We start from the raw sequence: 113,651 nt of genomic DNA on the forward strand, positions 1-113,651 counted from the left end.
GGGGGCGGGCGGGGCGGGGGGTGGGGTGGCGGGTCTCGCTGGCGGGCGCGATCAGCGGGCCGGGGGTCGGCTGCCCGGGCCGCGCGGAGATCCGCTCGCTGCAGAGGGGGCAGGGCGGGGCGGGGGGGGGACGTGGCGGCGGGAGTGCGGCACCGGGGCGGGCGCGGGCCGACGGGGTGCGCTCCCGGGAGCGGAGGGGCGGCGGGGCGGACGGGCCATGGGCGGGTGCCTCCTCGATCGCGGCGGGGGAAGTGGAGCGGCCCCGGCGCCCGCACCGAGGTGCTGGGCTCCGGGGCCGCTCCGGCGTGCCGAGACTACGCGGAGAAGCGCGGGAAGGCGGAGCGACCCGCGTAGGTCGCCGCACCTCCCAGGATCTCCTCGATGCGCAGCAGCTGGTTGTACTTCGCGACGCGGTCCGAGCGGGCCGGGGCGCCGGTCTTGATCTGGCCGCCGTCCACCGCGACCGCGAGGTCGGCGATGGTGGTGTCCTCGGTCTCGCCGGAGCGGTGCGAGAGGATCGCGGTCATGCCGTTGCGCTGGGCCAGGGCCACGGCGTCGAGCGTCTCGGTGAGCGTGCCGATCTGGTTCACCTTGACCAGGATCGAGTTGCCGGCCTTCTCGGCGATGCCGCGGGCGAGGCGCACCGGGTTGGTGACGTACAGGTCGTCTCCGACGAGCTGCACCTTGTCGCCGATGGCCGCGGTGAGGTGGGTCCAGCCGGCCCAGTCGTCTTCGTCCAGCGGGTCCTCGATCGAGACCAGCGGGTAGTTGGCGACGAGGTCGGCGTAGTAGGAGGAGAGCTCCTCGGCCGAGAGCTTCTTGCCCTCGAACGTGTAGGCGCCGTCCTCGTAGAACTCCGAGGAGGCGACGTCGAGCGCGAGCCCGATGTCCTTGCCGGGGGTGAAGCCGGCGGCCTCGACGGCCTTGAGGATGAAGTCGAGCGCCTCGCGGTTGGTGGGCAGGTCGGGGGCGAAGCCGCCCTCGTCGCCGAGGCCGGTGGCGAAGCCGGCCTTCTTCAGCTGCGCCTTGAGCGCGTGGTAGATCTCGACGCCCCAGCGCAGGCCCTCGGAGAAGGACTCGGCGCCCAGCGGGACGGCCATGAACTCCTGGATGTCGACGCCGGTGTCGGCGTGCGCGCCTCCGTTGATGATGTTCATCAGCGGCACGGGCAGGGTGTGCGCGTTCGGGCCGCCGACGTAGCGGAACAGGTCGAGGTCCGACGACTGCGCGGCGGCCTTGGCCACGGCGAGGCTGACGCCGAGGATCGCGTTCGCGCCCAGGCGGGACTTGTTCTCGGTGCCGTCGAGCTCGATCAGCTCGGCGTCGACGAGGCGCTGGTCGGTGGCGTCGAAGCCCTCGATGGCCGGGCCGATCTCGTCGATGACGGCGTCGACGGCCTTCTGCACGCCCTTGCCGAGGTAGCGGTCGGAGTCGCCGTCGCGGAGCTCGTACGCCTCGAACGCGCCGGTGGAGGCGCCGGACGGGACGGCCGCTCGCGAGGACGCGCCGTCCTCGAGCAGGACCTCGACCTCGACCGTGGGGTTGCCACGGGAGTCCAGAATTTCTCGGGCGACGACTGCCTCGATAAGGGCCACAACTATCTCCTCTTGACGGGTGGGCTCCCGGAGACGGGAGCGGTCGGGAAGGAGTCTACTGACCGCCTCCGAAGCGCAGGAGACCGCGGCCGGTCGTAGACTCCCAGGGCCCGATCGCCGGACGGCCCGGGCGCACCCGCCGACCCGGAGGTTTCCCGTGACCACGACCGCCGCCGACCACGTCGACCGTCTCACCGCCGTCGTCCCGGACTTCCCGAGCCCGGGCATCCTGTTCCGCGACCTCACGCCGGTCTTCGGCGACGGCGAGGCCCTGCGGGCGGTGGCCGACGCGCTGATCGAGCCCTACCGCGGCCGGATCGACGCGATCGCGGGCGTGGAGGCGCGCGGCTTCCTGCTCGCCGCAGCGGCCGCCTACTCGGCCGGTCTCGGCGTCGTCACCATCCGCAAGCCCGGCAAGCTCCCGCGGGCCGTGCTGCGCGAGCAGGCGACCCTCGAGTACGGCGAGACGATGCTGGAGGTGCACGAGGACGCGGCGCCCCGCGGCTCGCGGCTGCTGCTGGTCGACGACGTGCTGGCGACCGGGGGCACGCTCGACGCGAGCCGCCGCCTGATCGAGCGCGCAGGGTGGAGCCTCGAGGGGATCGCGGTGGTCATGGAGCTCGACGGGCTCGGGGGCCGCGAGGTGCTGGCCGGCCACCGCGTCGACGCGATCGTCACCGTCTGACCCGGCCCCGTCGCTCCGCTCCCCCTGCCCTCCCCCTTCCCGCGAGACACCACCGGGGTATGCGACCCACCGGGCGAGCCGCACTCGAGTGGCGTCCCGCGGAAGGGGGAAGGGACGAGGTCAGGTGAGGGAGAGGGACATCCGGGAGAGGACGAAGGTCTCGAGCACCTGCACGAGCATGTAGAGCACGAGCGAGACGCCGGTCACGAGCACGACCGCCGACCAGACGTCCGCGAAGCGGGCCTGGGCGGACCAGGCGTTGATCGCCCCGCCGATGCCCGCACCGGTGGAGAGCCACTCGGCGAGCAGCGCGCCCGTGATCGCTCCGGGCACCGAGATGCGGATCGCGGCGAAGAGCGAGGGCAGCGAGCCGGGGATGGCCACCTTGCGGATCGCGGTGAGGGTGCTGCCGCCGTAGACCGCGACCACGTCGAGCATCTGCGGGGAGGCGTTGTTGAGGCCGAAGGCGATCGTCACCAGCGCGGGGAACAGGACGACGATCCCGCCGATGACCGCGACCGAGGCGATCGAGCCGGTCCCGAAGACCAGGATGATCAGCGGCGCCATCGCGATCAGCGGCACCGAGCGCAGCAGCATCGCGAACGGCATCAGCGCGTGCTCGATGCCCTTCGACAGGCGGAACAGGATCGCGCCGAGGATCGCCACGACCAGGCCGGCCGCGAAGCCGATCAGTGCGTCGCCCATGGTCACGGCGAAGAGGCCGCCCAGCTCGGCGCGGTGCTCCGCGGCCTTCGCATCGGTCACCAGGTGCTGCCAGACGTCCCACGGGCCCTTGACCACGTAGGGCGAGACCCCGCTGAAGAGGACCACACCGATCCAGATCGCCAGCACGATCACGATCGTCGACAGGGCGACGAGCAGGCTCTTGCGCAGGCTCTTGAGAGTCGCGCCGAGGGCGGCCGTGCGCAGCTGGCGCCGCAGCTCGTCGACCGCGAGGATCGATGTGGCCGTGGACTGCTCCGTGCGGTCGGGGACGGTGGTCGTCATGGTCATGCCCGCTTTCCGGAGGACCAGGGCGCGATGAGGCGCCCGATCAGTCCGACGATGCCGTAGCCGAGGAGCGCGACGCCCGCGCAGAGGAGGAAGAGCGCCCAGACGCGGGGCGAGTTCAGCGAGACCTGCGCCGCGACCAGGATCGGGCCCACGCCCGTCTCGATCTTGCCGAAGTACTCGCCGAGGATCGCGCCGAGGAAGGCCGCGGGCACCGCGATCTGCAGCGCCGACAGGATGTTGGGCAGGGCCGCGATCAGACGCACCTTGCGCAGCTGAGTGAAGCGCGAGCCCCCGTAGACCGTGACGACGTCGAGCGCCGCCTTGTCGGCCGCCTTCAACCCGAGCAGGCTGCCGACGACCGTGGTGAAGAACACCGAGAGGCCGGCCAGGAAGATCGCCGTCGCGCTCGCCTTCCCGGGAGCGTCCGCACCGCCGAGGATCAGCAGCACGATCGCTCCGATGGCGACGATCGGCACGCAGTAGGTGATGACCGCGAGCTGCGAGACGACCCCCTCCAGCCAGGGCAGGACCAGCACGAGCGCCGAGAGCACCAGCGCGAGGAGGTTGCCCCAGAAGTAGCCGACGGCCGCCTCGCCGATCGTGACGGAGAAGTTGCGCCAGTAGAAGCCGGCGCCGTCCTCCATCGCGGTCTGCACGACCTGCACGGGAGTGGGGACGGGCGCGTAGGTCGCGGCGCCGGTGGGCGCGGTGACGAGCGCCACGATCCACCAGACGGCGACGATCGCGGCGACGCCGATCAGCCCGGTGAGCCACGGAGGCAGGGACAGGGCGCGGCGCGGGGCCGCGGGGAGCGTGGTGGCCACGGTGCCTCCTAGACGCGGTCGTCCGCGGCCGCGCCGCCGTCGCCGAACAGCAGCTCGGAGGCCTGGTCGACGTAGGCGTGGAACTCGGGGGTGCGCTGCATCTCGGGGGTGCGCGGGCGGGGGAGGTCGATGTCGATGATCTCCTTCACCCGTCCCGGGCGCGGGCTCATCACCGCGACGCGGTCCGAGAGGAAGATCGCCTCCGAGATGCCGTGCGTGACGAGGAGCGTCGTGGCGGGCTTCTCGGTCCAGATCCGCAGCAGCTCGAGGTTGAGCTTCTGCCGCGTCATGTCGTCGAGGGCGCCGAACGGCTCGTCGAGCAGCAGGACCTCGGGCTTGAGGATCAGGCACCGGGCGATCGACACGCGCTGGCGCATGCCGCCCGAGAGCTGGGCCGGCTTGGCCTTCTCGAAGCCGCGGAGGCCGACGAGGTCGATCAGCTCGTCGATGTAGGACTGGTCGACGCTCTTGCCCGCGATCTCGAACGGCAGGCGGATGTTCGCCATGACGCTGCGCCACGGCAGGAGCGCGTGGTCCTGGAAGGCGATGCCGAGCTTGTTGTCGCGGCGCAGCTCCTGGGGAGTGCGGCCGTCGACCCGGATGGAGCCGGACGTCGGCTCCTCCAGTCCCGCGAGGATGCGCAGGATGGTCGACTTGCCGCACCCCGACGGGCCGAGCAGGGCGAGGAAGCTGCCCTGGTCGGTGTGGAGATCGGTGTCCTGCAGCGCCGCGACGCTGCGCGAGCCCATCCGGAACGTCTTCGACAGGCCGTGGATCTGGATGCCGGTGCCGCCGGCACCCTGGTCGCGCAGGGTGCCGGCGTCGGTCGTGTCGGTCACGAGTGGTGCCCTTCGTGGATCAGGATCAGGCCGCGTACTTCATCAGCTCGGGGTTCTCCTCGTAGACCTCGTCCAGGAGGGTCAGATCGAAGAGGTCCTCGGCCGTGACGTCGATCCCGGCGCCCGCGAGGGACGCGATGGTCTCGGACTGCAGCGTCTCGGAGATGGTGAAGAGGCCGTTCGAGACCGTCTCGTCCGAGACGACCAGCTCCTCGGCCTGGATGGTGGCGCCCTTCTTGGAGGACTCCTCGTTGAGGCCGAGGTCCTTGCCGTAGTTCTCGACGGCGAGCATCGCGCCCGCCTCCGGGTCGTTGACGGCGTCGGTCCAGCCCTTGATCTCGGCGACGAGGAACGCCTTCAGAGCGTCGCGCTTCTCGGCGATCGCCTGCTCCGACACCGAGAAGGTCTCGGCGACGAAGGGGAGGCCGTTGTCGGCGAAGGGCAGGTTGACGACCTCGTAGCCCTCGGCCGCGACCGTGATGGCCTCGTTCGTCAGGTAGGCGATGAAGCCGTCGACGGTGCCGTTGACGAGCACGGAGGGGTCGTACTCGACGGGGACGACCGTGAGGTCGGACTCGGAGAGGCCGTTCGCGGCGAGCAGCGCCTGGAACAGGGAGGTGTTCGAGGCCTGGACGCCGATCTTCTTCCCGGCGAGGTCGGCCGGAGTGGCGATGTTGCCGGCGGTCTTGATCGAGAGGACCGTGAAGGGGTTCTTCTGGTAGGTCGCGCCGATGATCTTGAGCGGGGCCTCCTGCTGGGCGATCGCGGTGCCGATCGAGACGGCGTCGCTGAGCGCGACGTCCGCGCTGCCCGAGAGGAGCTCGGCCACGCCCGTCGAGGGGCCGGGGGTGAGCGTCACTCCCGCGAGGCCGGCCTCGGTGAAGTAGCCCTTCGAGTCGGCGAAGAACTCGCCCGCGAACTCCTCGTTCTTGATCCAGGAGAGCTGGACCTTGAGGGTGCCGAGGTCGCCGCCGTCCGCGGCGGACGCGCCGGAGGAGTCGGAGGCGCAGGAGGCGAGGACGGAGGCGCCGCCGATCGCGAGGCCGGCGACACCCGCCAGGCGGAGGAGGCTGCGGCGGTCGAAGGCCGGGAGGGAGCGAAGGGGCGACAGGGTCAAGGGGACTCCTCGGGTGGGGATCGTCAGGGCTGCTGCGGTGCGGTGCGCGGGGTCGCGACGGGGTGCCCGTGCAGGCGCGCCAAGCCGCGCCGATCGGGTGCCTCGACGCTATCCGGGGGAGATTTCTCGGGTGTGTCCGCAGATTTCGCGGGTATTAAGGCTCTCACGGATCCGACAAGGATCCGACCAGATCGGCATGATCCCCTGACGGATCGGCTGAGACCCTGTTCAGGCCCGACAGGACGGCCCCGGCCCCTCCCGCGGGCGCGGCTCAGCGCGGGCAGCCGGCGACGCTCACCCGGCGCCGCTCAGCCGAGGTCCTTGAAGGAGAGGTCGGCGGCGGAGGCGGCGTCCCGCGGGACGAGCGCGAAGCGGGTGAAGCCCGCGGCGGCCGCGCGGTCCAGGAGCGGGGTGAGGTTCTTCGCCCGGCGCTCGAGGCGCACGCGCGAGCCCCGGGCGATCAGCTCCTGCTTGAGCGCGAGCAGCAGCTCGGGCGCCGCGTCCCGCTCGTGGACGAGGACGACGGCGTCGGGACGCTCGACGACGGCACCGCCGATCAGCTCGACGATCCGCTCGAAGCCGATCGAGAAGCCGCAGGCCGGCACGTCCTGACCGAGGAAGCGGCCGATCATCCCGTCGTACCGCCCGCCTCCGCCGACCGAGGAGCCCGAGGACGGGTGCGCGATCTCGAAGATCGTGCCGGTGTAGTAGCCCATGCCCCGCACGAGCGTCGGGTCGAAGCGGAGCGAGACGCCGGCGGGCAGCGAGCGCAGCGACCGGGCCAGGGTCTCGAGCGCGAGCACCGCCTCCGGGTCGATGCCCTCGGGCAGCACGTCGAGGATCGCGGACTGCTCGAGCGCCACTCCCCCGGCGGCGACCGCCTGCTCGATCCGCGCGAGGTAGCCCCCGAGGACCGCGGCCGCGTCCGGCCCGTCGGCCTCGAGCTCGGCGACGACACCGGTGGCGCCGATCTTGTCGAGCTTGTCGATCGAGATCAGCGCCGGGCCGAAGCGCTCGGGGGCGAAGCCGCAGTGCTCGAGGATTCCGGTGAGGATGCGGCGGTCGTTGATCCGGATGGTGCAGTCCTCGAGGCCCAGGGCGTCGAGCGCCGCCGCGGTCGCCGTGATGAGCTCGACCTCGGCCAGCTGCCCGGGCTCGCCGATGATGTCGATGTCGCACTGCACGAACTGGCGGTACCGCCCCTTCTGCGGGCGCTCGGCGCGCCACACCGGCGCGATCTGCACCGAGCGGAAGACAGCCGGCAGCTCGGCGCGGTGCGAGGCGTAGAAGCGGGCGAGCGGCACCGTGAGGTCGAAGCGCAGGCCGAGGTCGGCGAGGGCGGACGCGTCGTCGACCGCCGCCAGGTCGTCGCGGGTGAGCCCGCGGCGCAGGACGCTGAAGGCGAGCTTCTCGTTGTCGCCGCCGAGCCCGGAGTGGAGGCGGTCGAAGTCCTCGACCACGGGCGTCTCGATCTCGTCGAACCCGTGGGAGGCGTACACGCGGCGGATGACGCCGAGCGCGTGCTCGCGCTTCGCCTTGTCGGCGGGGAGGAAGTCGCGCATGCCGCGGGGCGGGGTGATCGGGGAGGCCATGACGGCGATTCTCCCAGATCGGCTGAGGCGGGCCCGCGGGCGCCTCAGTCCGCGCGCCGCTCCTGCTCCACCGCGCGGATCTCGTCCTGCAGGTCGCGCGTCGTGGTGCGGAGCGCACGCTCGGCGTCGAGCCCCTGGGCGCGGGCGGAGGCGACGATGGCCAGCAGCAGCGGGCCGAGGTCCTCCTCCGACTCGATGGGAAGCGGGCCCTGGCCGGCGTCCACGACGCCCAGCGAGGTCGCCTTGCCGATCACCTTGTCGGCGAGCGCGAGGGCCGGCATGCCCTGCGGGATCCCGTCGAGCACGCTCGTGCGGTGCGGCTTCTCGGTGCGCTTGAGCTCGTCCCACACCGCGATGACGTCGTCGGCCGTCTCGGCCGTGGCGTCGCCGAACACGTGCGGGTGGCGGCCGATCATCTTGGCGTTCATGTGCGCCGCGACGTCCTCGATGGTGAAGGGCTCGGCGCTCTCGGCGGCCAGGTCGGCGTGGAAGAGCACCTGGTAGAGGACGTCGCCGAGCTCCTCGATCAGGTCGGCCCGGTCCCCCGCCTCGATGGCGTCGACGAGCTCGTGCGACTCCTCGATCAGGTAGCGCACGAGCGACTCGTGGGTCTGCTCGGCGTCCCACGGGCAGCCACCCGGGGCGCGGAGGACGTGGACGGTGCGGATGAGCTCGTCGAGCCGGGGATGCGCGGTCACCCCGCCATCCTCGCATCCGGTCCGGCCGCCGCCGCGGACATCCGGGCGGCGCGGGCGCCCGGGAGCCTCAGGCCCGCGCGAGACGCCGCCGCGCGACGAGGAGGCAGCCGCCGGCGACGAGCGGCACCGCGGCGAGGAGCCCGGGCGACGCCGCGACGGACACCGCGGTCGAGGCGCTGACCAGTGCACCCGCCAGGTTCCAGAGGACCACCGCGACTCCCGCGCCGTCCCCGATCGGGAGCGGCACCGGGCTGAGCAGCTGCGGCGGCAGCGGACCCCGGGTCGCGTCCATCGCCCGCGCGGCGACGGCGGCGACGGCGGTCGCGGCGGCCACCGGCACCGCCGCGCCCGGGAGCAGCAGCGAGGCGGCGAGGGCGCCGAGCATCGCGACTCCGATGGCGAGCACCAGCGGGAGGACGGCGTGCAGGAGGAGCAGCTCGAACGGGCCGGGGGCGAGGAGCGCCGGCTGTCCCGCGGTCGCGGCGGCGTGACGGAAGCCGTCGCTCCAGACGCCGGCGCCGAGGTAGGCGAGCACGCCCGCCGCGGCGGCCGGGAGCGCGAGGAGGGAGAACGGCACGACCGCGGCGAGCACGGCGGCGGCGCCGGCGGCGGCCAGCGCGACGACCGCGACCGCCGAGCGTCCGGGAGTGCGCAGCGCGCCGATCGCGTCGCGCACCGGCACCGCGAGGGCGAGCGGGGAGAGGCGGACCGCTCGGAGCCCCCGCCCGATCGCCGGAAGGGCGCGGTACCCGTCGAGCGACTCGGCGAGATCGCCCGTCGCTCCGAGCCGGGCGGTCGCCGACCACTGCCGGGCCTGGGCGAGGAGCCGAGGTCCGCGCGCGGCGTCGAGCAGCCGGGGCGCCGCGGCCAGGAGGACCGCGGCCGACGCAAGCAGCACGGTCGCGGCGCGCACCTCCTCCGCTCCGCTCACGGCTGAGGCGAGGAGGCCGCCCGGCGTGGGCGCACCGGGCAGGAGGGCCCCGAGGACCGCGAGGGAGGCGAGGAGGCCCGCCGCGAGCGCGGGGAGGCGCGAGGGCAGGCACTGACCGGCGAGCCAGGCGACGGCGAGGAGGCCGGCGAACGCGGCGCCGCCGACGACGGCCGCGAGGAGCGGCGCGGAGGCGGCGACGGCGAGGAGCGACGCGACGGCGGAGCAGCACGCCACGAGACCGGCCGACGCCCGGACCACGGGCCGGCGGAGCACCGCCCAGCGGCGCAGATCGGTCGCGAGCAGCACGGCCGTGGTGTGCGGCTCGCCCACCGCGGGTCCGCGCACCCGGCCCAGGAGCACGGCGGCGGGCAGGGCGAGACCCGCGGCGAGGGCGACCAGCGGCTCCGGCACGGCTCCCGCCTCGGCAGCGAGGAGCGCGAGGGCCCGGGCGACGGGGAGGACGACGACGAGGACGGTCATCGCGGCGAGGTAGCCCGCGTAGGCGCGCGGACTCGGCGGAGCCGCGGCGCGGTGCCGGTGCAGAGCCCGCACCTCGGCGACGCGAGCCCTCTCCGCGCGCGTCACGCCCGCTCCAGCTCGACGACCCGCGCGCCCAGACCCTGGATCAGCACAGGGCTGTGGGTCGCGACGACGAGTGCCCGGGACGCGGCTGCGCGCCGCAGGACTTCCGCCACCAGCGGCACCCGCTCGACGTCGAGCCGCTGCTCCGGCTCGTCGAGCAGCAGCACCGCCGAGGGCCGGGCCAGCACGAGCGCGAGGGAGAACAGCTGCGTCTGCCCGGAGGAGAGCTCGTGCGGGAAGCGGCGGGCGAGCGGAGCGAGCGCGAGCGCGTGGAGACCTGCCGCGGCCTCGCGGCGGGCGTCGGCGACCGGCGCGCCCCACGAGACGGCCACCATCGCGAGGTGCTCCTCGAGGGTCAGGTCCCGCTCGAAGGGCGGGGTGCCGATCAGGGCGGCGACGGCGCGGCGGTGGGCGGCGGAGCGCTCCTCCGGGGCGCGCCCGGCCACCGCCACGACTCCCTCGCTCGGAGCGGTGAGGCCGGCGATCACCCGCAGGAGCGTGGTCTTGCCGGTGCCGTTGCGGCCCGTCACCGCGACGCGCTCCCCCGCCTCCGCCTCGAGCGAGCACGGGGCGAGCAGCTCGACCCCCGAGGCGCGGACCGCGACCCCGCGGACGGCGACCAGCGGGCCGGCGAGCGGCTCCGGCTCTCGAGGACGTCGGGCGGCGAGGAGCGGCATGCCCTCCATCCTGCCAGCGGGCCCTACCTCAGCGGCGACGGCCGCCGGAGCGGGGCGGCGCGCCACCGGGGAGCGCCTCCCCGAGGACCTCAGACGGTGACCGGCTCCGGGAACAGCGCGTCCAGGAGCGACGCCACCCACTGGATGAGCGCCCGGTCGCCGAGCGGGACGCCGTCGAGCACGGGCATCGGCACGACGACCGCGTCTGCCTGCTGCAGGTACTTCGCGGTCGGGTACATCCGGCGCAGGCGCACCTGGATCGAGTCGGGCAGGTGAGCGGGAGCCACGCGGACGTTCGAGCCCATCGCGACCACGTCGCTGAGGCCCGCCTTCTGCGCGCGCATGCGCAGCCTCGACACCAGGATGAGGTTCTCGACCGCCTCGGGCAGCTCGCCGTAGCGGTCGGTCAGCTCCTCGACCACGAGGTCGATGCTCCCCTCCTTCGCCGTCGGCGACGACGCGGCCGACAGCTTCTGGTACGCCTCCAGGCGCAGCCGCTCGCTGTCGACGTACTCCTCCGGGATGCGCGCGTCGACGGGCAGCTCGAGCCGCAGCTCGGTCTGCCCCTCGGCGACCTCGCCGCGGAAGGTGTCGACGGCCTCGCCGATCATCCGCAGGTAGAGGTCGAAGCCCACGCCCTGGATGTGCCCGGACTGCTCGCCGCCGAGGAGGTTGCCCGCACCGCGGATCTCGAGGTCCTTCAGCGCGATCTGCATGCCGCCGCCGAGGTCCGAGTTGGCGGCCAGGGTCTGCAGCCGGTCGTGCGCGGTCTCGCTCAGCGGCTTCGTCTCGTCGTAGAGGAGGTAGGCGTAGGCGCGCTCGCGGCCGCGGCCGACCCGCCCGCGCAGCTGGTGCAGCTGCGAGAGACCGTACTTGTCGGCGCGGTCGACGATCAGCGTGTTCGCGTTCGGGATGTCGAGGCCGGTCTCGACGATCGTCGTCGACACCAGGACGTCGAACTTGCGCTCCCAGAAGTCGACGATGATCCGCTCGAGCTGCGACTCGCTGAGCTTGCCGTGCGCGACCGCGATCCGCGCCTCGGGCACCAGCTCGGCGAGCTGCGAGGCGACGCGGTTGATCGTCGAGACGCGGTTGTGCACGAAGAACACCTGGCCCTCGCGCAGGAGCTCCCGGCGGATCGCGGCCGACACCTGCTTCTCGGAGTAGGGGCCGACGAAGGTGAGGATCGGGTGGCGCTCCTCCGGCGGGGTCGCGAGGGTCGACATCTCGCGGATGCCGGTCACCGCCATCTCGAGCGTGCGCGGGATGGGCGTGGCGCTCATCGAGAGGATGTCGACGTTCTTCTTCAGCGCCTTGAGCTTGTCCTTGTGCTCGACGCCGAAGCGCTGCTCCTCGTCGATCACGAGCAGGCCGAGGTCCTTGAAGACGATGTTGTCGCTGAGGAGCCGGTGGGTCGCGATGACCATGTCGACGGTGCCGTCGGCCAGGCCCTCGATCGTCTCCTTCGACTCCTTCGCACTCTGGAACCGGCTGAGCGCCCGCAGGTGGACGGGGAAGCCGGCGAAGCGCTCCTGGAACGTCTCGAGGTGCTGGCGGACGAGCAGCGTGGTCGGCACGAGCATCGCGACCTGCTTGCCGTCCTGGATCGCCTTGAACGCGGCGCGCACGGCGACCTCGGTCTTGCCGAAGCCGACGTCGCCCGAGAGCAGGCGGTCCATCGGGATCGGCCGCTCCATGTCGGCCTTGACCTCGTCGATGACGGTGAGCTGGTCGGGGGTCTCGGCGAACGGGAACGCCTCCTCCAGCTCGCGCTGCCAGGGGGTGTCCGGCGGGAACGCGTGCCCGCGGGAGGCCATCCGGGCGGAGTAGAGCTTCACGAGCTCGACCGCGATGTCGCGGACCGCGCGGCGGGCCTTGCTCTTGGCCTGCGCCCAGTCGCTCCCGCCCATCTTGCTCAGCGCCGGAGCCTCGCCGCCGACGTAGCGGGAGAGCAGGTCGAGCTGGTCCGTGGGGACGAGCAGCTTGTCGCCCGGGAAGCCGCGCTTGCTGGGGGCGTACTCGAGCACCAGGTACTCGCGGCGGGTCTTGATCGCGTTGCGGCCCCCGCTGGAGACCTCGCGCTGAGAGAGCTCCACGAACCGGCCGATGCCGTGGGTGGCGTGCACCACGAAGTCGCCGGGCGTGAGCTGCAGCGGGTCGACGACGTTCTTGCGGCGCGAGGCGAGCTTCTTCACCGCTCGGGAGTCGTAGCCGACGGTGCGGCCGTAGAACTCCGTGTCGGTGAGCAGGGCGAGCTTCGCCTCCTCCACCTCGAAGCCGTGATCGACGGAGGCCTGGACCACGTAGGCCAGACTCGTCTCGAGCCCGGCGGGGAGGTCGGCGACGATGCGGGCGGCGACCTCGTGCTCGGCGAGGACCTGGTCGGTGCGCTCGACCGTGCCGGTGCCGGGCGCGGTCAGGACCACGGTCCAGCCGTCGGCCAGGCGCGCGCGGACGTGGGCGAGGGCGCCCTCGACGCTCGCTCCGAAGCCGGGGACCGGCTCGCCCTCGACGCGGACGGCGAGGATCTCGTCGATCCCGAGCTCCTCCGGCAGCACCTCGGCCTCGCCCGCGGCGGGGCCCTGGCGGAACGTGCTCATCGTCCACCAGGGGTGGTCGGGAGCGTCGGCGCCCGGGGCGCTGAGCTTCACGGAGTCGCGGAGCGCGCCGAGCGAGATGAACTCGCCCGAGGCGAGGTCGATGGGGGCCTCGGCGCCGGCGGTCGCCGCGCTCCAGGCCGCCTGCAGGAACTCGCGGTTCGTCTCGGCGAGGCTGATCGCCCGCGTCGCCACGCGCTCGGGGGCGAGGACAGCGACGGCCGCCCCCTCGGGGAGGTAGTGCGAGATCGGGACCAGCCGCTCCAGCAGCGCGGGGGCGAGCGACTCCATGCCCTCGACCGGGATGCCCTCGGCGATCTTCGCGAGCATCGCCGACAGGCTCGGGAACTCGTGCAGCATCTCGCGGGCCCGCTGCCTCACCGCGGGCACCAGCAGCAGCTCGCGGCTCGGCGGGAGGACCACCGAGTCGGCCTCGCCCGGGAGCGAGCGCTGATCGGCCACGGAGAAGCCGCGGATGGAGTCGACCTCGTCGCCGAAGAAGTCCACTCGGCTCGGATGCTCGGCCACCGCCGGGAAGACGTCGAGGATGCCGCCGCGCACGGCGAACTCGCCGCGGCGCGTGACCATGTCGACCCGGGCGTAGGCCAGGTCGACCAGCTCGGCCGAGATGCGGCCGAGGTCGTAGCCGCGGGCGCCCTTCACGAGTCGGATCGGCTCGATGTCGGCGAGGTTGTCGGCGACCGGCTGCAGCGCCGCGCGCACGGAGGCGACCACCACGAGGGGCCGCTCGCCGGACCACTGCTTCATCCGCCGCAGCGCGTCCAGGCGCCGTCCCACGATCTCGGCGCTCGGGCTGAGGCGCTCGTGCGGCAGCGTCTCCCAAGCCGGGAACTCGACGACGTCCGCGTCCGGCAGCATGCAGCCGAGGGAGGCGCGCACGTTCTCGGAGTCGCGGCCCGTGGCCGTGACCACCAGCGCCGCCTGCGGGCGTCCCGCCTCCGCGCGCCTCTCGATCAGGCCCGCGAGCAGGGGGACCCGGAGGCCGTCGGCCACCGAGAAGTCGGCGTCCCGCACCGCGTACGCGAGAGCATCGTCGAACGTGGAGGCGCGCGACAGCGCCGAGATGATCTCGTTGAGGGGCACGGATCCAGTTTACGGCCGCCCCGCGGGCCGACCGCCGAGGGAAACCCGAACCGTCGAGGAAGCCCGGAGCTGCAGTCTCCCTCGCCGTCCGGGGTCCCCTCGGTGGAGGGCGGGTCAGGCGCTGGTGTGGAACTTCAGCTGGGCGGCGGAGAGGCCGGAGTCGGCGATGAGCTCGACGGCGTCGGCGGCGTCCGAGACCAGGATCGGGAGCGCCTCGCGCTCCGGGCCGGCGAAGTCCTTCAGCACGAAGTCGGCTGCCTGCTGGCGGCCCGGCGGGCGGCCGATGCCGACCCGCACGCGCAGGAACTCGGCTCCTCCGGTCGCCGCGAGGATGTCGCGGATGCCGTTGTGCCCTCCGTGACCACCGCCCTGCTTGAGGCGCAGGGTGTCGAAGGGGATGTCGAGCTCGTCGTGCACGACGATCAGGTGCGCCGGGTCGATCGAGTAGAAGTCGAGCAGCTGCGCCGTCGGCCCGCCGGAGAGGTTCATGAAGCTGTTGGGCTTGCCCAGCACGAGCTTCGGCCCGCCCGGGCGGAGGAAGCCCTCGGCGACCACGGCGTTGGCGCGGTTGTGTCGGCGGAACGAGCCGCCGATCCGCGTCGCGAGCTCGTCGAGCACCATCTGACCGACGTTGTGCCGGTTGCGCGCGTACTGCGCGCCCGGGTTGCCCAGTCCGACGACCAGCCAGGTGCCACCCATGTCGTTCCTCTTCCTCGGGGGCGGCGGAGGGACTCCCCCGCCGGACGCGGAACGGGCCCGCCGCGGCTGCGAGCGGGCCCGTTCCCGGGGTGGTGCGGACTACTCCGCGGTCTCGGCGACGACGTCGCCCGAGGCCGGGGTCTCGTCGTCCTCGCCCAGGTCCTGCTCGACCTCGGCGGTGACGTTGACGATGAGGATCTCGGCGTCGGTGACCAGCGTGGCGCCCTCGGGGAGCGTGACGTCGGCGGCGGTGATCTGCGTGCCGGCCTCGAGGCCCTCGACGGAGACGACGATGTTCTGCGGGATGCGCGTGGCGTCGACCTCGAGCGAGAGGGTGTTCGACTCGATCGAGACGAGGGTGCCGGGAGCGGCGTCGCCCTCGACGTGCACGGGGATGTCCACCTCGACCTTCTCGCCCTTGTTGATGACGACGAGGTCGATGTGCTCGATGATCTGGCGCACCGGGTCGCGCTGGATGTCCTTCACCAGCGTGGTCTGCGCGGCGCCCTCGATGTCGAGCTCGAGGATCGCGTTCGCCTTGCGGGTGAGCAGGAGCACCTGGTGGCCCGGGAGGGTGAGGTGCTGGGGCTCGGTGCCGTGGCCGTAGAGGACCGCGGGGATCTTGTCCTGCGCGCGGATCTTGCGGGCGGCGCCCTTGCCGAACGAGGTGCGGACCTCGACGACGACCTTGTTGGTCAGTTCAGCCATGATGTTCTCCTTGGGCGGCGCGCACGCCACCGGATCGGGTCGTGGCCTGCGGCCACGGACGGTTTGTCGACTCGAACGCATGTCAGCGTGAGGAGAAGTCCGTGGCGCCCCGTGGGGGCCTCGCCTGCTTCCACCGCGTCGATCACGGATGCACGTGCATCCCTCGCCGAAGTTCAGCTGCCGATCCTACCCGGCATCGCGGCCGCCCGCCAGCAGGCGGTCGCGCCGCCGGACTCGGAGCCGGACGTCCAGGCGGACCGCCTACCGTGCGGGTATGACGAGCGACGACTTCGGCTCCTACGTCGAGAAGAACGGCTTCCACCGCGACACGAACTACATCCCGACGCGGATCACCGCCGACGGCCGCGACGGGTACCCGGTGGAGGCCGGGCGCTACCGCCTCGTCGTCTCCCGCGCCTGCCCGTGGGCGAACCGCGCCGTGATCGTGCGGCGCCTGCTCGGGCTCGAGGACGCCCTCTCGATGGGCATCTGCGGGCCCACCCACGACAAGCGCAGCTGGACCTTCGACCTCGATCCGGGCGGGGTCGACCCTGTGCTGGGCATCCCCCGCCTCCAGGAGGCGTTCTTCGCCCGCTTCCCCGACTACCCGCGCGGGATCACCGTCCCGGCCCTCGTGGACATCCCGAGCGGCCAGGTCGTCACCAACGACTACCCGGTGATGACGCTCGACTTCTCCACCGAGTGGACCGCGTTCCACCGCGACGGCGCCCCCGACCTCTACCCCGAGGAGCACCGCGAGGAGATCGACGAGATCGCCGAGCTGGTCTTCCACGACGTGAACAACGGCGTCTACAAGTGCGGCTTCGCCGGCTCGCAGCGCTCCTACGACCGGGCCTACGACCGCCTCTGGGCGCGGCTGGACTGGCTGGAGGAGCGGCTGAGCACCCGCCGCTACCTGGTCGGCGACACCATCACCGAGGCGGACGTGCGGCTCTTCACGACGCTCGCCCGCTTCGACGCCGTCTACTACAGCCACTTCAAGGCCAACCGGAACCTGCTGTCGGCGATGCCCGCGCTCTGGGGCTACGCGCGCGACCTGTTCGCCACTCCCGGGTTCGGCGACACGATCGACTTCACCCACATCAAGTCGCACTACTACGAGGTGCAGCGGGACATCAATCCGACCGGCGTCGTCCCCAAGGGCCCGGACCTCTCCGGCTGGCTCGTCCCCTCGCGCCGCGAGGAGCTCGGCGGCCGCCCGTTCGGCGACGGCACTCCCCCGCCGCCGCCGATCCCGTCGGAGCGCGTCCCCCTCGGCCACGGCGCCTGACCGGTTCCGGTCGCGGTCGTCGCGGCGCGCGCAAGACCGTGCGCGCGCCGCACGACCGATGTGCAGCCGGGAGACGGCTCGGACCCGGGCTCCCCGGAGCGACCCGGGGCTAGCCTGGGCTCGCCCCTGAACGCGAACGTCGAGGAGAACCGTGTCTGACAAGCCCACCGCCACAGCCAACATCGGAGTCGTCGGTCTGGCGGTGATGGGCTCGAACCTCGCCCGCAACCTCGCCAGCCGCGAGGGCAACACGGTCGCGGTGTTCAACCGCTCCTACGGCCGCACCGAGACCCTCATCACGGAGCACCCGGAGGCGGACTTCGTCGCCTCCGAGACCATCGAGGACTTCGCCGCCTCGCTCGCCACCCCGCGCACCGCGATCATCATGGTCCAGGCCGGCCGCGGCACCGATGCCGTGATCGAGCAGCTGACGAAGGTCTTCGAGCCCGGCGACATCATCGTCGACGGCGGCAACGCGCTCTTCACCGACACCATCCGCCGCGAGAAGGCCGTCCGCGAGACCGGCATCCACTTCGTCGGCACCGGCATCTCCGGCGGCGAGGAGGGCGCGCTCAAGGGCCCGTCGATCATGCCCGGCGGCTCGGTCGAGTCCTACAGGACGCTCGGCCCGATCCTCTCGTCGATCGCCGCGGTCGCCGAGGGTGAGCCCTGCGTCACCCACATCGGCACCGACGGCGCCGGCCACTTCGTCAAGATGATCCACAACGGCATCGAGTACGCCGACATGCAGCTCATCGCCGAGGCGTACGACCTGCTCCGCACCGTCGGCGGACACGAGCCCGCCGCCATCGCCGAGGTCTTCGACGCCTGGAACAAGGGCGACCTCGAGTCGTACCTCATCGAGATCACCGCCGAGGTGCTCCGCCAGGTCGACGCCGACACCGGCAACCCCTTCATCGACGTCGTCCTCGACCAGGCCGGCTCGAAGGGCACCGGCGTCTGGACCGTGCAGAACGCGCTCGACCTCGGCGTCCCCGTCGGCGGCATCGCCGAGGCCGTCTTCGCCCGTGCCGTGTCTTCCCACCCCGAGCAGCGCGAGGCCGTGCAGGCCCGCGTCACCTCGCGCCCGACCCCGGTCGAGAAGTACGAGGGCTTCGAGGACGACGTGCGCGCCGCGCTCTACGCCTCCAAGGTCGTCGCCTACTCGCAGGGCTTCGACGCGATCATCGCCGGGGCCGAGAAGTACGGCTGGGAGATCGACAAGGGAGCGGTCGCCAAGATCTGGCGCGCGGGCTGCATCATCCGCGCCCAGTTCCTCAACCGCATCGTCGACGCCTACGACGAGAACGCCGGCATCACGACCCTCCTCGAGGACCCGTACTTCGCCGAGGCCGTCGCGAACGGCGAGGCCGCCTGGCGCCGCATCGTCTCGACCGCCGCGCTCTCTGGCGTGCCGATCCCCGGTTTCGGCGCCGCGCTGTCGTACTACGACTCGCTCGCCTCCAAGCGCCTCCCGGCCGCTCTCGTGCAGGGCCAGCGCGACTTCTTCGGAGCGCACACCTACAAGCGCGTCGACAAGGAGGGCACCTTCCACACGCTGTGGTCGGGAGACCGCACCGAGGTCGAGCAGGACCCCTCCACGCACTGACCCGCGTCGCACGGGAAGGCGCCCCCGCCCGCAGGATCCACGGATCCTCGGGCGGGGGCGCCTTCCTCGTCGCGGAGGGAGCTCCCCCGTCGTCAGCGGAGCCGCGCGGTGGCGTCCGGCTCCCCGAGCGGGCGCTCGACGCCCGGGCCGGCTGACCCCTCAGGTCCGGAACGCCCGCGCGATCAGGAGCGCCGCCAGGAGCACCGCTGCGGCGGCCGCCGTGGCCGCCGGGAGGGCGAGCAGGAGCAGCAGCGAGACCGCGGCCGACGCGAGGGCGGGCCCGCTCGCCCCGGCCGCTCCGTGGTCGAGGCGCCGCACGATGGTCGCCACCAGCAGAGCGGCCACGGCGAAGGCGAGCAGCGCGTCGGCGTCGAGGATCACGACCGCGAGCACGGCGACCAGGCAGAGGACGAGCTGGGCCGCCGCCGGCACGCCGGTCCTGCGGTTCCTGGTGGCGAGCACTGCCGGGATCTCCCCCGCGCCGGCGAGACGGACGAGGGCGCGCGCATCCCTCCTCCCGAGGTCGAGGAGCGCGAGCAGGACCGCGATCACCGCGGCGGCCCCGACGAGCCCGGACGCGGGCGTGCCCCGGGTGACAGCGCTCAGGGGGGTCTCCGAGGACGCGAGGACCTCGGGACCGGCCGCCAGGAGCAGACCGGTGCCGAGCGCGGCGGCGGCCGCCGTGGCGATCCCGATGCGCAGCAGGGCGGGGCGGAGAGCCGTCACCGCGCCGGAGCGGGACGTCGGCAGGAGGATCAGGAGCAGCGCCGCGGCGGTGCCGGCTCCCAGCGGCCCTCCGTCGCGCAGCGGGTCGAGCGGCGCGGGGTCCGGAGGGGACGCCAGCACGATCACGGCGGCGGCGGCCAGCAGGACGACGACCGCGCCGACGAGGAGCAGGACCGGGCGAGCGGGGAGGCGCCCGCCGCGCAGGCCGAAGAGCGCGACGGCCACGAGCAGCAGGACGGCCAGGGGCCGGGCCGCTCCCCCGAGGACAGACTGGGCCGCGGTCAGGGCCAGCGCGGCCGAGGCGAACGCGCGCCCGACGATCCCGAGCCACTCGGAGGAGGGGCCGTCGTGGACGGTGCGCCCGGCGTCGGCGACGGCGCTCAGGGCCGCGGCGGCCGCCGCGACGGCGAGCCCGAGGAGCAGCCACCAGCCCGCCGCGGCGGCGGCCGGCGACCAGACCAGGAAGACCGCCGCCAGGGCGAGGGTCGCATCCGAACGCTGGGGCACGGCCTCACCCTAGGCGGTGGAGCCGGGGCGGGACCCGGGTGCGCTGTGCAGGACGCACCCGGGGCGCGGGGTCCTACGCGTCGCCGTCGAACATCGACGTCACGGAGCCGTCGTCGAAGACCTCGTGGATGGCGCGGGCCAGCAGCGGAGCGATGGGCAGGATCGTCAGGCGGTCCCAGGTCTTCTCCGGCGGCAGCGGCAAGGTGTCGGTGACGACGACCGAGTCGATGAACTCGGAGCTCAGGAGCTCGACCGCCGGGTCCGAGAAGACGGCGTGGGTCGCCGCGACGACCACGCCGATCGCGCCCGCCTTCTTCAGCGCCTCGGCCGCCTTCGCGATGGTGCGCCCGGTGTCGATGAGGTCGTCGACGAGGAGGCAGACGCGGCCCTTCACCTCGCCGACGATCTCGTGGACGGAGACCTGGTTGGCGACCTTCGGGTCGCGGCGCTTGTGGATGATCGCCAGCGGGACGCCGAGCTTGTCGCTCCAGATGTCGGCGACGCGGACGCGGCCCATGTCGGGCGAGACGATGGTCAGGGTCGAGGGGTCGAGCTTCTCGCGGAAGTGCTCGAGCAGCACCGGCATCGCGAAGAGGTGGTCGACGGGGCCGTCGAAGAAGCCCTGGATCTGCGCCGCGTGCAGGTCGACCGACATGATCCGGTCGGCTCCCGCCGCCTTGAAGAGGTCCGCGACGAGGCGGGCCGAGATCGGCTCGCGGCCGCGGCCCTTCTTGTCCTGGCGCGCGTAGGGGTAGAAGGGGGCGACCACGGTGATCCGCTTGGCGGAGGCGCGCTTGAGCGCGTCGACCATGATCAGCTGCTCCATCAGCCACTCGTTGATCGGGGACGTGTGCGACTGGAGGACGAACACGTCGCCTCCGCGGACCGACTCGCCGTAGCGGACGTAGAGCTCGCCGTTGGCGAAGGTGCGCCCCTCGGTCGTGACGAGCTCGGTCCCGAGCTCGGCGGCGACCGCCTCCGCCAGTGCCGGATGCGCCCTCCCCGAGACGAGGACCAGGCTCTTCTTGTTGCTGGCGGTGATGCCGGTCACTGTGCTCCGCTTCCTCCGGTGGGCGCCTGGTCGGATCCGGTGGGATCCGACGCCAGGGCCGCCTCGGCGGCGTCGGCCGCTGCGGTGCCCGGACGGTGGGTCTGCACCCACCCGGCCATGTTGCGCTGCGGAGCGACGGTGATCCCGAGGGCTCCGGCGGGGATGTCCTTGCGGATGACCGTGCCGGCGCCCGTGTACGCTCCGTCACCGATTCTAACGGGGGCGACGAAGACGTTGTGCGACCCCGCACGCACGTGCGATCCCACCACGGAGGACGCCTTGCTCACCCCGTCGTAGTTGGCGAAGATCGAGCCGGCGCCGATGTTCGACTCCTCGCCGATGACCGCGTCGCCGACGTAGGAGAGGTGCGGGACCTTCGATCCCTCGCCGATGACGGCGTTCTTAGTCTCGACGTAGGTGCCGATCTTGCCGCGGGCGCCGAGCACGGTGCCGGGGCGGAGGAACGAGAACGGGCCGACCTGCGCCTTCGCGCCGATCACTGCGAGCGTGGCGTCGGAGCGCTTCACGACCGCGTCCTCGCCGACCTCGCAGGAGTCGAGCGTGGTGTCCGGGCCGATGACCGCACCGGTGGCGATGACGGTCGGCCCCTTGATCTGCGTGCCCGGGAGGATCTCGACGTCCGGGGCGAGGACCGCGTCCACGTCGATCCAGGTCGTCGCCGGGTCCTGGATCGTGACGCCCTCGAGCTGCCAGCGGCGCACGATGCGCGCGTTGAGCTCGAGCGCCGCGTCGGCGAGCTGGGCGCGGTCGTTGATCCCGGCCACGAGCCAGCGGTCCTGCACGGGGACGGCCTCGATCGCGCGGCCGGCGGCCTTGAGCGCGGCGGCGGCGTCGGTGAGGTACTTCTCCCGCTGGGCGTTCTCGGTGCCGATCGCGCCGATGACCGAGCGGAGCGCGGCGGCGTCGAAGGCGTAGACGCCGGCGTTGATCTCGGTGAGGTCGAGCTCGTCGGGGCTGGCGTCCTTCTGCTCGACGATGGAGGCGAAGGCTCCGTCGCCGCCGCGGACGATCCGGCCGAAGCCGGTCGGGTCCTCGAGCACGCAGGAGAGCATGGTGAGCGCGTTCGCCGCGGCGAGGTGCTCGTCGACCAGGCGGCGGAGGGTCGGCGCGTCCAGCAGCGGGACGTCGGCGCTCAGCACGACGACCGTGCCGGCGAAGGATGCCGGGAGCGCCGCGAGGCCCTGCTCGACCGCGCGGCCGGTGCCGGGCGTCTCGTCCTGGTCCACCACCAGCGCGGAGGGGGTGTGCTCGAGGACGGCCTCGGCGACCCGGTCGCGCTCGTGGCGCACCACGGTGACGACGTGCGCCGCGTCGAGCGAGGCGGCCGTGTCGAGCACGTGCCCGAGCAGCGGCCTCCCGGCGAGGCGGTGCAGGACCTTCGGGGTGCGGGACTTCATGCGGGTGCCCTGGCCTGCCGCCAGGATCACGACGGCGAGCGTGCTGTCTGCCATGTTCTTCGCGTTCTCCTCCGTGAGCGCACCGTCCTGGTGCCGCTCCGCCACCAGGATTCGAACCTGGACCGGACAGCTCCAAAGGCTGCCGTGCTGCCGTTACACCATGGCGGACCGCGCGATCGCGCGCCGTCCATCCTGCCATCCCCGCGCCCCCGGCCCCGCCTCGGGCGCGGGCGGCCGCCGCTCGGGCGGACGATGGCGGCCCGGGAGGCCCCCGCCTCCCGGCCCGTCCGCCTCCCAACCCGTCCGCCTCCCGGCGTCCCCCGAGCCGCCCAGCCGCCACAATGGACGGGTGAGTGCGAATGACGAGGTCGACGGGATCGTCGACGCCTGGGTCCGGGAGCGGCCCGATCTCGACTTCACGCCGCTCCAGGTCTTCTCGCGGATGCGCCGGCTGGCCAAGCAGCTCGAGCGCGCACGCGGCAGCGCCTTCGGCCGGTCGGAGCTCGAGACGTGGGAGTTCGACGTGCTCTCGGCCCTGCGGCGCGCGGGCGCGCCCTACCGGATGAGCCCCAAGCAGCTCCTCCAGGCGACCATGGTCACCAGCGGCACCATGACCAACCGCATCGACCGGCTGGTCGAGCGCGACCTGGTCGAGCGCCTCGACGACCCGAACGACGGGCGCGGCGTGCTGGTGCAGATGACGCCGTCGGGGCTCGCCCGGGTCGACGCGGCGATCACCCGCCTGGTCGACGCGGAGCAGGAGCTGCTCGGCGCGCTCACCCACGCGCAGCAGGAGCGGCTGGCGCAGCTCCTCAGAAAGCTCTCCCTCGACTTCGGCTGAGCCGGTCGCCCCGGGCCCGCGACGGCGGCCCGCCCACGCGGTACGGGACAGCTGCCGGTGCCGCGGAGGAGAGCGGCGTCAGCCCTCGAGCTGCTCCGAGAGCTCCAGCCAGCGCAGCTCGAGCTCGGCCGTCTCGTCCTCGTAGGCGCGGAGCGAGGCGTTCAGCGCCAGGATGCCGTCGTAGTCGTCCTGGTCGTGCGTCGCCATCTTCTCGTGCACGGTCTTCGTCAGCTGCGTGAGCTTGTGCAGGCGCCGGTCGATCGCCGACACCTCCTTCTCGGCGGTGCGCCGCTCGGCCCCCGCGAGTCCGCTCGACGCCGGCGCGGCGGAGGAGGAGCCCGACGACGCCGCCGCGGGCGCACCCTTCTCGAGCGCGCGGCGCAGGTCGAGGTACTGCTCGACGCCGCCGGGCAGGTGGCGGAACGCGCCGTCCATCACGGCGTACTGCTGGTCGGTGACGCGCTCGAGCAGGTACCGGTCGTGCGAGACGACGAGGAGGGTGCCCGGCCAGGAGTCGAGCAGGTCCTCGATCGCGGCGAGCATGTCGGTGTCGAGGTCGTTGGTCGGCTCGTCGAGGATCAGCACGTTGGGCTCGCTGAGCAGGATGAGCAGGAGCTGGAGCCTCCGGCGCTGACCGCCCGAGAGGTCCTTCACCGGCGTCGAGAGCTGCGCGCTCGAGAATCCGAGCCGCTCGAGCAGCTGGCCCGGGGTCATCTCCTTGCCGCCGATGGAGTAGCTGGTGCGCTGCTCCGCGATGATCTCGCGGACGGGCCGGTGCTGGACCCCGGTCAGCTCGCGCAGCTGCTGGTCGAGGATCGCGACGCGCACGGTGGTGCCGCGCTTCACCCGGCCGCTCGTCGGCTCCACGCTGCCCGCGACCAGGCCGAGGAGGGTCGACTTCCCGGCGCCGTTCACGCCGAGGATGCCGGTGCGCTCGCCGGGCGCGATCCGCCACTCGATGCGGTTGAGGACGGTCCGCTCGCCGTAGCGGACGGTGACGTCCAGCAGGTCGACGACGTCCTTGCCCAGGCGGGAGACGGCGAGCTGCGAGAGCGAGACCGAGTCGCGCACCGGGGGCTCGTCCTCGATCAGCTGGTTCGCGGCGTCGATCCGGAACTTGGGCTTGGCCGTGCGGGCGGGGGCGCCGCGCCGGAGCCAGGCGAGCTCCTTCTTCATCAGGTTCTGTCGCTTGGCCTCCATGGTCGACGCCATCCGGTCGCGCTCCACGCGCTGCAGGATGTACGCCGCGTACCCGCCCTCGAACGGCTCGACGAGGCGGTCGTGCACCTCCCAGGTGGCGGTGCAGATCTCGTCGAGGAACCACCGGTCGTGGGTGACGACCGCGAGCCCGCCCGACGACGACGCCCAGCGGCGCTTGAGGTGCTCGGCGAGCCAGGCGATGCCCTCGACGTCGAGGTGGTTGGTGGGCTCGTCGAGGAAGACGACGTCCCAGTCGCCGACGAGCAGCTTCGCGAGGGCGACCCGGCGCCGCTGGCCGCCCGAGAGGGAGCCGACCACTCCGTCCCAGGGGACGTCGCGCAGCAGGCCCGCGATCACGTCTCGGGTGCGCGCATCGCCCGCCCACTCGTGCTCCTGGAGCCCGCCGACGACGGCCTGGGCGACGGTGAGGTCCTCATCGACCGTGTCGGCCTGGTCGAGCATCCCGAGCGTGACGCCGCGGCGGTGCGTGACGCGGCCGCTGTCCGGCTCGATGCGCTGCGCGAGCAGTCGCAGGAGGGTCGACTTGCCGTCGCCGTTGCGTCCGACGATCCCGATGCGGTCGCCCTCCTCGATCCCCAGGGAGACGTCGTCGAAGATCACGCGTGTGGGGTACTCGAGTCGCAGCGCCTCGGCGCCCAGCAGATGTGCCATAGGGATCCAGCCTAGGCGGTGCCGCCTGAGCGGTCCGCCGCGGGTCGATCACAGTGCGGCCGGGTCGCGGCCCCCGGACCTCAGCCCGCGGGTGCCGGCTCCGAGACGGACACCGAGCGGCGGTGCAGTCCCGTGGCACCGTCAGGAGCGGGCGGGCGCTCGACCGTGGTCTGCACCGTGCCGTCCGCGTCGGTGGCGCGCACGGTCACGACGTGGTCGCCGACCGTCGCGTCCCACTCGAGGACCCACTGGATCCACGTGTCCGCGGTGACCTGCTCGGCGAGGCGCGCCTCCTGCCAGGCGCCGCCGTCGATCTGCACCTCCACCTTCGCGATGCCGGTGTGCGGCGCCCAGGCGACTCCCGCCACGGCGACCGTCCCCGCCTCGACGGGCTGGCCCTGGCGCGGCACATCGATCCGCGACTCGATCTTGATCGGACCGCGCTCGGTCCAGCCGCGCGTCGACCAGTAGGCCAGGTCCTCCGCGAAGGTCGTGACCTTCAGCTCGACGACCCACTTCGTCGCCGAGACGTAGCCGTAGAGGCCGGGGACGACCATCCGGACGGGGAAGCCGTGCTCGACCGGGAGCGGCTCGCCGTTCATCCCGACGGCGAGCAGGCTCGCGCGGTCCTCGTCCTGCAGCACGTCGAGCGGGCTGGAGGCGGTGAAGCCGTCGATGCTCCGCGAGAGCACCATGTCGGCGCCGGCGGTCGGCCGGGCCCGGGCCAGCAGCTCGCGGATCGGGTAGCCCAGCCAGAGGGCGGTGCCGATCAGGTCGCCGCCGACCTCGTTGGACACGCAGGACAGGGTGACCAGGTGCTCCTCGAGCGGCAGCGCGAGCAGCTCGTCCCAGGTGATCTCGATCTCCTCCTCCACCATGCCGGTGATCTTCAGCGACCAGTCGGCCGGCTCGACCGACGGCACCGAGAGCGCGGTGTCGATCCGGTAGAACGAGGCGTTGGGAGTGACGTAGGAGCTGATGCCGTCGATGTCGTCGAGCACGGCGCCCGCCGGGACGGGCGCGGCGGCCGAGGCGGGAGCCGGCAGGGACACGGCCTCGCGCACTGCGGTGACGGCGGCGGAGGCGGACGTGAGGAAGCGGGCGCCGATGCCGGCGGCGACCGCGGCGACTCCGGCGATCCCGACCAGGCGGAGGAACGACCGGCGGTCCGGGGAGTCGCTCTCGCGCTCCTCCTGCCAGCCGCGGAGGCGGACGGAGGCCGAGCGGAGCACCGCGGCACCGGCCACCATGCCCACGACGCTCGGCGCCGCGTCGATCCCGGAGGCGCCCTCGCGGCTGACGGCGGCGAGCGCACCGGCGCCCGCGACGACGGCCAGCAGCAGCACGCCGAACGGCGGGCGGCGGTACTCGAGGACTCCCGCGCCGACGGCCAGCAGCGCGATCGCGAGGCCGATCGAGACCAGCAGCACGAGCTTGTCGCCGGTGCCGAAGAGCGCGATGACCGTGTCCTTCACGCCCGGGGGCACGATGTCGATGACGAAGCCGCCGACCGCGACCAGCGGACTGCCGCCCGCTCCGGTGAAGACCGCGACGACCTCGGCGGCCGCGAGGGCGACGACGGCGGCCACGATCCCGGAGAGGATCGCGAAGAGGGTGGCTCGGCGGGACATGAGCGGCACTCTAAGCCACGAGGTCGGAACTTCTCTGCGGACCGTCTGTGGAGGGCGCCGGGCGCGAGGCTCGCGAGCCCCGCTCCGGAGGCACCGCCTCCGCGACTAGGTCGAGAGCAGGCGAGCCCCGTGGACCGGGCCGGACACCCGCACGGCGCTCAGCCGCGCGGAGCTCAGCTCGCGCTGCAGGTCGGCCGCCGCATCGGCGTCCGGAGCGAGGAACGCGACGGTCGGGCCGGACCCCGAGACGAGGCCGCCGAGCGCTCCGCGGCCCTCGCCGAGCTCGAGGATGCGGGCGAGCCCGGGCTGCAGGTGCAGCGCCGGCGCCTGGAGGTCGTTGTGCATCGCGTCGGCGAGCATGGCGGCGTCGCCGGCGCGGAGGGCCTGCAGAACGTTGGGATCGATGGCGGGGGTCGCCGAGATCGGGCGGAAGTCGTGCAGGTGGCGCTCGCGGTGCCGGTCGAGCTCGCTGTAGACCTCGGGGGTCGACAGGCCCTCCTCCGAGAGGACCAGCACCCACTCGAAGCGGCCCTTGGCGAGCGCCGGGCTCAGCTCATCGCCGCGGCCGACCCCGATCGCGGTGCCGCCGGTGAAGGAGAAGGGGACGTCGGCGCCGAGGCTCGCGGCGATGCCGAGCAGCTGCTCCCTCGTGCAGGCCGTGCCCCAGAGCGCGTCGCAGGCGAGCAGGGTCGCCGCCGCGTCGGCCGAGCCGCCGCCCATGCCGCCGGCGATGGGGACGTTCTTCTCGATCTCGAGGTGCACGCCGCCGCGGTAGCCGGTCGCCCGGGCGAGCGCCCGAGCCGCCTTGATCGCGAGGTTGGAGCCGTCGACGGCCAGGCGGGAGGTGTCGATCGAGCCCGAGAAGGAGACCGAGAAGTCGGCCGCCTCTTCCGCGAACACGTCCTCGTAGAGGGAGAGCGACTGGAACGCGGTGGCCAGCTCGTGGTACCCGTCGTCGCGCACGGCGCCGACCTTGAGGAACACGTTGATCTTGCCGGGCGCCCGCGCGTGGACCCGGTTCGACGTCGCGCGGTGGGCCATGCATCCACGCTACAGGGTGGCGGAGGCGCCCTCGTCCGCACCCGGGGCGGGCTCCCCGTCGCCGTCCGCGTCGTCCCCGTCGGTCTCCGCCAGCGACCCGTCGGGCACCGCCGCGCCGCGCACGGGGACCCTCGCCGGATCGAGCTCGCGGCCCAGGCGGACGAAGGCGGCGACGTCCAGCTCCTCGCCGCGCGCGGTCTGCGGGACGCCGGCCCGCTCGAGCGCGACGATCGCCGCGGCGCTGTCGCCGAAGAGGGTCGCGAGCGACTGGCGGAGCATCTTCCTCCGCTGCGCGAACGCCGCGTCGACGACCGCGAAGACGGCGCGGCGCAGGGTCTCGTCGCCCGGCTCCTCGCCGCGGTCGAACGCGACGAGCACGCTGTCGACGTTCGGCACCGGCCAGAAGATCTGACGCGAGACCGCGCCGCCCGTCGTCCAGGAGCCGAACCACGCCGCCTTGACGCTCGGGCCGCCGTAGACCTTGGAGCCGGGACCGGCGGCGAGCCGGTGCCCGACCTCGGACTGCACCATCACCACTCCGGACCGGATGCTGGCGAAGTGCTCGAGGAAGTGCAGGAGCACCGGCACCGAGATGTTGTACGGGAGGTTGGCGACGAGCCGGACCGGCTCCCCCGGCAGGTCGAGCACCTTCATCGCGTCGGCGTGCACGACCGCGAGATCGGCGCCCGGCGCCATCAGCTCGACGGTGCGCGGCAGCTGCTCGGCGAGGCGCCCGTCGATCTCGACGGCCACGACCTGCGCGCCCGCCTCGAGCAGGCCGAGGGTCAGCGATCCGAGGCCGGGGCCGATCTCGACGACGGTCTCCCCCGGGCGCACCCGAGCGAGCTTGACGATGCGGCGGACCGTGTTGGCGTCGTGCACGAAGTTCTGGCCGAGCTTCTTGGTCGGCGTGACGTCGAGGAGGCCGGCGAGGTCGCGGATCTCGGCCGGGCCCAGCAGGCGCGGAATCGCGGCGGCCGTCGGCTCGGCGGCGTGGCGGCCGCTCATGCGAGGGGTCCGACCGGCTCCGTCGGCTCGGAGCCGACCTCGCCGCCCCACTCGCCGTACACGGCCTCCGTGTTCGACGCGATCGTCGCGGCGAGGTGGCCGACGTCGGTCTCGAGGGTCGCGGCCATCGAGCGCAGGGTGTGCGGGAGGAGGTAGGGCGCGTTCGGGCGGCCGCGGAAGGGCGACGGAGTGAGGTACGGCGCGTCGGTCTCGACCAGGATGAGGTGCCGCGGAGTCGCGACGAGCGCCTCCCGCAGCGGCTCGGCGTTCTTGAACGTCACGGTGCCGGCGAAGGAGAGGTACCAGCCCTCGTCCGTGCACATCCGCGCCATCTCCGCGTCCCCGGAGAAGCAGTGGAAGACGGTGCGCTCGGGGGCGCCGACGCGGCGCAGGGTCTCGATGACCTCGCGGTGCGCGTCGCGGTCGTGGATCTGCAGCGCGAGGTCGTGCTCCTTCGCGATGCGGATGTGCTCCTCGAAGGAGCGGAACTGCGCGGCGCGGCCGCTCTCGCCGGTGCGGAAGAAGTCGAGCCCGGTCTCGCCGATGGCGCGCACCCGCGGCTGCTCCGCCAGCTCGGCGATCACGGCGAGGGCGGCGTCGAGCTCGCCGCGCTGCTCCAGCTCGGGCGCCTCGTTGGGGTGGATCGCGACGGCGGCCAGCATCCGCGGCTCGCTCGCCGCCTGCTCGGCCGACCAGCGGCTCGTCTCGACGTCGGTGCCGACCTGGACGACGCCGCGGACCCCGACGGTGGAGGCCCGGTCGAGCTGCTCGCGGTGGTCGAGCGGCTCGAGGCCGTCGGCGATCTCGAGGTGCGTGTGGTTGTCGTAGACGGGGACGACGAGCGCCTCGGGCAGCGGCGGGTACGTCAGGTCGCGGCCGGACGAGGCCTCGCGGGAGCGGACGTGCTGGCTGTCGGTCATGCGCTCCAGGCTACCGGGAGGGCTCGCGAGGGTCGGAGTCCCGGGCGGACGAGGGCCGAGAGCGGCCGCCGAGGCGCCCTGAGCGGATCGGGTCAGCACCCGATCGGATCGGGACAGCCCGCCTCCCGCGCCGCCGGGAGGCTGGAGCCATGACAGACACCGAGCTCCTCGCCCACTCCGCACCCGGCTCCCTCGCCGGGCGCCATGCCCTCGTCACCGGATCCTCGAGCGGGATCGGCGCGGCCATCGCCCGCCGCCTCGCCGGGGCCGGCGCTCACGTCCTCGTGCACGGACGCGACCCCGAGCGGGTCGGGTCCGTCGTCCGCGGCATCCGCGCCGACGGGGGCACCGCCTCCGCGCTCGTCGCCGACCTCGCGGGCACGCCGGAGGAGACCCGTGCCGTCGCCGCCCGGGCGCTGACCCTCCTCGACGGGCGGATCGACGTCCTCGTCAACAACGCCGGAGTGTTCCCGGTGGGGCCGACCGCCGACCTCAGCGACGCCGACGTCGAGTCCCTCCTCACCACGAACATCCGCGTGCCGCACCAGCTCGTCGCGGCGATCGCCCCGGCCATGGCCGAGCGCGGGAGCGGAGTGGTCGTCAACATCACCTCGTGGATGGGACGGGTGGGAACGCCCGGGACCGCGCTCTACCCCGCGACCAAGGCGGCGCTGGAGCACCTCACGCGGGCGTGGGCGGCCGAGTACGGCCCGAGCGGCGTGCGCGTGGTCGCCGTCGCGCCCGGCGCGACCCTCACGCCCGGCAACGAGCACGCCGCGGCGATCCTGGAGCAGATGACCGCGTCCGCCCCCGCCGGCCGGCCCGGGCGTCCGGACGAGATCGCCCTGGCCGTGCGCTGGCTCGTCTCGGACGAGGCCTCGTACGTCCACGGCACGACGCTCGACGTCGACGGAGGCATCGTCGGCGCCCGCGTCTGACGCCGCGGCACGCGCCGCTCGGAGTCCCCGCGACAGCGCCCGCCGCTCAGTGGATCTGGACGAGCGGCCCGGGGTGGAGCGCTGCGTCGGCCGCGGGGGTCGTCTCGTAGGCGCGGCGGTAGTCGCGCCCGAAGTGCGACGCGCTCGCGTAGCCGACCGCGGCCGCGGCCTGCGCGGCGGTGTCGCCCCGGACCAGGAGCAGCCTCCTGGCCTCCCCGAGGCGGAGCCGCCGCAGGTAGCCCAGCGGCGACATCCCGGTCAGCTCGCGGAAGCGGCGGGTGAGTGTGGGCACGCTGGTGCCCGCCTCCGCGGCGAGCGCGCCGAGGGTCCATCCGCGCGACAGCGACGCGCTCATCGCCTCGACCGCACGGGAGACGGCCTCCGAGCGGACGGTGCTGGACGCGGCCAGCAGCCGGGGCGCCTGGTCCGTCTGCAGCAGCCGCAGCACGAGCTCGCGCGTGATCGCGGGGGCCAGCACCGGGATGTCGGCGGGGGCGTCGAGCAGACGGAAGAGTCGGCGCAGCGAGTCGGCCATCTCCTCCGTGACCGTGCCGATCCGCGGGGCGGGAGCCCGCGGGGCCGTCCGGGGGGCGAGCGCCGCGATCTCGGCCACCACGAGCGGGTCGAGACGCCAGTTGGCCGACAGGAAGTCGCCGCGGTCGCCGGTCTCCACGACGGCCGCGACCACCGGCAGATCGACGGGGGTGATCAGGAAGCGGCCGGCGCCCCACCGCTCGTCGGAGTCGCCGACCACCGAGCGCTTCCGGCCGGCCAGCACCAGGCTGAGGGTCGGCGGGAACCGGGTGTAGACGAGCTCGGTCGGAGCGGTCACCCGGTGCAGGCGCAGGGCGAGCGCGGCGGCGCGCTCGGGGTGCCCGACGTGGCGCCGGGTGAGCTCGGCCGCCTGCTCGAGAGCGTCGAGGACCTCGCGCGTCATCTGCGCCCCCACGGAGCGGCGGGCCGTTCGCACCCGGCCCCTCGCGTTCGGATCGCGGTCATCGTGCGCTCCCCTGCGGATCCTCCGCCGGCGAATCCGGGCCGCTCGGCTGCTCGGTCCACGGGTCGAGGCGCGGCCGTCAGGACGCGGGAGCCTCGATGCGCGGGAAGAGCGCGGCGAGCGTCCCGACGGTCGTGCCGACGGGGAGGACCCCCCACCGGCCCGCCTCGCGGATCGGCTGCGCGGTGAGGGCGCCGAGCGACTCCGTCACGCCGAGCGCCTCCCAGAGGGACGCCGTCGCGCGCGGCACGACCGGCGAGAGCAGCACGGCCAGGGCGCGGAGCCCCTCCGTCGCGGTGTAGAGCACCGTGCCGAGGCGCTCGCGCTCCTCGCGCTTGGCGAGTGCCCACGGCTCCTGCTCGGTGATGTAGCCGTTGAGCTCCTCGACGATGCTCCACACGGCGGTGATCGCATCGTGGATCGCGAGCGCGTCGATCGACCGGTCGGCCGACGCGGCGGCCTCGGCGACGATGCGCTGCACGCGCTCCTCCGCCTCGGTCGGCTCGCCCGGCGCAGGCACGACGCCGTCGTAGTAGCGGTGCAGCATCGCGACGACCCGCGAGGCGAGGTTGCCGAAGCCGTTCGCGAGCTCGGACTGGTAGCGCGCCGACAGGTCCTCCCATGAGAACGAGCCGTCCTGGCCGAAGGTGATGGCCCGGAGGAAGTAGTAGCGGAAGGCGTCGGAGCCGAAGGTGTCGGTGATCTGCTCGGGCGCGATGCCGGTGAGCTTCGACTTCGACATCTTCTCGCCGCCGACCAGCAGCCAGCCGTGGCCGAACACCTGCCGGGGGACCTCGAGGCCCGCGGCCATGAGCATGGCGGGCCAGATCACCGCGTGGAACCGCAGGATGTCCTTGCCGACGATGTGGGTCGCCGGCCAGCGGCGCTCGAACTCCGCCTCGTCCTGGCCGTAGCCGACCGCGGTGATGTAGTTGAGCAGCGCGTCGAACCAGACGTAGACCACGTGCGAGTCGTCCCACGGGACCTTCACGCCCCAGTCGAAGCTGGAGCGCGAGATCGACAGGTCGGCCAGGCCCTGGCGGACGAAGCTCACGACCTCGTTGCGCGCCGACTCGGGCTGGACGAAGTCGGGCCGCTCCTCGTAGAGCGCGAGCAGCCGCTCGGTGTACTCGCTCATCTTGAAGAAGTAGTTCTTCTCCTTCAGCAGCTCGACCGGCTTCGAGTGGATCTTGCAGACGTACTGGCCGTCGTAGTCGCCGGTGCCCTCCTCGAGGTCGGACAGCTGCTTGTACTCCTCGCAGCCCACGCAGTAGTAGCCCTCGTACTCGCCGGTGTAGATGGCGTCCTCGTCGTACAGCTTCTGCAGGAACTTCTGGACGTTGACCTCGTGCCGCGCGTCCGTGGTGCGGATGAAGTCGTCGTTGGCGATGTCGATGGTCTCGAGCAGCGGCTGCCACGCGGTCCTCACGAGGCGGTCGGCCCACTCCTGGGGGGTCGTGCCGTTGGCGGTGGCGGTGCGGAGGATCTTCTGGCCGTGCTCGTCGGTGCCGGTCAGCAGCCAGGTGTCGTCGCCCGCCTGGCGGTGCCAGCGGGTGAGCACGTCGGCGGCGACCTCGGTGTACGCGTGCCCGATGTGCGGGACGTCGTTCACGTAGAAGATCGGGGTCGTGAGGTAGAAGGAGGCGCCGTCGGACATGGCGACCATCCTATTCACCGCGGGGCACCGCTCCCGGCGTGTGACGGAGGCCGTGGACGACCGGCCGCGGGCGCCGTCTGGGAGGGAGCTCTCAGCCGCGGCGGGAGGCGAGCGCCGCCTCGTAGAGAGCGCGGCGCGAGAGCCCCGTGATCTCGGCGACCTCGGCCGACGCCTCCTTGAGCCGCGATCCGGCCTGGACGCGGGCCAGCACGTCGGCCAGCGCGTCCTCCAGCGACGCCTCCCGCGCGGGGGCTCCCTCGACGACCAGGCAGATCTCGCCGCGCAGGCCGTCGGCCGCCCACTCGGCCAGCTCGGCCGCCGTGCCGCGCCGGACCTCCTCGAACATCTTGGTGAGCTCGCGGCAGACGACGACGCGCCGCTCCGGGCCCATCGCCTCGACCAGGTCGGCGAGCGCGTCGCCGATCCGGTGCGGGGACTCGAAGAAGACCATGGTGCGGCGCTCGTCGACGAGCGCCCGGAAGGTCGAGACCCGCTCGCCGTGCCGGCGGGGCAGGAACCCCTCGAAGCTGAAGCGATCCGTCGGGAGCCCGGACACGGCGAGCGCCATGAGCACCGCCGAGGGACCGGGCAGCGCGGTGACCGCGACTCCCGCCGCCACCGCCGCCTCGACCAGGTGGTAGCCCGGGTCCGAGACCGTGGGCATGCCAGCATCGCTCAGCACGAGCAGGTCCTCCTCGCGGGCCAGCTCCACCAGCTCGGCGGCGCGCTCGCGCTCGTTGTGGTCGTGCAGGGCGTAGAGGGCGGGCCGGTTCTCGACGCCCAGGGCGCGCATCAGCTGGATGGTCACGCGCGTGTCCTCGGCGGCGACGTGGCGGGCGGAGCCCAGCGCCTCCACGAGCCGGCGGGAGGCGTCGCCGAGGTTTCCGATGGGAGTGCCGGCGAGGATGATCATGCCGCCAGTCTCCCAGGCCGGGTCCGGGGCCTCCCGCCGCGGATCGCCGCCGTCCCGGGAGGAGGCGCTCCGTTAGCATGGCCGGGTGACGGACCGACCGCAGCGCGACTTCGACGACCTGCTCCTGGACGCGGCGGGATCGGCGCGCTCGGTCCCGGTGGAGCCCGCCGAGGCGTCCGCACCGCGCGAGCGCACCCCGCTCCCGGACGTGCCGCGCGGCTCCTGGTTCGACGACCTGCACACCCGGCTCGTCGCCTCCCCCGCGCGCCGCCGGCTGTACGAGCTCGGACTGCCGCTGCTGGTGGTCGCACTGGCCGCGGTGCTGCGGCTGTGGAACCTCGGCCACCCGCGCTCGCTCGTGTTCGACGAGACCTTCTACGTGAAGGACGCCTGGACCCTCTGGAACCTCGGGTTCGAGGGCGCCTGGCCCGAGAACCCGGACCCCGGCTTCGCGGCCGGCGACGTGGACACCTTCACGGGGGCGCCGTCCTTCGTGGTGCATCCGCCGCTGGGCAAGTGGATCATCGGGCTCGGGATGGGCGTGTTCGGCGCGGACGACAGCGTCGGCTGGCGCGTCGCGACCGCCGTCGTGGGGATCCTCGCCGTCGCGCTGGTGATCGTGATCGGCCGCCTCCTGTTCCGCTCCACCCTCCTCTCCTCCTTCGCGGGGCTGATGCTCGCGCTCGACGGCCACGCGATCGTGATGTCGCGGGTGTCGCTCCTGGACGGGATCCTGATGTTCGTCGCGCTCTGCGGGGTCGCGGCGGTGCTGCTGGACCGGCGCTGGGCCGAGCTGCAGCTGGCGCGGAAGGTGGCGGCGGGAGCGCTGCCGAGCTGGGGGCCGGTCCTGTGGTGGCGGCCCTGGCTGCTCGCGGCCGGCGTGCTCTTCGGCCTGGCCGCGGGCGTGAAGTGGACGGGCGTCTACTTCCTCGCGGCGTACGGCGTGTACGCGGTGGTCGTCGACGCGCTGATGCGGCGCCGCGCGGGCGTGCCGTTCTGGGGCAGCGGCGCGATCCTCAAGCAGGGTCCGGTCACCTTCCTCCTGGTCGTGCCGATCGCCCTGATCGCCTACCTCATCACCTGGACGGGCTGGCTGCGCACCTCCGGCGGATGGGCCCGGCAGTGGGCGTCAGAGGCCCCCGGCAACGCCTGGACCGGGGCTCTGGCGTGGGTGCCGGACTGGGCGCAGAGCCTCTGGCACTACCACGTGCAGATGTACGACTACTCGATCAACCTGCGGGCCTCGCACCCCTACGAGGCGAACCCGCTCACCTGGCTGCTCATGCTCCGGCCGACCAGCATGTACTTCGTCGACCAGGCGACGGGCGTCGACGGCTGCTCCGCCGCACGCTGCGACGAGGCGATCACCTCGGTCGCCAATCCGCTCATCTGGTACGCCGGGGTCCTGGCGCTGGTGTACCTCCTCTACCGGCTCGCGCGGTACCGGGAGTGGCGCGCCGGCTTCGTGCTGATGGGGATCGTCGCGGGCTACCTGCCGTGGCTGCTCTACCTCGACCGCACGGTGTTCCAGTTCTACTGCGTCGTCTTCGAGCCCTACATGATGCTGGCGCTGGCGCTGACGGCCGGGATCGTGATCGGGAGTCCGGGCGACGAGCGGAGGCGGCGCACCCGGGGCGTCCTCGTGGTGCTCGTCTTCGCGGTGGCGGCGGCGGCGCTGACGGCCTACTTCCTGCCGCTCTGGATCGGCGCGCAGACGTCCTTCCCCTTCTGGCAGGCCCACATGTGGCTGCCCTCGTGGGTCTGATCCGGCGGCTGGGCCCGGGAGTCGCGGCCTGCGCCGTCTCGGCGGTGATCGCGGCCCTGCTGCACGCGACGGTGCCGGCAGTGCCGATGCTGACCGCGGCGGTCGCGCTCGGGATCCTCGTGGCGCAGCTGCCCGCGGCGCGCCCCCTGCTGAGCGGGGCGCTGGCGCCGGGCCTGAGGTTCTCGTCCCGCTCGCTGATGCGCACCGGCATCGTCCTGCTCGGGCTGAAGCTCTCTCTGATCGACATCGCTGCGCTGGGCTGGGGCGCGATCCTGGTCGTCGTCGGGATCGTCCTGGCCACCTTCGGCCTGACCTGGGCGCTGGGCCGGGCGCTCCGGCTGCCCGGGCAGGAGCCGCTGCTGCTCGCGGCGGGCTTCTCGATCTGCGGGGCCTCGGCGATCGGCGCGATGGCCGGAGCGACCCGGGCGAAGGAGCAGGAGCAGGCGACGCCGGTCGCGCTGGTGACGCTCTGCGGCACGCTCGCGATCGCGGTGCTCCCCGCCCTGCAGCAGCCGCTCGGGCTCTCCGACGTGCAGTTCGGGCACTGGGTCGGCGCCTCGGTGCACGACGTGGGCCAGGTCGTGGCGACGGCCCAGGTGGCGGGAGCGTCGGCGCTGGCCGTGGCGGTCGTGGTGAAGCTCACCCGAGTGGTCATGCTGGCGCCGATGGTCGCGGTGGCGGCGGCGGTCACGAGGCGCCGAGGCGGGACCGGCGGGACGCGGCCGGCGATCGTGCCGCTGTTCGTGGTCGGGTTCCTCGCCGCGGTGCTGCTGCGCACGCTCCTCCCCCTGCCGGAGGGACTGCTCGCCGCCGCCGACACCGCGCAGACCTGGCTCCTCGCCGCGGCGCTCTTCGCGCTCGGCAGCGCCGTCCGGGTGCGCGCGCTCGTGACGACGGGGTGGCGTGCTCTCCTCGTCGCCCTGGTCTCGTGGGCGGCGATCGCGGCGATGGGACTCGCCGCGGTGCAGCTGGCGCTCTGATCGGCGCTCCGATCCGCTCGACCGCTCTGTCGCGCACGGTCGCTCTGCACTGCCGGGCCGCTCTGTTACGCGATGCGTCGCTCCGGCGCGGCGGTGTCGGCGGCTCCCGCTAGCGTCGATCGCATGGCAGATCGTGAGTACGGCTTCAAGACGCGTGCGATCCACGCGGGCAACATCCCCGACGCGGTGACGGGCGCCCGCGCTCTGCCGATCTACCAGACCAGCGCCTTCGTCTTCGACGACACCTCCGACGCCGCGGCCCGCTTCGCGCTGCAGAAGTACGGCAACGTCTACTCGCGCCTGTCGAACCCCACGGTCGCCTCCTTCGAGGAGCGCGTCGCGAGCCTCGAGGGCGGCCTCGGCGCCGTCGCCACGGCCTCCGGGCTCTCGGCGCAGTTCATCACCTTCGCGGCGCTCGTCGGCGCGGGCGACCACGTGGTGTCCTCCGCCAACCTCTACGGCGGATCGATCACCCAGCTCGACGTCACGCTCCGCCGTTTCGGAGTGGACACCACCTTCGTCCGCTCGAGCGACCCGGCCGACTACGCGGCGGCGATCACCGAGAAGACCAAGGTGCTCTACGCCGAGACGATCGCGAACCCCTCCGGCGAGATCGCCGACATCGAGGGCCTCGCCGCGGTCGCGCACGCCGCCGGCATCCCGCTGATCATCGACTCCACGGTCGCCACGCCCTACCTCGTCCGCCCGATCGAGTGGGGCGCCGACATCGTCATCCACTCGGCCACCAAGTTCCTCGGCGGACACGGCACCACGCTCGGCGGCGTCGTCGTCGAGTCGGGGCGCTTCCACTACTCCCCCGAGAAGTTCCCGCTGCTGCACGACCCGGTGGCCTCCTACGGGGACCTGTCGTGGGACGGCAACTTCGGGGAGTACGGCTTCCTCACGCGCCTGCGCGCGGAGCAGCTGCGCGACATCGGGCCGGTCCTCGCTCCGCACTCCGCGTTCCTGCTCGCCCAGGGCGTCGAGACGCTGCCGTACCGGATCCAGGCGCACGTCGACAACGCGCGCCGCGTCGCCGAGTGGCTCGACGCCGACCCCCGCATCGAGGCCGTCTACTGGGCCGGGCTGCCCGCGCACCCGCACCACGACCGCGCGCAGAAGTACCTGCCGAAGGGACCGGGCTCGGTCTTCAGCTTCGTGGTCAAGGGCGGCCGCGCCGTCGGCCAGACCTTCATCGAATCGGTCGACCTCGCCAGCCACCTCGCCAACATCGGCGACGCCAAGACGCTGGTGATCCACCCCGCCTCGACCACCCACGCCCAGCTCACCGAGGACCAGCTCCTCCACGCGGGCGTCCTCCCCGGACTCGTCCGCCTCTCCGTCGGCATCGAGGACGCGGACGACATCATCTACGATCTCGACCAGGCGCTCGCCCGCGCGGTCGAGGAGCACGGCACCCCCGACGCTCCGACCGAGCTCCCCGAGGACACGACCACCACCCTGCACACCCCGGCCGTGGAGGTCTGAGCATGAGCACCACCGACACCGCCGACACGGTCGTCCAGCTGTCCAACGGGCTGAGCTGCTCGGTCCCGGCGAACTCGCCGCTGGCGAAGATGCTGCGCTCGCAGCGCACCTGGGTGGGCCCCGACGCCCGCAGGCGACTCGACATCCTCCGCCGCGCGAGGACCGTGGCGATCGTCGGCGCCTCGCCGAACCCGGCCCGCTCCTCCTACTTCGTCGCCACCTACCTGCATCAGTCGAGCGATTACGAGCTCTACTTCGTGAACCCGAACGCCACCGAGATCCTGGGGCAGCCGGTCTACCGCAGCCTCGCCGAGCTCCCGGTCGTGCCCGACATCGTGGACGTGTTCCGCAAGGCGAGCGACATCCCCGCCGTGATCGACGACGTCCTCGCCGTCGGCGCGCCCACGGTCTGGGTGCAGCTGGGGATCTGGAACCAGGAGGCGGCCGAGTACGGCGAGTCGAAGGGCCTGACCGTCGTGATGGACCGCTGCATCAAGGTCGAGCACGCCCGCTTCCACGGCGGCCTGCACCTGCTCGGCTTCGACACCGGCCAGATCTCGGCGCGCAAGACGCTGCGCTGATCCGCCGCCGACCCTCGTCGACGCCGGATCTCCGTGGCTCTTCGTCGCGGGCGCGGCTCGGGCGGCGCACTCCGCCGGCCCCGGCGTAGTCTCAGTGGATGAGCGCCTACGTCTCCGTCCTCGACCTGTTCAGCGTGGGGATCGGCCCGTCCAGCTCGCACACCGTCGGACCGATGCGCGCCGCCCTCGCCCTCGCCGAGCGGATCCGCGACGCCGGGCTCCTCGGCCGCGTGAGCCGGGTGGGATGCACCCTCTACGGCTCGCTCGGCTCCACCGGGATCGGCCACGGCACCCCCGACGCGGTGGTCGCCGGTCTCGCCGGCCTGGACCCCGAGACGTGCGACCCGGCGCTGGTGCGCGGGGCATGGCAGCGCCTCGACGCGGAGGGGACGATCCTGCTGGCCGGCGAGCAGCGCCTCGCGATGACGCGCGGCGACGTCGTCTTCGAGCCGCGCACGAGGCTGCCGGAGCACCCGAACGCCCTCACCTTCAGCGTCTGGGTCGGCGACGACGCGCTGCCGGTGTGGGAGGAGACCTACTACTCGATCGGCGGCGGCTTCATCCGGCGCGCGGGCGAGCGTGCCGAGCTGGCTGCCCTGGCCCCGCACCCCTACCCCTTCGTCTCCGGGCTCGACCTGCTGGCGACCTGCGACCGGACCCGCTCCGGCATCGCCGAGATCGCCGCCGCGAACGAGCGCGCTCTGCACCCCGGGGTCGACATCGACGCCCGCCTCGACGCGATCTGGGACGCCATGGCCGCCTGCGTCGAGCACGGCCTGGCGACCGACGGCGTGCTGCCGGGCGGCCTGGGCGTCCGCCGCCGGGCCTCGGTGCTCCGCGAGCGGCTCGAGGCCTTCGAGGAGGATCCGCTCGACCGCGCCCGCGCGACCTCGGTGGAGTGGCTCCACGCCTTCGCCCTCGCGGTGAACGAGGAGAACGCCGCAGGCGGGCGCGTCGTGACGGCTCCGACGAACGGAGCGGCGGGCATCATCCCCGCCGTCGGGCACTACTACCTCCGCTTCGTCCCGGGCGCCGACCGCGCGGGGCTGCGCCGCTTCCTCCTCACCGCCACCGCGATCGGCTCGCTCTGCAAGACGAACGCCTCGATCTCCGGTGCGGAGGCGGGCTGCCAGGGCGAGGTCGGCTCGGCCTGCGCGATGGCTGCCGGAGCGCTCTGCGCGGTGCTCGGCGGCAGTCCGCGCCAGGTCGAGAACGCGGCCGAGATCGCGATGGAGCACCACCTCGGACTGACCTGCGACCCGGTCGGCGGCCTCGTGCAGATCCCGTGCATCGAGCGGAACGCGATCGCCTCCTCCACCGCGGTGAGCGCAGCCCGCCTCGCGCTGCACGGCGACGGCGACCACCGCGTCTCGCTCGACGCGGTCATCGAGACGATGCGCCAGACCGGCATCGACATGTCGTCGAAGTACAAGGAGACGAGCGAGGGCGGCCTCGCGGTCAACGTCATCGAGTGCTGAGCGCCCGTGGCGTCCGTGACCGTGCGTGACGCACGGGGGCGCACATGTCGGCGGTCGCGCCTACCGTGGGGCGGGTGAGCACCTCCTCCGCCCCGTACCTCGCCCGGCCGATCGTCTCGACCCAGTGGCTCGCCGACCAGCTCGGCCGCGAGCACCTCGTCGTCGTCGACGCCAGCGTGCTGCTCGTGCCCGGCTTCGACGGGCGGCCCGGCTACCTGAGCGGCGACGAGCAGTACCTTCTCGAGGGGCATGTCCCCGGCGCCGTGTTCGGCGACCTGCTCGAGCAGCTGTCCGATCCGGCGGCTCCCCTGCCCTTCACCCGGCTCGACCCGGAGCGCTTCGCCGCCGCGACGGCCGCGCTCGGCATCGACGACGACTCGGTGGTCGTCGTGTACGACTCCGCGGTCGGCCAGTGGGCCTCGCGCCTGTGGTGGCTGCTGCGCTCGGCCGGGCACGACGCCGTCGCGGTGCTCGACGGCGGGCTCCCGGCCTGGCGGCGGGAGGAGCGCCCGATCGAGACGGGGCATGTCGAGCCCGCCGTGAGCGGCGGCATCAGCGTGCGCGAGGAGCGGCCGCTCTGGATCGACAAGGCCGGCGTCGAGAGCGTCGTGCGCGGCGAGGCTCCCGGGGCGCTGGTCTGCGCGGTCCCGCCGAAGGAGTTCACCGGGGAGGAGGGGCGCCGACCCCGCCTCGGACACCTGCCGGGCTCGCGGAGCGTCCCCGCCGGGCGGCTCGTCGACCGGGCCGACAACACGCTCCTGCCGCCGGAGCGGCTGCGGTCGCTGTTCGGAGACGCTCTCCAGGCCGAGCGGATCGTCCTCTACTGCGGCGGCGGGATCGCCGCGACGGCCGATGCGCTCGCCCTGGCGGTGCTCGGAGTCCGCACGGCGGTCGTCTACGACGGCTCGCTCAACGAGTGGGCCGCCGACCCCGAGGCGCCGCTGGTGGTCACGGCCGCGTGAGCAGCTCCTCCGGGAGGCGGGTCGTCGGCAGGGCGCAGACGAAGGCCTCGCAGGAGTAGGCGGTCGGCAGCCCCTCCCGCGAGATCCGCCCCTCGAACAGCTCGAAGCCCGCGTCCGCCCAGTCCCGGGCGCCCTCGTCGGACACGCCGACCAGCACGTTGATCCCGGCGGACCGCGCGCCCTGCACCGCCTCCGCCGCGCCGGGGCCCACGACGACCAGCTGCCGCACCGGGCGAGCCAGCCGCGAAGCGAGCCCGAGCACGGCGCCGAAGCCCATCGGCCGGCGGACCGCGCCCGGAGCGATCGAGGCGACGACCGCCTCGGCCGCCTCCCGGTAGCGCTGCGATCCGGTGAGCAGGTACAGCTCGTGCGCCGCGTCCGCCGTCGCCGACAGGCCGGAGGGGTAGGCGCCCTCGGAGGGATCGGCCGCGAGCAGGAGTCCCCGCGCGGTCAGCGCCGGGTCCCCTCCCCCGGGCAGCGCGAACGGCAGCGGGCCGTCGGCCGCGTCGAGCGCGCCGTCGATCAGGGTGCGCGCGACGACCGCGTAGCGCGGACGGCCCTCCGCCAGGGCGAGCTCGAGGAGCCCGCCGGCCAGCATCCCGAGGTCCTCCAGCGCCGGGCGGGCCGCCGAGACGGCACCGTCGAGGGAGGCGCGCACCGCGACGCGGCCGTCGACGAGGTGCCGCTGCAGCACCGCGTCCGCCGCGCGCCGGGCGGCGTCGATCCACTCCTCCCGTCCGAGCACGCGTCCGGCGCGGGCGAGCGCGCGGATCGCCAGGCCGTTCCAGCCGGTGACGACCTTCTCGTCGAGAGCGGGAGGCGCGAGGCGGGACCGGTCCTCGGCGAGGTAGTAGCCGCCCTCCGAGCGCTGGCCGTCGACGATGCTCTCCGAGTCCTGCGCCGATGCGAAGCCGCCGCCCGGCCGCTCGAGAGTGTTCAGGAGGAACGCGGCGACGCCCTCCGCGATCCCGGTCAGCTCCTCCACCCGGGCGCCGTCGTGCCCGAGCAGGACGGCCGCGACGTCCAGCAGCTGCGCGTTGTCGTACAGCATCCGCTCGTAGTGCGGATCGCTCCAGTCGGCCTGCGTCGCGTAGCGGAAGAAACCCCCGTCGCGGTCGCGGAGCGGGGACGCGGCCAGCGCGAGCAGCGTGCGCTCGGCGAGCGCCGCTCCCGAGGGCCGCGAGGCCAGGAACCCGAGCACGGGGGCCACCGGGAACTTCGGGGCGCCGCCGAGACCGCCGTGCACCCGGTCCTCCTCGTCCTCGAGTGCGCGGACGGCGCCGTCGAGCTCGGCGTCGCCGGGCAGCGCGGAGTCGGCGGGCAGCGCCGCGGTCGCCTCGCGCAGGGCCGCGGCCAAGCCGCCCGCCGTCGCCTGCACCTCGTCGCGCCGCAGCCGCCACGCCTCCGAGACCGCGTCGAGGACGTCCGAGAAGGCGGGCACGCCGCCGACGGCGCGCGGCGGGAAGTAGGTGCCGGCGAAGAAGGTCTCGCCGGCGGGGGTGGCGAAGGCCGTCAGCGGCCAGCCGAGCTGTCGGGTGAACGCGCTCGCGGCCGTCAGGTAGGCCGTGTCGACGTCCGGGTGCTCCTCGCGGTCGACCTTCACCGCGACGAAGTCCGCGTTCAGCCGCGCGGCGAGCACCGGATCCGAGAACGATTCCCGCGCCATCACGTGGCACCAGTGGCAGGTGGAGTAGCCGATCGACACCATCACCGGGACGTCGCGGCGCACCGCCTCGGCGAACGCCTCCTCGCTCCAGGGGAACCAGTCGACCGGATTGTCCGCGTGCGAGCGGAGGTAGGGGCTGACACTGGAGCGCAGACGATCGGCCATGCGCTCCACGCTAGACGCGGGCGGAGCCTGCGGTGAGGGGGTTGCCGCGGGTCGGAGGGTCAGGAGGTCCGCGGAGCGCCGACGTCCGCGGGTCTCCCCCGCCGTAGGGCCACCCGACCGCTCAGCGCTCGAAGAACCAGCCCGACGGCCGCTCCGTGCCGCGCACGACCGTGCCGCCTCCGCCGCTCCCGCCGCGACGGCCCACCGCCAGGTAGGCGAGGCTGCCGATGAACGGCGCGATCACGATGAACGCCACCCAGGAGACCTTCGCGACCTTCGAGAGCCTCGGGTTCGACAGCACGCCCCGGATCGCGAAGAGCAGCAGCACGATGTTCAGCACGACCAGCAGGGACTGCGGATTCATCGGGGTGCTCCACGGGATCGTGCGCCGCGGTCGACCGGCGCCGGAGCGCCCGACCGGGCAGGGTGGCCCGCGATGTTTCACGAGACAGGGCATTGTCGCACGCGGCGTAGGATGGAGGGCTCATGTCAGACGTGCTCAGCATCCGCTACCCGCCCGAACTCCCCGTGTCGGCGCGGCGCGAGGACATCGCCGCCGCGATCCGCGGCCACCAGGTGGTCATCGTCGCCGGCGCGACCGGATCGGGCAAGACGACCCAGCTGCCGAAGATCTGCCTGGAGCTCGGCCGCGAGAGCATCGCGCACACGCAGCCCCGGCGCATCGCCGCGCGCACCATCGCCGAGCGCATCGCGGAGGAGCTCGACGACGAGGTCGGCGGGCTGGTCGGCTACCAGGTCCGGTTCACCGACAAGGCGTCCGCCTCGACGCGGATCAAGCTGATGACCGACGGCATCCTGCTCAACGAGATGAACCACGACCGGATGCTCAGCCGGTACGACACGATCATCATCGACGAGGCGCACGAGCGCAGCCTCAACATCGACTTCCTCCTGGGCTACCTGCACCGCCTGCTGCCGCAGCGCCCCGACCTGAAGGTGATCATCACCTCGGCGACGATCGACCCGCAGAGCTTCGCGGCCCACTTCGCCGACGCCGCCGGCGAGCCCGCGCCGATCATCGAGGTCTCCGGCCGCACCTACCCGGTCGAGATCCGCTACCGCCCGCTGGTCGCCGAGGAACCGGAGGAGGACGACGACACCGACGTCCCCGACGCGACGAGCGGCAGCCGCGACCTGATGACCGGCATCGCCGACGCCCTGGCCGAGTTGGCGCGCGAGGATCCGGGCGACGTCCTGGTGTTCCTCTCGGGCGAGAACGAGATCCGCGACGCCGAGGACGCCATCCGGGGCCGGAACCTGCCGGGCACCGAGGTGCTCCCCCTCTACGGGCGCCTGTCGGCGGCCGATCAGCACCGCGTCTTCGAGAAGGGGCGCACCCCCGGCGTCCGCCGCCGCGTCGTGCTCGCGACCAACGTGGCGGAGACGAGCCTCACCGTCCCCGGGATCCGCTACGTGATCGACGGCGGCACGGCCCGCATCTCGCGCTACAGCGCGCGCTCGAAGGTGCAGCGGCTGCCGATCGAGGCGGTGTCGCAGGCCTCCGCGAACCAGCGCTCCGGCCGCTCGGGACGCACCAGCGCGGGCATCGCGATCCGCCTCTACTCCGAGGAGGACTACCTCCGCCGCCCCGAGTACACCGATCCCGAGATCCTGCGCACGGGCCTGGCCGCGGTCATCCTGCAGATGATCTCGCTCGGACTGGGCGACATCGCCTCGTTCCCGTTCCTCACTCCGCCCGACTCCCGCGGCATCAAGGACGGCCTCGACCTGCTCACGGAGCTCGGCGCCCTCCGCGTCCCCGGCTCCCCCTCCGCCGCCTCCGCTGCTCCACGAGACGCCGCCCCGGTACGCGGCACGCCGCCGAGCGCGCACTCGAGCGGCGTCCCGCGCAAGGGGCTGGAGGCCGCGCCGCAGCTCACGCGCATCGGGCGCGACCTCGCTCGGCTCCCCATCGATCCGCGCTTCGGCCGGATGGTGATCGAGTCGCGCCTCCACGGCGTCAGCCGCGAGGTGATGGCGATCGTCGCGGGCCTCACGATCCAGGACGTCCGCGAGCGCCCTCTCGAGCGCCGCGCGCAGGCCGACCAGCAGCACGCGCGCTTCGTCGATCCCACCAGCGACTTCCTCACCCTGCTGAACCTCTGGAACTACGTGGAGGAGAAGCAGGAGGAGCTCTCCTCGAGCGCCTTCCGGCGCCTGTGCAAGGCCGAGTACCTCAACTACCTGCGCGTGCGCGAGTGGCAGGACGTGTTCCGCCAGCTGCGCCAGCTCGCGCGCCCCCTCAAGCTCGAGCTGGGCGAGCCGAAGGTCGACCCCGACGGGATCCACCGGAGCCTCCTGGCCGGCCTGCTCTCGCACCTGGGCATCAAGGACACCACCTCGCAGCAGGCGCAGCGCGCGGCGAAGAGCCGCGAGCGCCAGAACGTGCAGTACATCGGCGCCCGCAACGCGAAGTTCTCGATCTTCCCCGGCAGTGCCCTGGCCAAGAAGCTCCCCGACGCGGTGATGAGCGCCGAGCTGGTCGAGACCAGCCGCCTCTTCGCCCGCTCGAACGCCGCGATCGATCCGGCCTGGGCCGAGGCGATCGCGGGCGACCTCGTGAAGCGGCAGTTCAGCGAGCCGCACTGGGAGAAGTCGCAGGGCGCGGCCGTCGCCTACGAGAAGGTCACGCTCTACGGCGTGCCGATCATCGCCCGCCGCCGCGTCCAGTTCTCGCGGATCGACGCCTCGTACGCCCGCGAGCTGTTCATCCGGCACGCCCTCGTCGAGGGCGAGTGGGAGTCGCGCCACGCCTTCGACCGCAAGAACCGGGCCCTGCGGGCCGAGCTCGAGCGGCTGGAGGAGCGCACGCGCCGTCGCGACCTGCTCGTCGACGACGAGGCCGTGTTCGACTTCTACGACCGCCGACTCCCCCGCGACATCACCTCGGTGCGCTCGTTCGACTCCTGGTGGCGGACGACCCAGCACGACGAGCCCGACCTGCTGACGATGACGCAGGAGACGCTCCTCCCCGAGGACGCGGAGCAGATCGACGAGACCGCGTTCCCCACGCAGTGGCGCCAGGCCGACCAGCGCTTCCGCCTCTCGTACCGGTTCGAGCCGGGGACGGAGGAGGACGGAGTGACGGTGCACGTGCCGCTCGCGCTCCTGCCCCGCGTGACGCCCCTCGGCTTCGACTGGCTGGTGCCGGGACTCCGGGCCGAGCTGGTCACCGCGATGATCAAGGCGCTGCCCAAGCACCTGCGCCGGAACGTGGTGCCCGCGAACGACTGGGCGCGCAAGCTCACCGCGTCCCTGCCGCACGACGTGCCGAACCCGCCGACGGAGTCGTTCGCGGCGACCCTGGCCGGAGCGATCCGCCGCGAGGCCGGCGTGGTGGTGCAGCCCGAGGACTTCGACCTCGAGCGCATCCCCTCGCACCTGCGGGTCACCTTCGCCGTCGCCGACGAGCGGGGGCGCACGGTCGCCGCCGGCAAGGAGCTCGCCCCGCTGGCCGAGCGCCTGCGCGGTCGGGTCCGCGACGAGGTCGCCCGCGTGGTCGAGGCCCGGGTCCCCGACGCGCTCGAGCGCCGGGGCCTGAAGACCTGGGACATGCCGGAGCTGCCCCGCGTCACCGACACCCGGCAGGGCGGGAACACCATCCGCGCCTACCCCGCCCTGATCGACGACGGCGACTCGGTCTCGATCCGCCTGCTGGCCACGGCCGAGGACCAGGCGCGCGAGCACCCGAGAGGCGTCCGCCGCCTCCTCCTGCTCGCGACGCCGAGCCCCGTCGCCTACGTGCAGCAGCACCTCACCTCGAACGAGAAGCTCGTGCTCGCGCAGAGCCCGTACCAGAACACGACCGCGCTCTTCACCGACTGCCTGCTCGCCTGCGTCGACGCGGTCCTCTGGCGGATGAAGCCCGACGGGATGCTCTTCCTCCGCGCCGAGTTCGACGCCGTGCGCGACCGGGTCTCGGCGAGCGTCATGGACGCGATGTTCGAGACCGTGAAGACGGTCACGACGATCCTCACCACCGCCCGGGGCGTCGAGAAGGCGCTCAAGGCCTCGACGAGCATGGCGCTCCTGCCCGCCCTCACGGATGCGCGGGAGCAGCTCTCCGGCCTGGTCTACCCGGGCTTCGTCTCGGCGACCGGAGTGGAGCGGCTGCGGCACCTCCCGCGCTACCTCGGCGGGATCACCGAGCGCTTCGGAAAGATCGCCGAGAACGTCGGGCGCGACCGCGTCTGGCTGAACGAGGTGCAGGCGGCCCAGGAGCTCTACCGCTCGGCAGGCGGCGTCGTGCCGCTGCCCGCGCACGCCCCGGAGCGGATCGCGCGCGCCCGCTGGATGATCGAGGAGCTGCGGGTGAGCTTCTTCGCGCAGTCGCTCGGCACCGCCGAGAGCGTGTCGCTGCAGCGGATCCGCAAGGTGCTGGCCGGCTGACGCGCCCCTCCGCCGAGGGAACCGCGACCCGTCGAGGGACCCTCGGGCAGCGGTCTCCCTCGACGAACCGCAGTCCCCTCCGGAGCGCTAGTGTCGTCCGGTGGGCAGCTACACCGATCTCCTGAAGACCCCCGGGGTGGGGCGCATCATCCTCGCGCAGCTGACCGCGCGCTTCCCGTTCGGGATGCTCTCGCTGGCGTTCCTCCTGCACGTGGAGCGGGTGCACCACTCCTACGCCGCCGCCGGCCTGGTGCTCGGCTCGATGTCGATCGGGCAGGCCATCGCCGGGCCGCTGACCAGCCGCCTGATGGGGCGGCTCGGGATGCGCCGCGTGCTGACGATCACCCTCGTGGTCTGCGCGGGCGCGATCATCGCGATGGCCGTGCTCCCGCTCGAGGTGTGGCAGTTCGTCGTGATCGGATTCATCGCCGGCCTGAGCATGCCGCCGGTGCAGCCGGCCGTGCGGACCATCTACCCCAAGATGGTCACCAGCTCGCAGCTGACCCCGCTCTTCTCGCTCGACGCCTCCGCGCAGGAGATCATCTGGGTGCTCGGCCCGGTGCTGGCGACGCTCGTGTCGATCCAGGTGTCGACGGTCGCGGGCATCCTGACGGCCGCCGCGTTCCTGATCGGCGGCGGGATCTGGTTCATCGCCTCGCCCGAGGTGGGCCGCGTCCGCATCCCGCGCTCGAAGCGCCGCCTCGGCGTGGTGCTCACGAAGCCCCCGGTGCTGCTGGCCACGGTCGTCGGCTTCCTCCTGATCGGCGCCTGCTCGGCGGTCGAGGCGGGCGTGGTCGCGGTGTTCGGCGAGGGCGGAGTCGAGTCGGGCGTCGTGCTCGCCGTGTTCGCGGCGGGGTCCCTGGTCGGCGGCCTCGCCCTCGGCCACATCCCGATCAGCCGGTGGGCGACCGCGCGGCGGATGCTGATCGTCACGGTCGGCATGGGCCTGGCGGCGGTCTCGACCGACTTCTGGTGGCTGTGCGTCACGCTGTTCCTCGCCGGCATCGGCATCGCCCCCGCTCTCGCGGCGCTGTTCGCGATCACCGCCTCGAGCGTGCGCTTCTCGGACACGGCGGAGGCCTACGGCTGGGTCGGCACCGGTCAGCTGATCGGCGCGGCGCTGGGCTCCGCGATCGCCGGCGTGCAGATCGACCAGGCCGGGCCGACCGCCGCCATCGTCGTCGCCGCGGCCTTCGCCCTGGTCGGCTTCCTGGTGCCCCTGCTCGGCCGCCGGTACCACCCGGATCTCCGCGGGCGCGACGCCAGCCCGCTCCCCGACACCGAGCCGGTCACCCTGCCCTCCTAGGACGCCAACCCGGTTGTCCGGCGCCTGTCGGGCACCCTAGGGTGAAGGCCCACGACGGCGAGGGGGCGGCATGGGACTGCGGGAGGACGCGGAGGAGCTGGTGCGCGAGCACCGGCGCGCCGCCGCCCGGACCGACCTCCTCGACCCCTGGTCCGATCCGGAGACCCCGGAGTGGTGCACCGAGCTCGCCGCCGCGCTCTGGCAGGGGTCCTTCCGCCCGAGTCCCGTCTACTTCCGCCGCGAGGAGTCCTCGCACGCCTGGCGCGGCCCGCACTCGACCCGCCTGCACCACCTCGGCTACGGGTGGCAGCTCACCGCGCACCGCGAGCAGCACGGGGTCGTCGCCTCCGAGACGGCGGTGGTCCTCGAGACGGGCTCCCTCTGGCGCGGACTCGGCATCGGCCGGCGCCCCGTGCGCGCGCTCCGAGGCCGACTCGGCGTCGAGGGCCTGCAGGCGGGCCACGACGTGCACTTCGCCGTGCGCGGCATCGACGAGCGCAGCGACGCGGAGCGCGCCGAGCGGCGCCTCCTCTTCGGGGTGGCCGGTCTCGCGGCGCTGATCGAGGACGACGTGCACGTGGGACCGCACGGCGAGCTCGACTGGAGCGTCTGAGGCGCATGCCAGCATGGGAGGCATGAGCGTCCCCCTGATCCCCCTCAACGACGGCCGCGCGATCCCCCAGCTCGGGCTCGGCGTCTACAAGATCGGCGACGAGGAGGCGGCCCGCACGGTCGCCGTCGCCCTGGAGGCCGGCTACCGGCACGTCGACACCGCCACCCTCTACGGCAACGAGCGCGGAGTCGGCGAGGGGATCCGCGCGAGCGGCCTCCCCCGCGAGCAGGTCTTCGTGACGACCAAGGTGTGGAACGACGACCACGGCTTCGACGAGACGCTCGCCGCCTTCGACCGGAGCCTCGAGCTGCTCGGCACCGACTACGTCGACCTCTACCTCGTGCACTGGCCGATCCCCTCGCGCGACCGCTACGTCGACACCTACCGTGCCCTCGAGCGCCTGCAGAGCGAGGGGCGGGCCCGCTCGATCGGCGTCTCGAACTTCGCCGAGGAGCACGTGCAGCGCCTGCTCGACGAGACGGGAGTGGTGCCCGCGATCAACCAGGTCGAGCTGCACCCGCGGCTGCCCCAGGAGGAGCTGCGCACCTTCGACGCCGCCCACGGGATCGTCACCGAGGCGTGGTCGCCGCTGGCCCGCGGGCGCCTCCTCGACGAGCCGGCCCTGGCCCGCGTCGCCGCGAAGCACGGCGTCTCGCCGGCGCAGGCGGTGCTGCGCTGGCACGTGCAGCTCGGCGTCGTCGTGATCCCGAAGTCGGTGACGCCGGAGCGGATCCGCGAGAACCTGGACGTCTTCGGCTTCGCCCTCGACGACGAGGACCTCGCCGCGATCGCCGGGCTCGCGACCGGTGAGCGCACCGGCCGCGACCCGCGCTTCGACTGAGGCTCCGGCGATGACGGCGGGCAGGGTCCTGCTCCTGCACGGCCTGGGCGGCTCGGGCCGCACCTGGTGGCGGCTGAGCCGCGAGCTGACCGCGGCGGGCTGGAGCGTCTCCGCTCCCGACCTGCGCGGACACGGCGACGGGCCGCGCGGCGGCTCCGCCCGCCACGACGCCTACGCCGACGACGCCCTCGCGCGCGGACCGTTCGACCTCGTCGTCGGGCACTCGCTCGGCGGAGCGGTCGCGGTGCGCGCCGCCGCCCGCGAGTCCGGCTGGGCGGGGCGCCTGGCGCTGCTGGACCCGGTGCTCCGGCTCGCCCCGGAGCAGCGGGCCGCCGTCCGCGCGGGCGAGCTCGCCGGTCTCTCGGTCTCGGCCGAGGAGCTCGCGGTCGCGCAGCCGCTCTGGGACGAGCGGGACCGGGCCGAGAAGCTCGCCGCGGTGCGGGCCGCCGATCCGGCCGCGGTCGCCGCGACGATCGACGACAACGACCCGTGGGACCTGCTGGCGGACCTGCCGGGCCTCCGCCCGCCGGTCCTCGTGCTGGCCGGCGATCCGCAGGTCGAGACGCTGCTCCCTCCCTCCCTCGCCGCCCTGGTGCTGCGCGCGAATCCGCGCATCCGGTACGCGGTCGTGGCCGGCGCAGGTCACAGCCCCCACCGCGACCGTCCGGAGGAGACGCTCGCGATGCTCCGCGAGTGGGCCGAGAGCCCGGCGACGGCCTGATCCGCTCGCCGACCCGGTCCGTGTTTCGTGCGGATGAAATCTGGCAGGGGGGACTGGGCCGCACCGTTTCCTGTGAATACCCTCGCAGAGGACGCGATCCCCTCCCAGTCTTCGGGAGGTGCGCGTCGGGGCCGCCGACGCGGCGGCCCGTTCTCGAGGAGAGGGAGCCCCAGTGGCGCGAACCACCACGAACACCCCGAGCGGCCGCCGACGCCGCTCGCTGATCGGCTCGAGCGCGATGATCGGAGCGGGCGCCCTCGTCGCCGGCTTCGCCTTCGCGCCGACGGCGAGCGCCGTCGAGCCGGTCGACTTCGCCGACACCGTCACGGTCGACGGCATCATGACCCACCTGGAGGCGCTCCAGTCGATCGCGGACGCCAACGGCGGCACCCGCGCGATCGGCACCCCGGGCTACGAGCTGAGCGGCGAGTACGTGGAGAAGGTCCTCGCGGGCGCCGGCTACACGACGCAGCGCCAGGACTTCACCACCGCGACGCAGACGATCGACGCGTTCACGCTGACCACCGGGACCGGCGCCGTCGGCACCCCGATGGAGTTCACTCCGTCGACGCCCGAGGGCGGCGTGACCGGTGAGCTCATCGCCCCCGTCGATCCGCTCGGCTGCACCACGGACGCCTGGACCGGCCTCGACGCCACCGGGAAGGTCGCGCTCGTCAGCCGCGGCTCCTGCAGCTTCCTCGAGAAGTCGGTCGCCGCCGGTGCCGCCGGCGCCGCCGCGATCATCATCTACGACAACGCGCCGAGCGACGCACTCAACGGGACGTTCGGCGGACAGGACGAGGCCGCCGTCCCCGGCGTCGGCGTCACGCAGGCCGAGGGTCAGGCGCTGCTGGCGTCACTCCCCGCGAGCGTCTCGGTCCTCATCGACCAGACGACGACCGAGGTGGAGACCTTCAACATCGTCACGGAGACCCCGGGCGGCGACCACGACAACGTGGTCATGCTCGGCGCGCACCTCGACAGCGTGCCCGCCGGCCCCGGCATCAACGACAACGGCTCCGGATCCGCGACGCTGCTCGAGACGGCCGTGCAGCTGGCCGCCGCGGGCGACACGACCAACGCGGTCCGCTTCGCCTGGTGGGGTGCCGAGGAGGTGGGCCTGGTCGGCTCCTACACCTACGTCGACTCCCTGACGGAGGACGACGCCTCGAAGATCGCGACCTACATGAACTTCGACATGGTCGCCTCGCCGAACTACGTGATCTCCGTCTACGACGCGGACCAGTCCACCTACGAGGCCCCCGTGGACGTGCCCGCCGGCTCGATCGCGACCGAGAAGGCGTTCACCGACTACTTCGACTCGATCGACCAGCCCTGGATCGACACCGCGTTCGACGGCCGCAGCGACTACGACGGCTTCATCTCGGTCGGCATCCCGTCCTCGGGCGTCTTCACCGGCGCCGACGACGTCAAGACGGAGGAGGAGGTCGCGCTGTTCGGCGGCACCGCCGGCATCACGCACGACCCGAACTACCACTCCGCCGCCGACGACATCGACAACATCAACCAGGAGGCGCTCGGCATCACGTCGAAGGCCATCGCCTTCGTGACCGCCTCGTTCGCCGCGGACACCTCCGCGATCGACGCCGAGAAGGACCCGACCACGCCGACCCCGACGCCGGAGCCCACCGTGGCCCCGACCGCCGAGCCGACCGTCGCTCCGACCGCGCAGCCGACCGTCGCCCCGACGACCGCGCCCACCACCGCGCCGACGGCCGCTCCCACCCCGAGCAGCACGCCGACCGCCGTGGCGCCGCACCCCGGCGGCCGCCCGCCCCTGGCCTCGACGGGAGCCGACGTCGGCCTGCCGCTGGGCCTCGGCGGACTGCTGATCGCCGGCGGCGTCGGCGGGCTCCTGCTCGCCGCGCTGCGCCGCCGGAGCGCCGAGCGCGGCTAGCCGCCACCGCCCCGGAGCCGTCCGGCCGTCGCTCCGCGACGACCGGGCGGCTCCGTCGTTCCGCCCTGAGGGGACCCCGGACCGTCGAGCTGCGGCGGGTCCCTTCGACGGTCGGGGGCTCCCTCACGTCCGACAGGGCTTCCGGCGGCCGGGGGACACGGTGTTCACTGGGCGCATGCGAGCCATCTGGAAGGGCGCGATCACCTTCGGCCTGGTCAACGTGCCGGTGAAGATCTACAGCGCGACCGAGGACCACGACATCCCGCTGCACCAGGTCCACGACAAGGACGGCGGACGGATCCGGTATCAGCGCAAGTGCGAGATCTGCGGCGAGGTCGTCACCTTCGACCACATCGACAAGGCCTACGACGACGGCGAGCGCACCGTGGTCCTGTCCAAGGACGAGCTCAAGGCGCTGCCGGAGGAGCGCGACCGTGAGATCGACGTCGTGCAGTTCGTGCCCAGCGAGCAGGTCGACCCGATCATGTTCGACCGCGCCTACATCCTGGAGCCCGACTCCTCCTCCCCCAAGGCCTACGTCCTGCTGCGCCGCACCCTCGAGCAGACGGACCGCACCGCGATCGTCGAGTTCGCGCTGCGGCAGAAGACCCGCCTCGCCGCGCTGCGCGTGCGCGGCAAGCTCCTGATGCTGCAGACCCTGCTCTGGGCGGACGAGGTGCGGGAGGTCGAGTTCCCGTCGCTGGAGGGCAGCACCCGGATCGCGGCGCGCGAGCTCGAGATGTCGGCGCACCTGGTCGACTCCTACTCCGAGGACTTCGATGCCGCGAAGTTCCACGACGCGTACCAGGAGGAGCTGCGCACGCTGATCGACGCCAAGATCGAGCAGGGCGACGCCCTCGACACCGCCGCGACCTTCGGCGAGGCGCCGGAGGAGGAGGGCGGCGGCGAGGTGCTCGACTTGATGGAGGCGCTCAAGCGCTCGGTCGAGCGCAGCCGCGGGGCGAAGGGGACGCCGGCGGAGGAGGCCCCCGCCGAGAAGAAGGCCGCGACGAAGCCCGCCCCGAAGAAGGCGGCGAAGGCTCCGGCGACGACCGCCGCGAAGAAGAAGCCCGCGGCGAGGAAGGCCGACACGGAGAAGGGCGCCGACGCGCCTGCGAAGAAGCGGACCCCGAAGAAGACCGCGGCGGCGGAGAAGGCGGCGTCCTAGCCCCGCCGGATGCGGCGGGTCGGGGTCGGACGGAGCCTCAGGCCCGCTCGGCCGCCCGGTCGGGCTCGTCGGCCCCGTCCAGCTCGTCCACGTCGTCGAGGTCGACCGCGACCGAGCTGACCAGCGCGAGCAGAGCCTCCGCATAGGCGTTCTCGGCCGCCGCGTCCTCGAAGGTCCGCGCCCGCCCGCCGAGCTCGACCTCGACGGCGAACCGCGCCTCCGGCTCCGCGAGGCGACGGAGGGAGCGGAAGGTCCCGCGGAGGAGCTCGCGCAGCTGGTCCTCCCGCGGCAGCCAGAGCGAGTCCTCCAGAGAGACGGAGTCGAGCGCCCATTCCGTGGTGCCGTTGAAGCCGAGGACGGTCCCGCTCGGGTACTCGTGCGCCTCGATGGTCATGTCGCTGACGGTGAAGACGTCGCCGTCGAAGCCCTCCCGCTCGATGCGGAAGCGGTCACCGGTGCGGGGCGTCCAGCGCACGCCCGCCGTGCGCAGGGCACGGGCCAGCTCGAAGGAGATCATCCGACGAGTGTGGCCCGCGAAGCCGCGAACGCGCCGCGAGCGGCACCCGCGCGCCCCGATGTCGGTGGATGAGTTTACGTTCATGAAACGTCCGGTTCACAGGCCGGGCACTCGCACTGCATAGCGTGACCATGCGTGCCCCTTCCGGGGGTGCGCCGGCCGCGCCGCGCGGCGACGACGCTGCGACCGCTCTTCCGAGCGGCGATCGAGAGGACCATCATGCCCGACTCTCCCACCCCGCCCGACCGCCGCCGGAGGCGCGGGCTCGGCCTGGCGGCCCTGACCGGACTGGCCCTGGCGGCCGCTCCGCTGGTCGCGACCTCCGCCGCGGCCGCGCCCTCGGGCGACGAGCTCGTCATCAGCGAGGTCTTCGCCCGCGGAGGCTCCGCCGGTGCCGCGTTCAGCAACCGCTACGTGGAGCTCTACAACCCCACCGCCGCCGAGATCGCCCTCGGCGGCCTCTCGATCCAGTACCGCTCGGCGACCGGCACCGCGAACCCCACCACGACCGTGCCGCTCACCGGCTCGGTGCCCGCGGGCGGCCACTTCCTGCTCGCCGGCGCCAGCAACGGCACCAACGGCGCGGCCCTGCCGACGCCCGACCAGAGCGCGAACGGCCTCAACATGGCCGCCGCGGGCGGCACCCTCTTCCTCGTCGACGGGACCTCGGCGCTCGTGGCGCCGCCCACCGGCGCCGCCGCCCAGCCGGACGCGGTGATCGACCTCGTCGGCTACGGCACCTCGAACACCTTCGAGTCGTCCGTCGCCACGGTGCCCTCCCTCACCCAGACGATCGCCCGCGCGGACACCGCCACCGGCGACACCGACGTCAACTCGGCCGACTTCGCGCTCGGCGCACCGACCCCGCAGGCCGCGGGCGGAGGATCCGAGCCCGAGCCCACCTCGCCGCCGACGACGACCCCGCCGACCACTCCCCCGACGACCCCGCCGGCCGAGATCCCGGCCGTCTCCATCGCGGAGATCCAGGGCACCGGCGACGCGTCGCCGCTCGTCGGCAGCACCGTCACCACCTCCGGCGTCGTCACCGCCCGCTACCCGTCCGGCGGCTACAACGGCTACGTCATCCAGACCCCCGGCACCGGCGGCGAGAGCTCGCGCACGGCCTCCGACGCCGTCTTCGTCTTCTCCTCCGCCTCCGTCGGGTCGGTCGCGATCGGCGACCACCTGCGCATCACCGGCGAGGTGAGCGAGTACAACGGCCTGACCGAGCTCACCCCGACCTCGGCCGCGACCGTCGTGAAGCTCGACGGCGCCGCCGCAGCGCCGGTCCCGGCCGCTGTCGCGCTCCCCCGCACCGCCGCCGAGCGCGAGGTGCTCGAGAGCATGCTGATCGCTCCGCAGGGCGCCTACACGGCCACCGACACCTTCGACCTGAACAGCTTCGGCTCGGTCGGCCTCGCCGCCGGCACGTCCCCGCTGCTCACGCCGACCGAGGTCGCCCGCCCCGGCTCGCCGGAGCTCGCCGCCGTCGTCGCCGACAACGCCGCCCGCGCGATCACCCTCGACGACGGCGCCTCGATCAACTTCCTCGGCGCCGCCGCGAACAAGGCGATCCCGCTGCCCTACCTCACCACCACCGCGCCGATCCGCGTGGGTGCTCCGGCGACCTTCACCCGCCCCGTCGTCCTCGACTACCGCAACGGCGGCTGGGCCTTCCAGCCCACCACGCAGCTGACCGTCGAGAACGCCGGCGACGTGCAGCCCGCGACCTTCGCGAACACCCGGACCGCGAAGCCCGAGGCCGTCGGCGGCGACCTCTCGATCGCGTCCTTCAACGTGCTCAACTACTTCTCCACCACCGGCGACTCGATCACCGGCTGCACCTTCTACACCGACCGCGACGGCGACCCCGTCACGGTCAACAGCGGCTGCGACGCCCGCGGAGCGGCGAACGCCGATGACCTCGAGCGCCAGCAGGCCAAGATCGTGACCGCGATCAACACCCTCGGCGCGGGCGTCGTCTCGCTCGAGGAGATCGAGAACTCGGCCAAGTTCGGCAAGCCGCGCGACGAGGCCCTCGCCACCCTGACCGCCGCGCTGAACACGGCGGCCGGCTCCGAGGTCTGGGCCTACGTACCCTCCCCCGCAGCGCTCCCCGCGCTCGCGGACGAGGACGTCATCCGCACCGCCTTCATCTACAAGAAGGCCGTCATCGAGCCGGTCGGCGAGTCGGTCGTGCTCAACGACACGGTGAACTTCTCGAACGCCCGCAAGCCCCTCGCCCAGGAGTTCCGCCTCCTCGGCGACAGCGCCAGCGAGTTCGTCGCGATCGTGAACCACTTCAAGTCGAAGGGCTCCGGATCCGGCGCCGACGCCGACCAGGGCGACGGCCAGGGCGCCTCGAACGCCTCGCGCGTGAAGCAGGCGACCGCCCTCGTCGCCTTCGCCGACCGCCTCCGCACCGAGAAGGCCACCGAGCTCGTCTACCTGCTGGGCGACTTCAACGCCTACTCGAAGGAGGACCCGGTGAAGGTGATCACCGACGCCGGCTACATCGACCAGGGTGCGAAGGACGGCAAGTACTCGTACTCGTTCGACGGCGCGGTCGGCTCGCTGGACCACGTCTTCGCCTCGCCCGCGGCCGACAGGACGGTCACCGGGGTCGACACCTGGAACATCAACAGCGGCGAGTCCGTGGCACTGGAGTACAGCCGCTACGACTACAACGCGACGATCTTCTACGACACCTCGGCGTACCGCTCCAGCGACCACGACCCGGTCGTCGTCGGCCTCGACCTGCCCGAGACCCAGACGGACCCGGAGCCCGAGCCCGTCACGGTCATCGACGTCGCGACCACCGCCTCCACCAAGCGCCTCGCCGTCGTGCGGACGCTGACGGTGTCGGCGGTGAACAACGGCGACGAGACGGTCTCGATCGAGATCACGACGGCGTACGGCAGCAAGACGAAGAAGACGGTCAAGCCCGGCCAGTCGTTCACGGTCAAGACCGTGACCGTCTTCAAGCCCATCAAGGCCGGCACGGCGACCATCGAGGTCACCGCGCCCGACGGCACCGAGCGCGTCTACAAGCAGGCGTACCGCGGCGCCTGATCCCGCGCGACCCCTGACCTCGACGAGCTCCGGCTCCTAGAGTTCGGGGATGCCCGAGGGAGACAGTGTGCACCGTCTCGCCGCCCGCCTCAGGCGGGCGGCGGACGGCCGCACCGTCCTCGAGGGCGAGCTGCGCTCCGGGGACGCGGCCGGCACTTCCCTCGCCGGGCTGAGGATCCTCGAGCACGACACCCACGGCAAGCACCTCCTCACCCGCTTCTCCGGCGGAACGACCCTGCACACCCACCTGCGGATGCAGGGCTCCTGGACCGTGACCGCTCCCGGCCGAGCGGTCCCCCGCTCGGTGCAGAAGGACGTCCGCGTCCGCCTCCGCCTCGACGACGACTCGACCGTGTGGGGCATCGACCTCCCGGTCGTCGAGCTCCTCGCCACCCGCGACGAGCCGCGCGCCGTCGGGCACCTCGGGCCCGACCCGCTCCGCGCGGACTGGGACGCCGACGAGGCCGTCCGGCGCCTCTCCCGCCTCCCGGACCGGCCCGTCGTCGCCGCACTCCTCGACCAGCGCTGCCTCGCGGGTCTCGGCAACCTCTGGGCCAACGAGGTCTGCTTCCTCCGCGGGGTCTGGCCCTGGCGGCCGATCGGCTCCCTCGACGTCCGCGCCCTCGTGGCGACCGCGGCGAGAGGCCTCCGCGCCTCCGTCACCATCCCCGGGATGTTCCAGACCACCACCGGTGACACCCGCCGCGGCGAGCGGCACTGGGTCGCGGGGCGCGCCGGGCGCCCGTGCCTGCGCTGCGGCACGACGGTGCTCGTCCGCGACGAGGTCCTCGACGACCCCGAGCAGCGCCGCACCTGGTGGTGCCCGCACTGCCAGCCGGAGCAGGCGACCGCCGCCTGAGCCCGCGTACCGCCGCCTGAAGCCCGCGTACCGCTGCCGACGGCCCGTGCGTAGGCTTGCCGCATGACGAACGAGTGGGGAACTCCGGATCCGTCCGCCCGGCGAGACCGGTCCGCGGAGGTCGTCCCGGCGGCCGCCTCCGGCGAGGAGGTGGAGACCGCCCGCGTCGAGGACGCCGAGCGCGCGCTCGCCGTGCGCGAGGTCAAGCGGCGCCGCGACTTCCTGGGATCGCTCGGCGGATGGGCGAGCGTCTCGGCGATCACGACCGCCGTCTGGGTCGGCACAGGGGCCGACGGCTACTTCTGGCCGATCTGGCCGATGATCGGGATCGGGATCGGCGTCGTCGGCCAGGCCGCGTCGATCTGGGGTCCCGCCCGCAAGGAGATCACCGAGGCGGACATCGCCGCCGAGATGCAGCGCCGGGAGAAGCGCGGCCGCTGATCAGTCCAGGCGGCCGACCGAGGTGACGCGGACGACGGCCGCACCCTGCTCGTCCGACTCGGCGAGGTCGACGGTCGCCGAGATCCCCCAGTCGTGGTCGCCGGCCGGATCGTCGAGGATCTGCCGCACGAGCCACTGCGTCGGCTCCTCCGTGACGAGCAGCATCTTCGGCCCCCGGGCGTCGGGCCCGATGCCGATGCTGTCGTGCTCGTCGTAGTAGTCGTCCAGCGCGGCACCCCACGCGTCGGCGTCGAAGCCGGCGGCGGCGTCGAGCTCGCCGAGCGCCTCGTGGTCGTCGAGGGCGGCGAGGGTCACCCGGCGGAACATCTCGTTGCGCACCAGCACGCGGAAGGCGCGGTGGTTCGCGGTGAGGCGGCGCGGAGCGGGCGGCACGATCGCCTGGTCCGCCGCGTGGAGCGCCGGATTGACCAGCTCCTCCCACTCGTCGACCAGCGAGGAGTCGACCTGGCGCACGAGCTCGCCCAGCCACTCGATCAGGTCGTGCAGCTCCTCGTTCTTCAGCTCGTCGGGGATGGTCTGCCGGGCCGCGCGGAACGCGTCGGACAGGTAGCGCAGCACCAGTCCCTCCGAGCGGGAGAGCTTGTAGAACGCGGTGTACTCGCCGAAGGACATCGCCCGCTCGTACATGTCGCGCACGACCGACTTCGGCGAGAGCTCGAAGTCCTTCACCCACGGCTGCGCCGCGGTGTAGGTCTCGAAGGTCGCCTCGAGGAGCTCCTCGAGCGGCTTGGGGTGCGTGACGGACTCGAGCAGCTCCATCCGCTCCTCGTACTCGATCCCGTCGGCCTTCATCGCGGCGACGGCCTCGCCGCGGGCCTGGAACTGCTGGGCCCCCAGGATCGGGCGCGGGTCGTCGAGGGTCGCCTCGAGCACCGAGATCACGTCGAGCGCGAAGCTCGGCGACTCCGGGTCGAGAACGTCGAACACGGCCAGCGCGAACGGCGAGAGCGGCTGGTTGAGCGCGAAGTTCGGCTGCAGGTCGACGGTCAGGCGGATGCGGGTCACGCCGTCGGCGCCGACGCTCTGCTCGACCACGCCCGCCTCCCGCAGCGTCCGGTAGATGCCGAGCGCCCGGCGGGCGAGCTGCAGCTGCCGCTTCCACGGCTCGTGGTTGTCGAAGATCAGGGCGTGCACGTTCGCGTAGGCGTCGCCGCCGCGGGCGATCACGTTCAGCAGCATCGCCGACGTGATCGTCATGTGCGAGGTCAGCGTCTCGGGCTCGGCGTCGACGAGCTTGCGGAAGCTCGGCTCGCCCCAGCTGACGAAGCCCTGCGGCGCGCGCTTGGCGACCCACTTCCTCCGCTTCTTCGGGTCGTCGCCCATCTTGTCGAGAGCCTTCCGGTTCTCGGACTCGTGCTCGGGGGCCTGCACGACCACGGTCCCGGCGGTGTCGTACCCCGCGCGACCGGCGCGGCCGGCGATCTGGTGGAACTCGCGGGCCGAGAGCTGGCGGGTCCGGGTGCCGTCGTACTTGGTCAGCGCGGTGAGCAGCACGGTGCGGATCGGGACGTTGATGCCGACGCCGAGGGTGTCCGTGCCGCAGATCACGCGCAGCATGCCCTGCTGGGCGAGCTGCTCGACCAGGCGGCGGTACTTCGGCAGCATGCCCGCGTGGTGCACGCCGATCCCCAGCCGGAGCAGCCGGGAGAGGGTCTTGCCGAACGCGGTGGTGAAGCGGAAGCCGCCGATCACCTCGGCGATGCGGTCGCGGTGCTCGCGGGTGGCGATGTTCGCGCTGGTGAGCGCCTGCGCGCGCTCGAGAGCGGCCGCCTGCGAGAAGTGCACGACGTAGACCGGCGACTGGTTCGTCGAGAGCAGCTCCTCGATGGAGTCGTGGATCGGAGCGATCTCGTAGAAGTAGTGCAGCGGCACCGGGCGCTCCACGCCGGTGACCCGGGCGGTCTCCCGGCCCGTGCGGCGGCTGAGGTCGGCGGCGAGCGCCGTCACGTCGCCGAGGGTGGCCGACATCAGCACGAACTGCACGTGAGGGAGGGTGAGCAGCGGCACCTGCCAGGCCCAGCCGCGCGCCGGGTCCGCGTAGAAGTGGAACTCGTCCATCACGACCTGGTCGACCGGGGTGTCCTCGCCGTGCCGGAGCGCGAGGTTCGCGAGGATCTCGGCCGTGCAGCAGATGATCGGCGCGTCGGCGTTCACCGAGGAGTCGCCGGTGACCATCCCGACGTTGGAGGCGCCGAAGACGTCGACCAGCGCGAAGAACTTCTCGGAGACGAGCGCCTTGATCGGCGCCGTGTAGAAGCTGCGGCGCCCGGAGGCGAGCGCCGCGGCGTGCGCGCCGATCGCGACGAGCGACTTGCCGGTGCCGGTGGGCGTCGAGAGGATCAGGTTGGAGCCGGAGGCGATCTCGAGCATGGACTCGTCCTGCGCCGGGTAGAGCGGGAGGCCGCGCGACTCCGCCCACTCGGTGAAGGCCAGGTAGACCGCGTCGTCGTCGACGCGCCCGTCCGCGTCGGGCGTCGGCATGCGGTCGAGCAGCGTCGAGGTCATCCCCCCATCCTCCCAGCCCGCGGCCCGTCGCTCGGGTGCGATCCGTCACGGACGGCCCGTGCGCCCTCGCCTCACGGGCCGCGGGTGACGGATCGGTCCGCCGGAGCGAGGGCCCCGTCGACGAGTCCGACGACGCGGTCGGCATCGGCCAGCACAGAGGGGTCGTGCGAGACGCAGACCACGGTCGCGCCGCGGTCCGCCTCCGCACGCAGGACCGACCGGATCCGCTCCGCACTCGCCGAGTCGAGGCCGGTGGTGGGCTCGTCCAGGAGCAGCAGGCCGGCCCCGCGGGCGAGCCCCTGGGCGAGGAGCGCCCGCTGCCGCTGACCGCCGGAGAGCACCGCGAAGGGCTCCCGGGCGAGCGCGGCGATCTCCATCCGCTCGAGCGCGGTGGCGATCGCGTCCGCCGCGCGCGCGTCGCTGCGGCGGAGGCGGCCGAGCCGACCCCAGGTGCCCACCGCGACCACGTCGCGCACCGTCACCGGGAGGCGGTCCGGGATCGACGCCCGCTGCGGCACGAAGGCGATCGCTCCGGTGACGTCCCGCGTGCCGGACGTCAGTGGACGCACTCCCGCGATCACCTCCAGAAGCGTCGACTTGCCGGCGCCGTTCGGCCCGGCGATCACGGTCAGCGAGCGCGCGGCGACGTCGAGATCGACCCCCGCGAGAGCGCGGCGGGAGCCGAAGTCGACGTGAGCGCCTCGGAGGCGGACCGGGGGCTCGGGCAGGGGTGAGACGTCCATCCCGACGAGCGTACAGGAGTGATAACTGTTCTCATTATCGTGTACGGTCGGGCACCATGCCCAGCCTCCTCGCCGGAATCCTCGAGCCGTTCGCTCTCGACTTCCTCCAGCGCGCCCTCCTCGGCGGCGTCCTCGTCGCGGTCCTCTGCGGCGTCGTCGGCACCTGGGTGGTCCTCCGCGGGATGGCCTTCCTCGGCGAGGCGCTCGCCCACGGGATGCTCCCCGGCGTCGCCCTCGCGACGGTGCTCGGCGCGCCCGTCCTCGTGGGCGGCGCAGCCAGCGCGGTGCTGATGAGCCTCGGCATCGCGGCCCTGCAGCGGCGCGGACGACTGTCCTACGACACCAGCATCGGCCTGCTCTTCGTCGCCATGCTGGCGCTGGGGGTCATCGTGATCTCGCACTCGGGCAGCTTCGCCACGGACGCGACCTCGATCCTCTTCGGCGACATCCTCGCGATCACTCCCGTCGACATCGGGCTGCTCGCCGCCGCCGCCGGAGTAGGCCTCCTCGTCGCAGCGGCCTTCCACCGCCCGCTCGTCGCCCTGGCGCTGGATCCGCGCATCGCCGCGGTGCTCGGCCTCGGTCCGCGCTCGGCTCAGGCCGCGCTGGTCGGCCTGGTGACCCTCGCCGTCGTCGCCTCCTACCAGGCGGTCGGCTCGCTCCTCGTCGTCGGGCTCCTGCTGGCTCCCGCGGTGGCCGCCGGTCACTGGACCACGCGCATCCCGACCCGGATGCTGCTCGCGTCGATCCTCGGCGCGGCCTCCGTGCTCGTCGGCCTGCTCGTCTCCTGGCACGCGGCCACGGCCGCGGGCGCCTCGGTCGCCGGCACGGCCATCGCGGTCGCCGCGGTGTCCTGGGCGGTCCGCTCGGCCGCGTCGGCCCTCGCGTCCCGGTCGGGCCCTCAGCCGGTCGCCGCATGAGGCCCTGCCGGCACCGCTCCTCCCCCGCTCACCCTCGAAAGGACTCCGTGCACTCCCGAACCACCGCCTCCACCGTCCTCCTGGGCGCTCTCGCGCTGGGCCTGGCCGCCTGCTCGACCGATGCCTCCGCGCCGGCCGCGGACGACACGGGCTCCGGCCACGGCGCCGTCGCGAACGCCGCCGAGCTCGCCGAGCCGCGCCTGGGGCTGACGTCGATCGACCCGTCGGGCGCCGTGTCGCACCTCGACCTCCTCGACGAGACGGTCACCGGCCTCGGCACCATCGGCGCACCGAGCGCGATGACGACCGACGGCCGCTACCTCTTCGCCCAGACCGATGCGGGCGTCGAGATCGTCGACAGCGGCGTGTGGACCTGGGACCACGTCGACCACTTCCACTACTACCGCGCGGACCCCCGCCTGATCGGCACGGTCGAGGGCTCCGGGACGGCCGTCGTCGCCACGACGAACCTCTCGACCACCGGCGGAACCGGACTCTTCTTCCCCGACTCCGGCGAGGCGGTCCTCCTCGACACCGAGGCGCTGTCGAAGGGCGCGATCGTCGAGCGGTTCCGGAAGGACGTCGAGCCCGGACCCGGGATGGTCGTGCCCGTCGGCTCGTCCGCACTGGTGACCGAGGGGTCCGGATCCGGAGCGGCCGTCGCCGGCTACGACTCGGACGGCGAGCCGACCGGCCTCCGCGAGGCCTGCCCCGACCCCGCCGGGACGATCACCACCCGCGTCGGCGCCGTCATCGGCTGCTCCGACGGCGCACTCCTGGCGTCGATCGAGGACGAGGAGCTCGTCGTCGAGCGGATCCCCTACCCCGCCGGCACCACCGCGCCACCCGCCGCCTCCTTCGACAACCGCGAGGGCCGCCCCACGGTCGCCGGCCTCGCCGGGGACGCGGGCATCTGGCTCCTCGACACCCGGGAGCGCTCCTGGAGCCTCCTCCCCTCTCCCGCCTCGCTGGCGCAGGTCACCGCGGTGGACGACGCGGACGAGACCGTCCTCGCCCTCGCCGCCGACGGCCGCGTGCTGGTGCTCGACGGCTCCGACGGTGCGGTCCTCGCCGAGACCGCGCCCCTCGTCGCGGACACGACCGCGGACGGCTCGCGGCCCGTCCTGATCGCCGACCAGCAGCGGGCCTACCTCAGCGCGCCCGCCGAGCGGAAGCTGCACGAGATCGACTACGCGGACGGCGCGCGCCTCGCCCGCACCTTCGAGACCGCCACCGAGCCGGCCTTCACGGCGGAGACGGGCCGATGAGGCGCGGCTGGGCCGTCGCGTCCGCCGCGGCGGTCCTGCTCCTGTCGGGCTGCACGTCCGCGGAGGAGGACGAGAGGCCCCTCGTCATCGTCTCCACCAACATCCTCGGCGACGTCGTGGGCGAGCTCGTCGGCGACGAGGCGCAGGTCGTCACGCTGATGAAGCCCGACGCCGACCCGCACTCCTTCGAGATCTCGGCGCAGGAGGCGGCGCGCCTGCGCTCCGCCGACCTCGTCGTCTCGAACGGGCTCGGACTCGAGGAGGGCCTGCAGCAGCACCTCGACGAGGCCTCCGGTGAGGACGTCCCCGCGTTCGTCGCCGGCGACGCCGTCGACGTCCTCGACTACAGCGAGGGCGACGCGGAGGGGAGCCCGGACTCGCACTTCTGGACGGACCCCGGCCGGATGATCGACGTCGTCGACTCCCTCGGGCCCGTGCTCGCCACGCTCGACGGCGTCGATCCGGCCGCCGTCCAGGACCGGACGGCCGGCTACCGCGCCGAGCTCGAGCGGCTCGACTCCGAGATGGCCGCGGCGTTCGCCGCGATCCCCGCCGAGCGCCGCGCCCTCGTCACCAACCACCACGTCTTCGGGTACCTCGCCGACCGCTTCGACTTCGACGTCGTCGGCGCCGTCATCCCGGGAGGCACGACCCTCGCGGCGCCGTCCGCCTCCGACCTCGCCGATCTCGTCGACGCGGTCGAGCAGACCGGCGTCCCCACGATCTTCGCGGAGTCCTCGTCTCCCGACCGCCTGGTCCAGGCGCTCGCGAGCGAGGCCGACATCCGCGTGGAGGTGGTCGAGCTGTTCACGGAGTCCCTGACGGGGCCCGAGGGCGGCGCTCCCGACTACCTCGCCATGATGCGCGTCAACACGCAGCGCATCGCCACCGGGCTCTCCCCGTGAGCCCTCCGATCCACCACCAGGAAGAAGAAGCACCCATGCAGAATCCCCACGTCCGGCGGGCGGGCCTCGGCCTGATCGCCGCCTGCTCGATCACGGTCCTCGCGGCCTGCTCGTCGAGCTCGACCCCGGCCACCGAGTCCTCGGCGTCCACCGCACCGGCCACCGAGGCCGCGGCGGCCGCCGGCGCCCGCGTCGCCGTCGCCTACGAGGGCGGCATCCTCGTCCTCGACGGCGAGACCCTCGAGACCGTCGCGGACATGGACTCCGAGGAGTTCACCCGCCTCAACCCCGCCGGCGACGACCGCCACGTCATGGTCACCATGAGCGAGGGGTTCCAGCTCCTCGACACCGCCGCCGGCACCGGCGGCGAGCCGGAGCTGACGGACATCGTCTTCCCCGCGGACACCCCGGGCCACGTCGTCCGGCACGCCGGGAAGACCGTCCTCTACGCCGACGGCACGAGCGACACGACCGTCCTCGAGACCGCCGACCTGGCGTCCTCGGACGGGATGCCCGAGACCGAGACCATCCCGGGAGTCGAGGCGCACCACGGCGTCTCGATCGTCCTCGAGGACGGCACCTTCCTCACCACGGTCGGTGATGCCGACGGGCGCAACGGCATCGAGGTGCGCGACGCCTCCGGCGCCGTGACGGCCACGAACGACCAGTGCCCCGGAGTCCACGGAGAGGGCACGGCCGAGAACGAGGTCGTCGTCTTCGGCTGCGAGAACGGCGCCCTGGTCTACGACGGCGGCGAGATCACGAAGCTCGAGGCTCCGGACCAGCCGTACGGCCGCATGGGCAACGCCTGGGTCAGCGAGACCAGCCCGATCATCGTCGGCGACTACAAGGACGACCGCGACGCCGAGGGCTACCTCCTGCACCGCGTGGCGCTGATCGACACCGAGGCGAAGACCCTCGACGTCGTCGACCTGCCCGAGGGCGTCGAGTACACCTTCCGCGGCGTCGCCCGCGGCCCCGACGACCTGGCGTACATGATCGCCTCGGACGGCGCGATCCACGTCCTCGACCCCGAGACCGGCGAGCTGACCGCCTCCTACCCCGTCGTCGACGCCTGGGAGAGCCCGGTCGAGTGGCAGGACCCGCACCCCGCGATCACGGTCGCCGGGGACATCGCCTACGTGACCGACCCGGCCGCCGACAGCATCCACGCCGTCGACCTCACCACGGGAGAGGTCGTCGCCACGGGCGAGCTCGACGTCACGCCGAACGAGATCGCCGTCGCCGCGAGCTGACCATCGGCACGGAGGAGGGGCGCGGGGCCGTGGGCTCCGCGCCCCTCCTGTTCACCTGGAGGGGCCAGGATCTCCGCATGACGACCGACTTCGATCTCGACCAGGTGGTGCGCGACGTGACCGCGAACGTGCGCAAGAAGTTCCCCGACCACTCCGAGGAGCAGGTCGCGCCGCTCGTGCGCGAGGAGCTCGCGGACCTGCAGGACCGGCCCGTGCAGGACTACCTGACGGTGCTCACGGAGCGAGCGGTCAAGCGCCGCCTCAAGCGTGAGGCGCGCGGGGAGTAGACCGGGTCAGGCGAGCGCCCGCTCGATCGACGCCCGCAGCGCCGGAGCCGGCCGGAATGCGCCCGCCTCCTCCGCCTCGAGGAGCGCCTGCGCGTCCGCCGGGCTGTGCTCGCGGTACCAGCGGTCGACCGGGACGCCGTGCCCGGGCCGGCTCAGGACCTCGACGGCGTCGCCCGCCTCCACCGATCCGCGGTGCAGCACCCGCAGGTACGCGCCGGTGCGCCCCTCGTCGGCGAAGCGCTTCACCCACTGCGGCTCTCCGAGGGCCCGCTGGAACGTCGCGCACGGCGTCCGCGGCATCGTCACCTCGACCTCGACCGCCTCGCCGATCCGCCAGCGCTCGCCGATCGCGGCTCCGCTCACGTCGAGGCCCGCGATCCGCAGGTTCTCGCCGAACATCCCCGCGGCAACCGGCCGCCCCAGGCGCTCCGCCCACCAGAGCGCGTCCTCGTCGGAGTAGGCGTAGAGCGCCTTGTCGAGGCCGCCGTGGTGCGCGCGATCGGCCTGCACGTCGCCGTGGAGGCCCAGGTCGCGCACTCCGACGGGACCCTCGACCGGCCGCTTGTCGATCGCGGTCACGCCGACCGTGCCGGAGTCGGGCAGGAGGCGGGCGACGCGGCACACGGCGAGCAGGCGGGGCATGCCGCCATGGTGCCAGCACTAGGCTCGCCGCGTGCGCGACGCGACCGCTCCTCCCCGGCTCGACCCCCTCCTCCTCGACGGCCTCGCCGAGGGGTACGCCGGGGACACGGGCGCCCGGGAGCACGCCGAAGGACTGCGCTTCGCCGGCACCGACCTCACCGGCGCAGATCTCACCGCGGCCTCCTTCAGCGAGTGCGTGCTGGAGGGAGTGGTCCTGGACGGCGCCCAGCTGCGGGCCGCGTCGATCGCGGAGTCGCGGCTCGAGCGGCTGGACGTCCCCGGGCTCTCGGCGCCGCGGAGCCGGCTCCGATCCGTCGAGCTTCTCGCCTCGCGGCTGGGCTCGGCCGAGCTCTACGAGAGCACCTGGGAGCAGGTGCGCGTGGCCGACTGCAAGCTCGGCTACCTGAACCTCCGCGGAGCCGCGGTGCGCGACGTGCTGCTCGAGCGCTGCACGATCGACGAGCTCGACCTGGCGGGTGCGACCGGCACGCGGCTGCACCTGGTCGACTGCGACGTCCGCTCCCTCGATCTCTCCCGGGCCCGGATCGAGCACCTCGATCTGCGCGGCGCCGAGCTGCACGTGCTCACCGGGCTGGACGGCCTCCGCGGCGCCACCCTCTCCGAGCTGCAGCTCAGCCTGCTGCTGCCGCTGTTCGCGGAGCACTTCGGGGTGCGGGTGGGCTGAGCCGCCGGTCCGCCTAGCGCCGGCGGGCGATCAGCCGCGTCAGAGCGCGGCGGCCGAGGAGGAACACGGCCAGCACGACGGCCGTCACGATCACGAAGCTCCACTGCACGCCCTGCCCGGAGGCGATCCGCAGGAGCATCCCGCCCGCGACGGTCACCGCCCAGACGACGAGCCCGGCGGGCACGATCCGGTCCGGGGAGCGCCACGAGCGCGTGACGACCCAGCCGAGCAGGAGCGCCGCCAGGAACGGCCAGAGCGTGGTGAGCAGGCCGATCAGCGCCGACCCCTCGTCGTGGCTCCCGCGGCCGATCAGCACGAAGACCATGACGAGCACGGCGTCGAGGGCGAGGCCGAGCCCCGCGCGCCGGGTCATGCGGGCTCCGTCACGAAGTCGATGAGCTGCTCGACCCGGCCCAGCAGCGCCGGCTCCAGGTCCTGGAAGGTCCGCACCCGGCCGAGGATGCGCTGCCAGGCGCGCGCGATGTCGGCCTGCTCCTCGTGCGGCCAGCCGAGCGCCTCGCAGATCCCGTGCTTCCACTCGGTTCCGCGAGGGATCTCGGGCCAGCGCTCCAGGCCGATCCGGCCGGGCTTCACGGCCTGCCAGACGTCGATGTAGGGGTGGCCGACGACGAGGACGTGGGCGCCGTGCGGACCGGCGGCGACCTGCTCGGCGATCCGCGACTCCTTCGAGCCGCGCACCAGGTGGTCGACGAGCACGCCGATGCGGCGCCCCGGACCGGGCCGGAACTCTCGCACCAGCTCGTCGAGGTTGTCGACGCCCTCGATGTACTCGACGACGACGCCCTCGACCCGCAGGTCGTGGCCCCAGACCTTCTCGACCAGCTCGGCGTCGTGCCGGCCCTCGACGTAGATGCGGCTGGGCAGGGCGACCCGCGCCTTCGCGTCGGCGACGTGGAAGGAGCCGGAGGCGGAGCGCGCGCGACCGAGGCCGGCGTCGCGCTTCAGCCCGGGCGCCTTGAGCGACACGGGCTTCCCCTCGAGGAGGAACCCGGGCCCCAGCGGGAACACGCGGACCTTGCCGAACCGGTCCTCCAGCCGCACCATCCGCAGCTCCACGCCGAGCACGGCGCCCACGAAGCCGGAGGCGACCTCCTCGACCACCAGATCGCGCTCGGCCTCGACCACCGCCACCTCGACCCTGCCGCGGGCGCGCCAGTCGCCGGCGAGCACGTCCTGCCCGTACCTGTCCTCGTCCATCGCACCGAGGGTAGTCGGAGGCGCGCGGGGCGCCGCGCGGACACGGCGCATGCACCTCTGCTTACATGAGCAGATGACCGAGGACCTCGAACCCGCCGCCGAGCTCTTCAAGGTGCTGTCCTCCTCCTCCCGGCTGCGCCTGCTCCGGGCCCTCGCCGAGGAGACGTCGACGGTCGGGCGGCTGGCCGAGGTGACCGGGCTCTCGCAGCCGCTGGTCTCGCAGCACCTGCGGATGCTCCGCACCGCCGGGCTGGTCGCGGTCGAGCGCGTAGGCCGTGAGGCGCACTACTCCGTCGCCGACACCCACGTCACGCACATCGTCGACGACGCTGTCCGGCACGCCCTGGAGGGGTGACCTCCGTCCTTGTCGGGAACGATGATCGCTCTCGATTAGGCGCATCCATTGCAATGCGTTTATGGATCTGGTCGACTGGAGCCCGTCGCGTCCGCGGCCCCCGCATCCGGAAAGGCAGCACCATGAGCACCACCGATCTCCACGCCGAGCACCCCGTCACCGAGCACGAGCACGGCGAGGGCTGCGGTCACTCGGCCGTGCAGCACGAGGACCACGTCGACTACGTCCACGGCACGCACCACCACGCCCTGCACGGCGACCACTACGACGAGCACGAGTCGGAGGCCGAGCACTCGACCGCCGACCACGAGCACGGCGACGCCTGCGGGCACGAGACCGTGCAGCACGACGACCACGTCGACTTCGTCCACGACGGCCACAAGCACGCCGCTCACGCCGGCCACTACGACGAGCACTGAGGCCGTGCGCGACGGGAGGGCTCGCACCCTCCCGTCGGCGCTCAGCCCTGACGGGCCTTGAAGCGCGGGTTCAGCTTGTTGATCACGAAGACGCGGCCGCGTCGGCGGACCACCTGCGAGCCGGGCTGCGCCTTCATCGACCTGAGGGAGTTGCGAACCTTCACGGATGCTCCTGTCGTTAATGAGAACTGTTATCGATAGAGTAGCGGTCCATGGAGCCCCACCACCCCGCACCCCCCGTCCTCGCCGTCACCCTCGTCAGCGCGACCGACCCCCGCGACGCCCGGCGGACCGCCGCACTCCTCGCCGGCAGGCCCGAGTCCCGGATCGACCTCGAGGTCGATCCGCCCGGCGCCGACGGTCCCGCTCTCGCCGAGGAGCTCCACCGGCGCCTCGCGGCCGACGCCGACGACGGCCACCGCGGTCACACGGTCGTCGCCCTCGATGGCCAGGCCGACCCGCTCGAGATCGGACTCGTGCTCGAGCACCTCTGCGCGCAGCGGCATCCCGCCGACACCCGCATCGCGATCCTCGACGTGGTCGCCGTGACGTCGACGGAGGAGATCCTGCGCGTGCTCTGCGGCGGCGCGGGCCCCTCCTTCGACTCGGCGGAGCGCCTCGCCGCCCGCCTGGAGTTCTCGAGCCTCATCGCCCTCGCCGAGCCCCTCTCCGACAGCGACCCCGAGCGGACCGCACTCGTCCGCGACCTCCTGCGAGCACTCGCCCCCACCGCCGATCTCCTCCCCGCCGGTGAGCTCCCGGCGGCGCCACGGAGGCTCCACCCCCGGCGCGCGCACGCGATCGCCTCCTCGATGGGCTGGCAGTGCGCCCTCAACGGGACCTCGCGGCGCCGCGCCTCGGGCACGACCGTCGAGGAGTTCGTGTTCCGCGATCCGCTGCCCTTCCACCCCGGCCGCCTGAGCACGGCGGTCCACGGGGAGCTGGTGGCGGAGAAGGTGGGCCGCATCCTCCGCTCCCGCGGCCTGGTGCGCCTGGCGACGCGCGCCGACCGGGTCGGCTCGTGGTCGGTCGCCGGCGACGTGCTGACGCTGGACCCGACCAGCCTGCTCAGCTGGGACGAGGACGCGCCCCTCGGCCAGGAGCTCGCCTTCTTCGGGACGGGCCTGGACACCGGGAGGCTGACCGCCGTCCTGCAGAGCTGCCTGCTCACCCCCGAGGAGCTGCTGGCCGGCCCCGCCGCCTGGGCGGAGTACGCGGACCCCTTCCCGCGCTGGGTGGACGAGCACCGGCACTGAGCCGGACGTCCTCCGCCGCGCGGGACTCGACGAGCGCGACCCGGCCCCTGCGTCCGAGCGCCGCCCGCCCGCGCCAGCCGACCGTGCGCCGGGAGTGTGACGCGCGGAGGCTCCCTCCGGGCGGCGGGTGAGTAGGCTGACCGGACAGCACGTGCTCCGGGGTCGGTGGGAATTCCGAACCGGCGGTCACAGTCCGCGAGCCGCAGCCCCTCGAGAGGGGCGGCGGTTGACCTGGTGGAACTCCAGGACCGACGGTGAAAGTCCGGAGGAGAGGCAGCACGAGCGTCGCGCATCACCGCGCGATGCTGAGCGACGGTGCCCGCGCACCGTCGATCGAGACCCCGGAGTTCGGCGACGAACGGAAGAACCGGGAATGACGATCGACTACGAGCACGCGATGCGCCGGGCGCTGGCGCTCGCCGAGCGCGGGCCCGCCCGCGGACCCAACCCGCGCGTGGGCTGCGTGATCCTCGCGCCCGACGGCACCGTCCTCGGCGAGGGCTGGCACCACGGAGCCGGCACCGCGCACGCCGAGGTCGACGCCCTGTCGCACGTCGCGGCGGGCGCCGCCGAGGGCGCGACGGCCGTCGTCTCGCTCGAGCCGTGCGACCACACCGGGCGCACGGGTCCCTGCAGCCGCGCCCTGATCGAGGCGGGCGTCTCCCGCGTCGTCTACGCCGTGCCGGACCCGGGCGAGCGCTCGGCCGGCGGCGGTCGCACCCTCCGCGAGGCCGGCGTCGAGGTGATCGAGGGCGTGCTCGCCGAGGAGGGAGAGCAGTTCCTCCACCCGTGGCTCACCGCGACCCGCCTGCACCGCCCCTTCGTCACGCTCAAGTGGGCCTCGACCCTCGACGGCCGCACCGCGGCGGCGGACGGCAGCAGCCGCTGGATCACCGGAGCGGCGGCCCGTCAGCGCGTGCACGAGCAGCGTGCCGCGCACGACGCGATCCTCGTCGGCACCGGGACCGTCCTCGCCGACGATCCCGCGCTCACCGCCCGCGGCGACGGAGGCGAGCTCCTCGCCCACCAGCCGGTGCCCGTCGTCGTCGGCACGCGCCCCGTGCCGCCAGGCGCCCGCCTGCACGAGCACCCCCGCGCCGTCGTGGTCGAGCGCACCCGCGACCTCGCCGCGGTCCTCGCGCACCTCTACTCCGCCGAGATCCGCAGCGTCTACGTCGAGGCCGGACCGACCCTCGCCTCCGCGCTCGTCGCCGCCGGACTGGTCGACGAGTACCTCGTGTTCCTCGCGCCCGCGCTCCTCGGCGGCCCCCGCCTCGCGCTCGGCGACCTCGGCGTGGAGAGCATCGGCGGGGCCCGGCGCCTCTCCCTCCGCTCGGTCGAGATCCTCGGCGACGACCTCCTCGTGACCGCGCGCCCCGACGTCCTCCCCGCGGGCGGTGCCGGCACCCCGGCCCGCCTCCCCCACGCCCTGCAGATGGAGACCCACTGATGTTCACCGGAATCATCGAGGAGAAGGGCGTCGTGACCGCCGTCGAGGCGGGCGCCGACGCGATCCGCCTCAGCATCCGCGGGCCCCTCGCCGTCGAGGGCGTGCGGCACGGCGACTCGATCGCGGTCTCGGGCGTCTGCCTCACCGTCGTCGAGCACACGGACGAGGGCTTCACCGCCGACGTCATGGCGCAGACCCTGCGGATGTCGACCCTCGACACCGTGGGCGTCGGCGACCCCGTGAATCTCGAGCGCGCCGCGCTGGTGGGCGACCGGCTCGGCGGCCACATCGTCCAGGGCCACATCGACGGCACGGCGACGCTGCTCGCCATCGCACCGGGCGAGGCCTGGCGGGTGCTGCGGTTCTCGCTGCCGACCGGCATCGCTCCGCTCGTCGTCGACAAGGGCTCGATCGCGGTGGACGGCGTCTCGCTGACCGTCTCGGCGATCAGCCCCGCCGCCGAGCCGGAGCAGTGGTTCGAGGTCTCGCTGATCCCCGAGACGCTCGCCGTCACCACGCTGGGCGCGCGCGCGATCGGCGATCAGGTCAACATCGAGACCGACGTCCTGGCCCGCCACGTCGAGCGGATGCTCGCGCTGCGCTCGATCGCGGAGGCCCGCTCATGAGCCTCGCCACCATCCCCGAGGCCGTCGAGGCGCTGCGCGCCGGGCGCCCGATCATCGTCGCGGACGACGAGGGCCGCGAGAACGAGGGCGACGTCATCGTCTCGGCCCAGCTCGCCAGCCAGGAGACGATCGCCTGGATGGTCCGCCACTCCTCCGGGTTCATCTGCGCGCCGATGACCAACGAGATCGCCGACCGCCTCGCCCTGCCGCTGATGGTGGTCGAGAACGAGGACCCGCGCGGCACCGCCTACACGCTCTCCGTCGACGCGGCCGACCGGCTCTCCACCGGCATCAGCGCCTCCGACCGCGCGCACACCCTCCGCGTGCTGGCCGACCCCGAGGCGACCCCCTCCCGCCTGAACCGCCCCGGCCACATCCTGCCGCTGCGCGCCGTCGACGGCGGCGTGCGCGAGCGCGACGGGCACACGGAGGCGGCGGTCGACCTGATGAAGCTCGCCGGCCTGTACCCCGTGGGCGCGATCTCCGAGATCGTCGCCGAGGACGGCGAGATGATGCGGCTGCCCGGGCTGATCGCTCTCGGCGAGCGCGAGGGCGTGCCGGTGACCACGGTCGCGGCCCTCATCGCGTACCTGCAGGAGTTCCACTGCGACGCGGAGGTGCCCGTCACGGTCGCGGTCCCGGAGAGCGCGCGGGTGAGCTTCGAGGTCGAGACCACGGTGCCGACCACCCACGGCCCGTTCCGCATCCGCGCCTACCGCGACCGGCAGACCGGAGCGGATCACGTCGCGATCCTCGCGGGAGAGGTCGCCGCGGGGCGGCCCGCACTGGTGCGCGTGCACTCCGAGTGCCTGACCGGCGAGGCGTTCGGCTCGCTGAAGTGCGAGTGCGGACCCCAGCTCGACGCCGCCCTCGACACGATCCAGCGGGACGGCGGCGTCGTCGTCTACCTCCGCGGTCACGAGGGCCGGGGCATCGGCCTGATCAACAAGCTGCGCGCCTACCGCCTGCAGGAGGACGGACTCGACACCCTCGACGCGAACCTCGCCCTCGGGCTCCCCGCCGACGCGCGGGACTACGGAGCGGCGGTCGGGATCCTCGAGGACCTCGGCCTCACCGAGGTGCGCCTGCTCACCAACAACCCCGAGAAGGTCCGCCAGCTCACCGACCGCGGCATCGTCGTCGCCGAGCGCGTGCCGCTCGTCGTCGGAGTCGGCGCCTTCAACGAGGGCTACCTCGAGACCAAGCGCGACCGCATGGGCCACACCCTCGACAGCGTCCTCGACCACGACCCCCTCGACGCCGGGATCTCCGGCCTCGCCCTCGACGCCGGGATCGCCGGCGCCACCACGAAGGAGTAGCAATGGCCGGTAGCGGCGCCCCCACCACCTCCCCTCTCGACGGCGCGGGACTGCGCGTCGTCGTCATCGCGGGGACCTGGCACGAGCAGATCAGCGACGGCCTGATCGCCGGAGCGGGCCGAGCCCTCGACGAGGCCGGAGCGTCCTGGTCGCTCGTGCGCGTGCCCGGCTCGTTCGAGCTGCCCGTCGCCTCGAAGGCGGCCCTGGAGGCGGGGGCCGACGCGGTCGTCGCCCTCGGCGTGATCATCCGCGGCGGCACCCCGCACTTCGAGTACGTCTCGGACGCCGCCACCTCCGGGCTCACCACCGTCTCGATCCTGACCGGCAAGCCGGTCGGCTTCGGCGTGCTCACCCTCGACACCGAGCAGCAGGGCATCGATCGCGCGGGCCTTCCCGGCTCGAAGGAGGACAAGGGGCGCGAGGCGGCCGAGGCGGCGGTCTCGACCGCTCTGCTCCTCCGCTCGCTGCGCAGCTGAACCACTGCGGGCGGCCCCCGTCCTGGGGCCGCCCGCACACGAACCTGGGAGAACACGGAGTAAAGTGGACGGGTCGTCACGAGCGACCCCTCTCTCCTCCCCCTCGCCTCAGCGGCCCGCGACGCCCGATCGACGCCCCGCCCCGCCGGCTCGGGGGGAGCCGCCGTCCACACGGAGCCCCTCCCTCATGTCTTCTCCCGCCGTCTCCGACGCGCCAGCAGCCGCCCCGCAGAACTCCCGCGGCCGCGTCATCCTCGCCAGCCTCATCGGCACCTCGATCGAGTTCTACGACTTCTACGCCTACGCGACCGCCGCGGTCCTGGTCTTCCCGTCGCTCTTCTTCGTCAACGAGGACCCGGCCACGGCCCTCCTCGCCTCCTTCGCCGTCTTCGGCGTCGCGTTCATCGCGCGCCCGATCGGGTCGATCATCTTCGGCCACTTCGGCGACCGCGTCGGCCGCAAGGGCACCCTCGTCGCCTCGCTGCTCACCATGGGCGTCGCGACCTTCCTGATCGGCTGCCTGCCCACCGCGCTCACGCCCGGCTGGGAGTTCCTCGCTCCGTTCCTGCTCGTCGTGATGCGCTTCTGCCAGGGCCTCGGCCTCGGCGGCGAGTGGTCCGGAGCCGCGCTGCTCGCGACCGAGAACGCACCGGCCGGCAAGCGCGCCATCTACGGCACCTTCCCGCAGCTGGGCGCACCGATCGGCTTCATCGTCGCCAACGTCCTGTTCCTGGTCCTCGCGAGCACGATGAGCGACGAGACGTTCGCGGCCTGGGGCTGGCGCGTGCCGTTCCTGGCGAGCGCCGTGCTCGTGATCATCGGGCTCTACGTGCGGTTCAAGCTCGTCGAGACGCCCGCGTTCCAGAAGGTCGTCGAGAAGGGCGAGGTCGCCAAGCTGCCCCTCGCCCGCGTCTTCGTCACCAGCTGGCGCCCGCTCATCCTGGGCACCTTCATCATGCTGGCGACCTACGTGCTCTTCTACCTCATGACCACGTTCACGCTGACCTACGGCACCTCGCCCGTCGACGGCGCGGTCCCGGGCCTCGGCTACACGCGCAACGACTTCCTCGTCATGCTGATCGTCGGCGTCGTGTTCTTCGGGATCTTCACGCTCGTCTCCGGCCCGCTCGCGGAGCGCTTCGGCCGCCGGCGGACGCTGCTCGTGGTGACCGCGGCGATCCTCGTGTTCGGCCTGCTCTTCGTGCCCTTGTTCAGCGCCGGCTTCGCGGGCGTCATGGCGGTCCTGATCCTCGGCTTCACGCTGATGGGCCTGACCTTCGGCCCGATGGGCGCCGTCCTCCCCGAGCTGTTCCCGACCAACGTCCGCTACACCGGCTCGGCGATGGCGTACAACCTCGCGTCGATCCTCGGAGCGGCCCTCGCGCCGATCATCGCGGTCGCGCTCTGGAGGGCGGCGGGCGGCAGCACCGTGCTGGTCGGCCTCTACCTCAGCGCCGCGGCCGTGCTGACGCTGATCGCGCTCCTGCTCTCCAAGGAGACGAAGAACGCGTCGTACCACGACAACGTCTCGTAGGACTCCCTGCGGAGGACGGCCCGTCGGGATCCCCCGGCGGGCCGTCCGCGTCTCCGCTGCCTCCCTGAGCACCGGGCCCGCCCTCTGGCGGCCTGCTCGCAGCGACGACGGGGCAGAATGGACGGCGATGAGCACCACCACCTCCCGGCGCGGCGGACGACGACCCTCCCGCGACGACGGACCCCGCGCCTCCTTCTCGCAGCTCGTGCCCTACCTGCTCGAGCACCGCGGCATCCTCTCGGTCGTCGTGGTCCTCAGCCTGTTCGGAGCGGCGGCGAGCCTCGGCCAGCCCCTGCTCGTCGGCCAGGTCATCACCCGGGTCCAGTCCGGTCTCGATCTCGGCCCGCTGGTGTGGGCCCTCGTCGGCCTGGTCGTGGCCTCCGGGCTGATCTCGGGCTTCGCGCACTACCTGCTCCAGCGCACCGGCGAGGGGATCGTGCTCTCGAGCCGCCGCCGCCTCGTCGCGCGGCTGCTGCGCCTCCCCATCCGGGAGTTCGACGCGCGCCGCACCGGCGACCTCGTCTCGCGCGTCGGCTCCGACTCCACGCTCCTGCGCGCGGTGCTGACCCAGGGGCTCGTCGACTCGATCGCGGGCTCCCTCGTCTTCGTCGGCGCGATCATCGCGATGGCCGTCATCGACTGGGTGCTGCTGCTGATCATCGTGGCGGTGGTGGCGGTGGCCCTCGGGCTCGCGCTGACCCTCGGCCGCGGCATCCGCACCGCCAGCCGCAAGGCCCAGGAGAAGGTCGGCGATCTGGCCGCGGCCGTCGAGCGCGCCATCAGCGCCGTCCGGACGATCCGTGCCGCCGGAGCCACCGATCGCGAGATCGCGGTCGTCGACCAGCACGCGACGGAGGCGTACCGCCTCGGGATCCGCGTCGCGCACGTCTCGGCCCTCGTGGTGCCGGTGGCCGGGATCGCCATGCAGGTCGCCTTCCTCGCCGTCCTCGGCGTCGGCGGCTACCGCGTCGCGTCCGGCGCGATCGACATCGCCCAGCTGGTCTCGTTCATCCTCTTCCTCTTCATGATGGTGATGCCGCTCGGCAACTTCATCGGCGCCATCACCTCGGTGAACTCGGCGCTGGGCGCCCTCGGCCGCATTCAGGAGATCATCGATCTGCCGATCGAGGGCGACGGCGACGCCTCCGCGGGCGGCCTCGGCGCCGGCGTGGCGGAGGAGGCCATCTCCTTCGAGGACGTGGTGTTCTCCTACGAGGAGGGCGCCGTGCCCGACGCGGCGGCCGTAGCGGACGAGCGCGACCGCACCGTCCTGCGCGGCGTCTCCTTCACCGTGCCGCGCGGCAAGCGCACCGCCCTGGTCGGGCCGTCGGGAGCGGGCAAGAGCACGATCCTCGCCCTCATCGAGCGGTTCTACGACCCGGAGGCCGGCGTCGTCCGACTCGGCGGTGTCGACATCACGGCCATCGACCGCGATGCGCTCCGCGCGCAGATCGGCTACGTCGAGCAGGACGCCCCGGTCCTGGCCGGCACCATCCGCGAGAACCTCGTCCTCGGCCGCCCCGACGCCGACGACGCCGACTGCCTCCGGGTGCTCGAGGCGGTGAACCTGACCGACGTGCTCGAGCGCAACCCGCTCGGCCTGCACGCGCCGGTGGGCGAGAGCGGAGTGATGCTCTCGGGCGGTGAGCGTCAGCGCCTCGCGATCGGCCGCGCGCTCCTGGCGGCCCCGCCGATCCTGCTGCTGGACGAGTCCACGTCGAGCCTCGACGGACTCAACGAGCAGCGCCTGCGCCTGGCGATCGACGCGGTCGCCGAGAACCGGACCCTGCTGGTGATCGCGCACCGCCTGTCGACGGTGGTCGATTCCGACCGCATCGTCGTGCTGCAGAAGGGCGAGGTCGTGGGAGTCGGCACCCACTCCGAGCTCGTCGAGTCGACGCCGCTCTACCGGGACCTCGCCAAGCACCAGCTGCTCGTCTGACGGACGCCGCAGCGGCGTCTCGCGACCGCCGCTGCCTCATGCCGGTCGACCAGCCGCGCAGCGGCGTGTCGAGACGCCCGCACGTCTCGACCGGCAGCCTGCGCCCGCTCGTCCCTCAGCGCGGCGGCAGCCGCAGAGCCCCGTCGAGCCGGATGGTCTCGCCGTTGATCATGGGGTTCTCGACGATGTGCCGCACCAGGGCCGCGAACTCCTCGGGGCGTCCGAGGCGAGCCGGATGCGGCGTCGCCGAGCCGAGCGCCTCGCGGGCCCTGTCCGGCAGCCCGGCGAGCAGGGGCGTGTCGAACGTGCCCGGTGCGATCGACACCACGCGCACGAGCCGGGCCGCGAGCTCGCGCGCGAGCGGCAGGGTCATCGCCGCCACGGCTCCCTTCGACGCGGCGTAGGCCGCCTGTCCGATCTGCCCCTCGAAGGCGGCGACGGAGGCGGTCGTGACCAGGACTCCCCGCTCCCCGTCGACCGGCTCCCGCTCGGCGATCGACGCCGCGGCGAGGCGCAGCACGTTGAGCGTCCCGGTCGTGTTGATCCGCAGCACCCGCTCGAACTGCTCGAGCGGCAGCGGCCCGTCGCGTCCGAGCAGCCGCCCGGGTGTGGCCACGCCCGCACAGCTCACGGCGACGCGCAGCTCCCCCGCCGCCTCCACGGCGCGCGAGACGGCGTCCGGATCGAGGACGTCCCCGGCGATCAGCTGCACGGAGGCGGGCAGACGCGCGGCCTCCACCGCGTGCGGCAGGTCGAGCACGACCACGTGCGCTCCTGCGGCGTCGAGCGCCGTCGCCGTCCCGGCTCCCAGTCCGGACGCTCCCCCCGCGATCAGCGCGGACGTCCCCTCGAGTCGCACGGTCAACCCGCCGGAGCGGGGGTGGAGTCGGCGTCGGGATCGTCGGTCGGCTCGCTGCCGGGCTCCCCCGTCGGATCACTGCTCGGCTCTCCGGACGCGAGCGCCTGCGCCGAGCAGTCGGTCAGGGTGGCGTCGTAGGCGTCACGGGCGCGCTGCGCCGCCAGGCGGACCTCCTCCTCCGCGAGCGGGCTCGCGAGCGGCGGCCGGTCGCTCAGGCCGTAGCGGGCGAGGCAGTCGCTGATCAGGTGGGTCATGCGCGCGCCGCTCTCGGCATCGGCTGTGCCGGTGGGCGCCGGGGCAGCGGTAGCGACGGAGCCCGAGTCGCGCACGGACCCGTCCGGCACCTCCGCGGCGGGACCGGAGCAGGCGGTGAGGCTCAGCGCGAGCGCGACTCCGACGAGCAGCGCGACGGGCGGGCGGAGCGTCGTGCGCAGGAGCATGGACGACCTCGTTCGGGACGGCTGCGGGCGGGAGTGCGGCCACGGTAGCGCAGTCGATGCTTCCGGCGAGCGCTGGGCGCGCTCTCACGCCCCAGTGGCACCCCCAACGGGGCACAGGCGCGCCTCTCAGGAGGGCTCGGCGAGCGCCCACATCGCGACCGCCGACGCCGCAGCGACGTTGAGCGAGTCGATTCCGTGCCGCATCGGGATCTGGACGGCGACATCGGCGGCGGCGAGCGCTTCGGCGGTGAGACCCTGCCCCTCGGTGCCGAGCACGAGGGCGACGCGCTCCGGAGCGCGGGCGGCGAAGTCCCGCAGGGGCACCGCCTCCGGGGTCAGAGCCATGGCCGCGATCGTGAAGCCCGCTCCGCGCAGGAGCCGCTGCGTCGACGGCCAGTCGCCGACGCGCGTCCAGGGCACCTGGAGGACCGTTCCCATGCTCACGCGGATGGCGCGACGGTAGTACGGATCGGAGCAGCGCGGCGTCACCAGCACGGCATCGGCTCCGATGGCCCCGACGGAGCGGAAGATCGCGCCGACGTTGGTCGGGTCGACCACGTCCTCGAGCACGACGACGCGGCGCGCTCCCGCGAGCAGGCCGGCCGGGTCGGGCAGCACGGGCCGGTCCATCGCCGCGATCAGGCCGCGGTGCAGGGTGTACCCGGTGAGCTCGGCCAGGAGCTCACCCGAGCCCGTGAAGACGGGCACGTCGAAGCGGCCGACCAGGCGCTCGGCCTCGCCGGCCGAACCGCCGAGGGCGAGCACCGAGCGCGGCCGGTGCCCGGCGGCGATCGCGCGCTCGAGCACGAGCGCCGACTCCGCGATGTACAGGCCGTGCGGGCCGCGGGCGTTCTTCAGCGCGACGTCCGTGGCGTGGGCGTAGTCGCGCAGCCTCGGGTCGTCGAGCGCGGTGACCTCGATCCGCTCCACCGGATCAGGCGAAGGGATCGGGGGTGAGCGTGTACTTGGTGCTGAGGTACTCGTGGATCCCCTCGAGTCCGCCCTCGCGGCCGAGGCCCGACTGCTTCACCCCGCCGAAGGGCGCCGCCGCGTTCGACACCACGCCGACGTTGAGGCCCATCATCCCGGTGGCGAGCCGCTCGATCATCCGCTGACCGCGGGCGAGGTCGCGCGTGAAGACGTAGGACACCAGTCCGTACTCGGTGTCGTTGGCGAGCGCGACGGCGTCGTCCTCGTCGGTGAACGGCACGATCGCGAGGACCGGGCCGAAGATCTCGGTGCGCAGGATCTCGCTCTCCCGGTCGACCGCCGCGAGCACGGTCGGCCGGTAGAAGTGGCCGGCCCCCTCGATCCGATCGCCGCCGGTGAGCAGGCGCGCGCCGCGGGAGACGGCGTCCTCCACCAGCGCGGACGCCTTCTCGACCGCGCGCTCGTCGATCAGCGGGCCGATGGTCACTCCGTCCTCTGTGCCGCGGCCGACGCGCAGAGCGCTCACGCGCTCCATGATCCGCGCCGCGAACTCCTCGGCGATCGACTCGTGCACGAAGAAGCGGTTGGCGGCCGTGCAGGCCTGGCCGATGTTGCGGAACTTCGCGAGCATCGCGCCCTCGACCGCCCGGTCGAGGGCGGCGTCCTCGAACACGACGAAGGGCGCGTTGCCGCCCAGCTCCATCGAGGTCCGCAGCACGTTCTCGGACGCCTGCTGCAGCAGCATGCGCCCGACGGGCGTGGAGCCGGTGAAGGACACCTTCCGCAGGCGGGGATCCGACAGGATCGGAGCCGACACGGCTCCCGCCGAGGACGTGGTGACCACGTTGAGCACGCCGTCGGGGAGCCCCGCCTCGGCGAGCAGTGCCGCGAAGGCGAGCGTGGTGAGCGGAGTGAGCTCGGCCGGCTTCACGACGACGGTGCAGCCCGCCGCCAGCGCCGGAGCGATCTTCCGCGTCGCCATCGCGAGCGGGAAGTTCCAGGGGGTGATGAGGTAGCAGGGGCCCACCGGGTGCTGCGAGACGATCATCCGGCCGCTGCCCTCGGGCGAGACTCCGTAGCGTCCGCTGATGCGCACCGCCTCCTCGCTGAACCAGCGGAGGAACTCGCCGCCGTACACGACCTCGCCCCTCGCCTCCGCGACCGGCTTGCCCATCTCGAGCGCCATCAGGAGCGCGAACTCCTCGGTGCGCTCCTGCAGGAGGTCGAACGCCCGCCGGAGGATCTCGCCCCGCTTCCGCGGCGCCGTCGCGGCCCACGACGGACCGGCGGCGACGGCGGCGTCGAGCGCCCGGACCCCGTCCTCCGGAGTCGCGTCGGCGATCGAGACCAGGACCGCTCCGGTGGCCGGGTCCTCGACGTCGATCGAGCCGCCGCCGGAGGCGTCCACCCACTCACCGCCGATCAGCAGCTGCGTGGGGATGCGGGCGAGCAGAGCGGTCTCGGCGGCGCGGGACGCGACGGAATCAGTCACAGGAGGGAACCACTTCTTCGGATCGGAGCGCGCAGACCGCGCCAGGAGGAGCTTCTCGTCCTCCCAGTGTAGGACGGGCGATCGCTCCGGGGGCGGGTCGCCGGGAGCCGCGAGGACCTGCGCCTCCGTGAGCCCTGTGGAGGGACGAGCCCTCAGACGGACCGCTCGACGCGGATTCCCGCCTCCGTGAGCTCGCGCAGCGCCGCGGCACTCGCCTCCTCGGAGACGCCTGCGACCAGGTCCTGGAGCACGCGGACCTCGAGCCCCGCCCGTCGCGCGTCGAGCGCCGAGGCGCGCACGCAGTGGTCGGTCGCGAGTCCCACGACGTCGAGCGCGGTGACGCCCCGCTCCGCGAGCACGGCGCCGAGCTCCTCGCCCGCCTCCGTCGTGCCCTCGAAGGCCGAGTAGGAGGGGCGGCCCTGCCCCTTGAGGATCTGCACGTCGATCAGAGCGGTGTCCAGGGCCGGGTGGAACCGCGCGCCGTCCGTGCCGGCGACGCAGTGGACGGGCCAGCTGTCGACGAAGTCCGGCTCCACCGCGAAGTGGCCGCCGTTGTCGGAGTCGCCCTCGTGCCAGTCGCGGGAGGCCAGCACCGCGGAGTAGCGGTCGGCGTGCGCCGCCAGATGCGCGGTGATTCCCTGGGCGACGGCCGCGCCGCCTGTGACGGCGAGCGCGCCGCCCTCGGTGAAGTCGTTCTGCACGTCGACGATCAGGAGTGCGGTGGTCATCGTGGGCCTTCCGGGAGGAGGTGGAGAGGAGGAGCGGGAGGTCGACCCGTCCGGGTCAGGAGTCGGAGAGCGAGGATCCGCAGCGGTAGACGCCCGTCACGAGGGTGTCGATCGCGGTCTTCGCCGAGTCGGAGACGTCGCCGAGAGCGTAGACCGCGAAGGTCAGCTCGGTGCCGTCCGCCGCGGTGACCACGCCGGCCAGGGTGTAGCCGGTGTCGATCCAGCCCGTCTTCGCGCGCACCGCGCCGTCGGCCGCGGCGTTGTCGCCGGCGAAGCGGTCGGAGTAGGAGAGCGAGCCCGTCCGGCCCGACACCGGCAGGCCGTCCAGGAGGATCCCCAGCTGCCCCTCGCGGGCCTGCACCTTCCGGAGCAGCTCGGTGAAGTACGCCGGCGCGACCGCGTTGTCGTCGCTCAGGCCGGAGCCGTCGACGATCGCGATCCCGGACGTGTCGACGCCGTAACCGGCGAGCCCCTGCAGCACACCGGCCTGCTCGGCAGCGAAGTCGCTGCCCGCGCCGGTGCGGATCGCGACGAGTCGCGCGAGCATCTCGGCGATCGCATTGTCGGAGACGAGCAGCATCTGCTGCACGAGCGTGCCGACCGGGGCCGACTCCACCGTGCCGAGAACCGCGGCGCCCGCGGGAGCGGTCCCGGTGGAGACCACGGGCGAGCTGTCCAGCTCGTCGGCGAACGCCTCTCCGGCCCGGCCGACCGGATCCGTGCCGCGCTCGGAGGTCGAGGCCGTGGGGTCCTCGCGATCGCCATCCACCTGGAGCGCCGTGATCTCGGGCATGTAGCCGTCGACCTGCTCCTTGCGGTTCCAGCTCGGCTGCCAGGTCTCGCCCGAGTAGAGGGAGGAGTCGAGCACCAGCGACGTGATCGGCGTCCCGGCGGTGGACGGGTCCGCCTCCCAGGCGCTCTCGACCTGCGCCGCGAGGTCGTCGAGGTGGGCCGCTCCGGCGTAGGTCGACTCCCGGCCGGTCGGGAGCCGGGTCAGGGTGAGGTCTCCCCCGCCGACGAGGACGACGCTTCCGGGCTCGCTCCCGCGGACCACGGTGGTGGCGATGCGCGTGTCCGGGCCGAGGACCGCGAGCGCCGACGCGGCCGTGAGGATCTTGAGGGCGGAGGCGGTGCGGGACGCGGTCCCGCCCCCGCGGTCGAACAGGACCTCGCCCGTCGCGGCGTCGACCACACGCGCCTGCATCGAGCCCAGGCGCGGGTCGGCGGCGAGCCCCGCCACCGAGCAGGTGCGGAGCGCCTCGGCCGCCGCTTCGGCGGTGGGCCGCGCCGTGGCCGTCGGCGTCGGTGTGGGAGTCGCGGTAACGGTCGGGGTCGAGACGACGGGCAGCGCCCCGGGCTCCGCGGCGCTGCCGAGGGCCGTCCCCACGCCGAAGGCGCCGCCACCGAGCACGGCGGCCACGAGCACCGCGGCGACCACGAGAGTGCGGCGACGGCGGGGAGGAGGCGTGTCGGTCATCCGCAACAGGGTAGCGACGCGAGTTCGACGCGACCTGGACGTCGCGGATCCGGCCGGGAACTCGCGGATCCGGCCGGGACGTCGCGGATGACGGGAGAGGGAGCCGCCTGTGGGAATCGAACCCACGACCTTCTCATTACGAGTGAGACGCTCTGCCGACTGAGCTAAGGCGGCGTGCACGCGGGGCCTGAGCCCCGGACACGATTACACAGCATAGCCTGCTCGCGCCCCCGGGCGTGAATCAGGACGGTGCGGTCGAGCAGAGGCTCCGCGACGGCGGCGGCGACCGCCGCACTCGGCTCAGGCGAGCGCGCCGCGGAGCTCCTCGAAGGAGCGGGCGATGCGTCCGGGCAGGGCCTCCCGGCCGTCGTGATCGACCCAGGCCGCCCAGGCGTGGCGGACGGCGGCGAGCCCGAGGAGCGTCAGCATCCGCGCCCGGCTGCGCACCCGCTCCGCGTCGTCGTCCTCCTGGCCGAGACGCTCGGCGACGAGCCCCTCGACCGCGAGCTCGAACTCGCGCATGCCCGCGATCTTCAGACCGACCAGATGCGGGTGCTCGCGGAAGAGCGCGCGACGGAGGACGTGCAGCTCCCGGTCCTCCTCGAGCGGCTCCTCCATCGCGGCGACGAAGACCCGCTGCAGGTCCTCGAGCACGGCGCCCCGGCCCGTGACGAACGCCGCCGCCGTCTCGTCGGCGATGACCGGGAGCCCGCCGACCAGCGCGTCCTCCTTCGAGGCGAAGTAGTTGAAGAAGGTGCGCGTGGAGACGTCGGCGGCGCGCGAGACGTCCTCGATGGTCACCCGCTCCGGCCCGCGCTCGCTCGCCAGGCGGAGGACGGCGATCTCGATCGCCCGCCGCGTGGCCAGGCGCTTGCGCTCGCGGAGCCCGGGCTGCTGCTCGCGGGACCGCTCCTGCTCGGTCAGCACTGCGGATCCACCTCCGGGACGGTCCCCTCGAGCAGGTACGCGTCGACCGCGTCGTTCACGCAGGACGTCGACTTGTTGTAGGCCGTGTGGCCCTCGCCGTCGTAGGTGACCAGGTGACCGGCGGAGAGCTCGCCCGCGAGCGCCTGCGCCCATACGTAGGGCGTCGCGGGATCGTTCGTGGTGCCCACGACCAGGATGGGCGCCGAGCCCTCCGCGGTGATCGGCTCGCGGGAGCCCTCGAACGCCGCCGGCCACTCGCTGCAGAGGATGTCGCCGTAGGCCATGTAGCGGCCGATGGTCGGCGCGGCCTGCTCGAGAGCGGCCTCGTCGGCGCGCATCGAGGCGGTGTCGGCGTCGTAGGAGTAGTCGACGCAGTTGATCGCGAGGAACGCCTCGGTGGTGTTGTCCGCGTACCGGCCGTCCGCGTCGCGCCCGTTGTAGGCGTCCGCGTACTGGAACGCGACCGCGGGGTCGCCCCGGCGGACGCCGGCCAGCATCTCGCTCAGCGCTCCCCACGCCGTGGCGTCGTAGAGCGGGTAGACGATCGCGGTGAACAGCGTGCTCGCGCCGAGCTCCCGGCCGTCGGCGGCGCGGATCGGCGAGGCGTCCACGTCCTCGAGCATGCGCTTCAGCTGGGCCATCCCCGCGTCGACGGTGCCGGTGAACGGGCAGTCGTCCGAGCTGAGGCAGTCGGCGAGGTAGGCGCGCAGTGCGCTCTCGAACCCCTTCGCCTGCTCGCGCACCACGTCGAACGAGGTGGCCGCCGGGTCGATCGCGCCGTCGAGGACGAGGCGGCCGACCCGGTCCGGGAACAGCCCGGCGTAGGTCGCTCCGAGGAACGTGCCGTAGGAGTAGCCGAGGTAGTGCAGCGTCTCGTCGCCGAGCGCCGCGCGGAGCACATCGAGATCACGGGCGGCGCTCGGGGTGCCGACCTCGGACAGCAGCGGCCCGCTGCGCTCCTGGCAGGCGGCGGCGAACGCAGCGGCGGACGTGCGCTGCGCCTGGACCCACTCGTCGCTGCCCCGCTCCCCGGGCGTGATGTCGTAGAGGTAGGAGTCGAGGCCCGCGGCGTCGAGGCAGGAGACCGCGGTGGAGGCGCCCACTCCGCGCGGATCGAAGCCGACGACGTCGTACCGGGCGGCGAGCGCGGAGTCGACCGCGTAGTCGGCGCTGTCGCGGATGAAGTCGACGCCCGACGCTCCCGGTCCGCCCGGGTTCACGAGCAGGGAGCCGATCGCCGGTCCCTTCGTCGCGGGTCGGCGCACCAGGGCGATCGACGCCGTCTCCCCCGAGGGGTCGTCCCAGTCGAGCGGGACGGTCGCGTCGGTGCAGAGAGCGCCGTCGCCGCAGTCGTCCCAGACCAGCACCTGCGAGTAGTAGCGCTCCAGGGAGTCGTCGACGGTCTGCGGATAGGGGGTGGAGGTCCGGTCGACGCTCGGGCCGGGCGCGAAGCAGCCGGTCAGGAGGGACGCGGCCGCGGCGAGCGCGACGACGACGGCCGACCGGCGCCCCCGCCTCACGCGGCCACCGGGCGGCGCGCCGCGACGACGAGCAGCGCCTCGAGAGCGAGGACCGGGGAGACGTTCGCGTCGATCCGCTGCCGGGCGGTCGCGATCGCGTCGAGGACGGCGAGCGTGCGGTCGGGCGGAGTCGCGTCGGCGAGCGCGGTCATCTCGGTCCGGACCTCCTCGTTGATGACGCCGCCGGGCGCTCCGAGCTGGAGGCGCACCACGTCGCGGTAGAGGGAGAGCAGGTCGACGAGGATCCGGTCGAGGCCGTCGCGGAGACTCCGCGTCGCGCGTCGCTTCTGGTCCTCCTCGAGCGCCCGCAGCTGCGAGCGGAGCTGCGCGGGCACGGTGCCCCCGGGCTCGACGCCGAGCGAGCGCAGCGCCTGCTGCCGCTCGGCCTCGTCGCGCTCGAGGGTGATCGCCTTGGCGTCCTCGGTCGCGACCTCGATCATCCGCGCAGCGCCGAGCACCGCGTCCGAGACGCCGCGGAGGCGCAGGGCGATGCGGAGCGTCTCCTCGCGCCGCTCGCGCGCGTTCGCGTCGGTCGCCAGGCGGTGCGCCATCCCGATGTGGCTCTGAGCCTGGCGGGCGGCGCGCTCGGCGGTCTCGGGGTCGACCCCGTCGCGGCGCTCGAGGAGACCGGCGACGTCCTCGACGCTCGGCACGCGGAGCCGCACGGAGCGGACGCGGGAGCGGATGGTGGGGAGCAGATCGGCCTCGCTCGGGGCGCACAGGATCCAGACCGTGCGCTCCGGCGGCTCCTCGAGCGCCTTCAGCAGCACGTTGGACGTGCGCTCGCTCATCCGGTCGGCGTCCTCGATGACCATGACGCGGTAGCGCGACACCGAGGGCGAGTACTGCGAGCTGCTGACCAGCCGCCGCACCTCGTCGATCGAGATGATCACGCGCTCGGTGGTCAGCACGGCGAGGTCGGGATGGGAGCGGGCGGCGACCTGGCGGCAGTCGGGGCACTCCCCGCAGCCGCCGTGGCGGCAGAGCAGTGCGGAGGCGAACGCGTAGGCGAGGTTCGAGCGGCCGGACCCGGGAGGGCCGGTGATGAGCCAGGAGTGCGTCATCGACGACGACTCCCGGCCACGGTCGTCCCGGGGCGTCGAGGCGTCCTGCAGGGCGCCGATGGCGTGCTCCTGCCCGACGAGCTGGCTCCAGACGGTCATGCCACCAGGCTAACCGCGAGCACCGACAGCCGACGCGCCGTCGAGGAGGACGGCGACCCGCTCCCGCACCGCGGCCGCGATCTCCTCGACGGGGAGAGCGGCGTCCAGGATGAGGAAGCGCTCGGCATCCGTCTCGGCGATCGCCAGGAACGCCTCGCGCACTCGCCCGTGGAACTCCGCCTTCTCGGCCTCCAGCCGGTCGAAGCGGGTGCGGGCCGCGTCGAGCCGGCCCCGCGCGACGGCGGGGTCGAGGTCGAGCAGGACGGTGAGGTCGGGCCTCAGGTCGCGGGTGGCCCATTCCGAGAGCCGCCGGACCTCGACGGCGTCGAGGACCCGCCCGGCTCCCTGGTAGGCGACGGAGGAGTCGATGTAGCGGTCCTGCACGACGACCTCGCCGCGCTCGAGCGCCGGTCGCACGAGCGTCCCGATGTGCTGGGCGCGGTCCGCCGCGTAGAGCAGGGCCTCGGCCCGCGGGTCGATCTCGCCGCGGTGGTGCAGAACGATCTCGCGGATCTGCAGGCCCACCTCGGTGCCTCCGGGCTCGCGGGTGCGGACGACGGTCTCGCCCCGCGTGCCCAGCCACTCCTCGAGCAGCCGGGCCTGCGTGGTCTTGCCCGCGCCGTCCCCGCCCTCGAGGGTGACGAACAGCCCGGTCACGACTCCGTCGCGTCCGACGTCTCGGCGGCGGCCGCCGCAGCCGCGCGGCTCGCGGCGGTGGCGCGGGGCGCGGCGGGCTTCTTCGCTGCGGTCGTCTTCTTGGCGGCCGCGGTCGTCTTCGCCGCGGTCGTCTTGGCCGCGGTCGTCTTGGCCGCGGTCGTCTTCGCCGCGGGCTTCCTGGCCGGCGCGCGCTTGGCCGGAGCCTTCTTGGCCGGGCCCTTCGCGCGCTTGTCGGCGAGCATCTGGACCGCCTGCTCGAAGTCGATCTCCTCGATCGTGAGGCCCTTGGAGATCGTGACGTTGGTCTCGCCGTCGGTCACGTAGGCGCCGAAGCGTCCGTCGCGGATCCGGATCGGCTTGCCGCTGACGGGGTCCGCCTCGAACTCCTTCAGCGCGCTCGACGCGCGTCGCGCCCCGTACTTCGGCTGGGCGAAGATCTCGAGCGCCGTCGGCAGGTCGACCTCGAAGATCTGGTCCTCGCTGGTGAGCGACCGGCTGTCGGTGCCCTTCTTGATGTACGGGCCGTACCGGCCGTTCTGAGCCGTGATCGGCTCGCCGCTCTCGGGGTCGTCGCCGACCGTGCGCGGCAGGTCGAGCAGGCGCAGCGCCGTCACCAGGTCGATCGACGCGACGTCCATCGACTTGAAGAGGGAGGAGGTGCGCGGCTTCACGACAGCGGGCTTCTTCGCGCCGCGCTTCGCGGGCGCGGGCTCGACGACCTCCCCGGTGGCGGGATCCGCCGTGGTCTCCGGCTCCGGATCGACCTCGGTCACGTAGGGGCCGAAGCGCCCGTCCTTGACGACGACGGTCTTGCCCGAGTCGGGGTTGCTTCCCAGCACGCGGTCGGTCTGCACCGGGGCGTCGACGAGCTCCTGCGCCTTGGCGGGCGTGAGCTCGTCGGGAGCCAGCTCGAGCGGCAGGTTGACGCGACGCGGCGTCTCCTGCCCCTCCTCCTGGGCCACCTCGAGGTAGGGGCCGTACTTGCCGATGCGCAGGGTGATGTCGTCCGTGATCCGGACGGAGTTGATGCTCTTCGCATCGATCTCGCCGAGGTTGTCCACGACGTGTCGGAGCCCGGGGTGCGTGCCTCCGCCGAAGTAGAAGCGGTTGAGCCAGGCGACGCGGTCCTCCTCGCCGCCGGCGATGCGGTCGAGGTCGCCCTCCATCTCGGCGGTGAAGTCGTACTCCACCAGGTCGGAGAAGAAGTCCTCGAGCAGCCGGACCACCGAGAAGGCGATCCAGTTGGGCACGAGGGCGGTCCCGCGCGGAGTGACGTAGCCGCGGTCGACGATGGTGGAGATGATCGACGCGTAGGTCGAGGGCCGGCCGATGCCGAGCTCCTCGAGCGCCTTGACCAGGCTCGCCTCCGTGTAGCGCGGGGGCGGCGAGGTCTCGTGGCCCTTGGCCTCGACCTCGGCGACGACCAGGCTCTGGCCGACCTCGAGCACCGGCAGCTTGGCGTCCTTCTCGTCGCGGGCGCCGTGACGCTCCTCGTCGCGCCCCTCCTCGTAGGCGAGCAGGAATCCGCGGAAGGTGATGACGGTTCCGGAGGCGGTGAACTCGGCGGTCTTCGCGACGTCGCCGGCCGGCTCGGCGAGCAGCGTCACGGTGGCGGTCGAGCCCTTGGCGTCGGCCATCTGCGAGGCGACGGTGCGCTTCCAGATGAGCTCGTAGAGGCGGAGGTCGTTGCCGCGGAGGGTGCCCGAGAGCTGGTCCGGGGTGCGGAAGGTCTCGCCCGCGGGCCGGATGGCCTCGTGCGCCTCCTGCGCGTTCTTGTTCTTGCCGGAGTACAGCCGGGGCTTGTCCGGGACGGTCTCGGCTCCGTAGAGGGACGCGGCCTGGGTGCGTGCGGCGTTCAGCGCCTGCTGCGAGAGCCCGGGCGAGTCGGTCCTCATGTAGGTGATGAAGCCGTTCTCGTAGAGCGACTGCGCGACGCTCATCGTCTGGCGCGCCGAGAAGCGGAGCTTGCGCGCCGCCTCCTGCTGGAGCGTGGACGTGGTGAACGGGGCGGCGGGGCGGCGCGAGTACGGCTTGGACTCGAGGTTCGAGACCCGGACCGTGGTGGCGGGGTCACGCAGGGCCTCGGCGAGGGCACCGGCGGTGGACTCGTCGAGGACGGTGACGTCGCCCTTCAGCTGACCGCGGTCGTCGAAGTCGCGGCCGCTTCCGATCCGCTTGCCGTCGAGCCGAGCCAGGCGGGCGTCGAAGCCCGCCGCGGCGTCCGACTCGGGCGCCAGCACGGTGGCGAGGTCCCAGTAGCTCGCCGACACGAACGCCAGGCGCTCCCGCTCGCGGTCGACCACCAGGCGGGTCGCGGCCGACTGCACCCGGCCGGCCGAGAGCCCGGGGCCGACCTTGCGCCACAGCACGGGCGAGATCTCGTAGCCGTAGAGGCGGTCGAGGATGCGGCGGGTCTCCTGGGCGTCGACCAGGGAGGTGTCGATGTCCCGGGTGTTGTCGCGCGCCTTCTGGATCGCGTCCTTCGTGATCTCGTGGAAGACCATGCGGTGCACGGGGACCTTGGGCTTGAGCTCCTCGAGGAGGTGCCACGCGATGGCCTCGCCCTCGCGGTCCTCATCAGTGGCGAGGTAGAGCTCGTCGGCGTTCTTCAGCGCGCGCTTGAGGTCGGCGACCGTCTTCTTCTTCTGGTCGGACACGACGTAGTAGGGCTCGAAGCCGTTGTCGACGTCGACGGAGAACTTGCCCAGCGGGCCCTTCTTCAGCTCCGGGGGGAGGTTCTTCGGCTCGATGAGGTCGCGGATGTGCCCGACGGAGGCGAGCACCTCGTAGCCGTCGCCCAGGTACTGGGCGATGGTCTTGGCTTTCGCCGGCGACTCGACGATCACCAGCTTCTTCGTGCCGGACACAGTTCTCCTCGATTGGTGCTGTCGGGTCGGACGACCAGTGGTCCGACGTCCCCTGCTGCGGGGAGACGGTGCGCGGCGACGTGGTGCGGGGAACGGCGACGCGTCCCCATCGGCGGGGGCGCCCGACAGGCACACCATACACACTGACCCCGGACGTGCTGCCCCCTCCCGAGGACACGGGGACCTCGGGAGGACGCTGGACACGGCCTCGGAGCCGCCTGCCCGGCCTGCCGTCGACGGGGGTGACGCGCGGCGCCGATCGGCGCATGATGAGGCATGGCAACGACGCACACCACCACGACCTCCGCCTACACGGCCAAGCTCCTCGACGGACCGCTGGAGGGCAAGACCCTCCGCCGGGGATACGGCGACGATCAGGCCCCCGCCGCACGCCTCGAGATCCCCGGGGCGAGGGCGGGCTCCCGCTACATCTACCTCCTCGCCGGCGGCCTCGAGCACGACGAGGGCGCGGGCGCCCTGCCGACCGCCGCCGCGTACCGGTACCAGCGACTCTCCTCCGACTGACGCGCTCCCGCGGCGTCGTCCGAACCTCGGTCCGGACGACGCCCGCTGCTGCCCCCGCCCTCAGGGCGGCGGGCCGGCCCTCGACCGCGCCGTGAGGGAGAGCGGACCCGCGGCGACGGCCGCCTCCGTTCTCGCGACGCCGCCGTCGACGTCGCAGAGGACGAGCTCGGCGCCGTTCGCGCGGGCCACGGCGGCGGCACGTCCGCACGGATCCCCGGCCAGCAGGCCGGAGGCGACGTCGGCCGCTGCCAGGGACGAGGCGTCCGCGGCGGCGACCGCTCGCTGGTGCCCGACGACTCCTGCGCAGCCGGCGAGCACGGCGGCCGTCACCAGGATCGTGCCCGCGACGACTCCGATCGCCACGACCGCGGCCGATCCCTCCTCCCGGTCGCGGACAGCCCCGGGGAGTCGGCGGATCATCCGCCCCCGCCCAGCGCGCAGGACCGGACCGAGACCGGGAGCGACACCGCCGGGAGCGGGCGCAGCCGGGCCGCGACGTCGACGCAGACCAGTCCGTCCTGCTCCCCCGCCGTGAGCGACGCCCCCGTCACCCGGGCGAGCGGCGCGCGGGGGTCGTCGCCCCGGGCCGCGGACCGGGCCGCGTCGGCGGCCGCGTCGACGAGCCGGACGTACTGCGCCGAGGCCGCCACCGACCCCAGGCACAGCGCCAGCACCGCGACCACCGCCGGGAGCACGAGCGCGAGCTCGGCAGTGGCCGAGCCCTCCTCCTGGACGAGCCGCCCGCGCAGCAGCGGAAGGCCTCTCATCCCGCCGCGGTGAGCGCGCGGGTCACCAGGTCGGTCAGGATGCTCCGCACCTCGTCGCCCTTGAGGATGACCACCAGCAGCCCGGCGAAACCGACCGCGGCCATCGTCGCGATCGCGTACTCCGCCGTCGCCGACCCCTCCTCGTCGCCCAGAGCGCCGAGACCTCCCCACCCGGGTCGGCGCCACTCGACGCGCCCCGCGGAGACGTCGATGCCCGTTCCTCCACCGGACGCCGCACCTCCGCCGCTCCTCGAGCCCCGGCTCGTTCCGGGCACACCACTTCCCGCATCCCTGCTCCTACCGAGTCCTCGACTCCGGGAGACTCCCCCGCCGCTGATCGCCGTGCCACTTCTCATCCGTCCTGCTCCGTTCCGCCCCGCTCCGTGCCCCTCCTCCGAGGATCGCTGACTCCCGATCCCACCGATCGACCCTCCGGCCGATCCGTGGAGACGCCTCCCGATCCCGCCCCTGTGGAGGAGCGGTCGACCGCGTCACGCCGCCACCGAGAACGTCGAGAGCAGCACCGAGACGACCATCGGAGCCACTCCGAGCAGCAGGAACGCCGGCAGCACGCAGATCCCGAGCGGCAGCATCAGGGTCACACCGAGCCGAGCGGCTCGCTCCCGCGCCCCGGTGGACGCCCGTGCCCGGACCAGAGCCGCCTCGCTCCGGAGCAGGCGTCCGGCCGGCACGCCCGCCGCCGCGGAGAGGGCGAGCACCGGGTCCGCGTCGGAGAGCACGCGCTCGCCCGAGTCGAGCCCGCACTCGGCGAGCGCCGCCACGACCCGGGCGCGCGACGACTCGATCGAGCCGCCACCGGCCAGCGCCACCGAGAGGAGGTCGAGCGCGAGCCCGGGCGCCGGATCGGCCGGGGCCGCGCTTCGGACGAGGCGCCGCGTCCACGCGTGCGCGGCCGCCATCAACCCGGCTCCCCCGACCAGGCAGACCGCACCGGGCACCGTCCCGAGGAGCACGCCGACCACGTCGAAGCCCAGCAGTGCCCCCAGACCCAGCGCCGCCAGCGGCAGCGCGCTCACGACCCTCCCGGTGGCGGAGGGACCGGCCAGAGCCACCTCGATGTCCCGGCGGGCGCGCGCCAGCTCGCGCAGGGACTCCGCCAGCTCGCCGAGAGCGGCGGCGACCGGCGCGCCGGAGTCGGCGGCCACCCGCCACGCGGCGGCCAGCGCCGCCCACGCGGTCGCCTCACCGGTGTCCGGCGCTCGCCGTCGCGGCCGCTTCCGCTCCGAGCCGCTCCGCCGCGAAACCGGCGTCCCGCGCAGCAGCGCCTCCGTCACGTCGCCCCCGCGGCCGGCCTCCTCCGACACCGCCCGGAGCAGTCGCCGCCGCCGCGCGTCCCCGCTGTCCGCCCCCTCCGCCCCCGCGAGATGCCCGAGGGCCGACGCGGGAGCCACTCCCGCCGCGAGGAGGACGGCCAGTCGGTGCACGACGGCCGCGACCTCGTCCAGCCCGTCGCGGCCCGTCACGCGCTCGACCTCGAGGCGCTCGGGAGCGACCCGTCCTCGACCCTCAGGCGGCCGGCCGCGTCGAGCGCGAACGTCCCGGATGCCGCCAGCCGCCGCCGCCCGTCGCGGCGCTCGAGGTGGAGCACCAGGTCGATCGCGCTGACCGTCTGGCGGGCGATCGCCTCGGGCCCGAGTCCCGCGAGGACCCCGAGCGCCTCGAGACGCGCGGGCACGTCCTCGAGGGAGTTCGCGTGGAGGGTCCCCGCACCGCCGTCGTGCCCGGTGTTCAGCGCGGACAGCAGCTCGCGCAGCTCGACGCCGCGGCACTCGCCGAGGACCAGGCGGTCCGGACGCATCCGCAGCGCCTCCCGCACGAGCCGGTCCAGGCCCACGGCACCGGCGCCCTCGAGGTTGGGCTGCCGCGCCTCGAGCGAGACGACGTGCGGGTGCGCCGGCCGGAGCTCGCCGACGTCCTCGATGGCGACGATCCGCTCGGTCGGCGCCGCGCACCCGAGCAGGGCGCCGAGCAGGGTGGTCTTGCCTGATCCACCGGCTCCCGTGATCAGCAGGTTCCACCGCTCGCGGACCGCCCGGCGCAGAAGCCGCACTCCGTCGTCGTCCAGCATCCCGGCCGCCTGCAGCTCCCCGAGCGTCCAGGAGTCCGACCGCGGCACCCGCACCGACACGAGCGCTCCCCCGGTCGCCACCGGCGGCAGCACGACGTGCACGCGGACCCCGTGGCGGAGCCTGACGTCCACGCACGGGCTCGCCTCGTCGACGTGCCGTCCACCGGCCGCGACCAGCGCGACGGCCAGCCGCCGTGCTCCGGCGGCGTCGAGCGTCCACTCCGGAACCCGCTCCGCACCACCGCCCCGGTCGATCCAGAGGCCCGCGCCGCCGTTCACGAAGAGGTCGGTCACCGCGGGATCCGCGGCGTGCGGCGCGAGCAGCCCGAGACCGGCGGCGGCGGGCCGCACCGGCAGCGGGTCGCGGCGGTGCTCGGCGGGGACGAGGGGGACGAAGTCGCGGGTCATCCCGGCACGCTAGGAGCCCGTTCCGCGCGCCGGGGCGCTCCCTGCCCGATCGGAGGAGAGACGCCCGCGTCGGCGCCTGTGGAGGAACGACCCGGGCCGGACGCGCGCGCAGGGGCGGCCCGGGGCTCTCGGCAGTGAGCCGCTCCGAGGAGGGGCCCCACGGCGCAGAGAAGCCCAGTCGACGAGGAGACGTCCCGGCAACGCGGAAACGCCCCCGCGAGCAGGGCTCGAGCGGGGGCATCCGTCCGCCGGATCCGGCGGGAAGAAGGGGGCGGCACCCATTGGGGGGAACAGGTGCCGCCTCGGCGGCGCTGGATTGGGGGGAATCACTTGCGCCGCTGGGCCGAAGTTCATTCGGCCGTATGCAACTGTAGGGGACGGATCGCGATTCGCCAAGCCCGGATCCTGTTCTCTGCGGACTCTTATCCGACACCCGCCCCGCACCCAGCTTGCGGCGCTCGGCGATCCGCGCCGGAGGCGGGCGCTACGGTGGTGCGACGCCGACCGCGCGGGCCGGCGAACGTCTCACTCGCGAAGGAGCGAATCGCAGATGTCCACTCCCCCCGACGCCCCGGCCGCCGACCGGAACGCCATCGACAACCTCCTCCACGAGACCCGCCGGTTCCCGCCGCCGGCCGATCTCGCCGCCGGAGCGGTCGCGACCGCCGCGCTCTACGACGAGGCCGCGGCCGACCGCCTCGCCTTCTGGGCCGACCGGAGCCGCGAGCTCCTGCACTGGCACCGACCGTTCACGCGCACCCTCGACTGGAGCGAGCCCCCGTTCGCGAAGTGGTTCGACGACGGTGAGCTGAACGTGGCCTACAACTGCCTCGACCGCCACGTCCTGGCCGGCCACGGCGACCGCGTCGCCCTGCACTGGGAGGGCGAGCCCGGCGACTCCCGCTCGATCACCTACGCCGAGCTCACCGCCGAGGTGAAGCGCGCCGCGAACCTGCTCACGAGCCTCGGCGTCCGCGCCGGCGACCGCGTCGCGATCTACCTGCCCATGATCCCGGAGGCGGTCATCGCGATGCTGGCCGTCGCCCGGCTGGGGGCGGTCCACTCCGTCGTCTTCGGCGGCTTCAGCGCCGAGAGCCTGCGCGCGCGGATCGACGACGCGGAGGCGACACTCGTCATCACCGCCGACGGCGGCTGGCGCAAGGGCGCCGTCTCGCCCCTGAAGCCGGCGGTCGACGCCGCGCTCGCCCTCGGCGGCGAGTCCAGCGTCCAGCACGTCCTGGTCGTGCGCCGCGGAGGCAACGAGGTCGCCTGGCACGAGGGGCGCGACCTCTGGTGGCACGAGGAGATCGTGGCGGTCGACGCCGACCACGTCGCCAAGCCGTTCCCCGCCGAGCAGCCCCTCTTCATCCTCTACACGAGCGGCACGACCGGGAAGCCCAAGGGCATCCTGCACACCAGCGGCGGGTACCTCACCCAGGTCGCCTTCACGCACCGCGCGGTCTTCGACCTGCACCCCGAGTCGGACGTCTACTGGTCGACCGCGGACGTGGGCTGGATCACCGGGCACAGCTACGTCGTCTACGGCCCGCTCGCCAACGGCGCCACCCAGGTGATGTACGAGGGCACTCCGGACAGCCCGCATCCCGGCCGCTGGTGGGAGATCGTCGAGAAGCACGGCGTGACGATCCTCTACGCGGCGCCCACGGCGATCCGCTCCTTCATGAAGCTCGGCCGGCAGATCCCGCAGCGCTTCGACCTCTCGAGCCTTCGCCTGCTCGGATCGGTCGGCGAGCCGATCAACCCGGAGGCGTGGGTCTGGTACCGCGACGTCATCGGCGGCGGCCGCACCCCCATCGTCGACACGTGGTGGCAGACCGAGACCGGCGCGATGATGGTGTCCCCCCTGCCCGGGGTGACGACTCTCAAGCCCGGGTCCGCGCAGGTCGCTCTGCCGGGGATCTCGATCGACGTGGTCGACGACGCCGGGACGCCGGTCGGCGCCGACGAGGGCGGACTGCTCGTGATCACCGAGCCCTGGCCGGCGATGCTGCGCGGCATCTGGGGCGACCCGGAGCGCTACGTCGAGACCTACTGGTCGAAGTTCGGCGACCGCTACTTCGCGGGCGACGGAGCGCGTCGCGACCAGGACGGCGACCTCTGGCTCCTGGGGCGCGTGGACGACGTGATGAACGTCTCCGGCCACCGCCTCTCGACGGCCGAGATCGAGTCGGCCCTCGTCTCGCACCCGGTCGTCGCCGAGGCGGCCGTCGTGGGAGCCGCGGACGAGACCACCGGCCAGGCCGTGGTCGCGTTCGTGATCGCGAAGGCGAGCCAGGCCGAGGCGCTGGCCCACGGGCACGACGAGCTCGAGGCCACCCTGAAGGCGCACGTCGCCGAGCACATCGGCGCGATCGCCCGCCCGAAGCGGATCTTCGTGGTGCAGGAGCTGCCCAAGACCCGCTCGGGGAAGATCATGCGCCGGCTGCTGCGCGACGTGGCGGAGGGACGCGCCGTGGGCGACACGACGACGCTCGCGGACACGCAGGTGATGGCGGTGATCTCCTCCGCGATCGCCGCGGACTGACCGGGCACCGCACGCCCCCTCCCGCCGCGTGGGCCGGAGGGGGCGGTGCGTCAGTCGAAGGCGACGATCAGCTCGACCTCGACGGGAGCGCCGAGGGGCAGCTCCGCCACCCCGACGGCCGAGCGCGCGTGACGGCCGGGCTCGCCGAACACGTCGCCGAGCAGCTCCGAAGCGCCGTTGATCACGCCGGGCTGCCCGGTGAAGCCGGAGGCGGACGCGACGAAGCCGGTGAGCTTCACGATCCGCGTCACCCGGTCGAGCGATCCGATCGCGTCGGCGACGGCCGCGAGCGCGTTGAGGGCGCAGGTGCGGGCCAGCTCCTTCGCCTGCTCGGGCGACACCTCGGCGCCGACCTTGCCGACCAGCGGCAGAGCGCCGTCGACGAAGGGGATCTGCCCCGCCGTGTAGACGAGGCCGCCGTGCACGACGGCGGGGACGTAGGCGCCGGCGGGGACCGCCACGGCGGGCAGCTCGACGCCGAGCTCCGCGAGACGCTCGGCGATCACGCGCCGGCCTCGGCGACGGGGCGCTTGAGGTACGCGACGAGGCCGCCCTCGGGACCGGTCACGATCTGGACCAGCTCCCAGCCCTCGGATCCCCAGGTGTTCAGGATCGCCGTGGTGTTGTGGATCATCAGCGGGGTGGTGATGTACTCCCAGCGCGGGACGGACATGGCTCTCCTCGGGTGCGGCCGGTGCGGGACGACTGCTGAGCGCCGCGCGTCGGCGGGATGAGCGCCGCGGCTCGTCCGAGCGCGGCGACTACGCTGATTCTATGTCGGGGCAGGGCGGGACCAGAGTCGTGAAGACCATCGGGGGCGCCGTCGGCGGACTGATCGGCATCGTCGCCATGAGCGTCGTCGCGGGAGTCCTGGTGGCCGCCTCGGTGACGCCGGCGATCGCGCTGAGCGGCATGGCCGCCGGCAACACGGTGGAGATGTTCGACAACCTCCCCGAGTACCTCGAGATCGGCACGCTCGCCGAGAAGAGCGACGTGTACGCGAAGGACTCCTCCGGCGGCGACGTGCTGCTCGCCTCCTTCTACGCCCAGAACCGCGTCGAAGTGGGCTGGGACGAGATCTCGCCGTTCGTGAAGGACGCCGTGGTCGCCTCCGAGGACCCCCGCTTCTACGAGCACGGCGGCATCGATCTGCTCGGCACCGTCCGCGCGGCTGCGACGACGGCCATGGGCGGGGACGTCCAGGGCGGCTCCTCCATCACGCAGCAGTACGTCAAGAACGTGCTCGTGCAGAAGGCGGAGGCGCTCAGCGATCCGATCGAGCGCGACGCGGCCTACCGCGAGGCCACGGAGACCACTCCGGAGCGCAAGGTCGCCGAGATGCGGCTCGCCATCGGGCTCGAGAAGGAGTACCCGAAGAACGACATCCTGCTGGGCTACCTCAACATCGCCCTGTTCGGCGGCACCGTCTACGGCGTCGAGGCGGCCGCCCGCTACTACTTCGGAGTGAGCGCGAAGGACCTCTCGCTCGCGCAGTCCGCCGCGCTCGTCGCGATCGTGAACAACCCCGAGAAGTTCCGCTTCGACCGGCCCGGCGACCCGGCGAACCCCGCCGCGGAGGGCTACCCGCAGACCCGGGACCGGCGCGACTACATCGTGACCCGCATGGACCTCGAGTCGAAGGTGACGTCCGAGCAGGCGCAGGCGGCCGTCGCCGAGCCCGTGACGCCGGACATCACCGAGCCGAGCACCGGCTGCCAGACGGCCGGAGTCGCGGCCTTCTTCTGCGACTACGTCACCTGGGTCATCAAGAACGACGACGCGTTCGGTGCGAGCCAGGACGAGCGCGACGCCACCTTCAAGCGCGGCGGCTACCGGATCTACACGACCCTCGACTCCGACCTGCAGCAGGCCGCCGTCTCGGCCACCGACGACTGGGTGCCCAAGTCGATGGCGAACGTGAACATCGGCAGCGCGAGCGTCTCGGTCGAGGTCGGCACCGGCCGCATCCTCGCGATGACCCAGAACAAGGACTACTCCAACGATCCGGACCTGACGGGCCCCAACTACACGAGCGTCAACTACAACACCGACTTCGGGTACGGCGGCTCCTCGGGATTCCAGGTCGGCTCGACCTACAAGGTGTTCACCCTCGCGGAGTGGCTGCAGGAGGGGCACTCGCTCGGCGAGAGCGTCGACGGCACCCGCCGCGCCTACACGACCTTCCGTGACAGCTGCGAGCCCGACGGCGTCTACTACGGCGAGTCCTGGAACCCCGGGAACGACGAGGGCGGCAACGGAGGAGTGACCACGGCCCTGCAGGCCACGACCGGCTCGATCAACACCTCGTTCGCCGCCATGGCCCAGCAGCTGGACCTCTGCGGCATCCGCAACACGGCGCTGGCGATGGGCGTGCACCGTGCCGACGGGACCGAGCTGCAGAAGCTCGCGCCGACCATCCTCGGCACCAACGAGATCGCTCCGCTCACGATGGCCACGGCCTTCGCCGGTTTCGCGAACAAGGGCACCGTCTGCACGCCCATCGCGATCGACCGCATCGTCGACCGCACGGGCGCCGACGTCGCGCCGCCCGCCTCCGAGTGCAGCCAGGGGATGTCCGAGGAGGTGGCCGCGACCGCCGGCTACGCCCTGCAGCAGGTGGTGACGGGCGGCACCGGCGCCCCCTCCAACCCCCGCACCGGGGTGCCGCACATCGGCAAGACCGGCACCACGGACGACGCGCTGCACACGTGGATGGTCGGCGCGAGCACCGAGGTCGCCACCGCCACCTGGGTCGGCAACGTGACCGGCTTCACCTCCATGCGCGGATTCAGTCTCAACCGGGTGAACGCCGGTCAGGTGCGCCACCAGATCTGGCCGCGCATCATGCGCGTCGCCGACGCCAAGTACGGCGGGACGGCGTTCCCGGCTCCGGTCCGCTCGCTCGTCGACGCTCCGCAGGAGGCCGTGCCCCAGGTCACCGGCCAGAGCCCCTCTGCGGCGGCCTCACGCCTGCGCTCCGTCGGCTTCACGGTCCGCGTCGACACTTCTCCGGTCCCCTCCGACCGCCCGGCAGGGACGGTCGCGCAGACGAACCCGCCCGCCGGGTCGCGAGTCTCCCGGGGCGCGGAGATCACCCTGCAGATCAGCGCCGGACCGGGCGCCCCGCCCCGCGCGGGCTGAGCCCCAGCACCCCCGGCTGCTCCCGAGGGAGCGTCCGGCAGAATGAACGCGGCCGCGCTCGCGGCCGACGTGCGAGAGAAGGACCCATGACCGGACGCACCCGTCGCCCCCTCACCACCGCCCTCGCGACCGTCGCCGCGGCCGGAGCCGTCGCCGCGGCCTGGGGCATCGGCGTCGAGCGGACGCTGTTCACCGTCCGGCGCACGTCGTTCCCGGTGCTGCCCGCCGGTTCCGAGCCGATCCGCGTCCTGCACGTGTCGGACCTGCACATGGCCCCGTGGCAGACGAAGAAGCAGGAGTGGATCCGCTCGCTCCTCGCCCTGGCGCCCGACGTCGTGGTCGACACCGGCGACAACCTCGGCCACCGCGACGGCGTGCTCGGCATCCGCCGGGCCCTGGAGCCCTTCGCCGGGATCCCCGGCGCCTTCGTCAACGGATCCAACGACTACTTCGGCCCTCGGATCAAGAACCCGCTCCGCTACTTCGTCGGCCCCTCCAAGAACCCCAAGCAGCACGAGGCCGATCTCGACACCGACGGGCTGACCGGCTTCTTCTCGGACGGGCTCGGCTGGGTGGACCTCAACAACCGCGCCGAGAGCATCACGGTGAAGGGGACGCGCATCGAGTTCTTCGGCGTCGACGACCCGCACATCGGCCTCGACCGCATCGACCTCGTCGCCGGAGCCGTGGACGAGCTGCGCGGCGCGGAGGACGGACCGGCCGGGGTCAGCATCGGCGTGGCGCACGCGCCCTACCAGCGCATCCTCGACGACTTCGTCGCCCGCGGCGCCGAGGTGATCCTCGCCGGGCACACGCACGGCGGGCAGGTCTGCGTCCCGGGCTTCGGCGCCCTCGTCACCAACTGCGACATCCCGCGCGACAAGGTCGCCGGCTCGACGACGTGGGACAACGGACTGCGCAGCTCGTACCTCAACGTGTCCGCCGGAGTCGGCACCTCGATCTACGCACCGGTGCGCTTCGCCTGCCGGCCCGAGGTGACCCTCGTCACGCTCACTCCGGCGGCCTGACGAGGGGTGTCCGACGGCGGTCCGGAAATCGGCTACTATTGTCGAGGCTCGTGAGCGGTTCTCCGTGATGAGCACACCGGGGTGTGGCGCAGCTTGGTAGCGCGCCTCGTTCGGGACGAGGAGGTCGTGGGTTCGAATCCCGCTACCCCGACCGGTGAGAAGCCCGGCCAGGATCCATGATCCGGCCGGGCTTCGTCGTTCCCGGGGCGTTCTCGGAGTTCTGCTGTGGCGGGGCTCGCCCGCAGGCGGATGCTCGCCCGGGCCGGAGCCCGGGCGACGACGGAGCCGGCGCGATCACCGCCCCGCGCTCTCCGGCTCGAGCACTCCTGTCGGCGTCCCGAGCGTCCTGCGCACGGGCGTGCCTCCAGCCCACTCCCCCGCGCCTCCCGGCCCGATCCCAGCAGCCGGGAGCGAGACTGTTCTTCCGCCGTCGTCGCCGCCCCCGCCCGACGACCGACGAGAGGAGCACCGTGACCCGGTCGCTCACCCGCCTCACCCTCGCCATCGGCGTGCCCTACGTGGTCGCGCTCGCAGCGATCGCCTTCTGGCCGACGCCCGTCGATGCGGGAGTGCGGGGGGATCTCGGCCGGGTGACCTCCTGGTTCGCCCGGCACGGCCTCCCGATGGTCGACTACGCGTTCATCGAGTCGACCGCCAACATCGCCCTGTTCGTGCCCCTGGGGCTGCTCCTGGCCCTCAACCTGCGGCCCCGGAGGGCGTGGGTCGCCGTCGCCGTCGGCGCCGTCGTGAGCTCGCTCATCGAGGCGGGCCAGCTGCTCTTCCTCTCGGCGCGCTTCGCCACCGTCGACGACGTCGTGATGAACACCTCCGGCGCCCTCCTCGGCGCGGTCGCCGGCGTACTGCTCCGGATGGTCGTCCGCGCACGACGACGCCGGAGGGCGGCGGAGTGGGACGACGCCTTCGCGCACATCCCCCTCCGCGGCACCTCCGGCGTCGTGGCGGACCAGCCGAGCCGCGTCCGCTGAGACGACGGCTCTGCCGCGTCAGCGGCCGAGGCCGCGGTACTCCCAGCCGGCCGCACGCCAGGCGGCGGGGTCGAGGCAGTTGCGACCGTCGACGAGGAAGGTGTTGGCCACCTTCGCCGCCGTGGCCGCGGGGTCGAGGGCGCGGAACTGCTTCCACTCCGTCACGACGACCACGGCGTCGGCACCGGCCAGCGCCTCGTCGACGTCGGTCGTGTAGGTGATCTCGGGGTAGCGGCGGCGCGAGTTCTCGATCGCCTCGGGGTCGGTCGCGACCACGGTCGCACCGAGGTCGTGCAGGCGAGCGGCGACGTCGAGCGACGGCGAGTCGCGGATGTCGTCCGACTCCGGCTTGAACGCCAGACCGAGCACCGCGATGCGGCGGCCCGCGACGGAGCCGCCCAGGCCCTCGGTGACGAGGTCGACGACGCGCTGGCGGCGACGCAGGTTGATCGCGTCGACCTCCTTGAGGAAGGCCACGGACTCGCCGACGCCGAGCTCGTCGGCGCGGGCCGAGAAGGCGCGGATGTCCTTCGGGAGGCAGCCGCCTCCGAAGCCGATGCCCGCGTTCAGGAAGCGGCGGCCGATCCGCACGTCGTAGCCGATCGCGTCGGCGAGCTGCGTGACGTCCGCGCCGGTGACCTCCGCGATCTCGGCGATCGCGTTGATGAACGAGATCTTGGTCGCGAGGAAGGCGTTGGCCGAGACCTTCACCAGCTCGGCGGTGGCGTAGTCGGTGACCACGAGCGGGGTCTCGGCCGCGAGCGCCGTCGCGTAGACCTCGTCGAGGGTCGCCTTCGCCGCTGCTCCGGCCTCGCCCTCGGGCACGCCGTAGACGAGGCGGTCGGGGCTGATCGTGTCCTTGACGGCGAAGCCCTCGCGGAGGAACTCGGGGTTCCAGGCGAGGGTCGCACCGGAGGAGGCGATGCGGTCGGCCAGGCGGGCGGCGGTGCCGACGGGGACGGTCGACTTGCCGACGACGAGGGAGTCCGCCTCGAGGTAGGGCAGGAGACCGTCGATCGCCGAGTCGACGTAGGTCATGTCCGCGGCGTTCTCGCCCGGCTTCTGCGGGGTGCCGACGGCGACGAAGTGCACGGCCGCACCGGCGGCGTCGGCCATGTCGGTCGAGAAGCGCAGGCGCCCGGAGGCGACGCCGGAGGACAGCAGCTCCGGGAGGCCGGGCTCGAAGAACGGCGCGGTGCCGGCGGCCAGGGCGTCGATCTTCTTCTGGTCGACGTCGATGCCGATGACGTCGTGGCCGAGCTCGGCCATGGCGGCAGCGTGGACGGCACCGAGGTAGCCGCAGCCGATGACAGAAAGCTTCACAGGGGTTCTCCGAATCGTGGCGGGTTCGTGTCGCGGTCGCGACGGTGAGGAGGAGCGATGCGATGCGGCGAGGCGTCAGCGCGCCCGCGGACGCGCGACTACCGCCGCGCCAATGCTCTCAGATCACGGGAGACGTCGGCGACAGCCGCCGCGATCTGCGCCGCCACGCGCTCGTGCACGGCCTCGCTGCGGCCGATCGGGTCCTCGATGTCGTCGCCGCCCTCGCCCCGCGGGGCGCGCCCGCGGTGGGCGGCGGCGAGCCGCACGACGGCGCGGAGCCGCGCGGCGGGATCCTCGACCGTCGGCAGCGGCACCTCCCGCAGGACGAACGGCAGCACGCGGGCGAACTCGAGCAGCGTGAAGCCGCGGAGGAGGAGCGACGGGAAGCGCCGGGAGGCGTCGACCAGGTGGTCGCGCGTCATCGTGAGCAGGAGGTCGGCGTCGCCGACGATCGCGTCGCCGAGCACCGCGCTCGTGTGCGCGGCCGGGTCTCCCCCGTGCTGAGCCGAGAAGCGGGCCGAGACCAGGTCCATCGGCAGCCCGTCGCGCGTCCTCACTCCGGCGCTCGTGAACGCGAAGAGCGGACCTCCCGCGGGTGAGGTCGCGTCGGCGAGTGCGGCGCGCAGCAGCTGCTCCGCCATCGGCGACCGGCAGATGTTGCCGGTGCAGACCGAGAGCACGGTGAAGACGGGGGCGGCGGAGGCGGCGACCGGTTCGTCCGGTCGCCAGCTCCGGCGGGCGAGGCGGGCGGAGTCGTCTCCCGGGAAGATCATCGCGGGGCTCTCAGGCCGAGGTCGACGCGGGCTCGGGCTCGACGGCCGTGTCCGGGCGGGCGCCCGATCGCTCGGAGCCGTAGTAGCTCGTGTAGTAGTAGCCGTAGCCCCGGCCGACCTGGCCGCGCGCGGGCACGCGGTTGAGGATCACGCCGAGGGTGTGGCCACTGACCCGCTCGAGGTTCTGGATCGCCTTGCCGAGCTCGTCGGTCGTCGTCCTACCCGCGGAGATGACCACGAGCGCTCCGTCGGTGCGGGCGGTGAGGATGGCGCCGTCCGTGACGGGCAGGAGCGGCGGCGCATCGACGATCACGATCGCCTCGCGGGCGATCTCGTGCAGGAGGATGTCCATGCCGTTGGAGCCGAGCAGCTCGGACGGGTTCGGCGGGATCGACCCGGCCCCGAGCACCCAGAGGTTGCCGGACGGGCCCCACGGCTGCAGGACGTCCTGCAGCTCCGCCTTGCCGATCAGCAGGTCGGTCAGGCCGACGCCGGGAACGAGGCCGAACGACTTGGCGACCGTCGGCTTGCGGAGGTCGCCGTCGACGACGACGGTCCGCTGGCCGGAGGCGGCGAGCGTCACCGCGAGGTTCGCGGTCACCGTCGACTTGCCGTCCGAGGGCAGCGGGCTCGTCACGACGATGATGCGCGGCGGGCTGTCGATGTTCATGAACTGCAGGTTCGTGCGGAGCTCGCGCAGTGCCTCGGCGAGTGCGTGCTTGCCGTCGGCCTTGATGTAGTCGGTCGTGTCGGCCTCGGGGACGATGCGGTTGGTCTCGCTGAGGCGCTTGTCGACGGGGAGGGTGCCGACCACGGGGAGGTCGAACAGGCGCTCGACCATCTCGGCGGTGCGGATGCGCCGGTCCAGCGTGTTGCGGACGAACGCGTAGACGAGGCCGAGGACGAGGCCCGCGAGCGCGCCGACCGCGAGGACGAGGCGCAGGTTCGGGAACGCCGGCGAGGACGGGAGCGCCGCGGTCTGCAGGACGGTGAGGGAGACCGTGTCGCCGACGCCCGTCTCCTGGTTGACCTGCTGCACCTTGGTGGCGATGGCCGCGACCCAGGCGTCGGCGAGCTTCTGCGCGCCCTCGGGGGTGGAGGCGGTGGCGCTGACCTTCATCACCGGGGCGACCGTGTCGGCCTGCACCGCGATCGCCGAGATCAGCGTGGCGGGCGAGACGTCGAGGCCGAGGCTGTCGATCGCGATCTGCGCCACGTCGCGCGAGGTGGCGATCGGGACGTAGGTGGCGAGGCTCGACTTGGCGACGGACTGCGCGATCTGCTGCGTGTAGATCGCCTGGCTGTCGTCGGCACCGGTGGTGGCGACGGAGACGAGGCCCTGCGAGTCGGCGACGTACCGCGGCTTCTGCGTCAGCGACCAGCCGAAGGCGACGAGAGTGCCGAGGAGGATCGCCGCGACGATCGGGATCCAGTGGTCGCGCAGCAGCCGGAGGACGTCTCGAAGTTCCACAGAGTCAGATTTCCTTCGCTGGTACGGATCACGCGGCGGGCGCCGGAGACGGGTTCTTCCGAATTCTGACACAGCGCTTCCGCGCCCTCGGCGCCAGGCGCGTCAACCGTGCCACCCGTCGGGGGTGGGCTGCGGCGGAGTCCCTCTCGTGATCACTCCGAGGCCCTCGAGCTCGACGACCGCCGACTCGACGACCGCCTCCGCATCGACGCCGGCGGGCGGCGGGCCCGCCTCCTCGAGCACCGCGGCGACGAGACCGGGCAGATCGGAGCCCCGGCCGGCGTGGCGCCAGATCGTCGGGCCGATGCCGGACAGGCGCACGAGGGTGCCGCCGCAGAACACGAGCAGCTGGCCGTCGGCGAGCTCCACCGCGTCGTCCGCAGGGGTGCGCAGGACGGTGCCGGGCAGGGCCTCGCCCACAGGGTCGAGCTGCACGGAGACCACCTCGGACCAGGCGGACGGGGCCTCGGCGCCGAGGGACGCGAAGACCTCCTCGACCAGGTGCACCACGCTCGCGGCCTCGGAGTAGACCAGTCGCCGGACGCCGCCCAGCGCCGAGAGGGTGCGGACGAGATCGGCGATCGGCCGCGGGCGGGCCGAGAGGTAGGAGGTCTGCGGCACCAGGTCCTCGATGGCGTCGACCGGGTCGACGTGCTCGAGGAAGGGCGTCCCGACGCCGTCGCGGCGCTCGAGCAGGAGGACTCCGGCCAGACGCAGGGGCGCCTCCGGGACCGGTCGGAGGGCGAGCGACCCGGGGGCCAGCTGCGCCTTCGGCGCCGATCCGGTCAGCGGCTTCACCGACAGCGGCTTGGGATAGGGCAGGACGCGCCCCTCCGGGGTCACGCCGACCGTCTCGTCGGTGACGTAGCCGAAGCGGGACCCGAGCGTCCGGGCGATGGTGGTCTTGCCGGTCCCGGAGGCGGCGACGAAGGCCAGCACGCGGCCGGACTCGTCGGAGATCCCGCAGGCGTGGAGCATCAGCAGGTCGGCGCGCCGGGCGCCGATCGCCTCGAGGGTCAGGGTCGAGGTCAGGGACTCCTCGAGCTGCGCCAGCGTGGCGCTCGAGACCCGGGGCGAGCCGTCGGCCGGGACGGAGGGATCGTGCCCCACCTCGGCGAGGACGTCGCGTGCTCCCGCGTCGGGCTCGGACGCGCAGGCGGCCCAGCTGTCGGCGATCCGCGCCGCGTCCTCGTCGCCGACGCCGCGTCCGAAGACCACGCGGAACGGGGTCTCGAGAACCGAGACGGACAGGGTGCGGGGCTCGGCGCCCCTTCCTTCGGCGATCAGTACGCCCCGTCCCGGGCGAGGACGGCGCGCGCGGTCTTGAAGAGGATCACGATGTCGCCGGTCATCGACCAGTTCTCGACGTAGTACAGGTCGAGGCGGACGGTGTCCTCCCACGAGAGGTTCGAGCGTCCGCTGACCTGCCAGAGCCCGGTGATGCCGGGCTTCATCAGGAAGCGGCGGTGCACGTGCTCCTCGTACTGCTCGACCTCGCGGGCCAGCGGCGGGCGGGGGCCGATCAGGGACATGTCGCCGCGGAAGACGTTCAGGAACTGGGGCAGCTCGTCGAGGCTGAAGCGCCGGAGGATCGCGCCCACCCGGGTGACGCGCGGGTCCTTCGCCATCTTGAAGAGGATCGAGTTCCCCTCCGCACGCTGCTGCGACGCGAGAGCCGCCAGTCGCGCCTCCGCGTCGACGACCATAGAGCGGAACTTCAGCATCTCGAAGGTCGCGCCGTTCAGGCCGATGCGCTCCTGCCGGAAGAGCACGGGCCCGGGGCTGGTGACCTTGACCAGCACGGCGACGACGACGAGCACCGGCGCGCTGAGGATGATCAGCATGGTCGACGCGAGGATGTCGAAGAGCCGCTTGGCGAACCGCTGGCGGCCGTCGAAGCGCGGGGTCTCGACGTGGATCAGCGGAAGGCCCGCAACGGGGCGGGTGTGGATGCGCGGACCGCCGATGTCGGTGAGGCTCGGCGCCACGACGAGGTGCTCGCGCCCGGGCTCGAGCGTCCAGCTCAGCTCGCGGATCCGCTGCGGTGCCAGCTCGTCGGAGCTCGTGACGACCACCGTGTCGGCGCCGGTGGCGTCCATCACGGCGCGGACGCCGTCGATCCCGGTGAACCCGTGGACCGCGAGGCCCGAGAGCTCCTGCTCGCTCCGCAGCGCGTCCGCACCGCCGACCGAGGTCGAGACGGCGCCGACGAGCTTGTAGCCGGCCTCGGTGCCGCGACGCAGCTCGCGCGCGGTGTGCAGGACGCTCGCGCGGGAGCCGAGGAGCACGACCTGGCTCGAGAAGCGGCCCGCCCGGCGCTGCCGGGTGAGCCAGGAGCGCCAGACCAGGCGGCCGACGCAGATCAGCACGATCCCGGCGGGGAACGCCGTGATGATGTAGCCGCGCGCGAGCAGGATCTGGAGCAGGTAGGCGATGATCGCGACGATGCCGAAGAGCCAGATGGAGGCGTCGACGACGCGGCGGTACTCGACGTAGCCGGTGCCGACGATCCGGCGGTCGCGCGTGTCGAAGACCTGGAGGGCGAGGAGCCAGCCGACCGACAGGGCGACGGACACCCAGGTGTAGCTGACCGCGATGTCGGCGGGGTTCTTGAACCCCAGATCCGAGTTCAGGTTCAGGTCGAACCAGAAGAGCTGCGTGCCGAAGACGGAGACGACGATCGCGACGACGTCCGTGATGAGCAGCCGTCGCCGGTAGTCCTGCTCCCACGACGGCCGACGCCTCAGCGGTGCCCCTTGCGCCGTCATCGTTTCCCCCGACCTTTCCTGCTGCTTCGAAAGGCGTAATTCCGTTTCCGGTGTTGTCACGTCGTCAGGCTACCCACTTCCTCGTTTCGGAGGGGTGTCGCACCGGTGAGGAACGCTCGACCGGTCAGCCGCGGAGCCGGCCGCGGCTCTCCTGGAGGTAGCACGCGCCGCACAGCGACTCGTAGGTGACCGCCGTTCCGTCGATCGCGACCTGATCGCCGTCGAAGACGAAGCGGCCGTCCACGACGCGCCCGTTGAAGATCGCTTTGCGCCCGCACCGGCAGATCGTCTTCAGCTCCTCGAGGCTGTGGGCGATCTCCAGGAGCCGCCTGCTGCCCGGGAACGCGGCGGTGCGGAAGTCCGTGCGGATGCCGTACGCCAGGACGGGCACGTTCTCGAGGATGGCGATCCGGAGCAGATCGTCGACGTGCGACTCCGGCAGGAACTGCGCCTCGTCGACGAGCAGAGCGCTCACGTCGCGCTTCGACTCGGCCAGGACGCGGGCCCGGGCCGCGGTGAAGACGGCCACCGGGTCCCCGTCGGGCTCGAACAGGATGTCCACCGGACGGGTCACGCCGAGCCGCGACACGATCAGCTCCTCGCCCTTCGTGTCGACGGCCGGCTTGGCCAGCAGCACCCGGTGCCCGCGCTCCTCGTAGTTGTGCGCGGCCTGCAGGAGCGACGTGCTCTTCCCGCTGTTCATCGCTCCGTAGCGGAAGTACAGCTTGGCCATCAGGTCTCCTCGGGGCGGGTCCGGAGGCGGGGCCCCCGGGGTGAGCAGGGGCCGGTCACGGGAGGAACCCGTCCTCGCCGGCGCGGCGGATCAGATCGGCCCGGCGGCTCGCGGGCCTGCCGACGGCGACGTACTTGCGGCGCACGCGCTGCAGGTAGGTCTTCGCGGTCTCGAACTGCACGTTCATCTTGGCGGCGACCTCGGGGGTGCTCGATCCGGACGCGTAGAGGCGCAGCGCCTCCAGCTCGCCGGCGCTGAGCCGTGGGCGCTGCTGCGCCGCGACTCCGGACGGCAGGGGCCGCCACTGCGCGGACGAGACGTCGGCAGATCGCATCTCGAGAGCGGCGCGGGTCTGCTCCATCACCTCGGCGAGCGGGCGCGACTTCGCCAGGTGCCGCACCGCTCCGGCCTTCAGGGCGCGCTCGCGGACCTCGTCGTCCTCGCTCGCGGAGAGCGCCACGACCGCGGCTCCGGCCGCCCGGCAGGTCCGGATCCGCGCCTCGATCGAGATCGGCTCGCGCAGCTCGACGTCCATCACGACCACCTGGGTGGGGAAGACATCGCTCGTCACCAGGTCGTGCCAGGTGGAGGCGGCCACGACGACCTCGAAGTCCGGGGCGTGGGTGCGGATCCACGCGCTCGTCGCCGCGAGCAGGTCCTCGCGCGGGTCGAGCAGGCCGAGCCGGACCGCACGGGGTGCCGCGTCGCGGGCGCTCCGGGCGGAGGAGCCCGAGGGCTCACCGGAGCGGGTGACCATGCGGACGATCCTAGCCGCGGCCGGGCCCGCCCCCGGCTCAGAACAGCGTCGGCTGCCCGACGCCGGGCAGGATCGCGGCGCGCTCCGGCCCGAGCTCCCCGACCAGCAGCCCGTCGTGCTGGAGGGAGCGCCGCTCGCCGCCGAGGGTCCGCAGCGTCCCGAGCGAATTGAGGGCGGAGGACTTGACGGAGCCGGTGGCCGGGTCCTCTTCGCCGCGCTCGAGCCCGTGCGCGCGCATCAGCGGGCGGATGCGCGCGGAGAGCCAGCGCCGGTACTCGAGAGGCGCGTAGGCGTCGCGGCCCGGGTAGAGCGCTCGGTACTTGTCGACCAGCTCGGGGTGCTCCTGCCCGAGCCACTGCAGGAACCACTCCTTCACCCCTGGCTTGAGGTAGAGGGTCGAGTACATGATCGTGCTGGCGCCCGCCTCGCGGCAGGCCCGGAGCGACTCGTCGAGGTGCGCCCGTGTGTCGGTGAGGAACGGCAGGATCGGCATCAGGAACACCGAGCAGTCGAAGCCGGCCTCCCGTGCCGCGGTGACCGTCGCCAGCCTCGCCGCCGCGGTCGGCGCACCCGGCTCGACGGAGCGCTGGAGGCCCTCGTCGTAGACGGCGATCGACACTCCGAGGTCGACCGGGACGTGCTCGGCGGCCTCGCGGAGCAGCGGCAGGTCTCGCCGCAGCAGCGAGCCCTTCGTGAGGATCGAGATCGGGGTGCCCGAGGCGGCGAGCGCGGCGATGATGCCCGGCATCAGCCGGTAGCGGCCCTCGGCGCGCTGGTACGGATCGGTGTTGGTGCCGAGTGCCACGGGGTGCCGCTCCCAGCTCGGCTTCGCGAGCTCCCGGGTGAGGACCTCGGCGACGTTCACCTTCACGACGATCTGCGAGTCGAAGTCGCGGCCGCCGTCGAACTCGAGGTACTCGTGCGTGGGCCGGGCGAAGCAGTAGGTGCAGGCGTGGGTGCAGCCGCGCATCGGGTTGATGCTCCAGCCGAACGGCATCTTCGAGGAGGTGTGCACGCGGTTGAGCGCCGACTTCGCGAGCACCTCGTAGAAGGTGATGCCCTCGAACTCCGGCGTGCGCACCGTCCGCACCAGGTCGGTGAGCTTGACGAGCCCGGGCAGCGCGGCCTCGTCGGCCGTGCCGATCGACTGCCCGCTCCACCTCATGGAGCCATTAGAACATACGTTCGAACGGATCGCAGCCGATCAGACCGAGGCGGACAGCTCCAGCGTCTCGGCGGTCGCGGTGACCGTCTGCTCGGCCTTCTCGGGCGCGTCGTTCAGCGTCGAGCCGTAGCTCGGCACCATCGCGCGGATCCGCGGCTCCCAGGCCTTCATCCGGTCGGGGAAGCACTTCTGCACGATGTCGAGCATGATCGGCACGGCGGTCGAGGCTCCGGGCGAGGCGCCGAGCAGGCCGGCGATCGTGCCGTCCCCTCCGGTGATGACCTCGGTGCCGAACTGCAGCACGCCGCCCTTCTTCTCGTCCTTCTTCATCACCTGAACGCGCTGGCCGGCCGTGATCAGGTACCAGTCCTCGTCGCGCGCGGTGGGCAGGAACTCGCGCAGGGCCTTCATCTTCTTGCCACGGCCGGCGAGCACCTCGCCGATCAGGTACTTCATCAGGTCGAGGTTGTCGCGGGCGACCGCGAGCATCGGGCCGATGTTGTGCGGCCGGATCGACAGGGGCAGGTCGAGCCACGAGCCCCGCTTCAGGAACTTGGGCGTGAAGCCCGCGTAGGGGCCGAAGAGGAGGGACGACTCGCCGTCGACGACGCGCGCATCGAGGTGCGGCACCGACATCGGGGGCGCGCCGACCGCGGCCTTGCCGTAGACCTTCGCCTTGTGCCGGGCGACCAGCTCGGGGTTGTCGGTGCGGAGGAACTGGCCCGAGATCGGGAAGCCTCCGAAGCCCTTGATCTCGGGGATGCCCGACTTCTGCAGGAGGTGCAGCGCACCGCCGCCGGCGCCGACGAAGACGAAGCGGGCGGTCACCGACTGGGGCGTGCCTCCGACGACCTGCTTGAGGTCGAGGCGCCAGGTGCCGTCCTTCTGCCGGGTGATGTCGGTGACCTCGCGGCCGGTGTCGAGCGTGCCGCCGTGGGCGACGACGTGGTCGAACAGCTGGTGGGTCAGCGAGCCGAAGTCGACGTCGGTGCCGGCCGGCATGCGCGTCGCCGCGTAGGGGCCGCCGCCGGCGGGACGCTGCTCCATCAGCAGGGGCGCCCACTCGTGGATGGTCTTGACGCTCTCGGTGAACTCGATGCCGGCGAACAGCGGCTGGTCCTTGAGGGCCTCGTAGCGCTTCCGGAGGTACTCGACGTTGGCCTCGCCGTGCACGAAGGTCATGTGCGGCGCCGGGTTGATGAAGCTGGAGGGCTCGCGGATGTCGCCGGACTCCACCAGGCTCGACCAGAAC

At 73.1% G+C, this 113,651-nt stretch carries 100 protein-coding genes, 3 tRNA genes and 1 riboswitch (1 of these 104 running past the window's edge); of the genes, 42 read left to right on the forward strand and 61 right to left on the reverse strand.

Annotated elements, in window-relative coordinates; all coding sequences use genetic code 11:
- Nucleotides 1-314: 314 nt before the first annotated feature.
- A complete protein-coding gene (gene eno, locus C5D50_RS14950; protein ID WP_104222361.1) occupies nt 315-1,595 on the reverse strand; it encodes a phosphopyruvate hydratase in 1,281 nt (426 codons plus the stop codon).
- A 157-nt stretch (nt 1,596-1,752) separates the two neighbouring features.
- Between eno and C5D50_RS14955 the strand changes: the two genes are divergently transcribed.
- Nucleotides 1,753-2,280 carry an adenine phosphoribosyltransferase gene (locus C5D50_RS14955; RefSeq protein ID WP_104222360.1) on the forward strand — a complete coding sequence of 176 codons (528 nt, stop codon included), beginning with the start codon at nt 1,753-1,755 and terminating at the stop codon, nt 2,278-2,280.
- Nucleotides 2,281-2,400: 120 nt separating this feature from the next.
- Here the strand turns inward: C5D50_RS14955 and C5D50_RS14960 are convergent, their stop codons facing one another.
- The 11 genes from C5D50_RS14960 to C5D50_RS15010 all read right to left on the reverse strand — a co-directional run bounded on the left by C5D50_RS14960 (nt 2,401) and on the right by C5D50_RS15010 (nt 15,662).
- Complete coding sequence (locus C5D50_RS14960; protein ID WP_104222359.1) at nt 2,401-3,294, reverse strand: ABC transporter permease; 894 nt, start codon at nt 3,292-3,294, stop codon at nt 2,401-2,403.
- Complete coding sequence (locus C5D50_RS14965; RefSeq protein ID WP_244229606.1) at nt 3,291-4,118, reverse strand: ABC transporter permease; 828 nt, start codon at nt 4,116-4,118, stop codon at nt 3,291-3,293. The genes C5D50_RS14960 and C5D50_RS14965 overlap by 4 nt, the downstream gene beginning before the upstream one ends.
- Before the next feature lie 8 nt (nt 4,119-4,126).
- Entirely contained in the window at nt 4,127-4,867 is a 741-nt protein-coding gene (locus tag C5D50_RS14970) for an ABC transporter ATP-binding protein (protein ID WP_104222373.1), read from the reverse strand.
- Between the two features lie 115 nt (nt 4,868-4,982).
- The gene (locus tag C5D50_RS14975; protein ID WP_258059873.1) at nt 4,983-6,074 is read right to left on the reverse strand and encodes an ABC transporter substrate-binding protein; all 1,092 of its coding nucleotides are present in this window, start codon (nt 6,072-6,074) and stop codon (nt 4,983-4,985) included.
- Nucleotides 6,075-6,382: 308 nt separating this feature from the next.
- On the reverse strand, nt 6,383-7,666 hold the full coding sequence (hisS, locus tag C5D50_RS14980) for a histidine--tRNA ligase (protein WP_104268004.1): 1,284 nt from the start codon (nt 7,664-7,666) through the stop codon (nt 6,383-6,385).
- A 44-nt stretch (nt 7,667-7,710) separates the two neighbouring features.
- The gene (locus C5D50_RS14985) at nt 7,711-8,364 is read right to left on the reverse strand and encodes a MazG family protein (RefSeq protein ID WP_104283854.1); all 654 of its coding nucleotides are present in this window, start codon (nt 8,362-8,364) and stop codon (nt 7,711-7,713) included.
- Between the two features lie 67 nt (nt 8,365-8,431).
- Nucleotides 8,432-9,880, reverse strand: a complete 1,449-nt coding sequence (locus tag C5D50_RS14990) for a hypothetical protein (protein WP_104283855.1) — start codon at nt 9,878-9,880, stop codon at nt 8,432-8,434.
- On the reverse strand, nt 9,877-10,554 hold the full coding sequence (locus C5D50_RS14995) for an ATP-binding cassette domain-containing protein (protein ID WP_104283856.1): 678 nt from the start codon (nt 10,552-10,554) through the stop codon (nt 9,877-9,879). The genes C5D50_RS14990 and C5D50_RS14995 overlap by 4 nt, the downstream gene beginning before the upstream one ends.
- 89 nt (nt 10,555-10,643) lie before the next feature.
- Nucleotides 10,644-14,255 (reverse strand): transcription-repair coupling factor, encoded by a 3,612-nt coding sequence (mfd, locus tag C5D50_RS15000; RefSeq protein WP_104283857.1) that lies wholly within the window; start codon nt 14,253-14,255, stop codon nt 10,644-10,646.
- A gap of 114 nt (nt 14,256-14,369) precedes the next feature.
- Nucleotides 14,370-14,954: an aminoacyl-tRNA hydrolase gene (gene pth, locus C5D50_RS15005; protein WP_104283858.1), complete on the reverse strand. Its 585-nt coding sequence runs from the start codon at nt 14,952-14,954 to the stop codon at nt 14,370-14,372.
- 99 nt (nt 14,955-15,053) lie between these two features.
- Nucleotides 15,054-15,662 carry a 50S ribosomal protein L25/general stress protein Ctc gene (locus C5D50_RS15010; RefSeq protein ID WP_104233682.1) on the reverse strand — a complete coding sequence of 203 codons (609 nt, stop codon included), beginning with the start codon at nt 15,660-15,662 and terminating at the stop codon, nt 15,054-15,056.
- A gap of 274 nt (nt 15,663-15,936) precedes the next feature.
- On the opposite strand from C5D50_RS15010, the gene C5D50_RS15015 reads away from it, so the two are divergent.
- Nucleotides 15,937-16,953 carry a glutathione S-transferase family protein gene (locus C5D50_RS15015; RefSeq protein WP_104283859.1) on the forward strand — a complete coding sequence of 339 codons (1,017 nt, stop codon included), beginning with the start codon at nt 15,937-15,939 and terminating at the stop codon, nt 16,951-16,953.
- 151 nt (nt 16,954-17,104) lie between these two features.
- Nucleotides 17,105-18,562 (forward strand): NADP-dependent phosphogluconate dehydrogenase, encoded by a 1,458-nt coding sequence (gndA, locus tag C5D50_RS15020; protein ID WP_104283860.1) that lies wholly within the window; start codon nt 17,105-17,107, stop codon nt 18,560-18,562.
- A 159-nt stretch (nt 18,563-18,721) separates the two neighbouring features.
- Here gndA and C5D50_RS15025 read toward each other — a convergent pair whose 3' ends face one another.
- From C5D50_RS15025 to C5D50_RS15040, 4 genes are all read right to left on the reverse strand, one after another.
- Nucleotides 18,722-19,795, reverse strand: a complete 1,074-nt coding sequence (locus tag C5D50_RS15025; protein WP_104283861.1) for a hypothetical protein — start codon at nt 19,793-19,795, stop codon at nt 18,722-18,724.
- A 73-nt stretch (nt 19,796-19,868) separates the two neighbouring features.
- Nucleotides 19,869-20,846, reverse strand: a complete 978-nt coding sequence (locus C5D50_RS15030) for a ribose-phosphate diphosphokinase (RefSeq protein ID WP_104222342.1) — start codon at nt 20,844-20,846, stop codon at nt 19,869-19,871.
- Nucleotides 20,843-22,318 carry a bifunctional UDP-N-acetylglucosamine diphosphorylase/glucosamine-1-phosphate N-acetyltransferase GlmU gene (gene glmU, locus C5D50_RS15035; RefSeq protein ID WP_104226937.1) on the reverse strand — a complete coding sequence of 492 codons (1,476 nt, stop codon included), beginning with the start codon at nt 22,316-22,318 and terminating at the stop codon, nt 20,843-20,845. Before glmU ends, C5D50_RS15030 begins: the two co-directional genes overlap by 4 nt.
- A 42-nt stretch (nt 22,319-22,360) precedes the next feature.
- Nucleotides 22,361-22,432, reverse strand: a tRNA-Gln gene (locus C5D50_RS15040).
- A 181-nt stretch (nt 22,433-22,613) separates the two neighbouring features.
- Here C5D50_RS15040 and C5D50_RS15045 point away from each other — a divergent pair.
- The gene (locus C5D50_RS15045; RefSeq protein ID WP_104222340.1) at nt 22,614-23,105 is read left to right on the forward strand and encodes a MarR family winged helix-turn-helix transcriptional regulator; all 492 of its coding nucleotides are present in this window, start codon (nt 22,614-22,616) and stop codon (nt 23,103-23,105) included.
- 78 nt (nt 23,106-23,183) lie between these two features.
- On the opposite strand, the gene C5D50_RS15050 is transcribed toward C5D50_RS15045, so the two are convergent.
- The 5 genes from C5D50_RS15050 to C5D50_RS15070 all read right to left on the reverse strand — a co-directional run bounded on the left by C5D50_RS15050 (nt 23,184) and on the right by C5D50_RS15070 (nt 29,577).
- Complete coding sequence (locus C5D50_RS15050) at nt 23,184-24,977, reverse strand: ABC-F family ATP-binding cassette domain-containing protein (RefSeq protein ID WP_104283862.1); 1,794 nt, start codon at nt 24,975-24,977, stop codon at nt 23,184-23,186.
- Nucleotides 24,978-25,057: 80 nt separating this feature from the next.
- The gene (locus C5D50_RS15055) at nt 25,058-26,608 is read right to left on the reverse strand and encodes a molybdopterin-dependent oxidoreductase (RefSeq protein ID WP_104283863.1); all 1,551 of its coding nucleotides are present in this window, start codon (nt 26,606-26,608) and stop codon (nt 25,058-25,060) included.
- A gap of 105 nt (nt 26,609-26,713) precedes the next feature.
- Nucleotides 26,714-27,649 (reverse strand): 4-(cytidine 5'-diphospho)-2-C-methyl-D-erythritol kinase, encoded by a 936-nt coding sequence (locus tag C5D50_RS15060; RefSeq protein WP_104222334.1) that lies wholly within the window; start codon nt 27,647-27,649, stop codon nt 26,714-26,716.
- Between the two features lie 9 nt (nt 27,650-27,658).
- Nucleotides 27,659-28,657, reverse strand: coding sequence for a 16S rRNA (adenine(1518)-N(6)/adenine(1519)-N(6))-dimethyltransferase RsmA (rsmA, locus tag C5D50_RS15065; RefSeq protein WP_181073461.1), 999 nt, complete (start codon nt 28,655-28,657; stop codon nt 27,659-27,661).
- Entirely contained in the window at nt 28,654-29,577 is a 924-nt protein-coding gene (locus tag C5D50_RS15070; protein ID WP_104222332.1) for a TatD family hydrolase, read from the reverse strand. Before C5D50_RS15070 ends, rsmA begins: the two co-directional genes overlap by 4 nt.
- A gap of 149 nt (nt 29,578-29,726) precedes the next feature.
- Between C5D50_RS15070 and C5D50_RS15075 the strand changes: the two genes are divergently transcribed.
- The gene (locus tag C5D50_RS15075; RefSeq protein WP_104274307.1) at nt 29,727-30,515 is read left to right on the forward strand and encodes an SDR family NAD(P)-dependent oxidoreductase; all 789 of its coding nucleotides are present in this window, start codon (nt 29,727-29,729) and stop codon (nt 30,513-30,515) included.
- Nucleotides 30,516-30,561: 46 nt separating this feature from the next.
- Here the strand turns inward: C5D50_RS15075 and C5D50_RS15080 are convergent, their stop codons facing one another.
- From C5D50_RS15080 to rsmI, 3 genes are all read right to left on the reverse strand, one after another.
- Complete coding sequence (locus C5D50_RS15080) at nt 30,562-31,452, reverse strand: AraC family transcriptional regulator (RefSeq protein WP_104226935.1); 891 nt, start codon at nt 31,450-31,452, stop codon at nt 30,562-30,564.
- 139 nt (nt 31,453-31,591) lie between these two features.
- Nucleotides 31,592-33,169: a methionine--tRNA ligase gene (metG, locus tag C5D50_RS15085; protein ID WP_104274308.1), complete on the reverse strand. Its 1,578-nt coding sequence runs from the start codon at nt 33,167-33,169 to the stop codon at nt 31,592-31,594.
- Nucleotides 33,170-33,260: 91 nt separating this feature from the next.
- Complete coding sequence (gene rsmI, locus C5D50_RS15090; protein ID WP_104283864.1) at nt 33,261-34,082, reverse strand: 16S rRNA (cytidine(1402)-2'-O)-methyltransferase; 822 nt, start codon at nt 34,080-34,082, stop codon at nt 33,261-33,263.
- An 85-nt stretch (nt 34,083-34,167) separates the two neighbouring features.
- Here rsmI and C5D50_RS15095 point away from each other — a divergent pair, with 85 nt between their 5' ends.
- The 6 genes from C5D50_RS15095 to C5D50_RS15120 all read left to right on the forward strand — a co-directional run bounded on the left by C5D50_RS15095 (nt 34,168) and on the right by C5D50_RS15120 (nt 41,336).
- Nucleotides 34,168-35,847, forward strand: coding sequence for a dolichyl-phosphate-mannose--protein mannosyltransferase (locus C5D50_RS15095; RefSeq protein ID WP_258069643.1), 1,680 nt, complete (start codon nt 34,168-34,170; stop codon nt 35,845-35,847).
- Nucleotides 35,838-36,827: a YeiH family protein gene (locus tag C5D50_RS15100; protein ID WP_258069644.1), complete on the forward strand. Its 990-nt coding sequence runs from the start codon at nt 35,838-35,840 to the stop codon at nt 36,825-36,827. Before C5D50_RS15095 ends, C5D50_RS15100 begins: the two co-directional genes overlap by 10 nt.
- 123 nt (nt 36,828-36,950) lie before the next feature.
- Nucleotides 36,951-38,315 (forward strand): O-acetylhomoserine aminocarboxypropyltransferase/cysteine synthase family protein, encoded by a 1,365-nt coding sequence (locus C5D50_RS15105; protein WP_104226921.1) that lies wholly within the window; start codon nt 36,951-36,953, stop codon nt 38,313-38,315.
- A 2-nt stretch (nt 38,316-38,317) separates the two neighbouring features.
- Nucleotides 38,318-38,896, forward strand: coding sequence for a CoA-binding protein (locus C5D50_RS15110; RefSeq protein ID WP_104283866.1), 579 nt, complete (start codon nt 38,318-38,320; stop codon nt 38,894-38,896).
- A gap of 98 nt (nt 38,897-38,994) precedes the next feature.
- Nucleotides 38,995-40,374, forward strand: a complete 1,380-nt coding sequence (locus C5D50_RS15115; protein ID WP_104283867.1) for an L-serine ammonia-lyase — start codon at nt 38,995-38,997, stop codon at nt 40,372-40,374.
- Nucleotides 40,375-40,448: 74 nt separating this feature from the next.
- The gene (locus C5D50_RS15120) at nt 40,449-41,336 is read left to right on the forward strand and encodes a sulfurtransferase (RefSeq protein ID WP_181137359.1); all 888 of its coding nucleotides are present in this window, start codon (nt 40,449-40,451) and stop codon (nt 41,334-41,336) included.
- Here the strand turns inward: C5D50_RS15120 and C5D50_RS15125 are convergent.
- Nucleotides 41,323-43,167 carry a thioredoxin domain-containing protein gene (locus tag C5D50_RS15125; RefSeq protein ID WP_104283869.1) on the reverse strand — a complete coding sequence of 615 codons (1,845 nt, stop codon included), beginning with the start codon at nt 43,165-43,167 and terminating at the stop codon, nt 41,323-41,325. The two genes, C5D50_RS15120 and C5D50_RS15125, sit on opposite strands and share 14 nt — an antisense overlap.
- 121 nt (nt 43,168-43,288) lie before the next feature.
- Entirely contained in the window at nt 43,289-43,531 is a 243-nt protein-coding gene (locus C5D50_RS15130) for a PLDc N-terminal domain-containing protein (protein WP_160033960.1), read from the reverse strand.
- Nucleotides 43,532-43,653: 122 nt separating this feature from the next.
- Here C5D50_RS15130 and hrpA point away from each other — a divergent pair, with 122 nt between their 5' ends.
- The 7 genes from hrpA (at nt 43,654) to C5D50_RS15165 (ending at nt 54,144) form a co-directional block, all read left to right on the forward strand.
- Nucleotides 43,654-47,577, forward strand: a complete 3,924-nt coding sequence (gene hrpA / locus C5D50_RS15135) for an ATP-dependent RNA helicase HrpA (RefSeq protein WP_104283870.1) — start codon at nt 43,654-43,656, stop codon at nt 47,575-47,577.
- A gap of 100 nt (nt 47,578-47,677) precedes the next feature.
- Nucleotides 47,678-48,883, forward strand: coding sequence for an MFS transporter (locus tag C5D50_RS15140; RefSeq protein WP_104226915.1), 1,206 nt, complete (start codon nt 47,678-47,680; stop codon nt 48,881-48,883).
- Between the two features lie 70 nt (nt 48,884-48,953).
- Nucleotides 48,954-49,496, forward strand: coding sequence for a hypothetical protein (locus tag C5D50_RS15145; protein ID WP_104226914.1), 543 nt, complete (start codon nt 48,954-48,956; stop codon nt 49,494-49,496).
- 22 nt (nt 49,497-49,518) lie between these two features.
- Entirely contained in the window at nt 49,519-50,337 is an 819-nt protein-coding gene (locus C5D50_RS15150; RefSeq protein ID WP_104260329.1) for an aldo/keto reductase, read from the forward strand.
- Nucleotides 50,338-50,347: 10 nt separating this feature from the next.
- Nucleotides 50,348-51,058 (forward strand): alpha/beta fold hydrolase, encoded by a 711-nt coding sequence (locus tag C5D50_RS15155; protein WP_146086941.1) that lies wholly within the window; start codon nt 50,348-50,350, stop codon nt 51,056-51,058.
- 172 nt (nt 51,059-51,230) lie between these two features.
- Complete coding sequence (locus C5D50_RS15160; RefSeq protein ID WP_104283872.1) at nt 51,231-52,976, forward strand: M28 family peptidase; 1,746 nt, start codon at nt 51,231-51,233, stop codon at nt 52,974-52,976.
- A gap of 175 nt (nt 52,977-53,151) precedes the next feature.
- Nucleotides 53,152-54,144 carry a Ku protein gene (locus C5D50_RS15165; RefSeq protein WP_104283873.1) on the forward strand — a complete coding sequence of 331 codons (993 nt, stop codon included), beginning with the start codon at nt 53,152-53,154 and terminating at the stop codon, nt 54,142-54,144.
- A 37-nt stretch (nt 54,145-54,181) separates the two neighbouring features.
- On the opposite strand, the gene C5D50_RS15170 is transcribed toward C5D50_RS15165, so the two are convergent.
- Nucleotides 54,182-54,661 (reverse strand): pilus assembly protein CpaE, encoded by a 480-nt coding sequence (locus C5D50_RS15170; protein ID WP_258062657.1) that lies wholly within the window; start codon nt 54,659-54,661, stop codon nt 54,182-54,184.
- Between the two features lie 219 nt (nt 54,662-54,880).
- Between C5D50_RS15170 and C5D50_RS15175 the strand changes: the two genes are divergently transcribed.
- The 3 genes from C5D50_RS15175 (at nt 54,881) to C5D50_RS15185 (ending at nt 59,033) form a co-directional block, all read left to right on the forward strand.
- Nucleotides 54,881-57,733, forward strand: coding sequence for an ExeM/NucH family extracellular endonuclease (locus tag C5D50_RS15175; protein WP_104283874.1), 2,853 nt, complete (start codon nt 54,881-54,883; stop codon nt 57,731-57,733).
- A gap of 49 nt (nt 57,734-57,782) precedes the next feature.
- Nucleotides 57,783-58,592, forward strand: a complete 810-nt coding sequence (locus C5D50_RS15180; protein WP_104247347.1) for a DNA-formamidopyrimidine glycosylase family protein — start codon at nt 57,783-57,785, stop codon at nt 58,590-58,592.
- A gap of 63 nt (nt 58,593-58,655) precedes the next feature.
- Nucleotides 58,656-59,033 carry a 2TM domain-containing protein gene (locus tag C5D50_RS15185; protein WP_104272851.1) on the forward strand — a complete coding sequence of 126 codons (378 nt, stop codon included), beginning with the start codon at nt 58,656-58,658 and terminating at the stop codon, nt 59,031-59,033.
- On the opposite strand, the gene C5D50_RS15190 is transcribed toward C5D50_RS15185, so the two are convergent.
- Together C5D50_RS15190 and aztA are read right to left on the reverse strand one after the other, a co-directional pair.
- Nucleotides 59,034-61,559: an RNA helicase gene (locus C5D50_RS15190; protein ID WP_104250621.1), complete on the reverse strand. Its 2,526-nt coding sequence runs from the start codon at nt 61,557-61,559 to the stop codon at nt 59,034-59,036. It abuts the gene before it with no gap.
- Between the two features lie 71 nt (nt 61,560-61,630).
- Complete coding sequence (gene aztA, locus C5D50_RS15195; RefSeq protein WP_104283875.1) at nt 61,631-62,302, reverse strand: zinc ABC transporter ATP-binding protein AztA; 672 nt, start codon at nt 62,300-62,302, stop codon at nt 61,631-61,633.
- A gap of 56 nt (nt 62,303-62,358) precedes the next feature.
- Here aztA and aztB point away from each other — a divergent pair, with 56 nt between their 5' ends.
- The 5 genes from aztB (at nt 62,359) to C5D50_RS15220 (ending at nt 66,938) form a co-directional block, all read left to right on the forward strand.
- Entirely contained in the window at nt 62,359-63,222 is an 864-nt protein-coding gene (gene aztB / locus C5D50_RS15200) for a zinc ABC transporter permease AztB (protein WP_104283876.1), read from the forward strand.
- A gap of 47 nt (nt 63,223-63,269) precedes the next feature.
- Nucleotides 63,270-64,490 (forward strand): ABC transporter, encoded by a 1,221-nt coding sequence (locus C5D50_RS15205; protein WP_104283877.1) that lies wholly within the window; start codon nt 63,270-63,272, stop codon nt 64,488-64,490.
- The gene (aztC, locus tag C5D50_RS15210) at nt 64,487-65,395 is read left to right on the forward strand and encodes a zinc ABC transporter substrate-binding protein AztC (RefSeq protein ID WP_104283878.1); all 909 of its coding nucleotides are present in this window, start codon (nt 64,487-64,489) and stop codon (nt 65,393-65,395) included. The genes C5D50_RS15205 and aztC overlap by 4 nt, the downstream gene beginning before the upstream one ends.
- A gap of 35 nt (nt 65,396-65,430) precedes the next feature.
- On the forward strand, nt 65,431-66,651 hold the full coding sequence (gene aztD / locus C5D50_RS15215; protein WP_104283879.1) for a zinc metallochaperone AztD: 1,221 nt from the start codon (nt 65,431-65,433) through the stop codon (nt 66,649-66,651).
- A 77-nt stretch (nt 66,652-66,728) separates the two neighbouring features.
- Nucleotides 66,729-66,938 (forward strand): three-helix bundle dimerization domain-containing protein, encoded by a 210-nt coding sequence (locus C5D50_RS15220; protein WP_104262881.1) that lies wholly within the window; start codon nt 66,729-66,731, stop codon nt 66,936-66,938.
- Between the two features lie 6 nt (nt 66,939-66,944).
- Here the strand turns inward: C5D50_RS15220 and C5D50_RS15225 are convergent, their stop codons facing one another.
- Nucleotides 66,945-67,580, reverse strand: coding sequence for an MOSC domain-containing protein (locus C5D50_RS15225; RefSeq protein ID WP_104283880.1), 636 nt, complete (start codon nt 67,578-67,580; stop codon nt 66,945-66,947).
- Nucleotides 67,581-67,611: 31 nt separating this feature from the next.
- On the opposite strand from C5D50_RS15225, the gene C5D50_RS15230 reads away from it, so the two are divergent.
- The gene (locus tag C5D50_RS15230) at nt 67,612-68,265 is read left to right on the forward strand and encodes a pentapeptide repeat-containing protein (RefSeq protein WP_104283881.1); all 654 of its coding nucleotides are present in this window, start codon (nt 67,612-67,614) and stop codon (nt 68,263-68,265) included.
- Nucleotides 68,266-68,278: 13 nt separating this feature from the next.
- Here C5D50_RS15230 and C5D50_RS15235 read toward each other — a convergent pair whose 3' ends face one another.
- Nucleotides 68,279-68,638 (reverse strand): DUF3054 domain-containing protein, encoded by a 360-nt coding sequence (locus C5D50_RS15235; protein WP_104283882.1) that lies wholly within the window; start codon nt 68,636-68,638, stop codon nt 68,279-68,281.
- Nucleotides 68,635-69,483, reverse strand: a complete 849-nt coding sequence (locus tag C5D50_RS15240; RefSeq protein ID WP_104226898.1) for a DUF3097 domain-containing protein — start codon at nt 69,481-69,483, stop codon at nt 68,635-68,637. Before C5D50_RS15240 ends, C5D50_RS15235 begins: the two co-directional genes overlap by 4 nt.
- 73 nt (nt 69,484-69,556) lie before the next feature.
- Here C5D50_RS15240 and C5D50_RS15245 point away from each other — a divergent pair, with 73 nt between their 5' ends.
- Complete coding sequence (locus C5D50_RS15245; protein ID WP_104222235.1) at nt 69,557-69,838, forward strand: helix-turn-helix transcriptional regulator; 282 nt, start codon at nt 69,557-69,559, stop codon at nt 69,836-69,838.
- A gap of 122 nt (nt 69,839-69,960) precedes the next feature.
- On the forward strand, nt 69,961-70,257 hold the full coding sequence (locus tag C5D50_RS16890; protein ID WP_104283883.1) for a hypothetical protein: 297 nt from the start codon (nt 69,961-69,963) through the stop codon (nt 70,255-70,257).
- Nucleotides 70,258-70,298: 41 nt separating this feature from the next.
- Here C5D50_RS16890 and ykgO read toward each other — a convergent pair whose 3' ends face one another.
- Nucleotides 70,299-70,421, reverse strand: a complete 123-nt coding sequence (ykgO, locus tag C5D50_RS15255) for a type B 50S ribosomal protein L36 (RefSeq protein WP_104226896.1) — start codon at nt 70,419-70,421, stop codon at nt 70,299-70,301.
- Between the two features lie 48 nt (nt 70,422-70,469).
- On the opposite strand from ykgO, the gene C5D50_RS15260 reads away from it, so the two are divergent.
- The 7 genes from C5D50_RS15260 (at nt 70,470) to C5D50_RS15290 (ending at nt 78,860) form a co-directional block, all read left to right on the forward strand.
- Nucleotides 70,470-71,513: a GTP-binding protein gene (locus C5D50_RS15260; RefSeq protein WP_104289029.1), complete on the forward strand. Its 1,044-nt coding sequence runs from the start codon at nt 70,470-70,472 to the stop codon at nt 71,511-71,513.
- 149 nt (nt 71,514-71,662) lie between these two features.
- Nucleotides 71,663-71,795, forward strand: a riboswitch (FMN riboswitch).
- A 91-nt stretch (nt 71,796-71,886) separates the two neighbouring features.
- Entirely contained in the window at nt 71,887-72,963 is a 1,077-nt protein-coding gene (gene ribD / locus C5D50_RS15265; RefSeq protein ID WP_258062884.1) for a bifunctional diaminohydroxyphosphoribosylaminopyrimidine deaminase/5-amino-6-(5-phosphoribosylamino)uracil reductase RibD, read from the forward strand.
- A complete protein-coding gene (locus tag C5D50_RS15270) occupies nt 72,963-73,589 on the forward strand; it encodes a riboflavin synthase (protein ID WP_104283886.1) in 627 nt (208 codons plus the stop codon). The genes ribD and C5D50_RS15270 overlap by 1 nt, the downstream gene beginning before the upstream one ends.
- On the forward strand, nt 73,586-74,908 hold the full coding sequence (ribA, locus tag C5D50_RS15275) for a GTP cyclohydrolase II (RefSeq protein ID WP_104222225.1): 1,323 nt from the start codon (nt 73,586-73,588) through the stop codon (nt 74,906-74,908). The genes C5D50_RS15270 and ribA overlap by 4 nt, the downstream gene beginning before the upstream one ends.
- Before the next feature lie 2 nt (nt 74,909-74,910).
- Entirely contained in the window at nt 74,911-75,384 is a 474-nt protein-coding gene (gene ribH, locus C5D50_RS15280; RefSeq protein ID WP_104222223.1) for a 6,7-dimethyl-8-ribityllumazine synthase, read from the forward strand.
- A gap of 187 nt (nt 75,385-75,571) precedes the next feature.
- The gene (locus C5D50_RS15285) at nt 75,572-76,918 is read left to right on the forward strand and encodes an MFS transporter (RefSeq protein ID WP_104222221.1); all 1,347 of its coding nucleotides are present in this window, start codon (nt 75,572-75,574) and stop codon (nt 76,916-76,918) included.
- A gap of 127 nt (nt 76,919-77,045) precedes the next feature.
- Nucleotides 77,046-78,860, forward strand: coding sequence for an ABC transporter ATP-binding protein (locus tag C5D50_RS15290; RefSeq protein WP_104233721.1), 1,815 nt, complete (start codon nt 77,046-77,048; stop codon nt 78,858-78,860).
- A 115-nt stretch (nt 78,861-78,975) separates the two neighbouring features.
- Here the strand turns inward: C5D50_RS15290 and C5D50_RS15295 are convergent, their stop codons facing one another.
- The 12 genes from C5D50_RS15295 to topA all read right to left on the reverse strand — a co-directional run bounded on the left by C5D50_RS15295 (nt 78,976) and on the right by topA (nt 91,920).
- On the reverse strand, nt 78,976-79,719 hold the full coding sequence (locus C5D50_RS15295; protein ID WP_104283902.1) for an SDR family oxidoreductase: 744 nt from the start codon (nt 79,717-79,719) through the stop codon (nt 78,976-78,978).
- 2 nt (nt 79,720-79,721) lie between these two features.
- The gene (locus C5D50_RS15300; RefSeq protein ID WP_104283887.1) at nt 79,722-80,159 is read right to left on the reverse strand and encodes a hypothetical protein; all 438 of its coding nucleotides are present in this window, start codon (nt 80,157-80,159) and stop codon (nt 79,722-79,724) included.
- 126 nt (nt 80,160-80,285) lie between these two features.
- Nucleotides 80,286-81,089 (reverse strand): RNA methyltransferase, encoded by an 804-nt coding sequence (locus tag C5D50_RS15305; RefSeq protein WP_104283888.1) that lies wholly within the window; start codon nt 81,087-81,089, stop codon nt 80,286-80,288.
- A gap of 4 nt (nt 81,090-81,093) precedes the next feature.
- The gene (locus tag C5D50_RS15310; protein ID WP_104283889.1) at nt 81,094-82,581 is read right to left on the reverse strand and encodes an NAD-dependent succinate-semialdehyde dehydrogenase; all 1,488 of its coding nucleotides are present in this window, start codon (nt 82,579-82,581) and stop codon (nt 81,094-81,096) included.
- A gap of 152 nt (nt 82,582-82,733) precedes the next feature.
- Nucleotides 82,734-83,309 carry an isochorismatase family protein gene (locus C5D50_RS15315; RefSeq protein ID WP_104283890.1) on the reverse strand — a complete coding sequence of 192 codons (576 nt, stop codon included), beginning with the start codon at nt 83,307-83,309 and terminating at the stop codon, nt 82,734-82,736.
- A 55-nt stretch (nt 83,310-83,364) separates the two neighbouring features.
- Nucleotides 83,365-84,786: a D-alanyl-D-alanine carboxypeptidase/D-alanyl-D-alanine-endopeptidase gene (gene dacB / locus C5D50_RS15320; protein ID WP_104283891.1), complete on the reverse strand. Its 1,422-nt coding sequence runs from the start codon at nt 84,784-84,786 to the stop codon at nt 83,365-83,367.
- A gap of 101 nt (nt 84,787-84,887) precedes the next feature.
- A tRNA-Thr gene (locus C5D50_RS15325) sits at nt 84,888-84,960 on the reverse strand.
- A 126-nt stretch (nt 84,961-85,086) separates the two neighbouring features.
- Nucleotides 85,087-85,713 carry a TetR/AcrR family transcriptional regulator gene (locus tag C5D50_RS16630; RefSeq protein ID WP_181137360.1) on the reverse strand — a complete coding sequence of 209 codons (627 nt, stop codon included), beginning with the start codon at nt 85,711-85,713 and terminating at the stop codon, nt 85,087-85,089.
- On the reverse strand, nt 85,707-87,233 hold the full coding sequence (locus tag C5D50_RS15335) for an alpha/beta hydrolase (protein ID WP_104283892.1): 1,527 nt from the start codon (nt 87,231-87,233) through the stop codon (nt 85,707-85,709). Before C5D50_RS15335 ends, C5D50_RS16630 begins: the two co-directional genes overlap by 7 nt.
- Nucleotides 87,230-88,396 carry a DNA polymerase III subunit delta' gene (locus tag C5D50_RS15340; RefSeq protein ID WP_104222203.1) on the reverse strand — a complete coding sequence of 389 codons (1,167 nt, stop codon included), beginning with the start codon at nt 88,394-88,396 and terminating at the stop codon, nt 87,230-87,232. The genes C5D50_RS15335 and C5D50_RS15340 overlap by 4 nt, the downstream gene beginning before the upstream one ends.
- A gap of 9 nt (nt 88,397-88,405) precedes the next feature.
- Nucleotides 88,406-89,053, reverse strand: a complete 648-nt coding sequence (gene tmk / locus C5D50_RS15345) for a dTMP kinase (protein ID WP_104283893.1) — start codon at nt 89,051-89,053, stop codon at nt 88,406-88,408.
- Entirely contained in the window at nt 89,050-91,920 is a 2,871-nt protein-coding gene (gene topA, locus C5D50_RS15350; protein ID WP_104283894.1) for a type I DNA topoisomerase, read from the reverse strand. The genes tmk and topA overlap by 4 nt, the downstream gene beginning before the upstream one ends.
- A gap of 276 nt (nt 91,921-92,196) precedes the next feature.
- On the opposite strand from topA, the gene C5D50_RS15355 reads away from it, so the two are divergent.
- The gene (locus tag C5D50_RS15355) at nt 92,197-92,445 is read left to right on the forward strand and encodes a hypothetical protein (RefSeq protein WP_104222197.1); all 249 of its coding nucleotides are present in this window, start codon (nt 92,197-92,199) and stop codon (nt 92,443-92,445) included.
- A 60-nt stretch (nt 92,446-92,505) separates the two neighbouring features.
- Here C5D50_RS15355 and C5D50_RS15360 read toward each other — a convergent pair whose 3' ends face one another.
- The 5 genes from C5D50_RS15360 to C5D50_RS15380 all read right to left on the reverse strand — a co-directional run bounded on the left by C5D50_RS15360 (nt 92,506) and on the right by C5D50_RS15380 (nt 95,709).
- Nucleotides 92,506-92,865, reverse strand: a complete 360-nt coding sequence (locus C5D50_RS15360; RefSeq protein WP_104222195.1) for an Rv3654c family TadE-like protein — start codon at nt 92,863-92,865, stop codon at nt 92,506-92,508.
- On the reverse strand, nt 92,862-93,212 hold the full coding sequence (locus C5D50_RS15365) for a TadE family type IV pilus minor pilin (protein WP_104222193.1): 351 nt from the start codon (nt 93,210-93,212) through the stop codon (nt 92,862-92,864). Before C5D50_RS15365 ends, C5D50_RS15360 begins: the two co-directional genes overlap by 4 nt.
- Nucleotides 93,209-93,487 carry a DUF4244 domain-containing protein gene (locus C5D50_RS15370; RefSeq protein WP_244229600.1) on the reverse strand — a complete coding sequence of 93 codons (279 nt, stop codon included), beginning with the start codon at nt 93,485-93,487 and terminating at the stop codon, nt 93,209-93,211. Before C5D50_RS15370 ends, C5D50_RS15365 begins: the two co-directional genes overlap by 4 nt.
- A 216-nt stretch (nt 93,488-93,703) precedes the next feature.
- Nucleotides 93,704-94,696, reverse strand: a complete 993-nt coding sequence (locus C5D50_RS15375) for a type II secretion system F family protein (protein WP_104283896.1) — start codon at nt 94,694-94,696, stop codon at nt 93,704-93,706.
- Nucleotides 94,693-95,709 carry a TadA family conjugal transfer-associated ATPase gene (locus C5D50_RS15380; protein ID WP_104233736.1) on the reverse strand — a complete coding sequence of 339 codons (1,017 nt, stop codon included), beginning with the start codon at nt 95,707-95,709 and terminating at the stop codon, nt 94,693-94,695. Before C5D50_RS15380 ends, C5D50_RS15375 begins: the two co-directional genes overlap by 4 nt.
- A gap of 550 nt (nt 95,710-96,259) precedes the next feature.
- Here C5D50_RS15380 and acs point away from each other — a divergent pair.
- Entirely contained in the window at nt 96,260-98,254 is a 1,995-nt protein-coding gene (gene acs, locus C5D50_RS15385) for an acetate--CoA ligase (RefSeq protein WP_104222187.1), read from the forward strand.
- Nucleotides 98,255-98,304: 50 nt separating this feature from the next.
- Here the strand turns inward: acs and C5D50_RS15390 are convergent, their stop codons facing one another.
- Together C5D50_RS15390 and C5D50_RS16635 are read right to left on the reverse strand one after the other, a co-directional pair.
- A complete protein-coding gene (locus tag C5D50_RS15390) occupies nt 98,305-98,760 on the reverse strand; it encodes a RidA family protein (protein ID WP_208543361.1) in 456 nt (151 codons plus the stop codon).
- Nucleotides 98,757-98,927: a hypothetical protein gene (locus tag C5D50_RS16635; RefSeq protein WP_164861113.1), complete on the reverse strand. Its 171-nt coding sequence runs from the start codon at nt 98,925-98,927 to the stop codon at nt 98,757-98,759. The genes C5D50_RS15390 and C5D50_RS16635 overlap by 4 nt, the downstream gene beginning before the upstream one ends.
- A 101-nt stretch (nt 98,928-99,028) precedes the next feature.
- Between C5D50_RS16635 and C5D50_RS15395 the strand changes: the two genes are divergently transcribed.
- The 4 genes from C5D50_RS15395 (at nt 99,029) to C5D50_RS16895 (ending at nt 103,409) form a co-directional block, all read left to right on the forward strand.
- Nucleotides 99,029-101,395 carry a transglycosylase domain-containing protein gene (locus C5D50_RS15395; protein WP_104222185.1) on the forward strand — a complete coding sequence of 789 codons (2,367 nt, stop codon included), beginning with the start codon at nt 99,029-99,031 and terminating at the stop codon, nt 101,393-101,395.
- A gap of 86 nt (nt 101,396-101,481) precedes the next feature.
- Nucleotides 101,482-102,423: a metallophosphoesterase gene (locus C5D50_RS15400; RefSeq protein ID WP_104222183.1), complete on the forward strand. Its 942-nt coding sequence runs from the start codon at nt 101,482-101,484 to the stop codon at nt 102,421-102,423.
- A gap of 77 nt (nt 102,424-102,500) precedes the next feature.
- A tRNA-Pro gene (locus tag C5D50_RS15405) sits at nt 102,501-102,574 on the forward strand.
- Between the two features lie 319 nt (nt 102,575-102,893).
- Nucleotides 102,894-103,409, forward strand: a complete 516-nt coding sequence (locus C5D50_RS16895) for a VanZ family protein (protein WP_258068712.1) — start codon at nt 102,894-102,896, stop codon at nt 103,407-103,409.
- An 18-nt stretch (nt 103,410-103,427) separates the two neighbouring features.
- Here the strand turns inward: C5D50_RS16895 and C5D50_RS15415 are convergent, their stop codons facing one another.
- From C5D50_RS15415 to C5D50_RS15455, 9 genes are all read right to left on the reverse strand, one after another.
- A complete protein-coding gene (locus tag C5D50_RS15415) occupies nt 103,428-104,732 on the reverse strand; it encodes a UDP-glucose/GDP-mannose dehydrogenase family protein (protein ID WP_104283898.1) in 1,305 nt (434 codons plus the stop codon).
- Between the two features lie 98 nt (nt 104,733-104,830).
- Entirely contained in the window at nt 104,831-105,505 is a 675-nt protein-coding gene (locus tag C5D50_RS15420; protein WP_104283899.1) for a low molecular weight phosphatase family protein, read from the reverse strand.
- Between the two features lie 10 nt (nt 105,506-105,515).
- On the reverse strand, nt 105,516-106,976 hold the full coding sequence (locus C5D50_RS15425; RefSeq protein ID WP_159939611.1) for a polysaccharide biosynthesis tyrosine autokinase: 1,461 nt from the start codon (nt 106,974-106,976) through the stop codon (nt 105,516-105,518).
- 102 nt (nt 106,977-107,078) lie between these two features.
- The gene (locus tag C5D50_RS15430; protein ID WP_104283900.1) at nt 107,079-108,194 is read right to left on the reverse strand and encodes a hypothetical protein; all 1,116 of its coding nucleotides are present in this window, start codon (nt 108,192-108,194) and stop codon (nt 107,079-107,081) included.
- A 65-nt stretch (nt 108,195-108,259) separates the two neighbouring features.
- Nucleotides 108,260-109,744: a sugar transferase gene (locus C5D50_RS15435; protein ID WP_104283901.1), complete on the reverse strand. Its 1,485-nt coding sequence runs from the start codon at nt 109,742-109,744 to the stop codon at nt 108,260-108,262.
- A gap of 124 nt (nt 109,745-109,868) precedes the next feature.
- Entirely contained in the window at nt 109,869-110,477 is a 609-nt protein-coding gene (locus tag C5D50_RS15440; protein ID WP_104227256.1) for a thymidine kinase, read from the reverse strand.
- Nucleotides 110,478-110,532: 55 nt separating this feature from the next.
- Nucleotides 110,533-111,234, reverse strand: coding sequence for a LuxR C-terminal-related transcriptional regulator (locus C5D50_RS15445; protein ID WP_104237728.1), 702 nt, complete (start codon nt 111,232-111,234; stop codon nt 110,533-110,535).
- Between the two features lie 37 nt (nt 111,235-111,271).
- Nucleotides 111,272-112,399 carry an Rv2578c family radical SAM protein gene (locus C5D50_RS15450; protein WP_104222165.1) on the reverse strand — a complete coding sequence of 376 codons (1,128 nt, stop codon included), beginning with the start codon at nt 112,397-112,399 and terminating at the stop codon, nt 111,272-111,274.
- 39 nt (nt 112,400-112,438) lie between these two features.
- Nucleotides 112,439-113,651, reverse strand: the 3' portion of a protein-coding gene (locus C5D50_RS15455; protein WP_104237729.1) for a malate:quinone oxidoreductase. 335 nt of this gene lie beyond the right edge of the window; the window shows 1,213 of its 1,548 coding nt (coding positions 336-1,548); its start codon lies beyond the right edge, outside the window; its stop codon occupies nt 112,439-112,441.

Source organism: Rathayibacter sp. RFBD1, assembly GCF_002932915.1.
Taxonomy (GTDB): domain Bacteria; phylum Actinomycetota; class Actinomycetes; order Actinomycetales; family Microbacteriaceae; genus Rathayibacter.

What these genes read in the sequence shown, in the direction of transcription:
- C5D50_RS15115 (WP_104283867.1), top strand. Translation starts at nt 38,995, where the DNA reads ATGAGCGCCTACGTCTCCGTCCTCGACCTGTTCAGCGTGGGGATCGGC.
- C5D50_RS15300 (WP_104283887.1), bottom strand. Translation starts at nt 80,159, where the DNA reads ATGCTCCTGCGCACGACGCTCCGCCCGCCCGTCGCGCTGCTCGTCGGA.
- C5D50_RS15175 (WP_104283874.1), top strand. Translation starts at nt 54,881, where the DNA reads ATGCCCGACTCTCCCACCCCGCCCGACCGCCGCCGGAGGCGCGGGCTC.
- C5D50_RS15395 (WP_104222185.1), top strand. Translation starts at nt 99,029, where the DNA reads ATGTCGGGGCAGGGCGGGACCAGAGTCGTGAAGACCATCGGGGGCGCC.
- C5D50_RS15225 (WP_104283880.1), bottom strand. Translation starts at nt 67,580, where the DNA reads ATGCCCCGCCTGCTCGCCGTGTGCCGCGTCGCCCGCCTCCTGCCCGAC.
- C5D50_RS15145 (WP_104226914.1), top strand. Translation starts at nt 48,954, where the DNA reads ATGGGACTGCGGGAGGACGCGGAGGAGCTGGTGCGCGAGCACCGGCGC.
- C5D50_RS15150 (WP_104260329.1), top strand. Translation starts at nt 49,519, where the DNA reads ATGAGCGTCCCCCTGATCCCCCTCAACGACGGCCGCGCGATCCCCCAG.
- C5D50_RS15240 (WP_104226898.1), bottom strand. Translation starts at nt 69,483, where the DNA reads ATGGACGAGGACAGGTACGGGCAGGACGTGCTCGCCGGCGACTGGCGC.
- C5D50_RS15445 (WP_104237728.1), bottom strand. Translation starts at nt 111,234, where the DNA reads ATGGTCACCCGCTCCGGTGAGCCCTCGGGCTCCTCCGCCCGGAGCGCC.
- ribD (WP_258062884.1), top strand. Translation starts at nt 71,887, where the DNA reads ATGACGATCGACTACGAGCACGCGATGCGCCGGGCGCTGGCGCTCGCC.
- C5D50_RS15190 (WP_104250621.1), bottom strand. Translation starts at nt 61,559, where the DNA reads ATGACCTCGACGCTGCTCGACCGCATGCCGACGCCCGACGCGGACGGG.
- hrpA (WP_104283870.1), top strand. Translation starts at nt 43,654, where the DNA reads ATGTCAGACGTGCTCAGCATCCGCTACCCGCCCGAACTCCCCGTGTCG.
- C5D50_RS15125 (WP_104283869.1), bottom strand. Translation starts at nt 43,167, where the DNA reads ATGGCCGATCGTCTGCGCTCCAGTGTCAGCCCCTACCTCCGCTCGCAC.
- C5D50_RS15130 (WP_160033960.1), bottom strand. Translation starts at nt 43,531, where the DNA reads ATGAATCCGCAGTCCCTGCTGGTCGTGCTGAACATCGTGCTGCTGCTC.
- aztB (WP_104283876.1), top strand. Translation starts at nt 62,359, where the DNA reads ATGCCCAGCCTCCTCGCCGGAATCCTCGAGCCGTTCGCTCTCGACTTC.
- C5D50_RS15050 (WP_104283862.1), bottom strand. Translation starts at nt 24,977, where the DNA reads ATGGCACATCTGCTGGGCGCCGAGGCGCTGCGACTCGAGTACCCCACA.
- C5D50_RS15380 (WP_104233736.1), bottom strand. Translation starts at nt 95,709, where the DNA reads ATGACCCGCGACTTCGTCCCCCTCGTCCCCGCCGAGCACCGCCGCGAC.
- hisS (WP_104268004.1), bottom strand. Translation starts at nt 7,666, where the DNA reads ATGGCCTCCCCGATCACCCCGCCCCGCGGCATGCGCGACTTCCTCCCC.
- C5D50_RS15260 (WP_104289029.1), top strand. Translation starts at nt 70,470, where the DNA reads ATGGAGCCCCACCACCCCGCACCCCCCGTCCTCGCCGTCACCCTCGTC.
- C5D50_RS15185 (WP_104272851.1), top strand. Translation starts at nt 58,656, where the DNA reads ATGACGAACGAGTGGGGAACTCCGGATCCGTCCGCCCGGCGAGACCGG.
- C5D50_RS15055 (WP_104283863.1), bottom strand. Translation starts at nt 26,608, where the DNA reads ATGTCCCGCCGAGCCACCCTCTTCGCGATCCTCTCCGGGATCGTGGCC.
- C5D50_RS14960 (WP_104222359.1), bottom strand. Translation starts at nt 3,294, where the DNA reads ATGACCATGACGACCACCGTCCCCGACCGCACGGAGCAGTCCACGGCC.
- C5D50_RS15285 (WP_104222221.1), top strand. Translation starts at nt 75,572, where the DNA reads ATGTCTTCTCCCGCCGTCTCCGACGCGCCAGCAGCCGCCCCGCAGAAC.
- metG (WP_104274308.1), bottom strand. Translation starts at nt 33,169, where the DNA reads ATGTCCGACGGCGCCTCCTTCTACCTCACGACCCCGATCTTCTACGTG.
- C5D50_RS15340 (WP_104222203.1), bottom strand. Translation starts at nt 88,396, where the DNA reads ATGACCGTCTGGAGCCAGCTCGTCGGGCAGGAGCACGCCATCGGCGCC.
- C5D50_RS15245 (WP_104222235.1), top strand. Translation starts at nt 69,557, where the DNA reads ATGACCGAGGACCTCGAACCCGCCGCCGAGCTCTTCAAGGTGCTGTCC.
- dacB (WP_104283891.1), bottom strand. Translation starts at nt 84,786, where the DNA reads ATGACCGACACGCCTCCTCCCCGCCGTCGCCGCACTCTCGTGGTCGCC.
- C5D50_RS15400 (WP_104222183.1), top strand. Translation starts at nt 101,482, where the DNA reads ATGACCGGACGCACCCGTCGCCCCCTCACCACCGCCCTCGCGACCGTC.
- ribA (WP_104222225.1), top strand. Translation starts at nt 73,586, where the DNA reads ATGAGCCTCGCCACCATCCCCGAGGCCGTCGAGGCGCTGCGCGCCGGG.
- C5D50_RS15435 (WP_104283901.1), bottom strand. Translation starts at nt 109,744, where the DNA reads ATGACGGCGCAAGGGGCACCGCTGAGGCGTCGGCCGTCGTGGGAGCAG.
- pth (WP_104283858.1), bottom strand. Translation starts at nt 14,954, where the DNA reads ATGGGTGGCACCTGGCTGGTCGTCGGACTGGGCAACCCGGGCGCGCAG.
- C5D50_RS14970 (WP_104222373.1), bottom strand. Translation starts at nt 4,867, where the DNA reads ATGGGCTCGCGCAGCGTCGCGGCGCTGCAGGACACCGATCTCCACACC.
- aztA (WP_104283875.1), bottom strand. Translation starts at nt 62,302, where the DNA reads ATGGACGTCTCACCCCTGCCCGAGCCCCCGGTCCGCCTCCGAGGCGCT.
- C5D50_RS15235 (WP_104283882.1), bottom strand. Translation starts at nt 68,638, where the DNA reads ATGACCCGGCGCGCGGGGCTCGGCCTCGCCCTCGACGCCGTGCTCGTC.
- aztD (WP_104283879.1), top strand. Translation starts at nt 65,431, where the DNA reads ATGCAGAATCCCCACGTCCGGCGGGCGGGCCTCGGCCTGATCGCCGCC.
- C5D50_RS15290 (WP_104233721.1), top strand. Translation starts at nt 77,046, where the DNA reads ATGAGCACCACCACCTCCCGGCGCGGCGGACGACGACCCTCCCGCGAC.
- C5D50_RS15070 (WP_104222332.1), bottom strand. Translation starts at nt 29,577, where the DNA reads ATGACCGACAGCCAGCACGTCCGCTCCCGCGAGGCCTCGTCCGGCCGC.
- C5D50_RS15155 (WP_146086941.1), top strand. Translation starts at nt 50,348, where the DNA reads ATGACGGCGGGCAGGGTCCTGCTCCTGCACGGCCTGGGCGGCTCGGGC.
- C5D50_RS15075 (WP_104274307.1), top strand. Translation starts at nt 29,727, where the DNA reads ATGACAGACACCGAGCTCCTCGCCCACTCCGCACCCGGCTCCCTCGCC.
- rsmI (WP_104283864.1), bottom strand. Translation starts at nt 34,082, where the DNA reads ATGATCATCCTCGCCGGCACTCCCATCGGAAACCTCGGCGACGCCTCC.
- C5D50_RS15420 (WP_104283899.1), bottom strand. Translation starts at nt 105,505, where the DNA reads ATGATCTTCCCGGGAGACGACTCCGCCCGCCTCGCCCGCCGGAGCTGG.
- C5D50_RS15270 (WP_104283886.1), top strand. Translation starts at nt 72,963, where the DNA reads ATGTTCACCGGAATCATCGAGGAGAAGGGCGTCGTGACCGCCGTCGAG.
- C5D50_RS15015 (WP_104283859.1), top strand. Translation starts at nt 15,937, where the DNA reads ATGACGAGCGACGACTTCGGCTCCTACGTCGAGAAGAACGGCTTCCAC.
- C5D50_RS16890 (WP_104283883.1), top strand. Translation starts at nt 69,961, where the DNA reads ATGAGCACCACCGATCTCCACGCCGAGCACCCCGTCACCGAGCACGAG.
- C5D50_RS15450 (WP_104222165.1), bottom strand. Translation starts at nt 112,399, where the DNA reads ATGAGGTGGAGCGGGCAGTCGATCGGCACGGCCGACGAGGCCGCGCTG.
- C5D50_RS16635 (WP_164861113.1), bottom strand. Translation starts at nt 98,927, where the DNA reads ATGTCCGTCCCGCGCTGGGAGTACATCACCACCCCGCTGATGATCCAC.
- aztC (WP_104283878.1), top strand. Translation starts at nt 64,487, where the DNA reads ATGAGGCGCGGCTGGGCCGTCGCGTCCGCCGCGGCGGTCCTGCTCCTG.
- ribH (WP_104222223.1), top strand. Translation starts at nt 74,911, where the DNA reads ATGGCCGGTAGCGGCGCCCCCACCACCTCCCCTCTCGACGGCGCGGGA.
- C5D50_RS15365 (WP_104222193.1), bottom strand. Translation starts at nt 93,212, where the DNA reads ATGAGAGGCCTTCCGCTGCTGCGCGGGCGGCTCGTCCAGGAGGAGGGC.
- C5D50_RS15355 (WP_104222197.1), top strand. Translation starts at nt 92,197, where the DNA reads ATGGCAACGACGCACACCACCACGACCTCCGCCTACACGGCCAAGCTC.
- C5D50_RS15440 (WP_104227256.1), bottom strand. Translation starts at nt 110,477, where the DNA reads ATGGCCAAGCTGTACTTCCGCTACGGAGCGATGAACAGCGGGAAGAGC.
- C5D50_RS15165 (WP_104283873.1), top strand. Translation starts at nt 53,152, where the DNA reads ATGCGAGCCATCTGGAAGGGCGCGATCACCTTCGGCCTGGTCAACGTG.
- C5D50_RS15220 (WP_104262881.1), top strand. Translation starts at nt 66,729, where the DNA reads ATGACGACCGACTTCGATCTCGACCAGGTGGTGCGCGACGTGACCGCG.
- rsmA (WP_181073461.1), bottom strand. Translation starts at nt 28,657, where the DNA reads ATGAGCGGCCGCCACGCCGCCGAGCCGACGGCCGCCGCGATTCCGCGC.
- C5D50_RS14995 (WP_104283856.1), bottom strand. Translation starts at nt 10,554, where the DNA reads ATGCCGCTCCTCGCCGCCCGACGTCCTCGAGAGCCGGAGCCGCTCGCC.
- C5D50_RS15080 (WP_104226935.1), bottom strand. Translation starts at nt 31,452, where the DNA reads ATGACGCGCGAGGTCCTCGACGCTCTCGAGCAGGCGGCCGAGCTCACC.
- C5D50_RS15105 (WP_104226921.1), top strand. Translation starts at nt 36,951, where the DNA reads ATGGCAGATCGTGAGTACGGCTTCAAGACGCGTGCGATCCACGCGGGC.
- C5D50_RS15110 (WP_104283866.1), top strand. Translation starts at nt 38,318, where the DNA reads ATGAGCACCACCGACACCGCCGACACGGTCGTCCAGCTGTCCAACGGG.
- C5D50_RS15060 (WP_104222334.1), bottom strand. Translation starts at nt 27,649, where the DNA reads ATGGCCCACCGCGCGACGTCGAACCGGGTCCACGCGCGGGCGCCCGGC.
- C5D50_RS15010 (WP_104233682.1), bottom strand. Translation starts at nt 15,662, where the DNA reads ATGGCTGAACTGACCAACAAGGTCGTCGTCGAGGTCCGCACCTCGTTC.
- C5D50_RS15180 (WP_104247347.1), top strand. Translation starts at nt 57,783, where the DNA reads ATGCCCGAGGGAGACAGTGTGCACCGTCTCGCCGCCCGCCTCAGGCGG.
- acs (WP_104222187.1), top strand. Translation starts at nt 96,260, where the DNA reads ATGTCCACTCCCCCCGACGCCCCGGCCGCCGACCGGAACGCCATCGAC.
- glmU (WP_104226937.1), bottom strand. Translation starts at nt 22,318, where the DNA reads ATGGCAGACAGCACGCTCGCCGTCGTGATCCTGGCGGCAGGCCAGGGC.
- C5D50_RS15360 (WP_104222195.1), bottom strand. Translation starts at nt 92,865, where the DNA reads ATGATCCGCCGACTCCCCGGGGCTGTCCGCGACCGGGAGGAGGGATCG.
- C5D50_RS15170 (WP_258062657.1), bottom strand. Translation starts at nt 54,661, where the DNA reads ATGATCTCCTTCGAGCTGGCCCGTGCCCTGCGCACGGCGGGCGTGCGC.
- C5D50_RS15315 (WP_104283890.1), bottom strand. Translation starts at nt 83,309, where the DNA reads ATGACCACCGCACTCCTGATCGTCGACGTGCAGAACGACTTCACCGAG.